The organism is Specibacter sp. RAF43 (genome assembly GCF_052114065.1).
In the GTDB taxonomy this organism is placed as follows: domain Bacteria; phylum Actinomycetota; class Actinomycetes; order Actinomycetales; family Micrococcaceae; genus Specibacter.
Genome location: NZ_JBFREA010000006.1, coordinates 56,685 through 168,772, shown reverse-complemented (window position 1 = coordinate 168,772; position 112,088 = coordinate 56,685). Strand labels below are relative to the sequence as shown.

Sequence of the window (112,088 nt, the reverse complement as noted above, 5' to 3'; positions counted from 1 at the left end):
ACGGGGAAATTGAACACCGTGGTGGCGGCGCTGCGCGAGGCGGTGGCAGCCAATATACCGGCGCGCATGACCTCCTATGTGACCGGGCCGGCCGGCCTGACGGCGGACCTGGTCGGTGCGTTCGCGGGCATCGACGGCGTGTTGCTCCTGGTCGCACTGACTGCCGTGTTCGTGATCCTGCTCGTGGTCTACAGATCCGTGGTGCTGCCCATCATGGTGCTGCTGACGGCCGTCGTGGCCCTGTGCGCCTCCATCCTGGTGATCTACAATATGGCCAGCTGGGGCTGGATCAAGCTCAGCGGCCAGAGCCAGGGCATCCTGTCCATTCTGGTGATTGGCGCGGCCACCGACTACTCCCTGTTGCTGGTGGCCCGCTTCCGGGAGGCCCTGCACCAGGTGGCCTCGAGCTGGGCGGCCATGGCCCTGGCCCTGCGGGGTGCCTGGGAGCCGATCGTGGCCTCGGGCACCACGGTCATCATCGCCTTGTTGTGCCTGCTGTTCTCCGACCTCAACTCAAACCGCAGCCTGGGCCCGATCGCCACGATCGGCATCTTCTTCTCCATCCTGGCCGCGCTGACGGCACTGCCCGCCTTCCTGGTCGCCTTTGGCCGGACGGCGTTTTGGCCCTTCCGCCCCCGGCTCGGGCCGTCCCCGGCGGGCCGGCACGCGGCTTCCGGCGGCGCCGGGATGGAAGGCGGTGCCCGGGTGGAAGCCGGGGTGGAAGCCGGCCCCGAGGCCGGGCTGGCCGGGATCGGCGGCCTCTGGCGACGGGTCGGCCTGGTGATCTCCCGTCGGCCCCGCCTCACCTGGGTCGCCACCCTGGTGCTGCTGCTGGCGGCCAGCGCCGGCGTGCTGCAATTGCAGGCCAACGGCGTCCCGCAGACCGACGTCATCCTGTCCCAAAGCGACGCCGTGGATGGGCAAAGGGCGCTGGGGCGCCACTTTGACGCCGGCAGCGGCAGCCCGGTGGTGATCATCGCCGGGGCGGCCCAACAGGCACAGGTGCTCGCCGCCGTCGAGCACGAAGAGCGGGTGGCCGCGGCGAGCATCTACGCCGGCCCCGGGCGTCCTGTCCCCGGCGCCGCACCGGTGGTGAGGGACGGCCGGGTCATGATCAACGCGACGCTGGCGGACCAGGCCGATTCCGCCGCGGCCGAGGACGTGGTGCTCAACTTGCGGGCATCGCTGCCGGCGGTTGATTCGACCGTCCTGGTGGGCGGGGTGAGCGCGACGGCGCTCGATACCAACGTCACGGCCCAAAGGGACCTGGTAAAGATTGTGCCCCTGGTCCTGGCCGTGATCCTGCTGGTGCTGATGCTGTTGCTTCGCTCCATTGTGGCGCCGCTGGTGCTCATCGGCTCGGTGGTGCTCTCCTATGCCGCGGCCATGGGCGTCTCGGCGCTGGTGTTCAACCACGTCTTTGGCTTCCCGGGCGCCGACGCGTCCGTGCCGCTCTTCGGGTTTGTCTTCCTGGTGGCGCTGGGCGTGGACTACAACATCTTCCTGATGACCCGCGTGCGCGAGGAGGCGCGGGAGATGGGCACGCGAGCCGGGGTGCTGCGCGGGCTGGGCATGACCGGCTCCGTGATCACCTCCGCGGGCATCGTCCTGGCGGCGACGTTTGCGGCACTGGGGGTCATTCCGCTGTTGTTCCTGGCGCAGTTGGCGTTCATCGTCGCGTTTGGCGTGCTGCTGGACACCGTGATTGTCCGGTCCCTGCTGGTGCCGGCGCTGGTGTATGACATCGGCCGGCACGTGTGGTGGCCGTCCGCCCTCGGCCATCGGAAGTAGCCCGCAATAGATGTCGGAAAAGGGCGAAAATTCGCCCTTTTCCGACATCTATTGCGGGTCAGATGCGGGCCGGGGAGGGCGGCGGGCACGTCAGGTATCGGAAGTGTCTCGATTGCGTGCCGGGCCCGGAAAACGGTTGACACACCCCTCGTGTCATGTCATATTTTACTGACATGGCGCCGTGTGACCCACCCGACAATGTGGCGGTCAGGGTTGCCGCGGCGCCTTCGAAACGGCGGTGTCACGTCAAAGGAGATGCAGACAGTGAAACTTCGAATTCCCAAGGTCCTGGCGGTTGGAGCGGTCGCGGCGGCAATGCTGGCCACCACCGGCTGCGGCGGCATTCTCGGCAGTAGCGGTGACAAGACCTCCGACAGCGGCCCCATCAAGATCGCCGCCGTCATCCCCATGTCCGGCTCCAGCGCCCCCACCGGCGTGTACATGAAGAACGGCATGCAAATGGCCGTCGATGAGATCAACGCCAAGGGCGGCGTGCTGGGCCGCCAGCTGTCCCTGGACCTCGAGGACGGTGCCTGTGATCCGACCCAGGCCGCAGCCGCCGCGAACAAGGCAGTCTCCAACGGCGCCGTGATTTCCGTGGGCGGCTACTGCTCCGGGGCCACCTTGCCCACGCTGCCGATCTTCGCCAAGGCCGACATCCCCATGATCATTCCGGCCGCCAACTCGCAGGAACTGGTCAACCAAAAACTGCCCAGCGTGTTCCTGATCAACGGCACCGGCACGCAGCAGGCCGCGGCGGCCGTGAAGTTCATGGTCAAGGACGGCGTGAAGAGCGTCGCCCTGGTGGATGACAACACCAGCTACTCCAAGGACATTGCCACCGAGACCAAGAAGGACCTGGAGGCCGACGGCGGCGTGAAGGTTGCGCTGGCCACCTCCATCACCGCGGGGGAGAGCGACTACTCCTCGGCCGTGCATGACATCATGGGCGCCAACCCGGACATGCTGTACTGGACCGGCTACTACCAGGAGGGCGGGTTGATCATCAACCAGCTCAAGGCGGCCGGCTACAAGGGCAAGATCATGGTGGCCGACGGCAGCGTTGACCCGTCGCTGGTGAAGATCGCCGGCGCGGCCGGCGCCGAGGGCGTCTTTGCCACGATGACCCAGACCCCGGACACCATCAAGGGTGCCGAGTCCTGGATTGCCGACTACACCAAGAAGTTCGGTGCCGCCCCCGGCCCGTACTCCACCCAGTCCTACGACGCGGTCCGTGTGGCCGCCGAGGCCATGACGGCGGCCAAGGGCACCGACGGGGCCGCCGTGATCAAGGCACTGGAGGGCATCAACGGCTTCCAGATCTTCTCCGGCCCGCTGAAGTTCACCGCGGAGCACACGCTAAGCAGCGGCGGGTTCCAGATCCTGGTGGTCAAGGACGGAAAGTTCGCCCTCCACGACGCACTGAGCTAAGTGGCACCAACCGGTGGGTGCCCGCCACGGGCACCCACCGGTTGCACCGTCCTTCAACGGCAACGACTCTTCCGGTCAAGGCAGGAAAAGCATGACACAGCTCATTTGGAACGGCCTGTTTGTCGGGTCCTTTTACGCACTCATCGCCCTGGGCTATTCCATGGTCTACGGCATCATCAAACTCCTGAACTTTGCCCACGGCGACATCTACATGCTCGGCGCCTTCATCGGGTTCGCGACGCTGAGCTCGGTGGGCGTCATCCCGGCATCCATGTCCATCACGGCTCTGCTGATCGTGCTGCTGCTGACCATGATCATCACCGGCGGGATGGGGGTGGGCATTGAACGGCTCGCCTACCGGCCACTGCGGAACTCGCCGCGGCTCGCCGTCCTGATCACCGCCGTCGGCGCCTCCTTCACCCTGGAATACGGGGTCAGCGCCGTCGCCGGCCCCAACCCCAAGGTGTTCCCGGTCCGGCTCCAGGGCGAGACCTTTGACGTCCTCGGCGCCCGCATCTCCGCCCCGCAAATTGTCCTGATGGTCATCGCCGTGCTGCTGATGCTCGGCCTGAACTCCTACATCCAGCGAACCTCGATGGGCCGGGCCATGCGCGCCATCGCCCTGGACCCCAAGGGCTCGCTGCTGATGGGCATCAACGTCAACAAGGTCATCACCTGGACCTTCTTCATCGGCTCCGCGCTCGCCGGCGCCGCCGGCGTCATGGCCGGGGCGTACTACGGCAAGATCGACTTCCTCATGGGCTTCATCATCGGCCTGAAGGCATTCACCGCCGCCGTCATCGGCGGCATCGGCAACATCAAGGGGGCCATGCTCGGGGGCCTCTTGCTGGGCCTGTTGGAGGCCTTCGGCTCGCAATGGCTCGGCGGCCAGTGGCGCGACGTCTTCACCTTCGCCGTCCTCATCGCCTTCCTGACCCTCAAACCCACCGGCCTGCTGGGCGAACGCGTGACGGAGCGTGTCTAGATGAGTGAGAATGTCGACACCACCCGCGCCCCGCGCCTGATCGGCAAGCCCGCCAGCCGCGTTTCCCGGCTCTTTGAAAGCAGGCAGCTGGGCTGGCTGGCATTCGCGGTCGCCGTCCTGTTCCCGTTCCTGCTGGCCACAAACTACGCCATGAGCATCGCCACCACGGCCGTCATCTTCATCCTGCTCGCCTCCGGGCTGAACATCGTGGTGGGCTACTGCGGCCTGCTGGATCTGGGCTACATCGCCTTCATGGCCGTGGGCGCCTATACCTCGGGAATCGTGGCCAGGGCGTGGGATCTGCCCATCCTGTTCACCATCCCGGCCGTGCTCCTGATGTGCATCCTGGCCGGGCTGATCATCGGCGCCCCCACCCTGCGCCTGCGCAGCGACTACCTGGCCATCGTCACGCTCGGCTTTGGCGAAATCATCCGCCTGACGGCCAACAACCTGGCCATCACCGGCGGCCCGTCCGGGATCTACGGCATCCCCGGGATCGAGCTGTTCGGCCTGGATCTCACCGGACCGGTCCCCTTCTACTACTTCTGCGTGCTGGTGGTGGCCCTGCTGGTGCTCGGCTCCGCCCGGCTGGGCAAGTCACGGCTGGGGCGTGCCTGGCGGTTCGTGCGCGAGGACGAGGACGCCGCCGAGGCCATGGGCATCCACACCTACAAGGTCAAGCTCGCCGCGTACATCTTCGGGGCCATGTGGGGCGGGCTCGGCGGCATGCTCTTTGCCGCGCACCTCTCCGCCATCTCCCCGCAAAGCTTCGTGTTCCTGCAGTCCGCGCTGGTCCTGATGGCGGTGGTGCTCGGCGGCATGGGCAATACCCGCGGCGTGGTGGTGGGCGCCGTCATCATTTCCTTGCTGCCGGAATTCCTGCGCGACATGGGCAATCTGCGCTACGTCATCTTCGGCGTCGTGCTGGTGGCCGTCATGGTGCTCCGGCCCCAGGGTTTCTGGCCGACGCGCGCCTACGAACCTGAGCAGCCTGACACCGGCCAGCCCGGCCAGTCCGGGCGGAAACCGGCGGAGCCGGCCATCGGGAAGGGGGACGGCGCATGAGCCCGTTGCTGGAAGTGAATGATCTGCAAATCGCCTTTGGCGGCGTCAAGGCCGTCAACGGGCTCTCCTTTACCGCCGACGCCGGGGAGATCGTCTCGGTGATCGGCCCGAACGGCGCCGGGAAGACCAGCGCGTTCAACTGCATCACCGGATTTTACAAACCGGTGAGCGGATCGGTGGTGGTGGACGGAGTGGACATCACGGGCAAGCGCCCGGCCGTCATTGCCGCGACCGGGGTGACGCGCACCTTCCAAAACCTGCGCCTGTTCCCGGACTTGACCGTACTGGACAACGTCCGCGGCGGCATGCACCTCTACGGCGGCCAGAATTTCGCCGATGCCCTGTTCCACACCCCCCGGTACCGGAAAAGCGAGGCGTACTACACCGCCGAGGCGCACCGCTGGCTGGACTTTGTCGGCTACAAGGGCGGGCGCGGCATCCCCGTGCGCAACCTCGCCTACGGCCAGCAGCGCCAGGTGGAAATGGCCCGGGCCATGGCGCGCAAGGCCAAGCTCGTGCTCCTGGACGAGCCCGGCGCGGGGCTGAACCACTCGGAAAAACGCGAGCTCCTGCAACTGTGCCGCAAGATCCGGGACCTGGGCGCCGCCGTCGTGCTCATTGAACACGACATGAGCGTGGTCATGGAGGTCAGCGAGCGGGTGGTGGTGATGAACTTCGGCAAGGAGATCGCGGACGGAACCCCGGACCAGGTGAAGTCCAACCCCGCCGTCATCGAGGCGTACCTGGGCAAGGCGGACGACGCCCCGCCGCCACGGCGCACCGCCACCTGGGTGCACGACGCCGAAGCCGCGGCCAACGCCGCCGCCGATTCGCCCTCACACGGCCCCGCCCACGAGGAAGGTGACTCCTGATGGCCATGCTCGAATTTGAGAATGTGGAAGTCTTCTACGGCAAGATCCAGGCGTTGCGCGGCATCAACGTCCGGGTCGAGGAGGGTGAGATCGTCTCCCTGCTGGGCAACAACGGCGCCGGCAAGACCACCACGCTGTCCGCAGCGTCGGCCATCGTCAAGTCGCACGCGGGCAGGATCAGCTTTGCCGGGACGGACATCACCCGAGCCAAACCGTGGGAGGTGGTGGGCTCCGGGCTCATTCACGTCCCGGAGGGGCGGCGGATTTTCTCCACCCTGTCCGTGTTGGAAAACCTGCAGCTGGGTGGGTACCTGGTCAAGGACCGGGCCGCCGTGGCGAAGCGGCTCAAGGACGTCTTTGACCTGCTGCCGCTGCTCGCCGAACGGCGCGGCCAGCAGGGCGGCACGCTCTCCGGCGGCGAGCAGCAGATGCTCGCGATCGGCCGGGCGCTCATTGCCGGTCCCCGGATGCTCATGCTCGATGAGCCCTCCATGGGGCTGGCGCCGCTGATCGTCGCCCAGGTCATGGAGGTCATCAGGGAGGTCAACGCCCAAGGCACCACCGTGCTGCTGGTGGAGCAAAACGCCCGCGCGGCCCTGAAGATCACCAGCCGCGGCTACGTCCTGGAAAATGGCGTGACCACTATGACCGGCACGGGCGAGGAACTGATGGCGGATTCGCGCATCGTGGAGGCGTACCTGGGCGCATAGGTGGCGTTTCCCGGGGCCGCGGGTATGGTTTCGACAAGTGGTTCGGCAGGCGGTTCGGCAGGCGGTTCGGCACTCGGAAAGGATGCGGCCATGAAAGCGGCAGCTTGGGAAATTCAAACCACGGACTACCACACGGCGGGGGAGCCCTTCCGGATCGTGCCCTCGCCGCCCTTTACCATCCCGGGCGAGACCGTCTTGGAACGGCGCGAGAACGCGATGCTCGGGGACGCCAACAAACTGCGCCGGCTGCTGGTCAACGAGCCCCGCGGCCACGCGGACATGTACGGCGGATTCATCGTCCCGCCCAACGACTCCGGCGCCCACTTTGGCGTGTTGTTTTGGCACAAGGACGGGTTTTCCACCGCCTGCGGCCACGGCACCATCGCGCTGGGCACGTGGGCCGTGCGCAGCGGCCTGGTCCGGGCCCCGGACGACGGCGACACCGAGGTGGTCATCGACGTCCCGTCCGGGCGCGTCACGGCCCGGGTGTCCATGTCGGCCGGCCACGTGGAAAAGGTCACCTTCCAAAACGTGCCCTCCTACGTGGTGGAACGGGACATCGAAGTGAAAACCGCGGACTTCGGCCGGCTCCGCGTGGACGTGCTGTGGGGCGGGGCCCTGTACGCGTCGCTGCCAGCGCAGGCGGCCGGACTGGACGTCACGCCGTCGAACCTCCACAAGCTCATCACCGCCGGCCGGCAGGTCAAGGCCGCGCTGGCCAACCACCCCGCCGCCCACCACCCCACCGACACCCGCCTGGACGGGATGTACGGCACCATTTTCCATGAGCCCGTGGGGCCGGACAGCGGGCTGGTCCTGACCGGGGCCCTGGCCCAGCGCAACGTCACCATCTTCGCCGACGGCCAGGTGGACCGATCGCCCTGCGGCTCCGGGACGGCGGCGCGCGTGGCGGCGCTGGCCGATTCCGGCGAGCTGGCCGACGGCGACGTGCTGGACCACTTTTCCATCATCGACTCGCACTTCACCGCGCAGGTGGTGGACCATTCCGGGGAGGTCTCCGACGGCGGCGTGACCGGGGGCGTGGTGGTGGAGGTGACCGGGCGGGCGTTTCCGGTCGGGGAGGGAAAGTTCACCCTGGAGGCCGACGACGAACTGGGGCTCGGGTTCGTGCTGCGATAAAAAAACCCTAGTGGAATGTGACATTGTACTGCTATGGTGAGGTCAGTCACGTTATCTATGCATTGGCAAAGGAGCACCTCATGACCACCCGTACCCAGCCCTGGCAGGGCATCCACGTCGCCACCGCGCTGCCATTCAACAACGACGGCAGCGTGGACTACGCCTCCTACGCCGACCACGTGGCCTGGCTGGCGGCCAACGGGTGCGACGGCGTGTGCCCCAACGGCTCCCTCGGCGAATACCAGACCTTGACCCCGGAAGAACGCGCCAGGGTGGTGGAGACCGCCGTGGCGGCCGCGCCCGAGGGCTTCACCGTCATGCCCGGCGTGGCGGCCTATGGCGCGGACGAGTCCCGGCGCTGGGCCGAGCAGGCCCGCGATGCCGGGGCCGCCTCCGTGCTGGCGCTGCCGCCGAACACCTTCAAGGCCGACGACGACACCGTGGTCGCGCACTACAAGGAGGTGGCCAAGGCCGGGCTGCCCGTGGTGGCCTACAACAACCCGTACGACACCAAGGTGGACCTGACGCCGGCGCTGCTGGCCCGCCTCCACGGCGAGGGCCTGATCGCGGCCGTGAAGGAATTCACCGGGGACGTGCGCCGCGCCTATGAGATCGCCGAGCTGGCGCCGGAGCTGGACCTGCTGGTCGGCTCCGACGACGTGCTGCTGGAACTGGGCCTGGCCGGAGCGGTGGGCTGGATTGCCGGCTACCCCAACGCCATCCCGCAAAGCACCGTCGAACTGTACAAGCTGGCCACGAGCGGGGTGGCCGAGGACATCGTGCGGGCCCTGCCGATGTACCGTGACCTGCACTCGCTGCTGCGCTGGGACTCCAAGACCGAGTTTGTGCAGTCCATCAAGCTGTCCATGGACATCGCCGGGCGCAAGGGCGGCGCCTGCCGCCAGCCGCGCGGACCGCTGCCCGCCGGGCTGGTTGCCCGCATCACCGCCGACACCGAGGCCGTGCTGGCCAAGGGCTACAAGTAAAGGACAGCCCATGCGCTCCAAGCGGGTCTTCCACGCCGTGGACTCCCACACCGAGGGGATGCCCACCCGGGTCATCACCGGCGGCGTGGGCGTCATCCCCGGCGCCACGATGGCCGAACGCCGCCAATGGTTCATGGAAAACAGCGACGACGTCCGCACCCTGTTGATGTACGAACCGCGCGGGCACGCGTCCATGAGCGGAGCCATCCTCCAGCCGCCCACCCGGCCCGACGCCGACTACGGGGTGCTGTTCATCGAGGTCTCGGGCCTGTTGCCCATGTGCGGGCACGGCACCATCGGGGTGGCCACCGTGCTGGTGGAAACCGGCATGGTGCCCGTGGTGGAACCGGTCACCACCATCCGGCTGGACACCCCGGCCGGGCTGGTCGTCGCCGAGGTCGCGGTGCACGACGGTGCCGCCAAGTCCGTGACCATCCGCAATGTGCCCTCCTTTGCCCTGGCCCTGGACGCGGCCGTCACGGTCGAGGGCTTTGGCGAGGTCCGCTACGACATGGCGTTTGGCGGCAACTTCTACGCCGTCGTGGACCTCGACTCGCTGGGCCTGCCGTTTGAGCGGGCGGCAAAAAACGAGCTGCTGGACGCCGGGCTGAAAATCATGGATGCCATCAACGCCCACAACCCGCCCGTCCACCCGGAGCGGGCGGACATCACCGGCTGCCACCACGTGTACCTGGCGGCGCCCGGCTCCACCGCGGCGTATTCCCGCCACGCCATGGCCATCTACCCGGGCTGGTTTGACCGGTCCCCGTGCGGCACCGGCACCAGCGCCCGCATGGCGGCGCTGCACGCCCGCGGCGAACTGGCCCTAAACACGGACTTCGTGAACGAATCGTTCATCGGCACCACGTTCACCGGCCGGCTGGTGGCGGAGACCACCGTGGGCGGGCTGCCCGCCGTCGTGCCCACCATCACCGGGCGGGCCTGGATCACCGGCACGGCCCAGTACCACCTGGATCCGGAGGACCCCTTCCCGGCCGGGTTCCTGCTGTGAAAAACCCGGCGCTCGTGCTCACCGGGGAGGAGACCGCCATGCTCGAGGGCGGGCGCGGCGCCGGAACGGCCATGGCCATGCGCATGGTGACCGCTCTGGCGCGCGTGCTGGGCGCCGAGCGGCTCATCCCAATCACCGGCGCCCACATCGACGGGTGCCTCTATCACGGGCAGGCCGGCCTCGACTTCGCCCAAAAGCTGGTCGAGCAGGGCGCCGCCGTGGCCGTGCCCACCACGCTCAACACCAGCTCGCTGGACCTCATGCACCCCGGCCTGGTGCGCCTGCCGCCGGAGGACGCCGGACCGGCCCATGCCCTGATGGACGCCTACCGGGCCCTCGGCGCCCGCCCCACCTGGACGTGCGCGCCGTACCAAACCACCGAACGGCCCGCGCTCGGGGAGGACATCGCCTGGGCGGAGTCCAACGCCATCGTCTTTGCCAACTCGGTGCTGGGCGCGCGCACCGAACGCTACGGCGACTTCATCGACATTTGCGCGGCCATCACCGGCCGCGTCCCGCGCGCCGGCCTGCACGTGCCCGAGCACCGCGTGCCCACGCTCGAGCTCGACTGCTCGTCCCTGTCCGCCGGCATGCTGGCGGCGGAGGCCGTCTGGGCCGCCCTGGGAGACGTGGTCGGGCGGCGCTCCGGCTCCGGCATCCCGCTGCTGACCGGCATCGACCCCCTGCTGGTCGATGAGGACAAGCTCAAGGCGCTCGGGGCCACCGCGGCGTCCTCCGGCGCGGTGGCCCTGTTCCACGTGGCCGGCGTGACCCCCGAGGCGCTCGCCGCCGGTTCCTGGCCGGGACGCCCTTGCCTTGCCGTCACCGCCGAGATGGTGCGCGCAGCCCGTGATGAACTCTCGACGGCGGCTCCCGACGCGCCGCTGGACGCCGTCGCCCTGGGCACCCCGCACTTTTCCGTGCGCGAGTTTGAAAAGCTGGCCCTGGCGTTGGCCTCCCGCCCGGCCTTCCATCCCGGCTGCACGGTGTGGATCAGCACCTCCCGCGAGGTGCTGGCACAGGCCCGCGCGGCCGGGCTGGTGCAGCCGGCCGAGGACCGGGGCGCCAGGATCGTGGTGGACACGTGCACGTACATCACCCCGATCCTGGGGCCCGCCGAGCGGACCGTCATGACGCCGTCGGGCAAGTGGGCCTGGTATGCGCCCATGAACATCGGCGTGGACGTGGTGTTCGGCACGCTGGCCGAATGCCTGGATTCGGCCTGCGCCGGTAGGCTGGTGCGCGATGACAATCAGTGGAGTTGAGTGGACGTGCGCCGGGACCACACTGTGCGCCGGGCAGGGGAGCGGGGACTTGCTGGTCCTGGCGGAACCGCTGTCGTTTTGGGGCGGCACGGACCGCCGCACGGGCGTGATCATTGACGCCCGCCACCCGCAGCACGGCACGTCGCTGGCCGGGCGGGTCCTGATGATGGATGCCTCGCGCGGTTCCAGCTCCTCCTCCTCGGTGCTGGCCGAGCAGCTGCGCGCCGGCGTGGGGCCGGCCGCCATCCTGCTCACCGCCCGCGACGCCATCCTCGCACTGGGCGCGCTGGCCGCCGCCGAGCTTTACGGAATACAGGTGCCGGTCGTGCTGCTCGACGCCGGTGAAGCCGCCGGGCTGGCGGCCGCGGCCCGGGCCTGCGCGGCCGGCGGTGCACGGGTGTCGGTGACCGCCGCCGCGGACGGGCGTGCCGGCGTCGAACTTTTCCCACCCGGAACCCAACAACCCACCAAAGGACCAGCATGACTTTGCCGTACATCGACGCCACTGACCTGGCCGCGCTGATGTCCCCGGCCGCCGCCGTCGCCGCCCTCGAAGACGCCCTGCGCGGCGGGCAGGATCCGGAACTGGACCCGCCCCGGCTGTTCAGCCCGCTGCGCGCCGGGGAGTTCTTGCTCATGGCCGCCGAATCCGCCAGGTATGCCGGGGTCAAGGTGGCCACGGTGGCCCCGGGCAATCCCGCCCAGGGGCATCCGAAGATCCAGGGCACATACCTGCTGCTCGACGGGGAATTCCTCACCCCGCTGGCCGCACTGGACGGCGCCGAGCTGACCTTGATCCGCACCCCCGCCGTCACCACCATGGCCATCAAGCACCTGCTGGCGCTGCGCGGATCGGCCCGGGCCGGGACGGTGGTGGTGTTCGGGACCTCGCTGCAGGYGGACCGGCACATTGAAGCGCTGCACGCGGTCTGCGGGATCGACGGGCTCGTCGTCGTCGGACGGCGAGCGGAGGCCGCCGCGGCGCTGGCCGACAAATGGGCCGCGCGGGGCCTGCCGGCCACGTCCGGTTCCGCCGCGGACGTCTCGGACGCCGACGTCGTGGTGTGCGCAACGTCCTCCGCCGTGCCCGTCTTTGACGGCGGGCTGGTTCGGGACGGCGCCGTGGTGGCCGCGATCGGCTCCCACGGGCTGGATGCGCGCGAGATCGACCAGACCCTGGCGCTGCGGGCCGAGGTGGTGGTCGAGGGGCGCGGCTCGGCGCTGCGCGAGGCCGGCGACCTGATCCCGGCCCGCTCCGCCCAGGACTGGGCCGAACGGGGACTCGCCACGCTGGCGGAGCTGGTTTCCGGCCGCTTCGCCCCGGCGCCCGGCAGGCCGCTGTTGTACACGGGGGTGGGGATGTCGTGGGAGGACATCGTGGTGGCCGGGCGGGCTTTTGAACTTTTCATCGCGGCCCGGGCGTCGGTCGACTAAAATGTCATATTGTAGTGGAACGAGTGTTCCGCTTCCGGGAATGGAGGGGCCATGAGCTCGCTGGGAACATCTCATCTGACCATGGTCAAAAAGAACGTCAGCCTGCGGGAAACGGTGACCCAGGCCCTGCGCGCGGCCGTCATCTCCGGAGAGATGAAGCCCGGCGAGGTGTACTCCGCCCCCACCCTGGGCAAGCGCTTTGGCGTCTCACCCACCCCCGTCCGCGAGGCCATGCTGGATTTGGCCAAGGAAGGCCTGGTGGTTTCGCTGCCCAACAAGGGCTTCCGCGTCACGGAGGTCTCCGACGAGGACCTGGACGAGATCACGGCCCTGCGCCTGCTCATCGAGCCGCCCACGGTGCGGGCCGTGACGCCGCTCATTGACGCTGCCGGCCTGGCGCGGCTGCGCGAGATGGCCGGGGCCATCGTGGACTTTGCCGGCGAGGGGGACCTCATCGCGTACACGGAGGCCGACCGCCAGTTCCACATCGCCGTCCTGGAATACAGCGGCAACAAGCGGCTCGTGGCGCTGATCTCCGAATTGCGGGCCCACACCCGGCTGCTGGGGCTGGCCCCGCTGGCCGCCACGGGCAAGCTCCGGGAGATGTCGCACGAACACGTGGAACTGGTGGACCTGATGGCCGCCGGGAAGGCCGCCGAGGCGCAGGAGCTGATGACCCGGCACATTGGCCACGTCCGCGACGAATGGGCCCGGCACTAGCGCTGCCGGCCCGCATGAGCGCTGCCCGCCCCCGCAAACGCTGTTGCCCAACAGCGGCAGAGCGGGTTGGCGGCGTTCGTGAAAAATGCGGACCGTTTCCCCTATTGCCGCGTAGTAGCATGTGACATACTACTGCCATGAGTCTTCCGCGATCCGTTGACGTTGTGGTCATTGGTGCCGGTGCCGTGGGCGCCGCCTGCGCCTATTTTGCCGCCCGGGCCGGACTCACCGTGGCCGTGGTGGAGCGGGGCGCCATTGCCGGGGGGACATCGAGTGCCTGCGAGGGCAACATCCTGGTCTCCGACAAGGAGGCCGGCCCGGAACTGGCCCTGGCCCAGTACTCCCAGCGGTTGTGGCGCGAGGACCTGGCCGAGTTCGGGCGGCTGTGGGAGTTTGAGTCCAAGGGCGGCCTGGTGGTCTCCGCCACGCCCGGAACGCAGGACAACCTGGCCCTGTTGGCGGGCCGGCAGCGGGACGCGGGGATCGACGTCGAACTCGTGGACGCCCCCGCTCTCTTGGAACGCGAACCTTGGCTGAACCCGGGGATGGTCGGCGGCGCCTACTACCCGCAAGACGCCCAGGTGCAGCCCATGCTGGCCGCCGCGCATCTGCTGCGCCTGGCCAGGGGCCTGGGTGCCGGTGTCCACACCAACACCCAGGTCACCGGGTTCATCCGTCGCGKGGACGCCGTCACGGGCGTGGCCACCAGCCGGGGCACCATCGCCGCCCCCGCCGTGGTCAACGCCGCCGGCACCTGGGGCGGCGCCGTCGCGGACCTGGCCGGAGTCCGGGTCCCGGTCCTGCCGCGCAAGGGCTACGTGATGGTGACCGAACCGCTGCCGGTCCTGGTCCGGCACAAGGTCTACGCCGCCGAATATGTGGATAATGTGGCCAGTTCCGACGCCGGCCTCCAGACCTCGCCCGTGGTTGAGGGAACCGGCGGCGGCACCATCCTGATCGGTTCCAGCCGGGAGCGCGTCGGCTTCGACAAGTCCGTCAACCCGCGCGTCCTGGCCGAGATGGCGGGCAAGGCGATTGCGCTCTTCCCGTTCCTGGCGAACGTGTCGGCGCTGCGCAGCTATTTTGGCTTCCGCCCCTACTGCCCCGACCACCTGCCGGTGATCGGCCCCGACCCCCGCGCGCCCGGGCTCTGGCACGCCTGCGGCCACGAGGGCGCCGGCATCGGGCTGTCGGTGGGCACGGGCGCGTTGGTCGCCGCGACCCTGGCCGGCACGCCGCCCGCCCTGGACCTGGTGCCCTTTGCCCCGCAACGCTTTGACCATCAACCGGAGGCCGCCCATGCCTGAGCTGCACCTGTCCCTGGACGGCAAACCGCTGACGGCCCGCCCCGGCCAGACCCTCGGGGCGGCCCTGACCGGCGCCGGCATCGTTTCCTGGCGCACCACGCGCAGGCAGGGACGCCCGCGCGGCCTGTTTTGCGGCATCGGCGTGTGCTTTGACTGCCTGTTGACGGTCGACGGCGTGCCCAACCAGCGCGCCTGCCTCACCCCCGCGCGGGACGGCATGGTGCTGGAATCCGGCTCCGGGACCGGCTCTGGCACCGACACCGGCGCCGGCGCCGCGGAGGTGGCCCCGTGATCGTTGACGTTGCCGTGGTGGGTGCCGGCCCGGCCGGACTGGCCGCCGCCGTCCACGCCGCGGATGCCGGACTGTCGGTGGCGCTGGTGGACGCCGGCACCCAACCGGGCGGCCAGTTTTGGCGGCACCCGGCGGAACAGCCACCGGCCCGGCCGTTTCCCGGCGGCTCCCCGGCCACCGGCGGCTCTCCGAACTCCACCGGCTCTCCGGCCGCCACCGGCTCGTTGCGGGAGGGCGCCGGACACCATGACTGGAGCCGCTTCGCGAACCTCCGCGCCCGCCTGTACGCCCACGAGGCCGCCGGCACGGTGGCATACTGGCGCAACACGCAGGTGTGGCTGGTCGAACCCGCGGCGGGGACAACGTCGCTGCACGTGGCGCCGGCGCTGGGCCTACCGGGCGCGGGGCCGGCGAACCTGCCCGCGGCGGTCCGGGCCCGCCACGTGATCCTGTGTCCGGGCGGGTACGACCGCCAACTTCCCATCCCGGGCTGGGACCTGCCCGGCGTCATGGCCGCCGGCGGGGTCCAGGCGCTCCTGAAGGGCCACCGGACAGCGGCCGGAACCGTCGCCGTCGTCGGTGGGACCGGGCCGTTCCTGCTCCCGGTGGCCACGGGCCTGGCCGCGGCGGGCGTGAGGGTCGCGGCGATTTGCGAGGCGAACAGCCCCGCCGGCTGGCTGCGCAACGTGCGCGGGGCGGTGCGCGCGCCCGGGAAGGCGGGCGAAGGCGTGGAGTATGCGGCCGCCCTGGCCCGCCATCGCATCCCGTACCGCATGCGCACGGCCGTCACCGGGATTCACGGCACGGGCCGGGTGGAGGCCGTCACCCTCTCGAAGCTGACCGCGGACGGCCGGGTGGTGCCCGGGACCGGCCGGCGGGTGGCGTGCGACGTCGTCGCGCTGGGCTGGGGCTTCACCCCGCAGCTGGAGCTGGTCGTGGCCGCGGGTGCCCAAACGGCCGTGGACGTCGACGGCTCCCTCATCGCCGTGGTGGACGAGCGGCTTCGCAGCACGGTGTCCGGCGTCAGCGTGGCCGGGGAGGCGACCGGGGTTGGCGGCGCGGCCATGGCGGTCACGGAGGGCGAACTGGCTGCGTTGTGCGTGGCGGCGCAGGCCGGCGGGCGGGCGTCTGCCGGTTCCCCGGACCTTGGCATCCGGATTCGCCGGCTGCAGCGCAAACGCGCCCGGCTCCGGGCCTTTGCCGAGGCCATGCACCGCGCCAATCCCGTCCCGGCGCGCTGGCATGATTGGCTGATGCCCTCCACCATCGTGTGCCGCTGCGAGGAAGTGAGCTACGGTTCGCTGTGCAGCGCCCACACGGAGTTGGGGGCCCAGGATGCACGCAGCCTGAAATCGTTTGCCCGGGCCGGGATGGGCTGGTGCCAGGGCCGGGTGTGCGGCTTCGCCACCGCCTCGATAGCGGCGGACTTTGCGGGGCGCCACCTCGCGGGCCCGACGGCGGCCGAGGACTTGGGCGCGCTGGCCAAGCGGACCCTGGCCGCGCCCGTGACGCTGGGCCGCCTCGCCGCCCTTGCCGTTGACCCCCCCGGCACCCGCCCCCTTGCCTTGAGCGCCCCGGCACCCGAGTCCGGGTCCGAGTCCGGGCCCGAGAGCACCGATTTGATCCGTACCGACGAAGGGCACCGACCATGAAAATCCCAGACATTGGCGACACCACGGCCGAGAACCTCGAAGGCCTGCTCGCCGCGGCGGCCGCCGCCGCGACGGTCTGGGCCCAACGCCCGGCGGCGGAGCGCGCATCCGCCCTGATGGCCCTGGCGGACGGGCTCGATGCCGCAGCCGACGAACTCATCCCGGTGGCGCGGGCGGAAACATTCCTGCCGGCCGGCCGGCTGGCCGGGGAGCTGACACGGACCACGTTCCAGCTGCGCCTCTTCGCCGAGCTGCTCACCGACGGCGGCTACCTGGACGCCCGGATTGACCATGCCGACGACGCCTGGCCCATGGGCGCCCGGCCGGACATCCGCCGCGTCCTGGAGCCACTGGGCCCGGTGCTGGTGTTTGCCGCCGGCAACTTCCCGTTCGCGTTCAGCGTGGCCGGCGGGGACACGTGCGCGGCGCTCGCCGCCGGCTGCCCGGTGGTGCTCAAGGTCCATCCGGGGCACCCGCGGCTGTCGGCCGCCGTCGGAGGCGTTGCCGCGGCATCCCTGGGCTCCGCCGGCGCCCCGGAGGGCCTGCTGCAGCTGATCTACGGCACGCAGGCCGGACGCGACGCCCTGGTGGATTCGCGCATCCGGGCCGGCGCGTTCACCGGGTCAATCCCCGGCGGCCGGGCCCTGTTTGACCTGGCCGCTTCCCGCCCCGACCCCATCCCGTTTTACGGTGAGCTGGGCAGCGTGAACCCGGTATTCGTCACCCGGGCCGCCGCGGCCGCCCGGGGCGCGGACATCGCCGCCGGATTTGTGGCCTCCTACACCCTGGGGGCCGGCCAGTTCTGCACCAAGCCGGGCATCCTGCTGGTGCCGGCCGACTCCAAGATGCTCGCGGCCCTGGCAGCTGCGGCCCGCCCCGAGCCGGCCCGGCTGCTCAACGAAAAGATCCAGTCCGGGTACACGGCCGCCCTGGCGCAATTGCTCGGGCACGACGACGTCGATCCGCTCGGTTCCCTCGATGGCGCGTTGGTGGCGCCGCCCGCCCCGGCGCTGGCCGCCACCACGGCCGGCGCGCTGCTGGGCGACCCCGAGGCACTGATCACCGAGTGCTTCGGGCCCGCCGCCCTGGTGGCCACCTACCGGGACGAGACGGAGCTGCTGGCCGTCGCCCGCGTGCTCGAGGGCCAGCTGACCGCCACTGTCCAGGGCGAGGAGTCCGACGCCGTCGCGCCCGAACTCATCCGCCTCCTGGCCAAGAAGGCCGGCCGGGTGCTGTGGAACCAGTGGCCCACCGGCGTGTCCGTCACCTACGCCCAACAGCACGGCGGGCCGTACCCGGCAACCACCGCGCCGACGTCGACGTCCGTGGGCACGGCCGGGATTACCCGGTTCCTGCGCCCGGTGGCCTACCAGGGCCTGCCCGCGCACCTGCTGCCGGCGGCGCTGCGCGACGCCAACCCGCTCGGCATCCCGCAACGGGTCAACGGCAAACTCGCCTGACCCCTCGGGGCTGGGCAGCCGGCACGGCGCCGGAGGGCGGGATCGCCATGGTCTGGATCATGGCCACGATCCACGTGATGTCTGTATGCCGCCGACGGGGGAGGGCCCCAAGTGTTGCCTGTTTCGAGCCGCGGAAGTCTCCAGCCCGCGGCCGGGACCGCACTCTGAGCCGGAACACCTTCCGGCCGCAGCGGGCCCCGGGGCCGGGAGGGGTGCCCAGATCGTGCCGGAGACCGAACTCCGGGTGCCGCCCTCGAGTGTGCCCTGGAGGCGTCGTGAAGGTGCTCGTCGTCGATGACGACCGCGGATCCCTGCTTGTGGCCCAGGCCGCCGTCGAGCAGTCCGGCCACGAGTGCATCGTGGCCGCCGATGCGACGCCGGGTGGCGCCTCTACCCGGACCATCACCCGCACGTGGTGGTCAGTGACCTGAAGATGCCCGGCCTCGATGGGCTGGACCTGTGCCGGGCCATCCGCGCCACCGAATCGGACACTTGTACGGTGGCCGTCGCCGTCAGCCGGCCCTAGCGGGAGAACCCTCCGGCCGCACAAGCTAGAATCCGGCGGCCTTCCGGTAGCGGTGCATCTGCTGGTGCCGGCGCTGGAGGCTGTCGCGGCGCGGGGTCGCCTCCAGCGCGGGGTCCTCGGCGGTCAGGTCGATGTGGGACTGCCCAAACTGCCACAGCAGCAGGTCATCCAGCAGCCGGTCCGGGCCGGGGGAGTACTTGTGGTCCAGCGCCTTGCGGACATTGGAGATGATCTCCGGCTGCAGCAGGGCGGCCAGGTCTATGGTCTTGGTGAGCCCGTGCGCGGCCACCAGCTCGGCGGCCCAGCCCCAGTCGTCGTCGGCCTTGCGGTCAACGTGCGGCAGCAGGGTCTGCCACACCGCCTTGATCCGGTTCGGCGTCAGGGACACCTTCCCCTCGCCGTCGGCGTCCCAAAAGCTGGTGACCGTCTCGTAGCGCTCGTGCAGCTCGGAAAACGCGGACTCCACCGTTTCGAGCATGGCCGCGGTGGCCGTGAACTGGCGGTCAAAGTAGGGGCTCCAGGCGCGCGGGTCCTGGGCCTTGAACCGGATGTCGTGCTCAATTTCGCTCCACGCATGGGCAAAAACGGTGCGGATCTGGCATTCAAAGAAGTAGCTGCCGTTGGCCTTGCCGTCCGGGTCCAGGACCTCCTGATACGCTCGCACCACGCCGTTTTGAATGCTGCGCAGGATCAAGTGCCGGCTGGAGTAGCCGTACGTGCCGGACTCGATCGAGCCGATGTCCTTCTCCCGGTCGCCGCGGCAGTCAAAGATGTTCCGGCGGCGCTTGATCAAGTTGGCCACGTTCGCGTTTTCGCCCGGCAGCGTGGTGATGACGCGCACGCCCACCATGTCCGTCAAGTTCCGCAGCGGCTCCGGGAACTGCAGCGAGGGGGCGCTGCCCAATTCCGGGGCGACCATGCGGGAGGCCTTCTCCCGGAACGAATCCACCGTCTTGGTCCGGCTCGCGACAAACAACGGCTTGTCGTCGGCATCCGCCAGGACGTCCCGGACCAGGCGCTCCATCTCCGCCGTAACCTGGGCCAATTCCGGCAGCGCACGCTCGTAGTCGGCCACGGAGGCCTTGACCGAAGCGCGCAGTGATTCGTCGAGTCTGTCCCAATGGCTGCTCATGTCTTTGAGCTTAGGCTCCACGGCCGCACCGCGTCGAACGGTGCCCCGGATCATCCGGGTCCCTGCGTCACCCGCGCGGGGGCCGTAGGCTGATGCCATGCTGACGGTAATTGGTGAAGCGCTGATCGATGAGGTGGTGCGGCCCGGCCTGGACCCCGCCCCGCATGTCGGCGGCARTCCACTCAATGTCGCGGTCGGCCTGGCCCGGCTGGGCCACGCCGTGCAGTTCCTGGGCCGGTTCGGCGCGGACGCCTACGGCGCCATGGTCGCCGGGCACCTGCAGCGCAACTGCGTCATGGTTCCGATCGCGCCCGACGCGTTGCCGACGTCGATCGCCCGGGCCGTCCTGGGGGCCGACGGTGCCGCCGCGTATGAGTTCGCTCTGGACTGGGAGCTGCCCGCCGCGGCGCACGGGCCCAACGGCGTCCCCGACTTCATGCTGGCCGCCACCACCTTGCTGCACACCGGCTCCATCGCCGCCATGCTGGCCCCCGGCGCCGGCCAGGTGTTCGGCGCCGTCGTGGCCGCCCACACCTCGGCCACGATCTCCTATGACCCGAACTGCCGCCCCACCATCATCACGGACGTGGACTACGCCCGAACCCAGGCCGAGAAATTCGTGCGGCTCGCCGACGTCGTCAAGGCCTCCGATGAGGACCTGGCCTGGCTGTACCCGGGCGTCGAACCGAAGGATTCGGCCCGCCACTGGCTGGGCATCAACGGCGCCGAGAGTCCGGCGCTGGTCGTCGTCACCCGCGGCGGGGACGGTCCGTGGGCCGTGTGCGCCGCCGGCGAGGCCGCCTGCCCCGCCCCGCCGGTGAAGGTGGTGGATACGGTGGGGGCCGGGGACTCGTTCATGGCGGCGCTGCTCGGCGCCGTGGTGGACCGTGAGCTCGACGGCGCCCAGCGTCGCGGCGCCCTCCGCGCCATCACCCCCGAGACCCTTGATGAGCTGATCCGCTACGCCGCCCGCGCGGCGGCCATCACCGTTTCCCGTGCGGGTGCCAACCCGCCGACCAAGACCGAACTTCAGGAAGGCTAGCCCATGTACGATTACGACCCCTATGAATTCCTCACCCAGGTCCCCGAATTCACGCTGAGCAGTGAATCATTCACCGCCGGGCAAACCCTGCCGACGGCCCAGGTCAACGCCGGCGGCCACCCCGACGGCCGCGACCTCTCCCCGCAGCTGTCGTGGTCCGGGTTTCCGGCCGGCACGCGCAGCTTTGCGGTCACCCTGTTCGACCCCGACGCGCCCACGGCCAGCGGCTTCTGGCACTGGGCGGTGGCGAACATCCCGGCCTCGGTGACGTCCCTGGCCGAGGGCGCCGGGGACGCGCACGGTTCCCCCGGCCTGCCGGCCTCGGCGTTGACCTTCCGAAACGACGCCGGGTACCCCGGCTACATGGGCTCGGCGCCCCCCGCCGGCCACGGCGCCCACCGGTACATGTTCGTGGTGCACGCAGTGGGCGTCGAATCGCTCGACCTGGCGCCCGACGCCACCCCGGCCGTCCTGGGCTTCAACCTGCACTTTCACACGCTCGCCCGCGCCCGGTTGACGGGCGTCTTCGAGGTCTAGGCGCTCCCGGTCTCCCGGTCGGGCGCCGTGCGCGGTTCCGCCGGTGACTGCTCCGCCGGTGGCCGGCCCTCATCCCGGCCGGCAGGGGCGGTCCCCGCGGCCGTGTCCAGGCTTTCCGCACCGGAGAGGTCCGCGGATTCCCGCGGGCCCGGATCCACGGCCTCGGCCTGCCGCAGCCGGTCCGCGGCCTCCGCCGCCCGGTCGGCCGCGGCCGCACGCTCGCGTTCGGACTCAATCTTCAGGCGCTCGGCGTCAACGGCGGCCTGTTCGGCGGCCGCTCGCTTCCGATCGGCCGCCGCCTGGTTCTCGCGGGCGTCCAGCCCCGCATCCCGGGCTTCATCACGCAGCCGGGCGGCGTGCTCACGATCCTCCTGGTTGCGCTGTTCCATCCGGGCCCGGCTTTGCCGTCTCCCCAGGGTCACCAGGAAGCCGACGACAATCAGCAGCACGACGATTCCGATGATGATCCAGATCCATTGCATGGTAGTCATGGTGGTTCATTTCCCTTCCTCTGCACCGTCGGCTGATCGGCCGGCGCGGCAAACGGGCCCCACATTCCGGGGTGCCCTCGCCACAACCCATCATGCACCCTCGGGCATGCCACGGCCAGAGGCCCGGGGAGGAACCTCATTCCCGCCGTTCACGGGGACGACCCGGGCCCGCGAGAGAGGTGCCGGGCTGCAGCGTTGTGGCGGGCGAGGGTCTGTGTCGCGGGGCGGACGCGACGCCCACCACCTTATCGGCCGAACTTGGATAGCCTGTGGGTATGCGTTTAATTGCCAGCGACATCGACGGGACCATCCTCGGCCACGACGGGAAGATCAGCGACCGCACCGTGGCCGCCTTCCAGGATGCCGCCGACGCCGGGGTGGACATCGTCTTCGTCACCGGCCGGCCGCCGCGCTGGCTGGACCCCATCCGGGAGAGGATCGGCCACCTGGGCACCGTGATCTGCTCCAACGGCGCCGTCACCTACGACCTCGCCACCGAATCCGTCACGGCCTCCCACCTCGTGCCGTGGGAGGTGGTGGCCGACGTCCGCGCCATCGTCCGTGGGCTCGTGCCCGAACCCTACTTCGCGTTGGAGAGCCTGACTGGCCTCCACGTGGAGCCCGGATTCCTCAAGCCCGACGCGCCCCTGGCCGCCGCGGTGGTCCCGACCCAGCTGCTGCCGCAGATGGCGGACGGCGGGATCATCAAATTGCTGGCGGTGGTCCACCACGGCTCCCCCGACGACTTCCTGGAACTGGTCCGCCCGCGGATCGGCGGCCTGCTGGCGGTCACGCACTCGGCGCCCCGGTCCGCGATGCTGGAAATGGGCCCGCCGGGCATCAACAAGGCCGTCACGCTGGCCGAATACGCCGCCGCCCGGGGCATTGCACCCGCGGACGTCGTCGCGTTCGGGGACATGCCCAACGACATCGAGATGCTCGGCTGGGCCGGCGCCGGCTACGCCATGGGCGGCGGCCACCCGGAGGCCCTGGCCGCGGCCCGGTTGACCGCCCCGCTCTTTGAGGATGACGGCGTGGCCCAGGTCATCGAGGCCCGCCTGGCGGCGCTGCGGTAACGCCGCCATGAGGCCGCCGCCCGCCAGGGCGTACCTGGACTCGCCGGTGCCGCTGGCCATCGCCCACCGCGGCTTCTCCCTGGACGGGCTGGAAAACTCGCTGACGGCGTTCCGCGCGGCCGTCGGCCTCGGCTACTCATACCTGGAAACCGACATCAACACCACCGCCGACGGGGTGACCGTCGTTTTCCACGACCCGTCCCTCGACCGGATCACCGACCGGGGCGGGCTGATCGCCGAACTGCCGTACGCCGTCGTGCGCCGGGCCTTGATCGGCGGCCGGGAGCCCATTGCGACGCTGCCGGAATTGCTGCGGGCGCTGCCCGAGGCGCATTTCAACATCGATGTGAAGGACGCCGCCTCGGTGGCGCCGCTGGCCGCCGCCATCGAGGAGTTCGGGCTGCATGAGCGGGTCTGCGTGGCCTCCTTTTCGGACCGGCGCCGGCTGCGGGTGCTGGCGCTCCTGTCCCGGCCCGTGGCCAGCGCCGCGGGGAAGCCGGGACTGGCGGCGTTTGCGCTGCTGGGCCCCTGGCTGCCGCGGCCGCTGGTGCGCCTGTTCCTGCCGCGCGTGGACGTGCTGGCGGTGCCCCCGACGTACAGGGGCCGCACGCTGGTCACGCGCCGTTTCGTGGCCCGCGCGCATCGGATGGGGCTGCGGGTGCAGGTCTGGACCGTTGACGATCCGGCGCACATGCACCGCCTCCTTGACCTCGGCGTGGACGGGATCATGACGGACCGGGCCGACCTCCTGGCCGCAGTCATGCGCGAGCGCGGCTACTGGCCCTGACCGGCCTGCGGTCCCGGCGGCGGTTCTGGAGGTGGCGGGCGCGCCTGCTGGCAGGATGGGAGCATGCGAATTTTGATTGCACCGGACAAATTCAAGGGCACGCTGACCGGCGTCGAGGCGGCCGCGGCCATGAGCGAGGGTGCGCTGCGCGTCTACCCGGACGCCGTGGTGACGGCGCTTCCGGTGGCCGACGGCGGCGAGGGGACCTTGGCGGCCGCCGTCGCCGCGGGTTTCCAGGAACGCATCAACGCCGTGGTGGGGCCCATCATCAAGCCGGTCGGTGCGGCCTGGGCGCTGGACCCCGACGCGCACGTGGCCGTCATCGAGACGGCCCAGGCCAGCGGGTACCTGCTGGCCGAACCCACCGTGGACAATGCGCTGCGCGCGCATTCGTACGGCTCGGGACAACTCATTGCCGCGGCGCTGGACGCCGGCGCCACCGAGATCGTCATCGGCCTGGGCGGCTCGGCCATGACCGACGCCGGCACGGGGGCCCTGCGCGCGCTGGGCCTGAAGCTGGTGGATGCCCACGGGAACCTGGTGCCCCTTGGCGGCGGGTCCTTGCTGGAGGTGGCCGCCGTCGACGCCTCCGGGCTGGACCCGCGGCTGGCGGCGGCCAGGATCCGCCTGGCCGTCGACGTGGACAACCCCTTGTTTGGCTTCACCGGCGCCGCGCATGTTTTTGCCCCACAAAAGGGTGCCGACGCCGACGCCGTGGAGCGGCTCGACGCCGGCCTGAGGCATCTGGCGTCGCTGGTGCGGGCCGGCACCGGCGTCGACATCGATGGTCCGGGGGCGGGCGCGGCCGGCGGGTTCCCGTCCATGTTCACGGCCTACGCCAACGCGAGCATCGAACGCGGCTTTGACCTCGTGGCCGAGCTGATCGGCCTGGACGCCGCCCTGGCCGACGCGGACCTGGTCATCACCGGGGAAGGGTTCCTCGATGCCCAGTCACTGGCCGGGAAGGCGCCCATCGGCGTGGCCGACGCCGCGCATGCCCGGGGGGTGCCCGTCGTCGTGGTGGCCGGGCAAATCAGCGTGACGGCCGCGCAACTGGCCGCCCACGGCGTGGTGTCCGCCGTCAGCGCCGCCGACGTGGCCCGCTCCGCCGAGGCCGCGCTGGCCAACGCCGCCCGCTACACCGCCCTGGCGACGGCGGAGGCGCTCAACGGCATTTAGCGGGCGGCGGGTTCGCTTTCCGGTGTCAGCGGATCGGCCACCGTGCTGCGCCACTTCGCCAGGGCGCTCATGCCGTGGTAGACCACCAGCGCCGCGGCCGTGCCCAGCGCGATCCCGGCGAACTGCAGGCTGCCCGCCACCCACGTGTAGTCGGCCACGCCCACGATCAACGCGACGGCGGCCGTGGTCAGGTTGATCGTGTTGGAGAAGTCCACCTTGTTCTGCACCCAGATGCGCACCCCCAAGACGCCGATCATCCCGTACAGCAGCGTGGCCGCGCCGCCCAGCACGCCGACCGGGACCGTGGCGATCATCTCGCCGAACTTGGGGGAGAAGCTCAGCAGCAGGGCGGCACAGGCGGCCACATAGTAGGCGGCGGTGGAGTACACCCTGGTGGCGGCCATGACGCCAATGTTTTCCGCGTAGGTGGTGGTGCCGGAGCCGCCGCCGAAGCCGGCCAGCGTGGTGGCGACGCCGTCGGCGAAGATGGCCCGGCCGGCGTACGGGTCCAGGTCATCGCCGGTCATCAGGGCCACCGACTTCACGTGGCCGATGTTTTCCGCCACCAGCACAAGGACCACGGGCACGAACAGGCCGATGATGGCCACATGGAAGGTGGGCGTCTGGAAGTGCGGCAGCCCGATCCAGCCGGCGTCGTGGATCTTGGAGAAGTCCACCTCGCTGCGCATGACGGCGACCAGGTAGCCCACCACCACGCCGACCAGGATGGACAGCCGGCCCAGGATGCCGCGGAAGATGACACTGACCAGGATGATCACGGCCAGGGTGACCAGCGCCGTGACGGGGGCCTTGAGGAAGTTGTCCTTCGCCGACGGCGCCAGGTTCAGGCCGATCAACGCCACGATGGCGCCGGTGACGGGGGCGGGCATGAGCCGGTTGATCCATGCGGCGCCGAACTTTTGCACCAGCAGCCCGATCAGGGCCAGCACGACGCCGGCCATCACCACCCCGCCCAGCGCACCTCCCACGCCAAACTCCTGTTGCGAAGCCATGATGGGGGCGATGAACGCGAAGCTGGACCCCAGGTAGCTGGGCACCTTCCCGCGCGTGAGGACCAGGAAGAAGACGGTGCCGATGCCGGAGAAGAACAAGGTGGTGGCCGGCGGCATGCCCGTGAGGATGGGGACCAGGAACGTGGCACCGAACATGGCCACCACGTGCTGGAGGCCGATGCCGATGGTCCGCGGCCAGCTCAACCGCTCCTGCGGCGAGACCACCTGCCCCGGCCTGATCGCCTTACCATCCCCGTGGACGGTCCATTTTGTGCCCAGCAAGCTCATTGTGTGCCTTTCCGCCGCGTTTTCTGCGCGAGTGATGTGTATGACCCGCGAATAAGAATATCGGCATCCCGCCGGGGCGCCGTGCAGTGTTAGTCGGGTTAGCCGGGGTTAGCCGGGCTCGTGCTCGGGGTCGACCAGCAGGGCCACGCCGAGCAGGTCGTTCAGGGCGTGGGCCAGCGCGGGGTGGGTGAGTTCATAGCGCGACCGCCGCCCCTCGGGCACGGCCGTCACGAGCCCACAATCGCGCAGGCAGGACAAATGGTTGGACATGCTCTGGCGCGAAACCTCCAGTTTCGCCGCCAGCGCGGCCGGGTAGTTGGGCCCGGAAGCGAGGTCCATGAGGATTTGGGCCCGGGTGGGATCGGAGATGGCGTAACCGAATCGTGCCAGCACCGCCGCATTGCTAATGGGCTTCATTCTCAACATGGTACACGCAGTGATGGATTCACCAATGGCTGTACCATTGAGCCATGACCGGTCACGATCACTCCCACAGCCATTCCCCTGCGGGTGCGCCGGGCGCCACCCATCAGGGCCGGATCGCCGTGGCCCTGGGCGTGACGCTGGTCGTCTTCGCCCTGCAGGTCATCGGTTCGCTGATCACCGGCTCGCTGGCGCTGCTCTTTGATTCCGCGCACGTGCTCACCGACGCCGGGGGACTGGCCATGGCGCTCGTCGCGGCCCGGCTCATGGCGCGTCCGTCGACCGACCGCCGGACCTGGGGATTTGCCCGGGCCGAGGTCCTGGCAGCCACGGCACAGGCGGCGGTGCTGCTGGCCGTGGGGCTGATCGTGCTTGTCGAGGGCGTGCAGCGGCTGTTCCGGCCGACCGAGATCGCCTCCGGCGAGATGATCCTGTTCGGCGTGATCGGGCTGGTCGGCAACGTCGTCTCGCTGTTTGTCCTGATGGGCGGGCGCGGGCGGAACTTCAACATGCGTGCCGCGTTCCTGGAGGTCCTCAACGACGCCCTGGGATCCGTGGCCGTCATCATTGCCGCCGTCGTCATCGCCACCACCGGCTGGCTGCAGGCGGACGCCGTCGTGGCGATGCTCATTGGCGCGCTCATCCTGCCGCGCACCGTGAAATTGCTGTGGGAGACTGTCAACGTGCTGCTGGAATCCACGCCGGCCGGGCTGGATCTGGCCAAGGTGCGCGAGCACATCCTGGCCCAGGAGCACGTCCGGGAGGTCCACGACCTGCACGCCAGCCAAATCGCCACCGGGCTGCCGGTCCTCTCCGCGCACGTGGTGGTGGATGAGGAATGCTTCCACGACGGCCACGCCGCCCAGATGCTCGCCGTGCTCCAGCAGTGCGTGGCCGGGCACTTCCAGGTCAGCGTGGAGCACTCCACGTTCCAGCTTGAACCCGTGGGCCACTCACGCCACGAATCCGGCGTCCACGACTAGCCCCCGCACAAGTGACCCCCCGCCGCAACTGACCCGCAATAGATGTCGAAAAATGGCGAAATCGCGCCATTTTTCGACATCTTTTGCGGGTCACTTGGCATGAGGGGTCAGGAGATGATGCCGTCCACCAGGGCCTTCGCCTCGGCCTGGACCTGGGCCAGGTGGGCGTCGCCCTTGAAGGATTCCGCGTAGATCTTGTACACGTCCTCGGTGCCGGAGGGGCGGGCGGCGAACCAGGCGTTCTCGGTGGTCACCTTCAACCCGCCAATGGGCGCGCCGTTGCCGGGGGCCTCGGTCAACCTGGCCGTGATGGGCTCCCCGGCCAGGGTCGTGGCGGTGACGTCGGCGGCGGACAACCTGGCCAGCGCGGCCTTTTGCTCCCGGGTGGCCGCCGCGTCAATGCGCGCGTACGACGGCGCCCCAAAGCGGGCGGTCAGCTCGCCATAGTGCCGCGAGGGTGACTTGCCGGTGACCGCCGTGATCTCGGACGCCAGCAGGGCCAGCAGGATCCCGTCCTTGTCCGTGGTCCACACGGAGCCGTCCATCTTTACAAACGACGCCCCGGCGGACTCCTCCCCGCCAAACACGCCCTCCCCGGACAGCAGCCCGGGCACGAACCACTTGAAGCCCACCGGGACCTCCACCAGCCGCCGGCCCAGGTCGGCGGCCACCCGGTCGATGATCGAGGACGAGACCAGGGTCTTGCCGACGCCGGCGGTCGCCGGCCAGAGCGGGCGGTGCGTGTAGAGGTAGGAGATGGCGACGGCCAGGTAATGATTGGGGTTCATCAGCCCCGCATCGGGGGTGACGATCCCGTGCCGGTCGGCGTCGGCGTCGTTCCCGGTGGCAATGTCATAGGGGGCCGGGCCGCCGGCTGAAGCGGTCACCTTGTTGATCAGCGATGCCATCGCCGAAGGAGAGGAGCAGTCCATGCGGATCTTCTCATCCCAGTCGAGCGTCATGAACGCCCACTGCGGATCGACCGTGGGGTTGACCACGGTCAAATCCAGGTGGTGGCGTTCGCCGATCTCACCCCAGTAATCCACCGACGCCCCGCCCATCGGGTCGGCGCCGATGCGCACGCCGGCGTCGCGGATGGCGTCCAGGTCCAGCACGGAGGGCAGGTCATCGACATAGCCGGAGAGGAAGTCAAAGCTGCCGGTGGACTCCGCCGCCATGGCCGCGGCCAGCGGCACGCGCCGCACGCCGCGCAGGCCGGCCTCGAGCAGTTCGTTGGCCCGGTTGGCGATCCAGCCGGTCGCATCGGAGTCCGCCGGACCGCCGTGGGGCGGGTTGTACTTGAATCCGCCGTCGCCGGGAGGGTTGTGCGACGGCGTGATAACAATGCCGTCGGCCAGGTCACCGGTGCGCCCCCGGTTGTGGCTGAGGATGGCGTGCGAGACGGCCGGGGTGGGCGTGTAGGCGTGGCGGGCGTCGATGAGCACCCGCACCCCGTGGGCGGCCAGCACCTCCAGCGCCGAGTTTTGCGCCGGCCCGCTCAGGGCATGCGTGTCCATGCCCATGAACAGCGGGCCGGTGGTGCCCTGGCCCGCACGGTATTCCACAATCGCCTGGGTGATGGCCACGATGTGGTCCTCATTGAAGGAGGACTTCAGGGAACTGCCGCGGTGCCCGGAGGTGCCGAAGACGACCCGCTGCGCCGGGTTGCCCAGATCCGGTTTTAGATCGTAGTACGCATCCAACAATGCGGTGAGATCTACAAGGTCCTGGGGTAGGGCAAGAGTGCCCGCGCGGCTAGCCATGTCCCCAGCATGCCAGAATCCGCGTCAATTTCGCACCCGTTTGCCATGGGGTTGCCGCGATTGGGTACCCGCCCCGGCGATCGCCCCGCAGGCTGGACTACGATGGGAGGCAAGTTTCCTTTCCCGCCCTCGCCTCGGACCGAGGGCACCATCTCAGCAGGAGCCAGCCGTGTCGGATCAGCCTGACCAGCCGCAACCGTATTCAGGAACCCGCCCGGGGTACACGCCCCCCGGAGGGCCGCCCCAGCAGCCGGTCCCGCCGGCCGGGTACCCCGCCCCGCCGTCCGGCTACCCGGTCCCGTCGGCGCACGGTGGATATGGCTCCTACGGCCAGCCCGGGCAGCCGCACTACGGCCAACCGGCCTACCTGGCGCCCACGAGCCATCAGGGCGGCCCCGGCTACCTCGACACCACCGGACCACGCGGGCTGAGCCTGGCCAGCATGATCATCGGCCTGGGCTCGCTCTTCCTGGCCGGCTGGTTGATCGTCCCGCAGATTGTGGGGATCGTACTGGGACACATCGGCCTGCGCAGGGAAAGCCCCCAGGGCAAGCCCTTCTCCATCACGGGGCTGATCACCAGCTACCTTGCCCTGGTGCTTTACCTCGCCATCTATGCCCTCGGCATCTACCTGTACGCGGCCCTGACCGATGGCGCTGCCACCACCGGCTACTCGTCCGCCGTGACAGCCCTCTAAACGGGCCGGCAGCCGGACCCCGGCGGGCGGATGCCGGGAAGCGCGGCAATGATGGGTCCGGGGCCCGGCGGCGCTAGGCTTAAGCGGCAGGCACTTTTCGATTGCGTAGGAGAACCCGATGTCAGAGATCATGAACGTCACCGTTGGCGACTTGGGCCAGGACGCGGTGATCCTGGACGTGCGCGACGACTACGAATGGGAGGCCGGGCACATCGAGGGCGCCCTGCACATCCCGCTGGAGCAGCTGCCCGAACGGCTGGATGACCTCGACCCGGATACGGACGTGAACGTCATTTGCCGCACCGGCGGGCGCTCCTTCCGCGCCACCACCTGGCTGACCGAAAACGGCTACACCGCCTTTAACGTGGCGGGCGGCATGGGCGCGTGGTTTGAGGCGGACAAGCCGATGATCGCCGAAAACGGCCAAACCCCGCGCGTCCTGTAATCCCGCACGCTTTTGCACCTTCTTCCGACAGGACATCCATGACCACCGCGCCCTCCTCCTTGCCGTTCACCTTCCTCGGGCCCGAAGGCACCTTCACCGAGTCGGCGCTGCTCCAGGTTCCGGAGGCCGCCGCCGGGAACCGGGTGCCGGCCGGCACCGCCGCCGAGGCGTTGGCCATGGTGCGGGCGGGCACGGCCTGCGCGGCGATGCTGCCGATCGAGAATTCCATCGAGGGCGGCGTCCCGGCCACCCTCGATGCGATCTCCACCGGCATGGAGCTGCGAATCCTCAACGAGGTGGTGGTACCCGTCAGCTTTGTCCTGGTGGCCCCGGCCGGCGTGGCGCTGGCCGACATCACCCGGGTGGGCACGCACCCGCACGCGTGGGCGCAGACCCGCGACTGGTTCCGGGACCACCTGCCCAACGCCGTGCACGTCTCGGTGAACTCCACGGCCGCGGCGGCCTACGAGCTCCTCGGGGAGCGCCCGGGCTTTCAGGCGGCAGTGTGCGCGTCGCTGGTGGCCGAGCGCACGGGCCTGAACGTGCTGGCCACGGGCATCGAGGACAACATCGGGGCGGTCACCCGCTTTATCCTGGTCGGGCCACCCGGGGTGCTGCCCGCGCCCACCGGGGCGGACAAGACCACGGTGGCCATTCCGCTGCCGGAGGACCACCCGGGTGCCTTGATGGCCATCCTGGAGCAGTTCGCCAGCCGCGGGGTCAACCTCAGCCGCATCGAGTCCCGGCCCACCGGGCAGTTCCTGGGCCACTATATTTTCAGCGTGGACGTGGACGGCCATGTCCGTGACGCCCGGGTCGCCGACGCCCTGCGCGGACTGCACCGGGTCAGCCCGGAAATGCGCTTCCTGGGGTCCTACCCGCGGGCGGACAAGCAGCCGCCGCTGATTCGCCCCTACAACTCCGATGCGTCATTCCGGGACGCCACCCTGTGGGTTGAATCACTGCTGGGCTGAGTCGCTGCCGGATTGGGCCGGCTCGCAAATCATCCCGAGGTTTTCCTTTCCGCCGGCCCGGAGCGCGCCTATGCTTTCCATATCTACGCGAGAGCATCGTGGGCAAAGTGCGCACGACGCGTGCGAGCAAGGCAGGGAAGAGGCGACTGAAGGATGGAACCGCAGGAAGCCGCAAAGAGCAATCCCGACGGCATCATCGTCAACCCCACCAGGGACGAGGGCCGTGACACGTCCGTGGGGGACGAAGGTGACGAGGCCAACGACCTGCGCTTTGACGAAGAGGAGCGCCTGATCAAGGAGCAGTCGCTGCGCCCCGAAACCGACTAAACCGGCCGTGATTTTCGACGGCGGGGCTCAGGCCGGGTGGTTGGGGGCGGCCACCCGCACCAGCACGGCCTTGTGTTCCACGCTGACCTTGACCACGGTGGCGGTGCCGCAGGGGTCCCCGTCGGCCTGTGTTTGCACCGGCAACACGGTGCGGATGACCAGTTTTTGCGAGCGGTAGAAGTCGATCACCGGCAGCCGGCTCTTGTGCTGGAACACCACCTTGCCCGCCATCGCCACCCAGCCGATGGCGCTGCGCGGGCTGACCACCACCACGTCCAGGACGCCGTCGTCGATGAGCGCATCCGGCACAAAGTCGATGCCGCCGGGCAGCAGCCCGCAGTTGGCGAACAGGACCGAGCGGACCTTGCGCTGCTGGGCGGGCTGGTCGTCCAGGGCGATGCTGACCTTCTTGCGGCGCCCGGCCATGTGGCGCAGCCCGGCCTCGCTGTAGGCCAGCCAGCCCACGGATTCCTTGAGCCTGCTGTTGGTGTCGTTCATGACCTCGGCGTCCATGCCCAGCCCGGCGATGACCATGAACGACTGCCGCGATGCGGCGCCCGTGACCTCGTCCTCGAGCTCCATCAGGCCCGCGTCGATGTGCCGCTGGTGGCCAAAGAGCGCGATTTCCACGTTGCCGGCAACATCGGTGACATCCAGGTCCAGGTTCCGGGCCAGCAGGTTGCCGGTGCCCAGCGGGATGATCGCCAGCGGCACCTCGGTGTGCCGCAGGGTCTGGGCCACGGCGCGGACGGTGCCGTCGCCGCCGCCGGCAATAACGACGTCGGCCCCGTGGTCCAGCGCCCGGCGGGCCATGGCAAATCCGGGGTCGGCCGCCGTCGTTTCCAAAAACTCCGGCTCCGGCCAGCCGGCCAGGGTGGTGGAGCGCAGGAGCAGGGTCTTGGCGGCCGCGGCGCCGGTCTTGGTCGGGTTGTAGATGAAGGCGACCTTTTGCTGCGCGGCATGGATCTTGTGGGGGGAATCCGCCGCGGCGCTGCGGGTATGTTTTTGCGCGAGCTTGCGCACGCCCCACCAGCTGAACCCGGCAGCAAGAAGGACGGCGGCCGCAATGATGATAACGAGTGCTTCAGTCGGCATGATTCTCTAACAATAGCGGGTCGACTTGCTTTGATTGGTTACGCTTAGACGGTGATCGATGTAAGAGACCTCTGCGAAAATCCCGATAAATACCGTGCCAGCCAAAAGGCTCGCGGGGCCGAACCGTCCATGGTGGATGACATCATCACCGCCGACGCCGCCCGGAAGTCCGCGATCAGCAGCTACGAGGCCTTGCGCGCCGAGCAAAACCTGTACGGCAAGAAGGTCGCCGCCGCCAAGGGCGAGGCGAAGCAGGCCCTGCTGGCCGAGGTCAAGGACCTGGCCGCGCGCGTCAAGGCCGCCTCCGCCGCGGCCGACGCCGCCGCGGCGCGGGCGGACGAACTGGTCCGGGCCCTGCCGAACCTGATTTCCGACGGCGTGCCCGAAGGCGGCGAGGACGACTTCATCGTGGTCAAGACGGTTGGCACACCGCGCGAATTCCCTGACTTTGCCCCGCGCGACCACCTGGAGATCGGCGAGCTGATCGGCGCCATCGACATGGAACGCGGCGCGAAGGTTTCCGGTTCGCGCTTCTACTTCCTGCGCGGTGTGGGCGCCCGGCTCGAGCTGGCGCTGCTGCAGATGGCCATGGACCAGGCCATCGCGGCCGGGTTTGTGCCCATGATCACCCCCACCCTCGTGCTGCCCGAGACCATGGCCGGCACCGGTTTTGACGTCAAGCACGACGCCGAGATCTACCGTCTCGCCGACGACGACCTGTACCTGGTGGGCACCTCCGAGGTGGCCCTGGCCGGGTACCACGGCAATGAGATCATCGGCGTGGACGAGCCCCTCCGCTACGCCGGCTGGTCCTCCTGCTACCGCCGCGAGGCCGGCTCCCACGGCAAGGACACGCGCGGCATCATCCGCGTCCACCAGTTCAACAAGGTGGAGATGTTCGTCTACACCACGGTCGAAAAGGCCGCCGAGGAACACCAGCGCCTGCTGGCCTGGGAAGAGGAGATGCTGGCCAAGGTGGAGTTGCCGTACCGGGTCATCGACACGGCCGCCGGCGACCTCGGCACCTCCGCCGCCCGCAAGTTTGACTGCGAGGCCTGGGTGCCGACGCAGGACGCCTACCGCGAGCTGACGTCGACGTCGAACTGCACCACCTACCAGGCGCGCCGGCTGAACGTGCGCGAACGGGTTCTCGCCGAGGACGGCGGCAAGGCCGGCACCCGGGCGGTGGCAACACTGAACGGGACCCTTGCCACCACGCGCTGGATCGTGGCCATCCTGGAGCACCACCAAAACGCGGACGGTTCGGTCAACGTCCCGGCCGCGCTGCGCCCGTACCTGGGCGGGATGGACGTTTTCCCCGTCCTGTAGCCGCCCGCGTGAACGCCGGGTGAATACTCACACTGTGGAAGAGGCTGTGAGTATTCACCCGGAGTTCACTTCTTTAAGGGGTGGCGGCTTCGTGCCGGATGCGCCCAACTGGTTCACTGGGTATATGACTATGACCGCAAATACGGCCGTCCCTGGCATCGATGACCAGGCAATCGCAGCCCCGGCAGCTGCACAATTCATGGTGGCACTGGACGTGGACGGCACGCTGGTGGATCACGATGGCCACATGAGCGACTCCGTCCGGGCGGCCGCCATGGCCGTGGTGGACGCCGAGCACGAGGTCATCATTGCCACCGGCCGCTCCGTGGGCGCACTGCTTCCGGTGGTGGCGCAGATCGGCGTGGTCCGCGGTTACGGCGTGTGTTCCAACGGCGGCGTGACACTGCGCCTGGACCCCGATCTGGAGCGCGGCTACGAGGTCCTGGACAAGGTCACCTTCAGCCCCAGGGCGGCCCTGACCACCCTGCGCGACAAAATCCCCGGCGCCAGGTTCGCCCTGGAGGACGCGCACGGGAATTTCCTCTCCACCTCCCGATTCCAGGATGCGAGCTTCGGCATCGAGGCCCGCGGTGTGGACTTCGGCCACCTCCTGGACACGGAGGCCGTCCGGGTGGTGGTGAACAGCGCGGAGGCCAGCACTGACGAGTTCGCCGCCGCCATTTCCGCCGCCGGGCTGCACGGGGTTACCTACGCCGTCGGCTGGAGCGCCTGGCTGGACATTGCCGCGGCCGGCGTCACCAAGGCCTCGGCCCTGGAGAAGCTGCGCGCCCGGCTGGGCATCCACCGCTCCCGGACCGTGGCCGTGGGCGACGGCAGCAACGACATCGAAATGCTGCGGTGGGCCGGCCGGGGTGTGGCGATGGGCCAGGCGCAGGCGGCCGTGCGGGCCGCCGCCAACGAGGTCACCGCCTCCGTGTCCGACGACGGCGCCGCCGCGGTCCTGCGCAGCCTCCTCTAGCGCGTCCCCGGCTCCCCGTCCCCAGCCCCGCGCAATAGAAAAACTGACCCGCAAAACATGTCGAGAAACGGGCGATTTTCGCGATTTTTCGACATCTTTTGCGGGCCAGTTCACGAAGGGGGTTAGTGCCCGGTGGCCTCGAAGCGCTTGATGGAGGCCGCCAGCTCGGCCTCGGCGGCGGCGCGGTCGGCCCAGCCCTCGGCCTTGACCCATTTGCCGGGCTCCAGGTCCTTGTAGCGGGTGAAGAAGTGCTCGATCTCCTTGATCAGGAACTCGTCCACGTCGGAGATTTCCTGGATGTGGTCAAAGCGCTTGTCATCCACGACGCACAGGACCTTGGCGTCGCCGCCGGACTCGTCCGTCATGTTGAACACGGCGATGGGGCGGGCATCGACGACGACGCCGGGGTGCAGATCGTAGTCCTGGAGCAGGACCAGCGCGTCCAGGGGATCGCCGTCCTCGCCCAGCGTGTTGTCGAAGAAGCCGTAGTGCGTGGGGTACTGCATTGAGGTGAACAACACACGGTCCAGGCGGACGCGGCCACTCTCGTGGTCGACCTCATATTTGACGCGGGATCCGCGCGGGATTTCAATGGTGACGTCATGCTTCATCTGGTGCTCCTTACATGGGTGCTGGGCGCCCTGAGGCGGCCGTTGCGCTGAAATTACGTCTAGTATGAGGATATAGGCGCTTTTTGCTGCGCCGAAACTCACCCGTGTATTCCCGTACGGGATGTCCCGTGCCCGATCACGCGCCCCGCGCCGGGCCCCGCACCAGCCGTGAAGGAATGACCAGAACGATGGGCCGTACGTCAACAGCGGTGACGACCGGGCTGCTCCTCGTGGCGCTGGCCGCCGTGACCGTGCCGACCGGGATGAACCTGGTCCCGGCCCTGCTCCCCGCGAATCCCGCCACCGCGCCGGTGCTCCCGGCAGCCCAGCTGGCACCCACGTCCCTGGGTGCCGTGTCCGGGATCGGCCCGTTGGCCACCTCCGCCGGGCTGCCGGATGCCGCCGCGCTGTCCGCCAAGCTGGGGGCGGCGTTGGCGTTCGACGGCGCAGGAGACTTCAGCGCCTATGTTGCCGATGCGTCCACCGGCAAGACCCTGTACTCACGCAACGGCGAGACGGCCCGGACCCCCGCGTCCAACCTGAAGCTGCTCACCGCCATCGCCGCGTTGAAGACGCTTGGCGCCCAAACCCGGTTCAGCACGAGGGTGGTTGCCGGCAATGCGCCCGCCACCATCGTCCTGAAGGCCGGCGGCGACGCCATGCTGGCCGCGGGGGAGAGCGACCCCGCCGCCGTCATGGGCCACGCCGGGCTGGCCTCCCTGGCCAAGGACACGGCCGCCGCGCTGGCCGCCGCCGGCATCAAGGGCCCCGTCACGGTGGGCTTCGACGACTCCCTGTTCACCGGACCCACCCTGAACCCGAAGTGGCTCTCCGGCGACGTGGACGCGGGGGAAATCGCGCCCATCTACCCCATGGCCCTGTATGCCGGCCGGCAGGCGCCGGGAACCACGGGCGGCCCCCGCCCGCAGGATGCCGCCGACGCCGTGGCCACCGCCTTCGCCGCGGCCCTGGAGGACACCGGCGTGGTGGTCGCCCCGACCGTTTCCCGGGCCGGCGCGGCGCCGGCCGCGACCGTGCTGGCCACGGCCCAGTCCGCCACGGTGGCCGAACAGGTGGATTATCTGCTGCTGGAATCGGACAACTACCTGGCCGAGGTCCTGGGCCGGATGGTGGCCGTGAAACAGGGTGCCGAGCCGTCCTACTCCGGTGCTGCCGCCGGCATCCGGTCCGTCCTTGCCGGCCTTGGCCTGGACCTGAACGGCGTGGTCATCGCGGATAGCTGCGGGCTGGCCCCCGGCAACCTTGTCAGCGCCAAGCAGCTCGCGGCGGCCGTCGCCCTGATGCTGGCGCACCCCGAATCGGACCCGGCCCGGGCGTTGGACGGGCTGCCCATCGCCGCGTTGTCCGGGACGCTCGAGCGGCGCTTCACCGGCCCGGAGACGGTCGACGGCGCCGGCGTCGTCCGGGCCAAGACCGGCACGCTCAACCAGGCGGCCACCCTGACCGGTTACGTGGTGAACACCAAGGGCCGGCTGCTGGTCTTTTCCATCATGGGCAACAAGCTCCGGGGCGGCCCGGCCACGGCCCTGCCCGCCATCGACGCCGCCGCCGCCGTCCTCGCCAGGAGCTGACCGCACGGGACCGGGCGGGCCGCGGCCCGGGGCGGTGGGGGACTTGTCAGGCAACTATGATCTGATGGTGAGCATGAGCCAGCAGAGCAGCACATACGCCACACCATCGAGCCCGGAGACCCCCGGCGGCAGCCTCGTCAACTGGGAGCTGGCGGCAAGAACGGCGGCCGGCCTGGCCGCCGCCGGTCCCATGCTCAGCGGCCCGGAGATCGGTTCGGCGGTGGAGAATCTGCGCACGATGGCGGAGAAATCCGTGCCGTACGTGCACGACATCAGCAAATTGGAGGCGGCGCGGGACCTGCGCGACTCCGAGGTGCTGGTGGTGGACCGGGCATCCTGGGCCAAGGCCAACACCCAAAGCTTCGCCGTCATGATGGACCCCATCATGTCCGCCCTGGCCGCAAAACAGGCCGCCGCCGGCAAGTCCGTGGCCGCCGTGAGCGGGACCGTGACGGGGGCCCAGCTCGGCGCCGCGCTCGCGTTCCTCTCCAGCAAGGTCCTGGGCCAGTACGACCCCTTTTCCGCCCTGGCCCCCGCCGGCCCGGCGGCTCCGGCAGCCTCCGGCGGCCGGCTGCTGCTGGTGGCGCCGAACATCATCACGGTCGAACGCGAACTCAAAGTGGACCCGGCCGACTTCCGGCTCTGGGTGTGCCTGCACGAACAAACGCACCGGGTGCAATTCGCCGCCGCACCCTGGTTGCGCCACCACATGCTGGCCGAGATTGAAAAACTCGGCGAGCTGCTGGTCGGCGACTCCGACAAGCTGGGCGAACGCCTCGCGCAGACCGTCAAGCAGCTGGCCGGCAAGCGCAGTGCCGGGGATCGGGACGCGTCCGTCCCCAGCCGCGGCGGGGTGCTGGACCTGCTGGCGGACCCGGCCCAAAAGGCCGCCCTGTCCCACGTCACGGCCGTCATGAGCCTGCTGGAGGGACACGCCAACGTCGTCATGGACGGCGTGGACACGCGCATCGTGCCCACGGTGCGCACCATCCGCCAGCGCTTCAACAACCGCGGCAAGGACCGCGGCCTCCTGGAGAAGTTCATTCGCAACCTCCTGGGGCTGGATGCAAAAATGCGGCAATACAGCGACGGCGCCAAATTTGTGCGCGACGTGGTCGAAATTGCCGGCCTGGACGGCTTCAACACCGTCTGGACCCGGGCGGAAAACCTGCCCACCGAACCCGAAATCCACAACGCCCGCCTCTGGGTCGACCGGATGGGCCTGTAGGTGGCCGAACAGGCCGCCCCCGCCACCCGGCCCCGCCGGCGCCTGGACCCGACCGTGGGCAAGGCCCGGGCCATGGTGGCGGCCCTGCTGGACGTGAGCACCACCGGCAAATACCACCCGGCCGCGAACCCGCCGCTGATCCTGGTCGGCTGCAGCGGGGGCCCCGACTCCCTCGCCCTGGCCGCCGTCGCCGGGTTCCTTGCCACCCGCGGGGAGGTTCGCGTCGGCGCCGTCGTGGTCGACCACCGGATGCAGCCGGGCAGCGCCGAGGTTGCCGCGACGACGGCGCAAACGCTGCGCGCCCTAGGCCTTGACCCGGTGGAGGTCCGTGCGGTTGACGTCCGACACGACGGCGCCGGTCCGGAGGCGGCGGCCCGCGCCGCCCGCTTTGACGCCCTTGACGCGGCGGCCCGCGACCTCGGGGCCGAGGCCGTCCTGCTCGGACACACCATGGACGACCAGGCCGAGTCCGTGCTGCTGGGCCTGGCCCGCGGCTCCGGCACCCGGTCCCTGGCCGGCATGCGCGAACGCCGCGGCATCTACCTGCGCCCGTTCCTGGGCCTTCGCCGGGCGGAGACGCTGGCGATTTGCGACGCGCTGGGCCTTGAACCCTGGCACGATCCCGCCAACGCTGACCCCGCCTATCTGCGCGTGCGGGTCAGGGGCGACGTGCTCCCGTTCCTGGCCCGGGAACTGGGCCCCGGCGTGGCCGAGTCGTTGGCCCGCTCGGCCACCATCTTGGGTTACGACGCCGACCTGCTCGATGAGCTGGCCGAGCGGGAATTCACCCGGATCGCCGAACCGTCGAGGGGGCCGGCCACCACGGCAGCGGGGGCGCCCCTGGCGGAGGTGCGCCTCGCCGAAGACGCGCTGCGCCAGTTGGCCCCGGCCCTGCGGATGCGCGTGTTGGCGCGGGCCGTCGTCGCACTGGGCGGGGCGGCCCCCAGCTTCGAAAGGCTGCAGGCGGCGGAGGCGCTGCTGGACCGGAAGGGCTCGGCCGGGCCCGTGCAAATGGCCGGAAAAGTTGGCGCCTACCGAATTTCACGCAGCCAGGGCGTTCCGCAAGAGGGTGCGGGCTATGGGAAGCTTGTCCTGAGGCGCAACGACTAGCACTGCTTGCCGCCGTGCTCCTCAAGTACATCAGTCACATCGTCCAAAACAATCAGGAGCCATTGGTGGATTCACAAGACGTCCAAGCCGATCTGAAGCACGTTCTCTACACCAAAGAACAAATCCAGGAGCGTGTTGCCGAATTGGCCGCACAGATCGATGCGGACTACGCCGGCCGCGACGTCTTGCTCGTTGGCGTGCTCAAGGGTGCCGTCATGATCATGGCTGATTTGTCCCGGGCCCTGCACAGCCACGTGACCATGGATTGGATGGCGGTCTCCTCGTACGGTTCCGGCACCCAGTCCTCCGGGGTGGTGCGCATCCTGAAGGACCTTGAGACCGACCTCATGGGCAAGCACGTGCTCATCGTCGAGGACATCATTGACTCCGGCCTGACCCTGTCCTGGCTCAAGGCCAACCTGATTTCCCGCGGCCCGGCCTCGGTGGAAATCTGTACGCTGCTGCGCAAGCCGGCCGCCGCGAAGGTGGAAATCGACGTCAAGTACGTCGGCTACGAGATCCCCAGCGAATTTGTGGTGGGGTATGGCCTGGACTTCGCCGAAAAGTACCGCAACCTGGACTTTATCGGCACGCTGGCGCCGCACATTTACGAATAATCGCCGCCCACGGGGAACTATTGCCCTTTCCCATACGTGAGTGATGTGAAACGGTGTACGGCCGGTACCACGGGCGCGCAAGCGTGCCGAAGTTGCAAACAAGTTGGTTGAGCGGGAGGGACGGGGCCTGGCCTCGAACACATGAAAGTCAAGAAACTCTTCAAGGGTCCCTTTATTTGGATCATTGTGGTCGTTTTGCTCGTGGGGGCGGCCCTGGCCACCTTCACCGGGACCAGCCAGACCAGCATCAAGACCTCCGAGGCCCTGACCCTGCTGAACACCGACAAGGTGGCCAGCGCCAAGATCTTCGGCTCCGAAGGCCGCGTGGACATGGTCCTCAAGAGCGACTACACCACCGCCGACGGCACGAAGGCCGGCAAGGACGTCCAGTTCTTCTACGGCGGCTACCGCGCCCCCAGCATGGTGGACGCCATCGACAAGGCCAACCTGGCCAGCTTTGACGACCAGCCCGCCAGCAACAACTTCTGGACGAGCATGCTCTCGCTGCTGATCCCGTTCGTGCTCATCGGGCTGATCTTCTGGTTCCTGTTCTCCCGCATGCAAGGCGGCGGCAGCAAGGTCATGCAATTTGGCAAGTCCAAGGCCAAGCTGATCACCAAGGACCACCCGCAGGTGACGTTCACGGACGTTGCCGGCGCGGACGAGGCCGTCGAGGAACTCCATGAAATCAAGGAGTTCCTGCAGGATCCGGGCAAGTTTGCCGCCGTCGGGGCCAAGATCCCCAAGGGCGTGCTGCTGTACGGCCCGCCCGGGACCGGCAAGACGCTGCTCGCCCGTGCCGTGGCCGGCGAGGCCGGGGTGCCGTTCTACTCCATCTCCGGTTCCGACTTTGTCGAGATGTTCGTCGGCGTGGGCGCCTCCCGTGTCCGCGACCTGTTTGAGCAGGCCAAGACCAACGCCCCCGCCATCATCTTCGTTGACGAGATCGACGCCGTCGGCCGGCACCGCGGCGCCGGCATCGGCGGCGGCAACGACGAGCGCGAGCAGACACTGAACCAGTTGCTGGTGGAGATGGACGGCTTTGACGTGAAGACCAACGTCATCCTGATCGCCGCCACCAACCGCCCCGACGTGCTGGACCCGGCCCTGCTGCGCCCGGGCCGCTTTGACCGCCAGATCCCCGTGGAGGCCCCGGACCGGCTGGGCCGCGAACAAATCCTCAAGGTCCACGCGAAGGGCAAGCCCATGGCCCCCGGCGTTGACCTGAACGCCGTGGCGAAAAAGACGCCCGGCTACACGGGTGCGGACCTGGCCAATGTGCTCAACGAGGCCGCGCTGCTGACGGCCCGCTCCAACGCCCAGCTGATCGACGACCGCGCCCTGGACGAGTCCATCGACCGCGTCATGGCCGGGCCGCAAAAGCGCACCCGCGTCATGAAGGAACTTGAGCGCAAGATCACCGCCTACCATGAGGGTGGCCACGCCCTGGTCGCCGCGGCCATGCACAATACCGCCCCCGTCACCAAGATCACCATCCTGCCCCGCGGCCGCGCCCTGGGCTACACCATGGTGGTCCCGGAGGACGACAAGTACTCGGTGACCCGCAACGAGCTGCTGGACCAGATGGCCTACGCCATGGGCGGGCGCGTGGCGGAGGAAATCGTCTTCCACGACCCCTCCACCGGCGCCTCCAACGACATTGAAAAGGCCAGYGGCATCGCCCGCAAGATGGTCACCCAGTACGGGATGAGCGAACGCATCGGCGCGGTGAAACTGGGTTCCGGCGGCGGCGAGCCGTTCCTGGGCCGCGACGCCGGCCACGACCGCGACTACTCCGAATCGGTGGCCACGATCATCGACGAGGAAGTGCGCCGCCTCATTGACCAGGCCCATGACGAGGCCTACGCGGCGCTCATCGACAACCGGGACGTGCTGGACCGGCTGGCCCTGGAACTGCTGGATCGCGAGACGCTCAACCAGGCCGAAATTGCCCAGATCTTCGTGGACCTGCGCCGCCCGGAGCAGCGCGAGGTGTGGCTGTCCAAGGAGTCCCGCCCGGTCTCCAACCTCCCGCCCGTTGTTACGGCGAAGGAGCGCCGGGACGCCCTGGCCGCCGGCGATCCCGCCCCGGAAACGGTGGCCCCGCAGGACCAGCTGGCCAAGGCACACCTGCAGGGCGAGGTGGACGCGCCGCGGCGTGCCCCGGGCATGGATTTGGGCCCGGGCAACGGGGAGCAACCTCCGGGCCAGCCCCGATAACGTATAGGATCACATCCGTGACTGATTACGACGACGACCCCGGCTTCACCGAGCAGGGCACCCTGGGCGCGGGCGCGCCCGGCGGGCATATGGACCTGCCGCGCATTGAGGCGGCCGTGCGGGAAATCCTGCTCGCCGTCGGTGAGGACCCGGACCGCAGCGGGCTGGCCGAAACACCCAAGCGCGTGGCCAAGGCATACGCCGAGGTGTTCTCCGGCCTGCACCAAAACCCGGGCGACGTGCTGGGGATCACCTTCGACATCGCCCACGAGGAAATGGTGCTGGTGAAGGACATCCCCTTCTACTCCACCTGCGAACACCACCTGGTGCCCTTCCACGGCAGCGCCCACGTCGGCTACATCCCGTCCGCGGACGGCCGGGTGACCGGGCTGAGCAAGCTGGCCCGGCTGGTGGACATCTACGCCAAGCGGCCCCAGGTCCAGGAACGGCTGACCAGCCAGATCGCCGATTCGCTGGTGAAGCACCTCAAGCCCCGCGGCGCGATTGTCGTCATCGAATGTGAACACATGTGCATGTCCATGCGGGGCGTGCGCAAACCCGGGGCCAAGACCGTCACCAGCGCGGTCCGCGGCCTCCTACATGAGCCCGCAACCCGGGCCGAGGCCATGAGCCTGATTCTTGGAAGGTAAGAACACATAATGGATTCCCTCGCAGCCGCCCCGGGTACCGGTCCGGCCACCTCACCGCTGCCCGTGCTCCGGTCCCGGAAGTCGGTGGCCACGTTTGCCGCCCTGCCAACCGAGCGGACGGTGGTGATGGGCATCCTGAACTGCACGCCCGACTCCTTCAGCGACGGCGGCGAGTACAACTCGCTGGACACGGCGATCGCCCATGGCCTGCGCCTGTTCTACGGCGGCGCGGACATCATCGACGTCGGCGGCGAGTCCACCCGCCCCGGTGCCGAGGACGTGGACGAGGCCGAGGAGCAGCGCCGCATCATGCCCGTCATCGAGGCCCTGGCGAAGGCGGGGGCGCTGGTGAGCGTGGACACCCGCCACGCCTCCACGGCCGCCCTGGCCCTGGACGCCGGCGCCGGACTCATCAACGACGTCTCGGGCACCAACGTCCACCCGGAGATGATCGCCCTGATCGCCGAGCGCCAGGCGCCGTACGTGCTCATGCACAGCCGCGGCAATTCCCGCTCCATGGATGCGCTGACCCAGTACACGGACGTGGTCGAGGACGTCGTGCGGGAACTGGCCGAGGTCCGCGAACGGTTCTACGCCGCCGGCGTCAAGCCGGAAATGCTGATCGTGGACCCGGGCATCGGCTTCTCCAAGAACGCGGACCAGAACTGGGAGCTGCTGGCCAACCTGGCCCGCGTTGCCGAACTGGGCAACCGGGTCCTGGTGGGCACCTCCCGCAAGCGGTTCCTGGGCTCGCTGCTCACGACCGCCGGCAAGGCCGCCGCTCCCAAAGAGCGCGACGACGCCACCTCCGCCACCTCCGCGCTGGCCGCGGCCCAGGGCGTGTGGGGGGTGCGCGTGCACGACGTCGGCGCCAGCCTTGACGCCGTGAAGGTCGCCGCCCGGCAAAACCAGGCCCGCCAGGCACGGCTGGCCGCCCTCAACGCGGCCGCGGCCCTGTGAGCGCCGTTGCGGGCCGGTCCGCCGCCGGCGATCCCCTGGCGGACACCACCGGGACGGTCTTTGGCTCCGGCGGAGTCGCGGACGTCATCACCCTGACCGGCATCACCGCCATCGGGTACCACGGCGTCTTTGACCACGAGAAGCGTGACGGCCAGCCGTTCATTGTCGACGCCGCCCTGCACACCGACATTTCGGCGGCCGCCGCAAGCGATGACCTCACGCGGACCGCCAACTACGGCGAAGTCGCCGAAACCATTGCCGGCCTGATTCGCGGCGAGTCACTGGACTTGATTGAGACGTTGACCGTCCGCATCGCCGAACGCATCCTGACCGACTTTCCCGGCGTCGTTGCCGTGGACGTGACGGTGCACAAGCCCAAGGCGCCCATCCAGGTGCCGTTTGCCGATGTCAGCATCACCGTGCACCGGAGCAGGGCGTGAGCGCACCTCGCCCCCTGACCCGCGTGATTTTGGCCCTGGGCAGCAACCTCGGCGAGCGGCACGGCACGCTCAATGCCGCCGTCGCCGACCTGGTAGACCGCCCGGAGGTGCGCCTGCGCGACGTCTCCCCGGTGGTGGTGACCAAGCCCGTGGGCGGCCCCGCCGGGCAGCCGGACTTCCTGAACATGGTCATCGCCGTGGACACCACCTTGGACCCGTACGAGCTGCTGGCCCACTGCCATGCGGTGGAGGCGGCCCACCATCGGGTGCGCGAGGTCCGCTGGGGCGCACGCACCCTGGACGTTGACATCATCAGCTACGGGGATCTCCACAGTGCGGACCCGTTCCTGACGCTGCCGCACCCGCGCGCGGCGCAGCGAGCGTTTGTGCTGTATCCGTGGTCGCTGATGGACCCCAACGCCCTGCTGGACGGGCGCCCCGTCGCCGAACTGGCCGCCGCGGCCGCGGACATGCCCGGGATCGCGCACGCGGAGCTCGACGCCGCCGGCGAGGGGCGGGAACGGTCCACGTAAAGCAGGCAGGCGGAACGCCGCAACGGGTGAAAAAACTATATCGTTGATATAGAAGTCGCAATGCGAACCGGTGAGGCAACAATGAGGAGCACAATGCGGACCATCCGGCCTGCATGGTTGGTGACCGTGACCATCGTCCTGGCGGTTGCCGGCTGGGTGGCAACCGAGCTGACCGGCCGCGCCAGCCTGGCGCTGCCGGTGCTGCCGCTGAGCTCGCTCTCCACCATGGGCCTGATCGTGGTGGTGGCCTGGATTCTGGGCCTGAAGGTTCGCCGGTGGCGCAACGGAAACCGGGACAAGCACCTGGACCCGCTGCTGGCCGCCCGAACCCTGGTCCTGGCCCAGGCCTGCGCCTATGCCGGGGCCGTCCTGCTGGGCTGGCACGCGGGCATCCTGTTGAACCAGCTGCCCACCCTGTCCCTGCGCACCGACCTGGGCATCGTCGGCCAGATCGCGGCCGTGATGGGCGGCGGCGTCGCCATGATCGTCACCGGCCTGATCGTGGAGCGCTTCTGCAAGCTCCCGCCGGAGGATACGGACGCAACTCCCCCAAACCGGGCGCGGCGCGAAGGCCACGGGAAGGAAGAATTTGCCTAGCTCACCCCCCACCACCTCGCACCGCAGCGCCATCGACCCCTCCGGCGTCGTGTTCCTGCGCGTCTCAAGCAAGCTCGTCACCGCCCGCCTGATTGAACGCGGCGGCTCCGGGCTGGTGTTCCTGGCCCTCGCATCCGTCCCCCTGGTCCTGGCCCAAACCGGCGTGTGGTCCCGGTTCCCGGGCTGGCTGGCCTGGGCCCTCCCCGCGGCCGTCCTGGCCGTTGTGCTGTGGGCCCTGGCCCTGGTGCCGCGCCAGGTGCGGGCCATCGGGTACGCCGAACGCAACGAGGACCTGTTGATCCGCCAGGGCATCATGTTTCACCGGGTCATGGTGGTCCCCTACGGGCGGATGCAGTACGTGGACGTCACCATGGGCCCGCTGGAGCGGATGCTGGGGCTGAGCAGCATCCACCTGCACACCGCATCACCTGGCACCAACGCGGTGCTTTCCGGGCTGCCCGCCGCCGAGGCCGCCCGGCTGCGCGAGCAGCTCTCCGCCCGCGGTGAGGCGAAACTGGCCGGGCTGTGACGGAGCTGCCGGCCGCCTCGTTTCGCACCGACGGCCCCGAAGACTGGCACCGTGTCCACCCCATTTCACCGCTGGTGCGCGGCTGGGTGGCCGTTGCCGCCGTGTTGGTGCTCTTTGGCCGGAACTCCCTGGATTCAGTGTTTTACTCCAACTCCAACTCCTCCGGCGCACCGGCCGGCGTCATCTTGGCGGTGGTGGGGGTCGCCGTCGTCGTCTTTTCCCTGGCCTTCTACCTGTCCTGGCGCTTCACCCGCTACCAGGTCACGGACTCCCAGGTGCACATCAACTCCGGCATCGTCTTCCGCCAGCAACGCCGGGCCCGCATTGACAGGGTGCAGGCCATCGACGTCGTGCAGCCGCTGCTCGCCCGCTTTTTCGGGCTGGCCGAGCTGAAGTTTGAGGTCGCCGACGGCGGGAAATCGGCCATCAAGCTGTCCTTCCTTAAGCTGGAGGAGGCCAAGCGGCTGCGCGCCGCCATCCTGGCCCGCGCGGCCGGGGTGCACGTCGACCCGGCGGCGCCCCAGGACGTGACGGAGGCGCCCGAACGGCACGTGCTGGCCCTGGCCCCCGGCCGGATCATCGGATCCGTGTTGTTGAGCGGACTGTCGGCGGTGTCCGTCGCCGTGGTGGCCGTCGCCGTCGCCCTCGGCGTCTGGAGCGGGGAATTCGCCGTCTTCCTGGGGTTCGTCCCGATCCTGATCGGCCTGGCGGCATCCTATTGGAAGGGCGTCACCCGGGACTTCAACTTTCGCGTGGCCGTCTCACCCGACGGGGTCCGGCTGCACTACGGCATGCTCGAGACCCGCTCCCAGACCATCCCGCCCGGCCGGGTGCAGGCCGTCGGGATCAGCCAGGGCCCCTTCTGGCGGCCGTTTGGCTGGTACCGGGTGCACGTCAACGTCGCCGGCTACGGCGCCGACCGCGCCGATAACGGCAACCGGACCGTCCTGCTGCCCGCCGGAACGCTCCAGGAGGTCATGGCCGTGCTGGCGCTGGTCTTTCCGGAGCCCGGCGTCCCGAACCCGGTGGACGTCTTCACCGCAGGGCTCCGCGGCCCCGGCAACACCGAGGGCTTTGTTCATTCACCGCGCTCGGCCCGGTGGATCGACCCGCTCGCCTGGCGGTACAACGCGTTCCGCGCCACGGACACGGCCCTGCTGTGCCGGCACGGGATCCTCTTTCGCCGCCTCCAGGTGGTCCCGCACGAGCGCACCCAATCCCTGAGCCTGCGCCAGGGTCCCCTCATGGCCGCACTTGGCCTGGTCGACTTTGAGCTGCACTCCACCGCCGGCCCCATCCAGCCGCTGGTCCACCACATGGCGCTCGACGCCGGCCGCCGCCTCTTCGACGAACAAGCCGTCCGCGCCGCCACCGCCCGCCGCATCCACGCCGTCGAGCACTGGCTGGCCCAACCCCAAGCCCAACCCCAGGAGGGGCCGCATGCCCGCTAAGCCAGGACGCCTCGGCGTTGGAGTCATCGGAGCCGGCAAGGTGGGGGCCGTGCTGGGGGCGGCCCTGCGCGCGGCCGGGCACGCCGTCGTCGGGGTCTCCGCGGTGTCGGAGGCCTCGCGGGACCGGGCCGAGCTGCTGCTGCCCGGGGTTCCGGTCCAACAGATCCCGGACATTGTCGAACGCGCCGAGCTGGTGTTGCTGGCCGTCCCGGACGACGCCCTCCCGGCGCTGGTGACCGGGCTGGCTGCGACCGGCGCCTGGCAGGCGGGCCAGCTGGTGGCCCACACCTCCGGGCGGTACGGCATCGGGGTGCTGGCCCCGGCGAAGGCGGCCGGCGCCATCACCCTGGCCCTGCACCCGGCCATGACGTTCACCGGGATGAGCCTTGACCTGGCCCGGCTGACGGACTGCTCGTTCGGGATCACGGCCGAACCGGCCATGCTGCCCATCGCCCAGGCGCTCGTGGTGGAGATGGGGGCCGAACCGGTCGTCATCGCCGAGGCGGACCGCGTCCTCTACCACGCGGCCCTGGCCCATTCGGCCAACCACCTGGTCACCCTGGTCGCGCAGGCGGCGCAGATCCTCGGCGACATCGGCGTCGAGGCGCCCAACCAGGTGCTCGGACCGCTGCTGCGCGCCGCGCTGGAGAATGCGCTGGCATCCGGGGAGTCGGCGCTCACCGGGCCGGTGGCGCGCGGGGACACCGGAACCGTCGCCGCCCACACCGAAGCCCTGCGCGAGCACGCCCTGGACACCGGATCTGCGGATATCATTGACGCCTATCTGGCCCTATCGGCGGCCACCGCCACCCGGGCCGCCCGGCGCCGGCTGCTGTCCGCCGACGCCTACCTGGGTGTGCAGGCGGCGCTGACCGCGGACGACGCCGGCCCGGCCACGGGCGCACCCGAGCAAACCCCTCCCCTTGACGAAAGCGACTGATATGACCACTGTCCTGGTTTCCACCATTGCCGAGCTCCGGGCGGCCACCGGGGCCCTGCTGGCCGAGAAGTTGCCCGGGAGCGGCCACCCGGGCACGCTGGGACTCGTACCGACCATGGGCGGACTCCACGCCGGCCACGCGGAACTGGCCCGGGCGGCGGTGGCCGAGAACGCCGTCGTCGTCGCCAGCGTCTTTGTCAATCCGCTCCAGTTCGGCGACCCCGAGGATCTGGCCCGGTACCCGCGCACCATGGAGGCGGATCTGGCCCTGCTCTCGGCCGCCGGGGTGGACCTGCTGTTTGCCCCGTCGGCGGCGGAGATGTACCCGGATGGCGAACCGGCGGTGTGGATCCGGGCCGGCGTCCTGGGCGGGCTGTATGAGGGCGCCTCCCGGCCGGGGCATTTTGACGGTGTCCTGACCGTGGTCGCCAAGCTGCTGCACGCGGCCCTGCCCGGCAGCGGCCTGGTGGCGGACGGCACCGGCAGGGCGCCGTACCGGGCATATTTTGGCCAAAAGGACGCCCAGCAGCTGGCGCTGGTGCGGCGCATGGTGGCCGATCTGAACTTTCCGGTGGACATTGTGGAGGTCCCCACCGTCCGCGATCCCGACGGTCTGGCGCTCTCGAGCCGCAACCGCTTCCTGTCGGCGCCGGAACGGGATGCGGCGCTGGTGCTCTGGCGTGCGTTGCGGCTGCTGGGCCGGCGCGCGGACGCCCACGAACCGCTTGACATCCCGTCGGCCGAGGCGCTGGTGCGCAGCGCCCCCGGGGTGGAGCTGGACTACCTGGAGGTGGTGGACCCGGAAACCCTGCAGATACGGGCGGAAAACTGCCAGGACACCCCGTTCACCGGGGCGGCCGTCGCGTTGATCGCCGCGAAGGTGGGACCGGTCCGGCTCATCGACAACGTCAACCTGGGGTAGCTGAACCGTCGCCCCGCGGTGGAAACGGACATTCGCGCCCTGTCGTATTAGGGGCGGATGTCCGTTTCCACCGCCCTGAGTTTCGCGGCGACCTGCCCGGCGGAGGGGTACGCGGCCTGGGTGCCCTTTTTCGTGGCCGCCAGGGCGGCCGCCACGGACGCGTAGCGGGCCGCCGCCGCGAGGGAATCACCGGCGGCCAGGCGTGCGGCCACCGCGCCGGTGAAGGCGTCGCCGGCCCCGGTGGTGTCCACCGCATCCACCCGGGTCGGTGCGATCCGCACCACGGGCTCGGCCGCATTCGCCGCGTCCAGGACCACGGAGCCGGACGACCCGAGCGTCACCAGGACCTTGTGCAGCCCGCGGCGGGCAAATTCCTCCCCGGCCCCGCGCCAGGCGTCCGCCGCGGCGGCCGGGGCGGGCAGGGAAAAACCGCCCAAGAACGCGGAGGCCTCGTGCGCGTTGACCAGCAGCACGTCGGTCAGGCGGGCCAGCCCGTCGGGCACCGGCGCGTACGGCGAGAGGTTCAGCAGCACCGTTGCCCCGGCGTCGTGCCCGGCCGCGGCGGCGGCGTGCACCGTGGCCAGCGGGACCTCCAGGCACAGGCACACCACGCCGGCCCCGGCGAAGAGGGCCGGGTCCATGGCGGCGGGGGACAGGGTTCCGTTGGCGCCGGCGGAGATGATGATGCTGTTTTCGCCGCTGTCCTCCACGGAAATGACGGCCACGCCCGTGGGTTCGGCAATCCTGTGCACGTGGCTGACGTCCACGCCCGCGCCGGCGGTGGAGGCCACCAGCAGATCGCCGTTGGCGTCCTCGCCCACGGCGCCGATCAACGTGACGAGTGCGCCGAGCCGGGCGGCGGCGACCGCCTGGTTGGCGCTCTTGCCGCCCGGGTTCACGGCAAAGCCGCGCCCGTGCAGGGTTTCCCCCGGCGCGGGCAGCCGTTCGCAGTAGATGGTGAGGTCCGCGTTGAGGGATCCGGCCACCACAATTCGTTTCGACACGGCCGCCCTTTCAGTTGGGGCGGCCGTCGTGCCGCCCGCAGATGATTCTGCCATGCCGGGGTTTTCCGGGGTGGCCACGTCAGGCACCGACCTCGGCGTCAACGGGCTTGGGCACCAGCAGCGAGGCCGCAAACGCGCCCGCCGTGATGACCAGGGACACCACCACCACGGTCAGGTAGGAACCCTGCCCGCCCAACGGGGCCGTGGCCACCAGGATGGCCGGGAGCACCAGGAAGCTCAGCCCGGCGCCCAGGTTGAACGCGCCGGCATTCATGCCGGGCAGGAACCCCGGGTTGCCCGCGGGGGAGAGCACCACGCCCAGGCCGTTGAGCATGATGTTCACCGTGCCGGCGTACATGATGCCCAGCAGCACGGTCCCGGTGATCATCAGCGGCAGGCTGTGCAGGCCCAGGAAGCCAATGATCGCCAGGGCGGCGACGCTGCCCAGCAGGCCGATCCGCAGCACCCTGGTGTAGCCCAGCACGGGTGCCAGGCGCCCGGTGATGGGACCAAAGACCCAGCCCAGCAGCGCGTAGGGGGTCAGGATGAGCAGGCTCATCTCGGTCGGGCCGATCCCGAATCCCGGGTCGGCGGCCTGCACGTAGGCGGGCACAATGCCGTTGATGACGGCGAAGATGCCGGTCATGGTCAGGGTGGTGGTCAGCAGCGGGGCCCAGGTGGCGCGCTGGCGCAGGTGCGCGGTCTCGACCATGGGGTGCCTGGAACGTTTTTCCACGGCCCAAAAAGCCATGAAGGCCGCGGCGGCGACGACGGCCAGCGCCGCGGTGGCCAGCAGCGGGCCGGTGGAGAATCCGCCCACCAGCTTGGTGGCCTCGTTGAGCGCCGTGAGCAGGGCTCCGACGGCGACCACGATGCAGAACACGCCCAGCCAGTCCATGGTGGTGCCGGCGCCGGGCCTGCTTTCACCGGCCAGCACCACCAGCAGCACGGCGGCGACGATCGCCATGGCCACCATCAGCCAAAAGATGCTGCGGAAGCCGAAATGCTCGGCAAAGTAGCCGCCCACAAACGAGTCAATCCCGGCGATGCCGCCGTTGACGGCCGTGATCAGGCCCATCAGCGCCCCGTACCGCTTGGGGTCCCGCACGGCGGAGCGGAGCATGATCAGGCACAGGGGAACGGTGGGGCCGCTGACACCTTGAATGATGCGGCCCACGAACAGCCAGGTGACATCCGGGGCCAGGGCGGAGACCACGGAGCCCACGCCCATCATGACCATCATGGCCACGAGCACCTTCTTGCGGCCAATGATGTCGCTAAGGCGCGGCAGAAACAGCGAGAAGACGGCCGCGGCGGTAAAGAACCAGGTCTGCGAGAGCCCAATCGCCGCCTGGTCGGTGTGTAGTTCCTCGCCCATGGTGACCAGGGCCGGGCTGAGCATGGAGGCGTTGAGCTGGAAGGCCACGCAGGCCGTCAGCAGGGCCACCATCAGGACGGTCACGTTGCCGGGCTTGCTGAGCAACCCGGCCTCCGTGCCGGCCGCGGCCGGGCTCATGCATCCACCTCGCCGATGCGCACCAGGGCGTCGGTGACCAGGTGCCAGAACTTCTCGTGGTCCAGGTCGACCGCCACGGAGGTGTTGCAGTCGGCGGGGGCGGGGGCGCGGAAATCGGCCACGGTCATGCCAAGGGTCAGCGTGCCGGTGAGCTCAATGTCGACCGGGACCCTTTGCGTGGTCATGACGGTGGGGTCGATCACGTACGCGACGGCGCACGGGTCGTGGACGGGCGGGTAGTCAAAGCCCTGGGCGTCCTTGTACGTCTTGGTGAAGAATTCCATCAGTTCCAACACGAACCGGGCCGGCTTGGTGCCCACGGCCCCGATGGCCGCGACCACCTCCGGGGTGGCCAGTGCCTGATGGGTGAGGTCCAGGCCCACCATGACCACCGGCCACTTCTCGTTAAAGACGATGTGTGCGGCCTCGGGATCGATCTTGATGTTGAACTCGGCCACCGGGCTCCAGTTGCCCACGTGGTAGCCGCCGCCCATGAGCACAACCTCCTGCACCCGTTCCACGATGCGCGGCTCCTTGCGCGCGGCCAGGGCGATGTTGGTCAGCCCGCCGGTGGGCACCAGCGTCACCGTGCCGGGCTCGTGCGCCATGACGGTTTCAATAATGAGGTCGACGGCGTGGCGGGGGTCCAGCGCGATGCTTGAGTCGGGCAGGGCGGGCCCGTCCATGCCGCTGTCGCCGTGGATGTCGGGGGCGTTTTCGATGGTGCGCACCAGCGGGCGCGGGCAGCCGGCCGCGAAGGGGACGCCGGTGATGCCGGCGATCGTGCCCACGGCCAGGGCGTTCCGGGTGACCTTCTCCAAGGTCTGGTTGCCCACCACGGTGGTCACGGCGAGCAGCTCAATGGCCGGGTTGCCGTGGGCCAGCAGGATCGCCACCGCGTCGTCGTGGCCGGGATCGCAGTCCAGGATGATCTTGCGGGGCCCGGCTGCCTGCCCGGCTGCCCCGGCGGGGGATTGCTGCTGTTGGGGGTTCACGTTTTCTCCACGTCATCGGGGACCAGTCCAGCAAAGGTCCGGGGTTCTCACCCGTCAAGTGTGGCACCGCAAAACGCCGAACGTCAAGCGCTTAACGTCCCTCACGTCAAGCGCTTGATCCGTTGCGGTCGGGGAAATGGCCCCCGGCCACGTACCATCGAGGCATGCACAGAACCGCGTCGTCCCATCCGGCCGGCCCGGCGCGCGCCACCGCGGCGGCCGTCGCGGCCCGGGCCGGGGTCTCCACCGCCACGGTCTCGCTCGTGACGAACGGCAAGACCGCCGGACGGGTGTCCGCGGCAAACATCGCCAAGGTGGAGCGGGCCATCGCCGAGCTCGGCTACGTGGTGGACGGGCTGGGCAGCTCCCTGGCCCGGGGCCGGAGCAACATTGTGCTCCTGGTGGCCCCCGATGTCTCCAACCCGTTTTTTGCCAAGGTCATCGCCGGCGTCCGCGAGGCGATCGGCCGTGACTACCAGCTGCTCCTCTCGGTGACCGACCCCGGGCAGAGTCCCGCCGCCCAGGACGTGCGCAACCTGCTGTCCCTGCGCCCGGCCGGTTTGCTCGTGGACGCCCCGAGCGCCCTCTTCCTGGCTGAGCTGCCGGCCGCCGGACCCATGGTGCTCCTGGATGCCGCCGGGATTGAAAGTGCAGCCCCGGCGGTCAACTTCGACGTCGCGCACGGTGCCCGGCTGCTCGCGGACCACCTCGCCGAGCTGGGCCACCGCACCGTTGCCTACCTGGACAGCGTGACCGGCACGCAGACGTTCCATGAGCGCCGGGAGGCCTTTTGCCGCCGGGCCGCCGCCCGCGGCATCCACGTGCCGGCACCGGTGCGCACCACCATCGACGTCGGGGCCGCCGCGCTCGCCTTCGCCCGCGCCTGGCCGGGGTGGGAGCAAGAGCGGGTGACCGCCGTCGTCTGCTGCACCGACACGCACGCCTACGGGGTCCTGCAGGAGGCCCGGGTGGCGGGCGTGGACGTGCCCGGCCGGCTGGCCGTGGCCGGCTTTGACGATCTCCCGTACTCGGAAACCTCCAACCCGGGGCTGACCACCGTCCACCTGCCCGCCACCGAGCTGGGCCGGGCCGCCGGTGGCCAATTGCGCCGGCTCATGGCCGGGGAGGACGTGGCCCGGTCCCCGCTGGTGCTGGACAGCACGCTCGTGGTCCGCGGCTCGACCAAGAGCGGTGCCGCGGGCCCGGCGTAGGCGCCGCATCAATGGCGCGGAGGGTTCATTCAGATTCACCAACTAAACTGGTCTGGTGAGCGCAGAAAATACCGTGACCTTGGAAGCCAGCGACGTTTCAGAGCAAATGCACGTTCGTATGGAAAAGCGTGCCAAATTGCTGGAACGGGGTGGCCAGGCCTATCCGGTAGGCGTTGCGCGGACCCATACCCTGGAGGAAATCCGGGAGAAATACCCCACCCTGGAAGCCGACGCGGCCACCGGCGAGATGGCCGGGGTCACGGGGCGGGTCGTGTTCGTCCGCAATACCGGCAAGCTGTGCTTTGCCACGCTGCAGTCGGGGGCCGGCGCGCGTTTGCAAATCATGCTGTCGCTGGCCAACATCGGCGCCGACCTGCTGGCGGACTGGAAGGCCCTGGTGGACCTCGGCGACCACGTGTTTGTCCATGGCGAGATCATCAGCTCCAAGCGCGGGGAGCTTTCCATCATGGCCGACACCTGGGCCATGGCCTCCAAGGCGCTGCGCCCCCTGCCGGTCCTGCACGCCGAACTTTCCGAGGAAATGCGTGTTCGCCGCCGCTACGTCGACTTGATCGTCCGGGACACCGCGCGCGAGCAGGTCAAAGCCCGTTCCGCCATTGTCAAGGCAATTCGGGATACCCTGCACGCCGACGATTACATTGAGCTCGAAACTCCCATTTTGCAGCTTATTCACGGCGGCGCCGCGGCCCGGCCATTCCGGACGCACTTGAATGCCTTTGACCAGCCCATGACGCTGCGGATTGCGATTGAGCTTTATTTGAAGCGGGCCGTTGTGGGCGGCATGGACAAGGTCTTTGAAGTGGGGCGCATCTTCCGCAATGAAGGCGTCGATTCCACGCACAGCCCGGAATTCACCATGCTGGAGGCCTACGAGGCTTATGGCGACCAATTCACCATGGCCAAGACCATGCAGCAAATTATTCTCGCCGCCGCGGATGCGGTGGGGTCCCGGACCATAGAGACCGACCGCGGCCAGATAAACCTCGACGGCGAATGGCCCTGGCTGCCCGTATATCAGGGATTGTCCGACGCCGTTGGCCGGGAAATCACGCCCGCCACCTCCGCCGATGAATTGCGGGAGCTGGCGGTGCGCCATGAGGTAAAGATTGACGCCACCTGGGACGCCGAAAAACTGGTGGTGGAATTGTTTGGCGAGATTGTCGAGCCGACGCTCATCCAGCCGACCTTTGTCTGTGACTATCCGCCGTCCGCGCAGCCCCTGGCCCGCCCGCACCGCGAGAAGCCGGACCTCATCGAGGCGTGGGATTTGGTCATTGACGGCAAGGAGACCGGCACGGCATTCTCCGAGCTGGTGGACCCCGTCATCCAGCGAGAACGCCTGACCCAGCAGTCCCTGGCGGCTGCTGCGGGCGACCCCGAGGCCATGCAACTGGACGAGGACTTCCTGCGCGCCCTGGAATACGGCGCCCCGCCAATGGGGGGCCTCGGACTGGGCGTGGACCGCCTGGTGATGCTCTTTACCGGCGTCGGAATCCGCGAGGCCATCCTCTTTCCCTTGATGAAACCTGAGTAGAAGCTGAAGGTTATGGAATATGTTGCAGTAATCGTCCCGTCTTTAGGGGTGGGAGTTCTTTTTTACTTCGCCATGAAGGCCATTTTCAATGCGGACCGCTCCGAACGCGACGCATTGGCGCAGGCCGAACACGACTCCGCGAACAACGGCGACACACCCGCACAATAGCCTTAAGAATGATCCTTTGACTCGAGCACAAACACCAGTCATAATTTGTGGTGCAGCATATGTAGCTCAATTCAAACGTAAGGCGACAAATACCATGGCACAGAAGATTCATGTCACCCTGGTGGACGATATCGACCAGAGTCCGGCCGATGAGAACGTGATTTTTGGCCTGGACGGGATCAACTATGAAATTGACCTGTCCGCTGGCAATGCCCAGGCCTTGCGCGACGCATTGGCGAAATACATTTCCGCGGGCCGCCGCGCCGGCGGCCGGGCCGTGCGCGGCCGCGGAACACCAGCGCCGAAAGCCAAGAGTGATGTTGGCGACATTCGCGCCTGGGCACGTGCCAATGGATATGACGTCCACGAGCGCGGCCGCATCCAGGCCGATGTCCGCAACGCGTATTACGCCGCCCAGGGCTGACCGGCCCCGCACGGGCACGAACGACGGCGAGATCACCACACGTGGTGATCTCGCCGTCGCGCGTTAATCCCTGGGCGGGTGCCCGACGGGGCGGAGCCGGTTATTTCCCCTGTGGCGAACACGCCCCCACGGTGGCCGGGTACTGCGTAGCATCAAAGTACGCAGTAAGAGGAGTGTGGCGAAAATGTTTGAGCGATTTACCGATCGAGCCCGACGCGTTGTCGTGCTGGCCCAAGAAGAGGCCCGCATGCTCAACCACAACTACATCGGCACGGAGCACATACTGCTCGGCCTCATCCACGAGGGTGAGGGTGTTGCCGCCAAGGCCCTGGAGTCCTTGAACATTTCCCTTGACGGTGTCCGGGAACAGGTCCAGGAGATCATTGGGCAGGGGCAGCAGGCCCCCAGCGGGCACATCCCGTTCACCCCGCGCGCCAAGAAGGTCCTGGAACTTTCCCTCCGCGAAGCGCTGCAGCTGGGCCACAACTACATTGGCACCGAGCACATCCTGCTCGGGCTGATCCGTGAGGGTGAGGGCGTTGCCGCCCAGGTCCTGGTGAAGCTCGGCGCCGACCTGGGCCGGGTCCGCCAGCAGGTCATCCAGCTGCTCTCCGGCTACCAGGGCAAGGAACCGGTCGCCAGCGGCGGCCAGCAGCAAGAGGGCACCCCCGCCGGCTCCGTGGTGCTCGACCAATTTGGCCGGAACCTGACCCAGGCCGCGCGCGAAAACAAGCTTGACCCCGTCATTGGGCGCGAACATGAGATGGAACGCGTCATGCAGGTCCTCTCCCGCCGCACCAAGAACAACCCTGTCCTGATCGGTGAGCCCGGCGTCGGCAAGACGGCCGTCGTCGAGGGCCTGGCGCAGGCCATCGTCCGCGGCGACGTGCCCGAAACCATCAAGGACAAGCAGCTGTACACGCTTGACCTGGGGTCTCTGGTGGCCGGTTCCCGGTACCGCGGCGACTTTGAGGAACGCCTGAAGAAGGTCCTGAAGGAAATCCGCACCCGCGGCGACATCATCTTGTTCATCGATGAGATCCACACCCTCGTCGGGGCCGGTGCGGCCGAGGGCGCCATCGACGCGGCCTCCATCCTCAAGCCCATGCTGGCCCGCGGCGAGCTGCAGACCATCGGTGCCACCACGCTGGATGAATACCGCAAGCACATTGAGAAGGACGCGGCGCTGGAGCGCCGCTTCCAGCCCATCCAGGTGCAGGAACCGTCCGTGCCGCTGGCCATCGAGATCCTCAAGGGCCTGCGCGACCGCTACGAGGCGCACCACCGGGTTTCCATCACGGACGGCGCCCTGACGGCCGCCGCCACCCTGGCGGACCGCTACATCAGCGACCGCTTCCTGCCGGACAAGGCGATCGACTTGATCGACGAGGCCGGTGCGCGGCTGCGCATCCGCCGCATGACGGCCCCGCCGGAGCTCAAGGCCATGGACGGGGAGATCGCCGCGGTCAAGAAGCGCAAGGAAGACTCCATTGACGCCCAGGACTTCGAGCGCGCCGCGGCCCTCCGCGACGACGAGCAAAAGCTCATCACCGCCCGCGCCGAGAAGGAGCGCCTGTGGAAGTCCGGGGGCCTGGATGATATCTCCGAGGTGGATGAGGAACTCATCGCCGAGGTGTTGGCCAACTCCACCGGCATCCCCGTGTTCAAGCTGACCGAGGCGGAGTCCTCGCGCCTGCTGAAGATGGAAGACGAGATCCACAAGCGCGTGGTGGGCCAGGATGAGGCCATCAAGTCGATCTCCCAGGCCATCCGCCGGACCCGGTCCGGGCTGAAGGACCCCAAGCGTCCCGGCGGCTCGTTCATCTTTGCCGGGCCCACCGGGGTCGGCAAGACTGAACTGGCCAAGGCCCTCGCGGAGTTCCTCTTCGGTGACGAAGACGCCCTGATCACCTTGGACATGTCCGAATATTCGGAGAAGCACACGGTCTCGCGCCTCTTTGGTGCCCCTCCGGGCTATGTTGGCTACGAAGAGGGCGGCCAGCTGACCGAGAAGGTGCGCCGGCGCCCGTTCTCCGTGGTTCTCTTCGACGAGGTGGAGAAGGCGCACGCCGACCTCTTCAACTCGCTCCTGCAGATCCTGGAGGACGGCCGCCTGACGGACAGCCAGGGCCGGGTGGTGGACTTCAAGAACACCATCATCATCATGACCACCAACCTGGGCACCCGGGACATCTCCAAGGCCGTCACGACGGGTTTCCAGTCCGGCACGGACATCCAAACCGGCTACAACCGGATGCGCGCCCGGGTCACGGAGGAGCTCAAGCAGCACTTCCGCCCCGAGTTCCTCAACCGTGTTGACGACGTGGTGGTGTTCCCGCAGCTTACCCAGGATGAGATCATCGAGATCGTGGACCTCATGGTGGGCCGGCTGGAAGGCCGCCTGGCGGACAAGGGCATGGGCATCGAGCTGACGACCGCCGCGAAGGTGCTCCTGGCCACGCGCGGCTACGATCCCGCCATGGGTGCCCGGCCGCTGCGCCGGACCATCCAGCGCGAGATCGAGGACCACCTCTCCGAGAAGATCCTCTTCGGTGAGCTGAAGGCTGGGGACATCATCGCCGTGGACGTCGAAGGCGAGGGTGACGAGGCCAAGTTCACGTTCGTCGGCACCGCCAAGCCGAACATCCCGGACGCCATCACGGCCTCCGCCTCCTAGACCGGAGTCGTTCGACGCCGGTGACCCGCCTTCCCCAGGCGGGCCACCGGCGTCGAGGCGTTTAACGCCGGTACACTGAATCCGTGACAGTTGACTCCATGACCACCGCCATCACGCTCCGCCCGGCCCGCACCTCCGACGTCCAGGCGATCAAGGAACTGGTGGCGCCGCTGGCGGAGCGGCGAATCCTGATCGCCAAGGAATCCGTCACCTATTTCGAATCCATCCAGGAGTTTTTGGTGGCCGAGGTGGACGGCGACATAGTCGGCTGCGGCGCCCTGCACGTCATGTGGGAGGACCTGGCCGAGATCCGCACCCTCGCCAGCGCCGACCCGTGGCGGGGCAAGGGCGTGGGGCATGCGCTCGTGGAGCGGCTGCTGGCCAAGGCCCGGGACGTGGGGGTCGGCCGCGTCTTCTGCCTGACGTTCGAGGTGGATTTCTTTGTGCGCCACGGCTTCACGGTCATGGCCGACCAAAGCGCCGTCGACCCGGCCGTGTACTCGGAACTGCTGCGATCCGCCGACGAGGGCATCGCCGAATTCCTGGACCTGGCACGCGTGAAGCCCAACACCCTCGGCAACACCCGCATGATCCGCACGCTCTAGGGAGCAGACACCCCTACCACCGCAGAACACCGGCGGGTAGTGTGCAAGAAGGGGGCGATTCCGGCGCGGCCGCCATCACCCGCTTCGCTTGGCTCACTGTTCAACTTGGAGGGTTCCGTCGTGAAAAAACTCATTAATGATCCCAGGACTGTGGTTGACGAATCGATGGAGGGGTTCGGGCTGGCCCATGCGGACCTTGTCACCGTCCACCCCGATCCGCTCTTTGTCACCCGCAAGGACGCACCCAAGACGGGCAAGGTGGGCCTGGTCTCCGGCGGCGGCAGCGGGCACGAGCCCCTGCACGCCGGCTACGTCGGGCTGGGCATGCTGGACGCGGCCGTCCCCGGCGCCATGTTCACCTCACCCACCCCCGACGCGATCATTCCGGCGACGGCGGCCGCGGACTCGGGCGCCGGCGTCGTGCACATTGTGAAGAACTACACCGGCGACGTGCTCAACTTCGAGACGGCCGCCGAGATGGCCCAGGCCGACGGCATCGAGGTGCGCACCGTGCTGGTGAACGACGACGTCGCCGTCGAGGACTCGCTGTACACGGCCGGGCGGCGCGGGGTTGGCGGCACCGTGCTGGTGGAGAAGATCGCGGGCGCCGCCGCCGAGCGCGGTGACGACGTCGACGCCGTTGCCGCCATCGGCCGGCGCGTGAACGAGAACGTGCGCACCATGGGCGTGGCGCTGTCCGCCTGCACGGTGCCCCACGCCGGGGTGCCCAGCTTTGAATTGGGCGACGACGAGATCGAGATCGGCATCGGCATCCACGGCGAACCCGGCCGGCACCGCATCCCCATGGAGAACGCCGACGGCATCACGGACCGCTTGCTCGAGCCCATCCTCACCGACCTCTCCCCGGCCCCCGGGGACAAGGTGCTCCTGTTCGTCAACGGCATGGGCGGCACCCCGGCCAGCGAGCTGTACGTGGTCTACCGGCACGCCGCGAAGGTGCTGGCCGACGCCGGCCTGACCGTGGAGCGCTCGCTCGTGGGCAACTACATCACCTCGCTGGAAATGCAGGGCTGCTCCATCTCGGTGCTGCGCCTGGATGAGGAAATGACGCAGCTGTGGGACGCCCCCGTGAACACTCCGGCCCTGCGCTGGGGAGTGTGAGCATGGCGGGAACCCTGGACGGCGCCTGGGCGGTCGACTGGCTGCGCCGCAGCGCCGCCGTCGTGGCCCTGAACCGGGTGGCGTTGAGCGAGCTGGACCGGGCCATCGGCGACGGCGACCACGGCGAGAACCTGGACCGCGGCTTTCAGGCGATCCTGGTGAAGCTGGACGAGGACACCCCGGCCAGCCCGGGGGCCGCGTTCAAGCTGGCCGCCATGACGCTCATGTCCAAGGTGGGCGGCGCCGCCGGGCCGCTGTACGGCACCGCCTTCCTGCGCGCGGCCACGGCCGTGGGCGAGGCGGGCGTGCTGGACACCGCCCTGCTCGTCGCCGCCCTGACCGYCGCCCGGGACGGGGTGGTGGCGCGCGGCAAGGCCGAGGTGGGCGAGAAGACCATGATCGACGCCTGGACGCCCGCCGTTGACGCGGCCGCGGCCGCGGGGACGGAGCCGGCCGACGTGCTGGCCGCCGCCGCGCTGGCCGCCGAGGCGGGGGCGGTCGCCACGGATCCGCTCATCGCGCGCAAGGGCCGGGCCAGCTACCTGGGCGAGCGCGCCATCGGGCACCGCGATCCGGGGGCGGTGTCCTCCGCGATGATCCTGCGCGCCGCCGCCGATGCCGCGCAAGCGTCCGGGAGGCCGTGAATGAGCGTCGGGCTGGTGATTGTCTCGCACAGCGCCCAACTGGCGGCCGGGGTGGTGGAGCTGGCCGCCCAGATGGCGCGCGACGTCACCCTGGTTGCCGCCGGCGGCACCGACGACGCCGGCCTCGGGACATCGCTGGAGAAGGTCATGGACGCGCTGGGCTCCGCCGATACGGGCGACGGCGTGCTGGTGCTCACCGATCTCGGCTCCGCCGTCATGACGGCCGAATCGGCGCTCGAGTTCCTGGGCAACCCGGCGAACGTGCTGCTCGCCGATGCCCCGCTGGTCGAGGGGGCCGTGGCGGCCGCCGTCGCGGCGCAGTCCGGGGCCTCGCTGGCGGTGGTGCAAAAGGCGGCCGAAACCGCGCTCGATCCGGGCGGGGCCCGGCCCGCGACCCCAGCGCAAGCCGCCGGCATGGCGGAAACCGGGGCGTCCGGCGTCGTGCCTGGGACGGTGGGCGGTGCCGTGACGGCGGTGCTCACGCTGGTCAACCCGCTGGGCCTGCACGCCCGTCCGGCGGCCGTCCTCGCCGGCGCACTGGGCGCCATGGATGTGGACATCGAGATCAACGGGGTGGACGGGCAGTCGGTCATGCTGCTCATGACGCTCGCCGCGGGGCAGGGCAGCGAGCTGCGCGTGCGCGCCACCGGCCCCGACGCCCAGCGTGCCGTCGACTTCGTGCGCGCGGCGGTCCAGGACGGATTCGGCGAGCCCCCGTTGAACTGACAGCACCCGTGGGTGGCCGGGGCGGCCGGACCCGCGGGTGCTGTCAGTTCAACGGGGGGCGGGTCAGTGCGGCAGGTGATAGCCGGCGGGGGAGAGCTGGGCCAGGCCGTCGGCCAGCAGCCCGGCCAGGGCACGCTCCAGCTGCGGCGCGTGCGTGTTGAGGTCGTGCAGCCGGCGCAGGGAGGACGCCACGGCGCCGGGGTGGGGGATGGGCGTTGACTCCAGCACGGCGGCCGGGGCCCACAACAACTCCGCCTGCACGGGGGAATCCGCCGCCCGCAGGACGGCCATGACGGCGCCGCGGACCTGGCGGTCCGTCCCGGCCCACGGCTGGCCCTTGGGAATGTACGTGGGTTCGGGCTGCCCGGCGGCGATCCAGGCACACTCGTCGCGGACAGGGCAGAGATCGCATTTGGGGCTGCGGGCCGTACAGATCAAGGCGCCAAGCTCCATGACGGCGGCATTCCACTGCACGGAGCGGCCCGGATCCTCGGGAAGCAGCGACGCCGCCAGCCGCGCTTCCGCCGCGGTCAGCGACTGCGCCGGCAGCGCCAGCCCCGACACCAGCCGGGCCTGGACACGCCGGATGTTGGTATCAACCACCGTCTCCCGCCGCCCAAAGGCGAAGGCGGCCACGGCCGCCGCCGTGTACGTGCCGATCCCCGGCAGCGCGAGCAGCTGCGCGTACGTGGACGGCACCTTGCCCCCATGCGCGGAAACCAACTCTTTGGCCGCTTCATGCAGCCGCAGCGCCCGGCGCGGATAACCCAGGCGGCCCCACGCCCGGAGGACCTCTCCGGCCGGCTCGGCGGCCAGATCGGCCGGGGCCGGCCAGCGGGCCATCCATTCCGCCCAGACGGGCCGCACCCGCACCACGGGCGTTTGCTGGAGCATGATCTCGCTGACCAGCACGCCCCAGGCCGAACAGTCGCCGCGCCAGGGCAGGTCCCGGGCATTGGCCGCAAACCACTCCACAACAGCCCGGTGCAAAGCATCTCCCTTACGGTCAGGCCCCGCCGCGGATGGCGTGTGAGCAGTTCCACTGTAGTTCACCGGCGCCGCCCGGCGGCGTGGTGGGCCCGGCAGCGGCGCGGGCTTGGCTACGCTGGATGCGTGGGCACAAACGGAACCGGCGGCAAGCGCGCGCCCCAGCCTGCCCGCACGCCGACAGTCTCCGCCAGGGTGTACCGGCGACGCCGCCTGGTGGCCGGCCTCCTGGCCCTGATGCTGGTGGCCGGCCTGATCGGCGGCGGATTCGCGCTGGCCGGTTTTCTCGGCAGTGTCTTTGGCCCGTCCGACGCCGGTCCCGGCAATCCGGGAGCGGGAACCGGGGCGGGGGCCGGCCGCACGACGCCGACGGCAGGGGCGCCGGAGGCGAAAGCCGCCTCGCCGGCGTCGTCCGTGTGCGATGAAAAGGGGATCAGGGTCACCGGTGTGGCGGACAGGGCCTCATACGCGCCCGCCGAGGAGCCCAAGCTCACCCTTCGCGTGACCAACACCGGCAAGTCCCCGTGCGACATCAACGTGGGCACCAGCCAGATGCAATACAAGATCACCAGCGGCACCGACCTCATCTTCAACTCCCGGGACTGCCAGGTGGGCGCCACCGACCTGGTCAAGACCCTGCAGCCGGGGGCGTCGGAGTCGGCGAACTTCACGTGGCGGCGCAACCGCAGCGCGCCCGGCTGCGCCGCCGAAGCCGCCCGGCCCGGCGGCGGCGGGGCAACCTACGTGTTTGTGGCGACGCTGGGCAAGTGGTCCAGCGCGAAGGTTGTCTTCCAGCTCCAATAAGCCGGGGGCGGAACGGCTTACAGGAACCGGTCCAGCAGGCTGGCCTCGGCGATGCGGGAGAGGCCTTCACGGACGGTGCGGGCCCGCAGCTCGCCGATGCCGTCCACCACCATGAGCTCATCGATCGTGGCGGCCATCAGGTCCTGCAGGCCGCCAAAGTGATCCACGAGGCGGCCGGCCACGGCGCGGGGGACGGCCTTGAGGCCCGAGACCAGGCGGTAGCCGCGGGGCTGGATGATCGTGTCCAGGGATTCGTTGCCGGAGGAGAGCCCCACAATACCGGCAATCAGGTTCAGGTCGATGAGATTGGCCTGGTCGATGCCCTGCAGGGCGGCCACGGCGGTGTCGACGTCGGTGGTGTCGGGATCGGTGTAGTCCCGGATCACCATGTCCGCCCCGGCGCCGCGGGTGGCGGAGAGCTCGTCCAGCTGCAGCGACAGCAGGCGCCCGTCAACGCCCAGTTCCAGCACGTAGTGGGCGATTTCCTCGGAGATGCGGCGCACCATTTCATGGCGCTGCAACGTCACGGCGACGTCGCGCACGGTGACCATGGCCTCGATCTCCAGGGCGGAGAGGGAGCTGGTCACCTGGTCCAGGCGGGCCCGGTAGCGTTCCAGGGTGGCCAGGGCCTGATTGGCGCGGGCCAGCACCTTCTCCGAACCCTCCAGCACGTACCGCAGCCCGTCGATGTACAGGGCGATGATCTGCATGGACTGGCTGACGGAAATCACCGGCACGCCGGTCTGGATGGCCACCCGCTCGGCCGTGCGGTGCCGGGTGCCCGACTCCTGGGTCTCAATGCTCGGATCCGGCACCAGCTGCACGGCCGCCCGCAAGATCTTGGTCGCATCCTTGTCGCAGACGATTGCGCCATCCATCTTGGCCAGTTCGCGCAGCCGCGTGGGGGCAAAGTCGATGCCGATCTCAAAGCCGCCGGAGCACAGGCTGTCGATGGTCCGGTCGGAACCGAGCACAATCAGGGCCCCGGTGCGCCCGCGCAGGATTCTTTCAAGCCCGTCCCGCAGCGGCGTGCCCGGGGCAACACGGGCAAGAGTGGCCCTGAGGGCCTCTTCGGGGCTGCGAAGCATTGACTAATCCTTCTTTTCGAGCGCGGGAATCCACACAAGTCACATTGCCATGATAGTGGGCAAAGCGCCCATCCTACGTTTGTGCGGGTCCGTGCAGGAGAAGTTCGGTGGCCTCGGCAATATGCTCGATCTCCTTGACGGTGAAGTTTGGCGGAATGGTGCCCGGCCCGTTGGGGCTGGAGGGCACCAGCGCGTGCGTGAAACCAAGCCGGTAGGCCTCATGGATGCGCTGGTTGATACCCGGCACGGGGCGCACCTCCCCGGCCAGGCCCACCTCGCCGAAGGCGACCATTTTGGGATGCACCGGCCGGTTGGTCTTGGCGGAGGCGATGGCCAGCGCCACGGCCAGGTCCATGGCCGGCTCGCTCAGCCGGGCCCCRCCCACCGTGGCCACGTAGCTGTCGTCGGCATCGAGCCGCACGCCGGCACGCTGTTGCAACACGGCCAGCAGCATGCCCACCCTGGAGGAGTCCAGTCCGCTGACGGTCCGGCGGGGCTGCGAGCCCATGGCCGGGGCCAACAGCGACTGCACCTCCGCCAGCAACGGCCGGCGGCCCTCCATCGTGACGGAGATGCACGTGCCGGAGACCGGGTGGCTGGTGCGGGAGGTGAACAGGCCGCTGGGATCGGCCAGCCCCTCAATGCCGTCATCGGTCAGGTCAAAGCAGCCCACCTCATCCGTTTGCCCGTACCGGTTCTTCACGGCCCGCAGCAGGCGCAGGCGGGAGTGGCGTTCGCCGTCGAACTGGCACACCACATCCACCAGGTGCTCCAGCAGCCGCGGGCCGGCGATGGAGCCGTCCTTGGTCACATGCCCCACCAGCAGCGTGGTCATGTCCAGCCGCTTGGCCGCGGAAATGAGCGACGCCGCCACCTCGCGAACCTGCGACACGCCGCCGGCGCTGCCGTCCACCTCGGCGCTGCTGAACGTCTGGACGGAGTCCACAATCAACAGCACCGGCTGCACCGCCTCAACCTGGCCCAGCGCCGTGCCGAGGTCCGTCTCCGCGGACAAGTACAGGGTGTCGGCGACGGCGCCAATCCGGTCCGCGCGCAGCTTCACCTGGGCGGCGGATTCCTCGGCGGTCAGGTACAGGACCTTTTGGGGTGCCCGGCCGTGGTCGTTGCGGGCAAACTTTGCGGCCACATCCAGCAGCAGCGTGGATTTCCCCACCCCGGGCTCGCCGGCCAGGAGGATCACGGCGCCGGGAACCATGCCGCCGCCCAGCACGCGGTCCAGCTCCGGGACCCCGGTCAGGGCATGGGCGGCCTTCGAGGCGTCGACCTCGGAGATCAATTGGGCCGGGCGAACCACCGAGGTGGCCGCGGTGGTGCGGATCACCACGGCGCCGACCTCCTCCAGCGTGCCCCACTCCTGGCATTCCCCGCAGCGGCCCACCCACTTCACGGCGGTCCAGCCGCATTCGGTGCAGCGAAAATTTTGCCCCGTATTTGCACGGGCGGCACGAGTTGTAGTGGTGCGCGCGGTCTTTGTTGCCATGCACCAACCCTAGCGCCGGGCACCGACACAACCACGGGCCGCCGCACGGCGCTGTGGAGAACCCTACAGCTTGGGCAGCAGCGCCCGGGCCTCGGCGGGATCCATCTTGGCCGCCTCCAGCAGGTCCACCATGAGCGTGCGGAACAGCAGCACCACCGTTTCGCCCTCCATCTTCGAAATCTCCAGCCGGTCCGGGTGCAGCCGGGTCGCGATGTCCGCCAGGGCGTCCCGGGCCCGGCTGAGCGGGACCTCCGTGGACCCGGACCGGGCTCCGGCCAGCGCCGCGCCAAGCTCATCAACGGAGGCCGCGCATTCGCTAAGGACCTCCGCCAGGTGCATCGTGCCGGCGTCGGACAGGGCGGCGTTGTTGATGGCGCTGGTGAGCCGGCGGGCCAACACCCGGCTCGAGCGCATGGCGTAGTCCACCCGCTCCATGAGTCGCTCCAGTCCCTCCACCTCCTCCAAATGGCGCCGGTACAGGGGGGAGAGCCGGGCAACCTCGACGGCGCCGCGCAGTCCCGCGCGCATCGCGTCAATGCGCGGCTGCTGGCTGCGGGCGCGCACCAGCGCGTGCCAGGCGGTCGTGGAGTCGTTGTAGGACAGGGCCGCGGCGCACTCGCGCAACACGATGGACAGTTCGCCCAGGGTGACCTTCAGGTCGTCCTTGGGCGCCCGGCGGGGGTCGCGGGGCAGCAGCAGCGTTGCGGCCAGGGCGAAGCAGCCGCCGACGACGGCGTCCAGGCTGCGCGTGAAGGGGCCGCCGGCCGGAATGGGCAGCAACACCACCAGCAGGGACTGCAGGGCCAGCTGGGTGGTGAAGATGGCCCCGCTGTCCAGGAATCGCGCCAACAGCACGGACAGGAACAGCACCAGGGCGGCCTGCCAGATCCCGGTGCCAAGCCACTTGAGCAGCAGGTCCCCGACGGCGATCCCCAGCGTGCAGCCGACGCCGACCTCCAATACCCGGCGCAGCCGCGGGTCCCGGCTGAAGCCCAGGGCGATGATGGAGCTGGTCGCGGCAAACAACGGCCCCTGGTGGTCCAGGACGAGCTCGGAAAAGTAGTAGGCGCCCACGGCGCACGCGGAAATCAGCAATGCCGGCACGATCGAGAAATAGCTGCGGCGCAACCCCAGCCGGGCGCGGCGCTTCAGGAATGCCAGCGCGGTGGCCGGCCGTGCGAGCTCTGGCATGGGCACCAGTCTATGCGCCGCGCAACTGTGAGCCGCGCCACGCTCCCATGGGCGTTCCGGCGCGCGCCGGCACCAAGTATCCCCGCAGCGTTAACCTTCCGTTCACCTGGGTTGGGCCGCCGCTTCACTTGGCCCTCGTAGCGTCAAGGCGTAAGGCATTGAGACATCCATCGAAGAGGTAAATCACGTGAAGGCACTTCACATTGCTCGCGCAGCTGCAGTACTCACCGTCGGCGCCCTCGCCCTGACAGCGTGCGGCACGGACAACGTCGTCACCCCCGGCAACGGCGCAACGTCGGCCGGCACGGCCGCCTCCTCCGTCACCGGCACGCTCACCGGTACGGGCGCCACGTCCATCTCCGCCGCCATGGATGCCTGGAAGGCCGGCTTTGAGTCCGCCAACTCCGGCGCCAAGATCCAGTACTCCCCCGAGGGGTCCGGTGCGGGCCGCAAGGCGCTGATCGCCGGAGCCGTGCAGTTCGCCGGCTCGGACGCCTACATGAAGGATGCGGAGCTCGCCTCCGCGAAGGCCAAGTGCGGCCCCGACGGCGCCATCAGCGTGCCCTGGTACATCTCCCCGATCGCGGTGGCCTTCAATGTCCCCGGCGTCAAGGACCTCAAGCTCGACGCCGACACCATCGCCAAGATCTTCCGCGGCGACATCAAGAACTGGAACGACGCCGCCATCAAGGCCGCGAACCCGGACGCAAAGCTGCCGGATTTGGCCATCACCCCCGTGCACCGCTCGGACAACTCCGGCACCACGGACAACTTCACCGACTACCTCTCCAAGGCCGCCAAGACGGTCTGGACCGACGCGAAGTCCGGCGACTGGCCCGCCGCCCTGCCGGGTGAAAACGCCAAGGGCACCTCCGGCGTCGTCAAGACCGTCACGGAGACGGCCGGCGCCATCACGTACGCGGACGACTCCGCCATCACCGACGTCCTGGGCAAGGTTGCGCTGAAGGTCGGCGACTCGTACGTGCCCGTCACCGCCGAAGCCGCGGCCAAGGCCGTGGACGCCGCCACGGTGGTGGCGGGCCGGTCCGCGAACGACCTTTCGCTCAAGCTTGACCGCACCACCACCGTGGCCGGCGCCTACCCGGCCGTCCTGGTCTCCTACGGCGTGTTCTGCGCCCACTACCCGGATGCCAAGACGGTTGACCTGGTGAAGGCGTTCGGCGCGTTCGTCCTCAGCGACGACGGCCAGAAGCAGGCCGCCGCGGCTGCCAAGAGCGCGCCCTTGTCCGCCGAGTTGGCTGCCAAGGCCCGGGCGTCCATCGCCGCCATCAGCGTTGCCAAGTAAGAACGCGACACCAGCCGAACAATAAGGAAACCAAGTTTGTCCACCACCAAGCTCGCACGCCGGGCCGGAACAGGCCGCACCGGAGACAAAGTGTTCTCCGGTGCGGCCCTGGGCGCCGGCGTGCTCATAGTTGCCGTATTGTTCGCGGTGGCGTTGTTCCTGGTCATCCAGGCGCTGCCGACATTTGGTGCGCCCGCGGCGGAGGTGACGGGAGGCAAGGGATTCGCCTCCTACATCATCCCGATCGTTGTGGGCACGTTGATCGCGGCCGTCATCGCCCTGATCATCGCGACGCCCATTGGCGTGGCCGTGGCCCTGTACATCTCCCACTACGCCCCGCGACAGCTGGCCCGCGGGCTTGGCTACGTGGTGGACTTGCTGGCCGCCATCCCGTCGGTCGTCTACGGCGCCTGGGGGGCGAGTTTTTTGGCCAGCGAGCTTAAGGTCCCGTACCAGTGGCTCGCGGACAACCTTGGTTGGATCCCGATCTTTGCCGGACCCGCCTCCGGCACCGGCAAGACCATCCTGACCGCCGGGATCGTGCTGGCCGTCATGGTCCTGCCCATCATCGCCTCCCTGACCCGGGAGATTTTCCTCCAGGCCCCCGCGCTGCACCAGGAAGCGGCGCTGGCGCTGGGTGCCACCCGGTGGGAAATGATCCGCATGGCCGTGCTGCCCTTCGCCCGCGGCGGCATCATCAGCGCGGTCATGCTCGGACTGGGCCGCGCCCTGGGTGAAACCATGGCCGTGGCCCTGGTGCTCTCCTCCGGGCCGATGATCGCCTCGCTGATCCGTTCCGGCAACCAGACCATCGCCGCCGAGATCGCCCTGGACTTTCCCGAGGCATTCGGCCTGCGCATGCATGAGCTCATCGCCGCCGGCCTGGTCCTGTTCCTCATCACACTGGTTGTGAACGTGGTGGCCCGCTGGATCATCAGCCGGCACAAAGAATTCTCAGGAGCCAACTGATGGCCACTCTCATGACCGAGCGCAAGCGCTCCGCGCTCACCCGCGGCCGCCTGCCCAAGTACACCCCGTACGTGATTGCCGGGGCCGCCATCATCACGGCCGCCGCGCTCATGTCCCTGGCCGGCTTTAACGTCTTTGGCTGGGCCGTGCTTTCGGCCGTCTTGTTTGCCGCGGGCAATGTGGGCAGCTCCGCCGTCGTCGAAGGCCGGCGCAAGGCCACGGACAAGCTGGCCACCTCGCTGGTGGCGGGGGCGTTCCTGGTGGCGCTGCTGCCCCTGGTCTCCGTCATCTGGACGGTGCTGGTCAACGGCATTCCCGGCCTGCTCACGCCCGGCTTCCTGGGCACGTCCATGAACGGCGTGACGGGGCTCCAGGACAACGCCTCCGTCAAGGACGGCACGCCCGTGATCGGCGGCGTGTACCACGCGCTCATGGGCTCGATCGTGATCACGCTGTGGGCCACCCTGATCTCCGTGCCCGTGGGCCTGCTGACCGCCATCTACCTGGTGGAATACAGTGCGGAGAACAAGTTCTCCAAGGTCATCACCTTCCTGGTGGACGTCATGACCGGCATCCCCTCCATCGTGGCCGGCCTGTTCGCCGCCGCCTTCTTCGCCATGATCATGGGCCCCGGGACCAAGACCGGGTTCGTGGCCGCCGTCGCGCTGTCGGTCCTGATGATCCCGGTGGTCGTGCGCTCCAGCGAGGAGATGCTCAAGATTGTCCCCAACGAACTCCGCGAGGCCGCCTACGCGCTGGGCGTGCGGAAATGGCGGACCATCATGAAGGTGGTCATTCCGACGGCGATCTCCGGCATCGCCTCCGGCGTCACCCTGGCCATCGCCCGGGTCATCGGGGAGACCGCGCCGCTGCTCGTCACGGCCGGATTTGCCACCACCATCAACACGAACGTGTTCGCCGGCTGGATGGCGTCCCTGCCGACCTTCATCTACACGCAGATCATGACGCCCACCTCGCCGTCCAACCCGGACCCGTCCACCCAACGGGCCTGGGCAGCCGCACTCCTGCTGATCCTGCTCGTGATGCTGCTGAACCTCGGGGCCCGCCTGGTGGCCCGCCTGTTTGCGCCGAAAACCGGCCGCTAGATCCAAGAAACGGAACTTATCACTATGTCCAAACGCATCGACGTCAGCGACTTGTTCGTCTATTACAGCGACTTCCTGGCCGTGGAAGACGTCAACATCACCATCGAGGCCAAGTCGGTCACCGCATTCATCGGCCCATCCGGTTGCGGCAAGTCCACGTTCCTGCGCACCCTGAACCGCATGCACGAGGTCATCCCCGGCGCCCGGGTTGAGGGCAAGGTGCTCCTGGATGGGGACAACCTGTACGGGGACGGCGTGGACCCGGTGACGGTGCGCAGCCAGATCGGCATGGTGTTCCAGCGCCCCAACCCGTTCCCCACCATGAGCATCCGGGACAACGTGCTGGCCGGGGTGAAGCTGAACAACCGCCGCATCTCCAAGGCCGACGCCGACGACCTCGTGGAAAAGTCCCTGCAGGGCGCCAACCTGTGGAACGAGGTCAAGGACCGACTGGGCAAGCCCGGTTCGGGCCTGTCCGGTGGCCAGCAGCAGCGCCTGTGCATCGCCCGGGCCATCGCCGTCTCACCCGACGTGATCCTCATGGACGAGCCCTGTTCCGCCCTTGACCCGATCTCCACGCTCGCCATTGAGGACCTCATCAACGAGCTCAAGGACGAGTACACCGTGGTGATTGTCACGCACAATATGCAGCAGGCCGCCCGGGTCTCGGACAAGACCGCGTTCTTCAACATCGCCGGCACCGGAAAGCCCGGCAAGCTGATCGAGTTCGCGGACACCGCCACCATCTTCAACAACCCGAGCCAAAAATCCACCGAGGACTACGTCTCCGGCCGTTTCGGCTAGGCCGTCCTTCGTCGAGTGCGTAGATAATGACCTTAAACGCCCCGTTTGAGGTCATTATCTAAGCACTCGACAAAGTTACGGGTCAGGCCAGGGGGGACAGGGCGAGGAAGAATACGGCACCGAGCAGCGCGCAGGCGATGGGCGTGGCCACCCACATGCCCACGATGCGCAGCATGAGCCGGCCGTTCATGACCGAGAACCGCTGGTTTTGCCCGGCCCCGGCAATCGCGGATGTCACCGTGTGCGTGGTCGACAGCGGCAGCGCCAGGCCGATTGCGCCGACGAACAGCAGCCCGGCGCTCACCATTTGCGCCACGAAGCCGCGCAGCGGATCCACCCGCACCAGCCGCTGCCCCAGCGTGTAGGAAATCCGCCACCCGCCGCACAGGGTCCCGGCCGTCAGCAGAACGGCCGTGAACACGGGCACCCAGCCCGGCACCGCCCCGTCCCCGGCGGCACCGGCCGCCACGAGCGCGAACAGGACCACCGCCGTCGTGCGCTGGCCGTCCTGCAAACCATGCCCAAACGCGACGGCGGCCCCGGCCACCGACTGCAGCTGCCGGGTCCGCCGGTTCACCAGGCTCGGCTGCGTGTTCCGCGACGCCCAGGCCGTGGGGTAGACCGCGGCAAAGCCGAGCACGAACGCGATGGCGGGGGAGAGCAGCAGCGGCAGCACCACCAGGGTCAGCAGCGTGGAATTGATGCCCTGCAGCGGCGGGTTCCCGATGAGCGCGGATCCCACCGAGGCCCCCACCAGCCCGCCGATGAGCGCGTGCGTGGAGGAGGAAGGGTAGCCGCGCCACCATTGGTAGACGCCCCACAGGCACGCCCCGGCCAGCGCCGCCAGCAGCAGGATCAGGCCGTTGGCGCCGGCCGGCATGGTGAAGAGCCGGTGCGTGAGGGCCTCCGCCAGGGCGACGCCGAGCAGCGCGCCGATGAAGTTGAACAGCCCGGCCAGCAGCACCGCGATGGTGGGGGTCAGCGCCCGCGTCCTGACGGACAGTGCGACGGCGGAGGAGGCGTCGCGGAAACCGTTCAGGAAGGCGAATATCGCCGCCGCGACGATCACGGTGGCGAGCAGGATCGGCACCAAGTCAGGATTCCTTGACGATGATGCTGCCCACCTGGGTCGCGATCGAGCGCATGCGCCGGCTTGCGGCCGCGAATTGGTCGGCCAGGGTGCGGTACTTGGCAAAGCCGGAAGAATTATTGGCCGCCAGCAGCTCGGCCACGAACACCCGGTGGGTGTGGTCGGCGCGCTTGGCCAGCCGCAGGACCTCCAGCCAGTAATCCTCCAGGGAGTCCAGGTCGTTGAGCGCCTTCATGGCGGACGCCGTCAGTTCCGCCTGCCGGGAGAGGATCTCCAGCTGGTCGCTGGCCCGCGGCGGGATGCGCTCCAACCCGTAGAGCTCGATGAGTTCGGCCGCGCCGGTCAGCGTCTCGCTGGCCTCGTTGAGCCGCCGACCCAGCGCGAAGAGGTCCTCGCGGGGCAGCGGGTTGATAAAGCTGGTGCGCATGACGGTCAGCAGCGTGGCAAACTCGGCGGTGGAGGCGGCCTCGTACCGGCGCATGGCCTCGGCCAGGGGCGGGAAGTCGGCGCGGCCGGCGCCCAGGAGCTGGGCCAGCGTTTGCGTTCCGGCCGTGATTTGCTCCGCCATCCGGGCCAGCGCGTCCAGCCCGGCAGCCTCTTGGGGGAAGAACCGCAACTTCACGTCGAGACCTTTGTTTAGGAAGAATTTTCGGGCATAAAAGTGGTGTCGAACCGGGAGCGCCTCTCGGCGTTAGGCCGCTCGAAGCGGCTAAAAGATGGAGCCCGGGGGTTCCGCGGTTCGACACCACTTTTAGTGTTCTACGTTGCGCGTCTGCTGTCAACCGAGGCCCGTGAATGGTGTTTTGCACAGGTGGCGAGCGGCCCAAGATCGGGTGGGATTTTTAGTCCAAGTCCCCATTGCGCCACGCGGCGGCCGCGCCTTCGAGGTCCTCGGCGGTGCGCACCAGCTGGTGCGCCTTCTTTGTCAGCATGGAGGCGTGCTCCGGGTGGGCGGCCCCGCGCTCGGTGGCGATGGTGGCCTGCCCCAGCGCCACCACCCGGCAAAACGCGGCCGACCGTTCCAGCGCAACGTCGAAGTCGCCGTCGAACGCACCGGAGAGGATGGCGTTGGCCATGGTGGTGATTTCCTCGGCCCCGGGGGGTTCGGCCACGCCGGCGACGGCGTTGGCGACCTGCGCCTTATGCTGGCCGGCCCGGAAGAACACGCTGATGCCCTCGGGGTCCTGCAGGGTTGCCGCCCGCAGCGCGTACAGCCGCCACAAGGCCCCGGGCAGCGAGCGGGCGGGGCTGGCCGCCCACATCTCGGCGATCGCCTCCAGGCCCTGCCGGTCGGCGAGTTTCACCAGCCGCTTGGTGATGGCGGGGTCATTGCTTTCCCGGCCGCCGCGGACCAGGGCCCGGGCAGCAAGGTGCGCGGCCTCGGAGACGCGGGCCGGATCGGTCCCGCCCGTGAACGGCTCAAAGTCGGCCGGTGCAAATGGCAGCGGCTTGTGCGGTCGGGGAGCGCGGTTGCCTGGTCCTTGATTCATGACACGACACTACCGCTACCTGTGGGCGGGGTCGAGGGATCCGGGGGACTGCCGGCGGCCACGGAAATTTGCGGACATGCCCGTGCCGTACGGTAGTCTAATGTGCGACAACTTTTCCGCGGGCCCCAACGCCCGCGGGCGGCTGTCGCTGAGGTTGGGCCTTTAGCTCAGTTGGTAGAGCATCGGACTTTTAATCCGTGGGTCGCGGGTTCGAGCCCCGCAGGGCCCACCATTGTCGCCGCAGGTCAGAACCCTTTTCAGGGTTGTGGCCTGCGGCGTTTTTTTAGCCGCGTGGTGCGGCTTCCAATATTTCAGTCCTGGCAGTATGGGCGGATCGCCGGGCCCTTCCGCGTGGCGGGAACGCGGCGGCGCCAATTCTGCGCAATGACCGGTCCACCCCCGGCGTCGCGGCAAGGGTCACGGTCCCGGCCGCCAGGACGGCAAGGATCAACAGCGCCGTGGAGGGGCTGCCTGAGAGCATGGGTTTCAGGTAGGGGGTCACGGCCAGGACCAGGAACCCGTGCAGCAGGTACACGGACAAGCTCCGCCGACCGACCGTCGCCCACGCATTCCTTCGGTTTGGCACAAGCACCAGCAGTGTGAGCGTGAGGACGGCCGCACCCACCATCAGTCCGCCACGGACAAGGACGGCCTCCACGAGGTCCGCCTTGAGTCGATCGGCGCTCATGCTTCCGTAGAACCAGCTGGGCGAGAGCTGGGCCCCCAGCAGTGTCACGGCGACGAGAACCGAGCYGGCAACGAGAACCCCCTTCAGGGGCAGTGTTGCCGCGGCCGCCCAGGCCAGGATCCGTTTCCCGTAGGCAAACCCGAGGGTGAAGAACGGCAGGAAGGCCAGGGCCCGGGCCGCCGAATACGGGTATCCCACCCACGGAAGCGTGACCGCGATCAACGCCGCCGCGATTGCAATGGCGATGGCGGACTTGGGGTAGCGGGCCATGAGCGGGGTCAGCAGCGTCCAGCAGGCCAATGCGAAAAGGAACCACAGGATCCAAAACGGCGTGTCCAGGGCAAACGCTTTCTTGAGGCCAAACAGGAGTACAAAACCGTAGTAGGCGGCCTGAAACAGCACCATCAAAACCAGCAACGGCCCAATGCGGCGCAGCAGGTTCGTCGGCTTCGCCGTGATGCCGGCCAGGAACGCGAAGGCCGGCATGTGGAATGCGTAAATGATCGTCAGCGGGATTCGGGTCTCGCTCACGCGCCAGTAGTTCATCCCTTCAAGCAAGTGGCCGAGGACGACCAAACAGATCAGAACGCCCTTGGCGATGTCGAGGCGATGGTCGCGAACGGTGTGAATAGGCACCCACGAATCCTAGCCGTTGCCCCCTCACGTTGTGCCCTTGGCCGCGGGCCCGTGCAAGGACAACTGGAACCACCGCTTTGTGCCGGTGGACGAGCAGGTGATTGCCGATCAGCTGGAGGCGACGACGGCCGCCTATGGTGCCGCGTCCGGCGCGCCATCGGTACTGGAGACGGTGAAGATCGGCATGCTGGGCAGCCCGGCAACCATCGGTACGGTGGAAACGGCACTCATCGCGGCAAAGTTCAAGCATGTTGTGCTGGATCCGGTGTTGATTTGCAAGGGCCAGGAGCCCGGCCACGCCCTGGACACGGACCAGGCGCTCAAGGCCCGGATCCTGCCCCTGGCAACCTTTGTCACCCCCAATCACTTTGAGGCCGAATCGCTCTCCGGCCTGCGCATCACCAGCGTCGAGGACCTCAAGGCGGCGGAGCTGGCCAAGGGTGCCACGCCACTGGAGGCCGCCCGCACGGCCAAGGCGTTTGTGACGGCCGGGATCAAGAATCGGGTGGTTTCCGGGGCCCCGTTTACGGCCCTGTGGCAGGGCGGGGCCGCGAACTAGCGTTCTGTTGCCAGCATCGCGGCATTGTGCCAAGCTCGCATTATGAGTGACGAACCAGCTCCGCTGACCGATGCCTTCGATGCCGACGTGACCATGACCCGCAACGATTCCCGGCATCGGTACGAGCTCCGGGAGGAGGAGCAGCTGGCCGTCGTCATCAACTTCCAGGACCTGCCCGGCCACGTCGACTTCATCCACACCGAGGCGGTGGAGGGCTTCGCGGGCCGCGGGCTGTCGAAGGTGTTGATCCGGTATGCGCTGGACGACGTCGTGGCCTCGGGCAAGCGCATCATCCCGCATTGCAGCCACGTTGCCCGGTTCGTGGCCAAGCATCCGGAGCTTTACGCCCAGTACACGGACCTGCCGGGCGAGCCGTAGTGGAGCGCCCCGTAGCCCTCGTCACCGGCGCCACGTCCGGCCTGGGCGCGGAATTTGCCCAGCAACTGGCCGCCTCGGGGCACGACCTGGTGCTGGTGGCCCGCAACGTTGCCCGGCTGCAGGCCAAGGCCATGCGGTTGCGCCAGGACCTCGGCGTCACGGTGGAGGTCCTGCCGGCGGACCTGCTGACGGACGACGGCGTCACGGCCGTGGGTGCCCGGCTGGCAGACCGCGAGCGGCCGGTCGCCCTGCTGGTCAACAATGCCGGATTTGGCCTGGTGAAGGCGTTTGACGCCAACACTGCCGAGCAGGAGACGGACCATCTGCGGATCCTGGTGCGCACGCCCATGCAGCTCATGCACGCGGCCCTGCCGCCCATGCTCGAGCGCGGGCACGGGCGCATCATCAACGTTGCCAGCGTTGCCGGCTTCATCCCCCGCGGATCCTACGGCGCGGCCAAGGCCTGGGGGATCAGCTTCAGCCGGTCCGCGAACCTGCGCTACAGGCCCCGCGGGGTCACCGTCACCGCCGTGTGCCCCGGGTTTGTGCGCACGGAATTCCACCAGCGCATGGGCGCCAACATCAATCGCATTCCCCGGTGGATGTGGCTGAACCCGGATCGGGTGGTGCGCGAGGGGCTGGCCGCCAATGCCGCCGGCAAGAGCGTGTCCATTCCGTCGCGGCGGTATGCGGTCCTGGTGGCCCTGGGCCGGCTGGTGCCCGACGCGCTCGCCGCCGCCGCGGGGAACCGCGGACGGTAGCGGGGGAGAGCGGGCCCGTACCCCCGTGCCCGGAGTCAACGCGGCGTCAGGATTTCCGGCCGGACCGTATGGATCGCGTTAAATTCCGTGCCGCGGCGGCCCAACGATGTTCCCATGGACGTGAGGGGGAAACGGCCCCCGCATCGGGGGCCGTCCGGGCCCCCAGGGAGGTGGTGACCCATGGCGCGCAGACGCCGCGAATCCGTTCGCCGTGCAGACCCTGCGTCGCCGGAGGAGGCTTTCCAGACCGGATTTGTTTCGGTTGACGACGGCGGGGACTTCACCTTCCACGCCTCGGCCGCCGCGCTGCTCGGGGACTTTGAGTACCCGGACGAGGCGGCCTGCATCGTGGATCGTCGCGGGGCGGGATTCCGGCTGACCCTGGACGCGGAGCGCCGGATCGGGCTCGCCGCCTCCCCCGGCGAGGTGGACCTTGCGTGGCTGGGCCGGGCCTGGGCGGCGGCGCAGCGCCGGAACCCGCTCCGATATCCGGTGCGGCGGTTTTATCCGGCCGGCCCGGACGCCCTGCTTTCAACACTCTTTGAGTGCTTATATATGGACCGTGGGCCACAGCCGCACCTGCTGCCTGCCCCGGAGGGAGGTGAGGTGGTGGTGGATCCGTTTGGTCACCTCTACCGGCCGGCGAGGATGCCGGGGCACCGGGCCGGTCGGCCTTCGCGAGCGATGATCTTCATAGAGATCGCCGCCGGGAAGCCGCCCGCCGGAGCCCGTCAGGCGTCCGACGCCGGGCGGCCGACCGTGATCGGGATGCCGGTGCCGGGCGTGGCCGGCTCGTAGGATCCATCGAACGGCAGGTAGTCCATGTCCAGCAACGGGTTGTCGTCCTGGGTCGCCACCAGCGCGTGCGCCTCCTCCATTGTCGCGACGCTCGGCATGGAGCCGGGCAGCGGCTTTTGCGCGGATTCGCGCAGGAAGTAGATGGCCACCGCACCCACCGCCGACGTCGCCATCAGGTAGTAGGCGGGCATCATGTCGTCGCCGGTCAGCGTGATCAGGCCCTGCACGATGAACGGGGTGGTGCCCCCAAAGATGGCGACGGCAAAATTGTACGCAATGCCCATGCCGCCGTATCGGCTGGAGGTGGGAAACAGGGCCGGCAGCGAGGACGCCAGGTTGGCCACGTAAAACGTCACCGGGAACGCGATCAAGGCCAGGCCCAGGAGCGTGGCGCCGATGCTGCCGGCGCCGATGAGCATGAAGGCCGGGATGGCCAGCACCACGGTGCTGAGCGCCCCCATCCACAGCACGGGCCGGCGGCCTATCCTGTCCGAGAGCCGCCCGGTCAACGGAATGCAGACCGCCATCAGGACAAGTACCGGAATGGTCAGGAGCGTGCCGTGGACGGGGTCGTACCCCATGGAATCGGTCAGGTAGGTGGGCATGTAGGACGTCAACGCATACCCTACGGTGTTCGCGGCGGCCACCAGGATGACGGCCAGCAGGATCTGGCGCCAAAATACCCGAACCAGCCGGACCGGCCCCTGGGAGGTGTCCGTGTCGTCGGCGGCGGCCGACTTGGCCGCCTCCTCCTGGGCGTCAAGGGTGGCCTGGAATTGCGGGGATTCCTCGATCTTCAAGCGGAAATAGACGGCAATGACGCCGAGCGGGCCGGCGGCCAGGAACGGCAGGCGCCAACCCCATTGCTCCATCGCGTCCTGGCCGAGCGTCAGCTGCAGCACCGAGACCAGGGCGGCTCCAATCGCGAAGCCCATGTAGCTGCCCAGGTCCAGGAAGCTGGCAAAGTAGCCGCGGCGTTTGTCGGGGGCGTACTCGCTGACAAAGGTGGTGGCGCCGGCGTACTCGCCGCCGGTGGAGAACCCCTGGACGAGCTTGAGCGTCACCAACAGCACGGCGGCCCAGATCCCGATCTGGGAGTACCCGGGCAGCAGGCCGACGGCGAACGTGGACGCGGCCATGATCAGCAGCGTCGCGGCCAGCACTTTTTGCCGGCCGACCCTGTCGCCGAGCCAGCCAAACACGACGCCGCCGAGGGGGCGGGCCAAGAAGGTGGCGGCGAAAGTGCCGAGCAGGAACAGGGTCTGCACGGCGGGGTCGGCCTCGGGCAGGAACACCGGTCCCATGGTGGCGATCAGGTAGCCGAACACCCCCACGTCGTACCATTCCATGGTGTTGCCCACGATGGTGCCGCTGAGGGCCTTCTTCAGCATGGGCTGGTCGACGACGTTGACGTGGCCGACGTTGAGCCGACGGCGTTTAAGTTTGGGCAAACGGGGCATTCTTGGCCTGGCTTGCAATCGATCTGCGGTGTCCTCAACACCTGGTTCCGGTTGAATCGTGCTTTGGTCTATGGGCATTTGTCATCCCCTTACGGAGGTCATTTGCTTGTGACTTTCTGCTGCATCGCTTCGGGCAGACCATAAATGGCGCGGGCCGGGCGGGCCCGGGCGACCCCGGCGTGTCGGGGGGCAGTGTGGCTAGCGGTCCTGGCCGACGAGCACTGCAGGTGCCGCGGCGTCAACGGGCGTGCGGACGGCCCAGCGCTTCAACGCCACCACGGTGAACGCCGCAATGGCCGCACCCACCAGGATGGACACCACGAACATGACCACGTTGCCGATGGCGAAGAAGACGAAGATTCCGCCGTGGGGGGCCTGCGAGGTGACATGGAAGGCCATGGTCATCGCGCCCGTCACGGCACCGCCGAGCATGGCGGCCGGGATGACCCGCAGGGGGTCGGCGGCGGCGAACGGGATGGCGCCCTCGGAGATGAACGACGCCCCGAGCAGCCAGGCGGCCTTGCCGTTTTCCCGCTCGGCCAGGGAGAAGCGCTTCTTGTCGATCACGGTGGCCATGGCCATGGCGAGCGGCGGGACCATGCCGGCGGCCATGACGGTCGCCATGATCTCCCACGGCGCGTGGTTCAGGGCGGAGCCCGTGCCCAGGCCCGCGACGGCGAACGCGTACGCCACCTTGTTGACCGGGCCGCCCAAATCGAAGCACATCATCAGCCCCAGGACAATGCCCAGCACGACCGCGGAGGCCCCGGACATTCCCGTCAGCCAATGGTTGAGGCCGTTGGACAGCGCCGCGATGGGCCCGCCGAGGACCAGCAGCATGGCGCCGGAGGCGATGATCGAGCCCAGCAGGGGGATGATGACCACCGGCATGAGCCCGCGCAGCCAGCGCGGGACCTTCCAGCTGCCGATCCAGTAGGCGGCCAGGCCGGCCAGCAGGCCGCCAACGAGCCCGCCCAGGAAGCCGGAACCCATGAACACGGCCACGGCGCCGGCGGTGAAGCCGGGGGCGATCCCGGGGCGGTCGGCGATGCCGAAGGCAATGTAGCCGGCCAGCGCGGGGACCAGGAAGCCCATGGACAGCGCGCCGATCTTGAACGCCACGGCGCCCAGATACAGAAACAGGTTCCCATCGGGCAGGTTCAGGAGGGTGTTGTGCGTGAGGATGTTATCGGCGGTGCCGCCCAGGGCGATGCCGTAGCCGCCCAGCAGGAAGCCGAGGGCAATCAGCAGCCCGCCGCCGGCCACGAACGGGATCATGTAGCTGACACCGGTGAGCAGGACCTTCTTGACCTTTGTGCCCAGGTGCTCGCTGGACGCCTCGGCCCGCTGGTCCGCCGCCTCCTCGGCGCCAAAGTGCGGCACCCGGTGCGCGTGCGGGTCATCGGCGGCCGCCAGGGCCTCCTGGACCATCTTGGCCGGTTCGTCGATGCCGCGCTTGACCGGGGCGCTGACCAGCGGCTTGCCGGCAAAGCGCTCCTTGCCGCGCACGTCGACGTCGACGGCGAAGATCACGGCGTCGGCCGCGGCGATCACCGCCGGATCCAGCGGCGTCACGGCCCCGGAACCCTGCGTCTCGACCTGCAGTTCGACGCCGGCCACCCGGGCCGCCTCGACCAGGGAATCCGCGGCCATGTACGTGTGGGCGATGCCCGTCGGGCACGCCGTCACGGCCACCAGCCGTTTCGCGCGGGCGGTTTCGGGTGCCTGCACCGACGCTTCCCCGACCGGGGCGGGCGCGGCGGGGGCGGCCGCCGGCTTGTCCGCGAGGGCGCCGTCCACCAGGGCGACGATTTCGGCCGGGGTCGAGGCGCTGCGCAGCGCCGCCGTGAAGTCCTTCTTGATAAGGGAGCGGGCCAGCCGGGAGAGGAGCTTGAGGTGTTCGTTGTCGGCCCCGGCAGGGGCGGCGATGAAGAAGATGATGTCCGCGGGACCGTCCAGGGCGCCGAAGTCGACTGCGGGGTCCAGGCGGGCCATGGCGAGGGTGGCCTCCAGCACGGCCTCGGAGCGGCAGTGCGGGATGGCGATGCCGCCGGGGACCCCGGTGGCCGTCTTTTGCTCCCGCGCCAGGGCGTCCGCGTAGAGGGCGTCGACGCCGGTGGCCCGGCCCGCGCCGGCAATGGCGCCGGCCAGGTGGCGGATGACGGATGCCGCGTCGGCGCCGAGGTCGGCGTCCAGGACAACCAGGTCGGTGGTGATGAGTGTGCTCATGTCAGTTCTCCTCAAGGGAGGCCAGGGCCGTAACAGTGACGGCCAGGGGGTGGGTTTGGTGCAGGGAGGGAACCAGGGTTCCGGGGAGGGAAGCGGCGGCCGCGCCGTGGGCCACTGCTTGCTGTAGGCATGCGGCGGGCGAGTCCCCGCGCAACGTGCTCAACAGATATCCGGCCAGGGCGCAGTCGCCCGCGCCGACGGTGCTTTTCGCCTCGATGGCGGGCCCGTTGGCCAGCCAGCTGCCGGCGGCCGTGACCAGCACGGCCCCTTTGGCCCCAAGCGTGGCCAGGACCGTGCCGACGCCTTGGTCCACCAGCGTCTGGGCCGCGCGTGCGGCCAGGGCGGGGTCCGCTTCCAGCGACGGCCCGTCGCCAATCCCCGTCAGCTCCGCCAGCTCCTCGCCGTTGGGCTTGAACAGGTCCGGGCCGGCCGCCACGCTCGCGGCCAGCGGGACGCCGGAGGAATCCACGGCCACCCGGGGCGCCGCGTCGCCGTATCTGGCGCGCACCGCTTCGATGACCCGGGCGTAAAAATCACCCGGCGCCCCCGGCGGCAGTGAGCCGGCGAGCACCAGCCAGGCGGCGCCGTCGGACTTCTCCACGGCCAGCTCCAGCAGGGCCGCCACCTGCCCGTCGCTGAGCAGGGGGCCGGGCTCGTTGACCTTGGTGGTGGTGCCGTCCGGCTCCGTGACGGCGACATTGCTGCGCAGGGCCGCGCCGATGGGCAGGCAGTGGTGCGGGATGTTTTCGCTCGCCAGGGCCCGGACGACGGCGTCGCCCGCGTCCCCGGGCAGCAGCGCCAGGGCGTCGATGCCGGAGGCGGCCAGCGCCCGGACGATGTTCACGCCCTTGCCGCCAGGGTGCGAGCTGGCGGAGACGGCACGCTGGACCTGGCCACGCGCCAGCGGCGCCGCCAGCTCGATGGTGCGGTCCAGGCTGGGGTTGGGGGTCAGGGTGAGAATCATGCGAGCACCACCTCGACGCCGGCCCCGGCCAGTGCGGCGGCGAGGTCGGGGGCGGGAGCGGCCGTGGTGATCAAGGTGTCGATCTCCTCGAGGGTGGCGAAGCGGACCAGGGTTTCGGCCCCGAGCTTGGAGGCGTCGGCCAGGATCACGGTTTGGCGTGCGGCGCGGACCATCGCCGCCTTGGTGGCGGCCTCGACCGGATCCGGGGTGCTCAGGCCGAAGTCCGCGTGGATGCCGTTGGCGCCGATGAAGGCGATGTCCGGGCGCAGTGCGCCGAGCTGTTCGGTGGCGCGGGCCCCGACGACGGCGCTGGTCAGCGCGCGGACCCGCCCGCCCACGATGTCCAGCAGCAGGTGGGCGTTGGTGCTCAGTGCGGAGGCGATGGGCAGCGAGTTGGTGATGGCCAGGAGTTCATCGCCGGGATTGGCGGGGGTCCACGCGGCCAGCCGGTCCGCCAGCGCGGCCGTGGTGCTGCCGGAATCGAGCAGCACGGACACGGTCGGCGTGTGGGGAATCAGGCTCATGGCGGCCGCGGCGATGCGCCTTTTGTCCTCCAGCCGCCGGCCCTGGCGTTCGCTGAGGCTGGGCTCGGAGCGGCTGAGCCGGTCCAGCGCCACCGCCCCGCCGTGGACGCGCCGCAGGATGCGCCCGGTCTCCAGCGACGCCAGGTCCCGGCGGACCGTTTCTTGGGTGATGGAAAAAAGTTCCGCGAGTTCGTTCACGCCCACCCGGCCCTGGGCGCCGACGAGCTCGGCAATGCGATCGTGGCGTTCCTGGGCAAACATGACGCTCCCTTCATCCGCGTGACAGGCGTCACAGGCCGGTTTCACCCGACTCTATCTGTGGCTTTCTTTGTTTGTCAACAGATAACCACATAAACAAAGAAATGCGGAACGCGGCTAGTCTTGGCCCATGGAAACCGTTGCCTGGTCCCGGCCCGAACAGGAACGCCCCGGAACACCGCTGCTGCTGATGCTGCACGGGTACGGCTCGGATGAAGCCCGGATGGGCGCCCTCTTCGGGGACATGCCCAACGGATTCACGTGTGCCGCGCCCCGGGGCCCGTTGGAAATTTCCGGGGAGTACGGCTGGTTCCTGCTGGACTACTTCCTGGCGAACGACTTCGCCGAGGTGGTCGGGGTGGCGGCCAAACTGCTGGCCTGGCTGGACGCCGAAACCGCCCGCTACAACTTCAGCAGCGTCTCCCTGCTTGGCTTCTCCCAAGGCATGGCGATGGCCACCACGCTGCTGCGCCTGCGCCCGGACGCCTTTGCGGCGGGGACCGGGCTGTCCGGCTTTGTGCTCCACAATGAGCTGCTGGAGGCGATGGAGCCGTTGGCTACGCGCATCCCGTTCTACTGGGCGCGCGACACCGCCGACCTGGTGATCAACCGGGAGGCCACGGCGTTTACGGCCGGCTGGCTGGCCGCCAACACGGAGCTGACCGAGGCCAGGTACGACGGGCTCGGGCACAACATCCGCGCCGATGAACTCGGCGACGTGGCGTCGTTCCTCACCGGCCACGTGCCGGGCTCGTTCGCGCCCCGCCCCTGATCCGGACTCCCGTGGCCCGGCGCGCCGGCGGGTACCCTAGTACTCAATCAAACGTCAGGGGAATGCATGGCACGCAGGAAAGTGGAACGTTCGGGGGATGCCGGGGGACGGGGCGGATTCGCCCGGTCCCGGAAGCCGAATCCCGCCGTCGAACTGGCCGCCGCGGCCGCCTTTGACGAACGGGGCAGGCCCAAGCCGGCCGTGCACAACATGCTGCTCAAGGCCGTTGAGGTGCAGCGCCCGCTGGTGTTGGCGAATCTGCGCCGGCTGCGAAAAAGGCACCCCGGCGCCACGGCCGGTGAGCTGAGCCGGCGCCTGGAACGGGACTTCCTCAACGGCGTGGGCGGCGGCGGTGCGGCCATCGGCGCAACCGCCATCATCCCCGGCATCGGCACGCTGGCGGCCCTGTCGATCTCGGCCGTGGCCACGGTTGTCTTCCTCGAGGCGACGGCCCTGTATGCGCAGTCCGTGGCCGAACTCCACGGCGTCCGGCTGGCCGACCCCGAGCGGGCCCGCCTGACCGTCATGGCCATCATGCTCGGGGACGAAGGCACCGCCATGCTGGCCGGGCTGACCGGCCACGCCCTCGGGAAGGGCAAGACGCCCATGCAGGCGTGGGGCAAGACGGCCGGCAAGAGCATGCCCATCACCGCCGTCAAAAGCATCGGTGCGTCCCTGCAAAAGCGTTTTCTCAAGAAGCTGGCCATCACGGGCAGCGCCTCCGCGGTGGGCCGGGCACTGCCGTTCGGAGTGGGCGCGGCCGTGGGCGGGGTGGGCAACGTCCTAATGGGCCGCGCCGTGATCGCCTCAACCCACCGCGCCTTCGGCCCGGCCCCCCTGGTGATTCCCCCCGAGCTGCTGGCCGAGCTCGACGCGGGACGCCGGCCCCCGCCCCGCCCGGGCCCCTGACCCGCCCCGCCCCGGGCAACTGACCCGCCCCGCCCCGGGCAACTGACCCGCAATAGATGTCGAAAAATGGCGAAATTTCGCCATTTTTCGACATCTATTGCGGGTCAGATTGTGTGTGTGGCTAGTGGAAGACGAACGTGGCGACGGCAAAGATGGCCAGGCCGGCGAGGGCGCCCACCACGGTGCCGTTGATGCGGATGAACTGCAGGTCCTTGCCCACCTGGAGCTCGATCTTCTGGCTGGTTTCCACGGCGTCCCAGCGTTCCACGGTCTCCGTGATGATGGAGGCGATCTCGTGCCGGTACGTGCGCACCAGGTAGGCGGCGGCGTCGCCGATCCACGCATTGGCCTTGCCGGCCAGTTCGTCGTCGGTGGCCAGGCGGGTGCCAAATTCCTGCACCGCGGCGGTGAACTTGCGCCGAAGTTCGCTGTCCGGATCGTCGACGGCGGTGAACAGGGCCCTCTTGGCGGTCTCCCAGGTGCGGGCGGCCAGGTCGCGGACCTGCGGGTCGTCGAGCACCTGCGCCTTGATGGCCTCGGCGCGGGCGATCATGGCGGGGTCGTGCTGGAGCTCCTGGGCCAGATCCAGCAGGTAGTAGTCCAGCTGCCGGCGCACCTGGTGGTGGGGATCGTCCTGGACGGCCCGGGCAAACTTGTAAAACTCCGTGTAGATCTTCTCGCCCACCAGCCCGTCCACGAACTGGGGCACCCAGCTGGGCGAGCGGTCGGAGACCAGCCCGGTGATGGTGTCGCGGTTGGCCGCAATCCAGGCGGTGGAACGGTCCACCAGCAGGTCCACCAAGGCGTGGTGGTGGCCGTCGGCCAGGATGCGCCCAACCATCCTGCCGATCGGCGGACCCCAGGGCGGCTCCAGCACATGCTTGCGCACCATGGACTCGATCACGTCCCGGACGTCGTCGTCCTTCAACACCGTCATGGCCCCGCGCATGACGGCGGCCCCCTCCGTGGCCACGCGCCGGGCGCTGGCGGGCTTGGCCAGCCAGGCCCCCGCCTTTTGCGCGATCTGCGTACTGGCCAATTTGTCGCGCACCACGGTCTCGGAGAGGAAGTTGGTCTCCACGAACTCACCCAGGCTGGCCCCGATGGCGTCCTTGCGGTTCGGGATGATGGCCGTGTGCGGGATCTTGATGCCCATCGGGTACTTGAACAGGGCGGTCACGGCAAACCAGTCGGCCAGTGCGCCCACCATGCCGCCCTCGGCCGCGGCCCGGACATAGTCCAGCCACGGGTACCGCCCGGCGAAGGCAAACGCAAAGGCGAAAATGACGGCCATGGCCACCAGCAAACCGAGTGCGATGTTCTTCATCCGGCGCAGCGCCGCGGCTTTTTCGCGGTCCGCCGCGGACACGCCGCTTCCGCCCGCGGCGGCTTGCGGGGTGCGGGTGGAACCGGCCGGGCCGGACTGTTGCGGGTAAGCCATGAAGCAAGCGTAGCGTGGTGCCATGACAGTGCAGATCTACGCCCACCGGGGTTCCAGCGAGCGGTTTGCCGAGCACACCCGGGCCGCCTATCGCCAGGCACTGGCCGACGGCGCCGACGGGCTGGAGTGCGACCTCCACCTCACCGCCGACGGGGCCCTGGTGCTGATCCACGACGACGACGTCGACCGTACCTCGGACGGCTCCGGCCCGGTGGCGGAGCACACCCTGGACCAGCTGCGGGAGCTGGATTTTTGTTCCTGGAAGGGCGTGGGGATCCCGCCGGAATTCGGCGGCGTGCCGGAGCAGCTGCTCACCCTGGATGAGCTGCTGGACATCGGCTTTGACGCCGGCCGGCCGCTCGGGCTGGCCGTCGAGTTCAAGTTTGGCGCCGCGTTCAACCCCAGCCCGGTGGATGCCGCGCTGGACCGGCTGCGGGCGCGGGGGTGGTCGCCGGCGTCCTCCACGGCCGGGAACCTCACCGTTTCCTTCATGAGCTTTCATCCCGAGGCCATCGGGTACCTGGCCGGGCAGCTGGCACCGGAGCACCTGTGCCAGTTGCTGGAGGACGTGGAGGTGCAGGAGGTGCGCGAGGAACTGGACCTTGGCACCGTCGCCGGGCACACCGTCGCGTTTCTGCTGCGCCGGGCCATGGCCGACGGCGAGGCAATGCTGGACGACGGCGTCGCGAACCTTGCGGGGCTCGGCGTCGACTACCTGCGCGCGAACCCGGAAAACGCGGCCCGGTGGCTGGCCGCCGGGCGGAAGATGCGGGTCTGGACGGTGGACACGGACGCGGACCTGGCGCTGTGCCGTGCGGCCGGCGTCGCCGAGGTGACCACCAACCGGCCGGCGGAAATTCGCCGCATCCTCTCCCTGCGGTGACGGCATGTGATTGCATGGAGGCATGGCATCACGCATCGAAGACTATGCTTTGCTGTCCGATCTCCACACCGGGGCGCTGATTGCCCGGGACGGCAGCATCGACTGGCTGTGCTTCCCGCGCTTTGACTCCGCGTCGATGTTCGCCGCGCTGCTGGGCACGGCGGCCCACGGCCGCTGGCTCATGGCCCCGGCCGGTCCCGGCGCCGCAGTCACCCGGCGCGCCTACGTGGAGCGGAGCTTTGTGCTCGAAACCATGTGGGAAAGCGCCACGGGATCGGCGCGCGTCACCGAATTCATGCCCATCGGGGATCGGCGGGCCTCCGTTGTCCGTCGCATCGAGGGCGTCTCCGGGAGCGTCGAATTCAAGCAGGAGATCACCATGCGCCCCGGATACGGCAAGGTGCTGCCCTGGGTGCGTCGGGTGCGACAGGTCTCCGGCCGTATGGCCATCCTGGCCGTGGCCGGGCCCGACGCCCTGCTGCTGCGCGGCGATGAGCTGCCCCGCGCCGTCGACCATAAACACGGCGGCAGCTTCACCGTCCGGGCCGGGGAACGGGTGGACCAGGAACTCATCTGGTACCCGGCGCACCGGCCCCTGCCGGCGGACATCGACCTCGACGCCGCACAGGCCGACACGCTCACGTACTGGAACCACTGGGCGGCAAACTGCAGCCCGGACGGAAAGTACACGCCCATGGTGGAGCGCTCGCTGCTGGTGCTGCGCGCCCTGACGAATGAGGACACCGGGGGGATCGTGGCGGCGCCCACCACGTCCCTGCCGGAGGATTTTGGCGGACCCCGCAACTGGGACTACCGGTATTGCTGGCTGCGGGACGCCGCGCTGACCCTGGAGTCCATGCTGACCCACGGCTACGAAGACGAGGCCCTGCAATGGCGCAACTGGCTGCTGCGGGCCGTGGCGGGGGACCCGGAAGACCTGCAGATCATGTACGGGGTGGGCGGCGAGCGCGAACTGCCCGAATTCGAACTGGACCACCTGCCCGGCTACGGCGGTGCGTCGCCGGTGCGGGTCGGCAACGGGGCGGTGGGCCAGTACCAGGCCGACGTCGTGGGCGAGGTGCTGGTGGCCCTGGAAAAGCTGCGCCTCGCCGGCGGAACCGAAGACCACTTCTCCTGGCCGCTGCAAAAGGCCATGCTGGAGTTTGTCGAACGCCACGTGGCGGACAAGGACCACGGCATTTGGGAGATGCGCGGGGAGCTGAAATACTTCACGCACTCCCGGGTGTTGATGTGGGCGGCATTCGATTGCGGCGTCCGGGCCGTCCGGGACCACGGCCTGAAGGGACCGGTGGAACGCTGGGAAAAGCTGCGCGGGCAGATGCGCGCGGAGATCTTCGAGCACGGGTTCAACCGGGAGCTCAACACCTTTACGCAGACCTATGGCGGCACGGCCACGGATGCGTCCCTGCTCGTGATCCCGCAGGTGGGTTTTGTCGGCTACAACGATCCGTGCATGCTCGGCACCGTCGCCGCCCTGGAGCAGGAGCTTGTGGATGAGCGGGGCCTGCTCCTGCGCTACCAGACATCGTCCGGGCTGGACGGGCTGGCACCGGGCGAGCACCCCTTCCTGGCCTGCTCCTTCTGGCTTGTGGAGCAGTACGCCCACACCGGGCGGCGACCGGAGGCGGTGGCCCTGATGGACACCCTGGTGGGATTCGCCAACGAGGTGGGGCTGCTCAGCGAGGAATACGACACCGGCCTGGGCCGGATGGCCGGGAACTTCCCGCAGGCCTTCTCGCACCTGGCCCTGGTGCGGGCCGCGGATGCCCTGCATGGCACGGAAGCCTTGAGCCTGGCCGCCAACGGTGCCGCCAACGGTGCCGCCAACGGTGCCGCCAACGGCGCCGCCGACGGTACAGCCGACGGCGTGGGCGTTGCCGGCGTCCGGCCGGGGGGCGGGTGACCGCGGCCGGACGCGGAACGTGAAAACATGGGGACATGAGGCTGAACACCGTCCCCGCCCGGAGCACCCGCCGGGCATGAAACTTACCCAGTCCCCCGCGGCCAGGATCGGCGCGTCGATCGCCATCGCCACCGGGCTGTACGGCGTGTCCTTCGGGGCGCTGTCGGTGGCCTCCGGGCTGTCGTTCTGGCAGACCATGGCGCTGAGCCTGCTGCTGTTTAGCGGCGGTTCCCAATTCGCCTTCATCGGCGTGGTGGCCGGCGGCGGCACGGGCGTGGCCGCCATGAGCGCCTCGGCCCTGCTGGGCATCCGCAACGGCGTGTACGGCATGCAGCTGAACGCCTTGCTGCGGCCCACCGGCTGGCGCCGGTTCGCGGCCGCCCAGCTCACCATCGACGAATCCACCGCCACCGCCACGGGCCAGAAGGATCCGGACGAGCAAAAGCGCGGTTTTTGGGTGGCCGGCGCGGGCATCTACCTGCTCTGGAACCTCTTTACGGCGGCCGGCGCGTTCCTTGGCGACGCCCTGGGCGACCCCCGGCAGTGGGGCCTGGACGGGGCCGCCGTCGCCGCCTTCCTGGGCCTGTTGTGGCCGCGGATCAAGGCGTTCCAGCCCGCCGCGATCGCCGCGGTCTGCGCGGTGGTGACCCTGCTCGCCGTCCCCTTTGTGCCCCCGGGCGTGCCCATCCTGGTCGCCGCGGTGGCGGCCGGGCTGATCGGCTGGTTCCGGCGCGGCACCCCTCCCGGCCATGCCCGCGGCCATGCTTCCGACCATGACAGGGATGGCCTGGAGCCGGACGTCGAGCCGTACCCGCACGACGCCGGCACGCACCATCTGCACGCCGCCCACCAGGGGGAGCGGGCATGAGCCTGTGGTTTTGGCTGATCGTGGCCGTGATACTGGCCTACGCCACGAAGCTGCTCGGCTACCTGGTTCCGGCCAAGGTGCTGGCGAACCCGCGGATGTCACGCGTCGCCGGGACGCTGACCATTGGATTGCTGGCGTCGCTGACGGTGGTCAACGCGGCGGCCAGCGGGAACGCCGTCGTGCTCGACGCGCGGATCGGCGCGCTGGCGGCGGCGGGGATCGCGCTGTGGCTGAAGGCGCCGTTCCTGGTGGTGGTCATTGTGGGCGCGGCCGCCGCGGCCGGACTGCGGCTGCTGGGCTGGCCCTGAGCCCGGCGGCCGGGCCGGGGGCAATAATGGAGGCTGGACCAACTTTGAGGAGCATTCCATGATTGTGGCTTTTTCAGTGGCGCCCAGCGGCACCCCGACGGGCGAGCCTGCCGGAACGGGCGACGATGCCTCCGTGCACACCGCCGTGGCCGCGGCCGTGCGCGTGGTCCGCGAGTCGGGATTGCCCAACCGGACAAGCTCGATGTTTACGGAGCTCGAGGGCGACTGGGATGAGGTCATGGACGTGGTCAAGCGCGCCACGGAGGCCGCCGGGCGGTACGGCTCGCGCGTGTCCCTGGTGCTGAAGGCGGACATCCGCCCCGGCCACACGGGCGAACTCAGCGGCAAGACCGACCGGCTCGAAGCCGCACTGGGGTCCCTGCCGGACTAACCGACGTTGAACCGGGGCTGGTCCGACATGCGCGGGCGGGCCTACGCTGGGACCATGGTCGAACACGTGAACCAGCCCGGCTGGGCGGACGTTGAAGAGTACCTCTCCACCACCTTGGTGCGCGGCGGCGCAGGCATGGATGCGGTGATTTCCAGCACCGACGCCGCCGGCATGCCCCGCATCGAGGTGGCGCCCACCGCCGGGAAGCTGCTAATGCTGCTGGCCCGCATCCAGGGCGCCCGGCGCGTGCTGGAAATCGGCACCCTGGCCGGGTTCAGCACCATCTGGCTGGCCCGCGGCATTCCCGAGGACGGACACGTCACCACCTGCGAATTCCTTCCCGAACACGCCGCCGTCGCCCGGAAAAACATCGACGCCGCCGGCTTCGGGGCCAAGGTTGAAATCCGCGTCGGCCCGGCACTTCAAACCCTGCCCACGCTGGCGGGCGGGGACCCGTATGACTTCGTGTTCATCGACGCGGACAAGGGCAACGACGTCAACTATGTGCAGTGGGCGTTGAAATTGACCCGCCCGGGCAGCGTGATCGTCATGGACAACGTCGTCTGGGAGGGCGCCATCCTGGACCCGGGCGAGGACCCCGATGCGGCCGGCATCCGGGCCGCCCTTGACTTCATCGGGAGCAGCCCGCGCCTGGACGCCACCGCCATCCAGACGGCCGGCACCAAGGGCTGGGACGGATTCGCGATCGCGATCGTCACCTAGGCGAAGTCTCCGCCGCCGGCGCTGGGATACGCTGATTGGGTGACTATTTCACTGCGACCGGCGACCCTGGACGACGCCGAGGCTGTGACCCGGTTGCACCTGCGCTGCCACGAGGAGGCCTACGGGCGGCACCTGCCGCCGGAGTTCTTCGCCCGGCGCCGCGAAACCCTCCCGGAACGGGTTGAAGGCTTCCGCCGGGCCGTGTCCGCCGGCCATGTTCCCACCGTGACGTACGACGCCTCCGGGCTGATAGGACTGGCCGCCGCGGGCCCCGCCCAGGACGCGGATGCGCCCGCCGAGCTGGAACTAAACATGATCTACACCATCGAACGCGTGCACGGCAGCGGGGTGGGGCAACTCCTACTCGATGCGGTCATCGGCCGGCGGGCCGCGTACCTGTGGGTGCTCGAAGACAACCCGCGCGCCCATGCCTTCTACGCCAGGAACGGCTTTGTGCCGGACGGGACGCGGAAATTAATGGACGAGGACTGGTACCGGCTGCCGATCGTCCGCATGGTCCGCCCGGGCGAGGTTTCCTGATGGGCCGCCGGCGCACCCCCAAAAACGCGGAGCCGGCCGTCGCCGGCGTCGGACCGGCCGCCGGCACCTACCGGACCGACACCGGCACGGCCGAACTCATCCCCGACGGCGAGAATCCCAACGGCTGGCTGCTCATGCTCAACGGCGTGCAGAGCTCACATGTGGACCTGGCCGATCCGCTGCGGCTGGACTTTGAGTACATGCGCTGGATCATGGCGCTGGTCCAGGACCGCTGGCCCGCCGCCGAGAAGCTGCGCACGCTCAGCCTCGGCGGCGCCGCCTGCGCCATGCCCCGCTACCTCGTGGCCGCTTTCCCCCATTCACGCAATGTGGTGGTGGAGATCGACGGCAAGCTGGCCGCCTACGTGCGCGACTGGTTTGACCTGCCGCGGGCCCCGTTGCTGAAGATCCGGGTCGGGGAGGCCCGCCAGGTCACGGAAACCCTGAGCGAGTCCAGCCGGGACCTGATCATCCGGGACGTCTTTGCCGGCGCCGTCACCCCCCACGCGCTGACCACCGCCGAGTTCACCGCGGCCGCCCGCAAGGTCCTTGTCCCCGACGGCGTCTACGTGGTGAACTGCGGCGACTCCCCGGCGCTGGCCACGGCCCGGCGCGAGGCCGCCACGATCGCCGCGGCCTTCACCCACACGGCCATCATCGCCGACCCGCCCATGCTCAAGGGCCGCAGGTCCGGCAACATCATCATCGCCGGCAGCGACGCACCCCTGGGCACCGGCGCCGGCCTGCCTCGGGCGCTGCTGGGCGGGGCCATGCCGGCACAGTTGTGGAACGACGCCAGGGTCCGCCAATTCGGCCAGAGCGCCCTGCCGCTCACCGACACCGTTCCGCACTCTGACGCCGCGCCGCACCCCTGAACTGACCCGCAAAAGATGTCGAAAATCCCCGCGAATTCACGGATTTTCGACATCTATTGCGGGGCAGTTGGCAAGGCGGTGTCCGGGGTTTCAGACCCCGGTATATTGGAACCATGGCGAGCACAGCAAGGACGCAGTCAAAGGTTCCCGCGGCGGACAATACCCTGCGCATCTTGAAGCTCCTCTCCGCCAAGCGCGGACCGCTGGCCGCCTCCACGATCGCCACCACCCTGGGGCTGCCCCGCTCCAGCGTCTACCACCTGCTGGGCGTCATGGAGCAGAGCGGTTTTGTCATGCACCTGCAGGAGGAACAGCGGTACGGGCTGGGCATTGCCGCCTTTGAACTCAGTAGCGCCTACTCGCGGCAGGAGCCGCTGTCGCGCCTGGGCCGGCCGCTGCTCGCGGCGCTGGTTGACCGGATCGGTGAGAGCGCCCACCTGGCCGTGCTCCACGGGCGGGACGTCCTGTATATCGTGGAGGAGCGGGCCAAGCATCGGCCGTCGCTGGTGACCGACGTCGGCGTCCGGCTGCCCAGCCACCTCACCGCCAGTGGGCGGGCCATCCTGGCCGCCCTGCCCAAGTCCCAGGTCCGGGCCCTGTACCCCAACGCGGCGGCGTTCAGCTCGCGCACCGAGGTGCCGGACCCGATCGGCAAGTACTCCGCCCTGTCGGCGCACCTGGATCAGGTGCGCCAGCGCGGCTACTCCACCGAGCACGGCGAAATCACGGACGGCTTCGGCTCCGTGGCGGCCGCCGTGACCGACCACCTGGGCTGGCCCGTGGCCGCCGTGGCCGTGACCTTTCTGGAGGACAAGGTGCCCGTCGCACAGTGGCCCGAACTGGCCGAACGCGTCACCAAGGTGGCCGCCGAGCTGTCCACGCGCATTTACGGGCGCCGGAGCGCATAAGCGCACCGGGAACAGACCGGTCTGGAATGCCGGACAGCACCCGGGCCGCAGGGGCAGACAGCGGCGCCGCAAAAGGGTTTAGTTGGAACTATGCCTTCCACCTCGCTTGAAACCACCCTGACCACCGTCGTTCTCTCCTCCTCCGGCGTCACCCCCGAGGACGTCATCGCCGTCGCCCGCCACAACGCCAAGGTGAGCATCAGCGCCCAGGCGCTGGCCGACGTCGCCCGCGTCCGTGCGCACATCGACGAGCTGGCGCATTCCCAGACGCCCGCGTACGGCATCTCCACTGGCTTCGGCGCCCTCGCCAACCGCCATATCCCCGAGGAAATGCGCACCCAGCTGCAAAAGTCGCTCATCCGTTCGCATTCCGCCGGCATGGGCCCGGCCGTGGAGCGCGAGGTGGTGCGGGCGCTGATGTTCCTGCGCGCCAAGACGCTGGCCTCCGGGCGCACCGGCGTCCGCCCCGTCGTCGTCCAAACCATGGTGGACGTGCTCAACGCCGGCATCACGCCCGTCGTTCGCGAGTTCGGCTCGCTGGGCTGTTCCGGGGACCTCGCCCCGCTGTCCCACTGCGCCCTGGTGCTCATGGGCGAGGGCGAGGCGACCGGGCCCGACGGCACCCTCTTCGGTGGCACGGGCCGCCCCGTCGCCGAACTTCTCGCCGAGGCCGGCATCGCCCCCGTTGAGCTCGCCGAAAAGGAAGGCCTGGCGCTCGTCAACGGCACCGACGGCATGCTTGGCATGCTGCTCATGGCCATCGCGGACCTGCGCCTGCTGCTGACGACGGCGGACATCACCGCCGCGCTCAGCGTCGAGGCGCTGCTGGGCACCGACCAAGTGTTCGTGCCCGAGCTGCACATGGCGCTTCGCCCGCACCCCGGCCAGGCGCTCAGCGCGGAGAACATGCTGCGCGTGCTCGCCCATTCCCCCATCGTGGCCTCGCACCGCGTGGGGGACAACCGTGTCCAGGACGCGTACTCGCTGCGCTGCGCCCCGCAGGTGGCCGGTGCCGCCCGCGACACCGTGGACCACGCCCTCATGGTGGCCACGCGCGAGCTCGCCGCCACCATCGACAACCCGGTGGTGCTCCCCGACGGCCGGGTCAGCTCCAACGGCAACTTCCACGGCGCCCCGGTGGCCTACGTGCTGGACTTCCTGGCCATCGTGGCCGCGGACGTGGCCTCCATCGCCGAACGCCGCACGGACCGCATGCTGGACCCCGCCCGCTCGCACGGCCTGCCCGCCTTCCTGGCCGGCGATCCCGGCGTCGACTCCGGACTCATGATCGCCCAGTACACGCAGGCCGGGCTGGTCTCCGACTCCAAGCGCCTGGCCGTCCCCGCCTCCGTGGATTCCATCCCCAGCTCCGCCATGCAGGAGGACCACGTGTCCATGGGCTGGCACGCCGCCCGCAAGCTGCGCCGTTCCGTGGAGAACCTGCGCCGCGTGCTGGCCATCGAGCTGGTCACCGCCACCCGCGCCATCGACATGCGGTCGTCCATGTCCGACGGCGCACTGGTCCCCGGCCCGGCCGGCGCGGCCGTGCTGGGGGTGCTGCGGGCCACGGTCCAGGGCCCGGGCAGCGACCGCTTCCTCTCGCCCGAGCTCGAGGAGGCCGACCGGCTGGTGGGTTCCGGGGCCATCCGCGCCGCCGCCGAGTCGGCCACGGGCCCGTTGCACTGACGCCCCCGCGGGCGCGCCGGACCGCTGTGACATTTGCCACTTCGGTGCCGGGAGTGTTTAATGTTCGAGTCCCCCCATTACCAAACATGTATTCGAATTGGACAGCTCTGTGAAACTCGTTCGACTGGCATTCCACCATGCACGGCCCTACTGGGCCTGGATTGCCGCAGTGCTGGTGTTGCAGCTGATCTCCACCATCGCCGCCCTGTACCTGCCCAGCCTCAACGCACAGATCATCGACCTGGGCATTGCGAAGGGGGACACCGACTTCATCTGGTCCACCGGGGTGACCATGGTGGTGGTCTGCCTCGTCCAGGTGGCCACGGCGATTGGCGGCATTTATTTCGGCGCCCGCACGGCCATGGCGATCGGGCGCGACCTGCGGCGCGAGGTGTACTACCGGGTCAACGCCCTGGGCGCCCTGGACCTGAGCCGCTTCGGCACGGCCACGCTGATCACCCGCAACACCAATGACGTCCAGCAGGTGCAGATGCTGGTGCTGATGGCCCTGAACTTCATGGTCTCCACACCCATCATGTGCATTGGCGGGATCATCATGGCACTGCGCGAGGACATTGGGCTGTCCTGGCTGCTGTGGGTGTCCGTGCCGCTGCTGTTCGCGGTGGTCGGATTCCTGGTGGTCAAGCTGTTGCCGCTGTTCCGCCAGATGCAGGACCGCATCGACGACGTCAACGGCGTGCTGCGCGAACAAATCACCGGCATCCGGGTGATTCGGGCCTTCGTGCGGGAAACGTTTGAAGCGGAGCGCTACCGGGAGGCGAACCTGTCCCTGACGCGCGTTTCCGTCAAGGTGGGCAACCTGTTTGTGCTCATGTTCCCGGTCATCATGATGATCCTGCACCTGGCCACCGCGGCGGTGCTGTGGTTTGGCGGCCAGCGCGTGGATGCCGGCCAGATGCAGGTGGGCTCGCTGACGGCCTTCCTGCAGTACCTGCTGCAGATCCTGGTGGCCGTCATGATGGGTGTCTTCATGGTGATGATGATCCCCCGGGCGGCCATCTCGGCCGAACGCCTCGACGACGTCCTGGCGGCCGAACCCAGCATGGCCGTGCCCGGGGACAGGGAGCTGCCGGCCGGCCACGCCGTCGAATTTTCCGGCGTCACCTTCGGCTACCCGGGTGCCGAGCGCCCCGTGCTGAACAACGTCAGCTTCACCGCCCTGGCGGGCAAGACCACGGCCATCGTCGGGTCCACGGGGGCGGGCAAGTCCACGCTGCTGAACCTCATCCCCCGCCTCTTCGACCCGCAGGCCGGCACGGTGCGCATCGGTGACGTCGACGTCAGCGAGCTCAGCCGACGGCAAATGGCCGAGCTGGTCGGACTCGTGCCGCAAAAACCGTACCTGTTCTCCGGAACCATCGCCTCCAACCTGAAGTTTGGCCGTCCCGGAGCCGATGACGACGAGCTGTGGGAGGCCCTGCGCGTGGCCCAGGCCAGGGACTTTGTCGCCGACAAGCCCAAGCAGCTCGATGCCCCCATCGCCCAGGGCGGCACCAATGTCTCCGGCGGCCAGCGCCAACGGCTCTGCATTGCCCGCGCCCTGGCGGCCCGGCCCCGGATCTTCCTCTTCGACGACTCCTTTTCCGCCCTGGACGTCACCACTGACCAGAACCTGCGCGAATCCCTGCACGCCGCCACCGGCGGCGCCACGGTCATCATCGTCGCCCAGCGCGTCTCCACGATCCGGGAGGCCGACCACATCATCGTGCTGGACAACGGGGAAGTGGTTGGTTCCGGCACCCACGACGAGCTGCTCCGGCACAATGGGACCTACCGGGAAATCGTCGAGTCACAGCTAAGCATTGAAGGGGTTGCCTGATGGCCCAGCGCGAGAAGGACCACGCCGCGGCCGCGGACCCGGACGGCCTCGAGGAGACGGAGGCCGAGTACCGGCCCACGGAGGCCGACGGCGACATGTTCGGGGGCACCCCGGCGAAGAAGGCCGAGCACTTTTGGCCCTCGGTCAAGCGGCTCGTCGGCCTGCTGCGCCCCGAGCGCGTCACGTTCTCCCTGGTGGTGGCCCTGGTGGCGGCCTCGGTGGTGCTCACGGTCATCGCCCCGAAGATCCTCGGTGCCGCGATGGACGTCATCTTCAACGGCGTGATCGGCGCGCAAATGCCGGCCGGTGTTCCCCGGGAGGCAGTCATTGCGCAGGCGCGGGCCGCCGGCAACGGGCAGTTCGCGGACATGCTGGCCAAGGCCGGCGTCATCCCCGGGCAGGGCATCGACTTCATCGAGCTCAGCCGGCTGATCGTCATTGTGCTCTCCTTGTACATGGTGGCGTCCGTGCTCATGTGGCTGCAGGGCTACCTGCTCAACGCCCTCGTCATGCGGGTCGTGTTCCGCCTGCGCGAGGACATCGAGCGCAAGCTCAACCGCCTGCCCCTGGGCTATTTCGACACCCGCCAGCGCGGGGACCTCATGTCCCGGGTCACCAATGACGTCGACAACATCCAGGCGGCGCTGCAGCAGGCCTTTTCCCAGCTCGTCCAGTCCGCCCTGACGGTCATCGGCATCGGCATCATGATGTTCATCGTCTCCTGGCAGCTGGCCCTGATCGCCTTGATCGCCCTGCCCCTCTCCGCCGTCATTGCCGGTGTGATCGGCGCCCGCTCGCAAAAACTGTTCGCCGCCCAGTGGAAACACACGGGCTCCCTGAACGGGCACGTGGAGGAGACGTTCTCGGGGCTGGAACTGGTCCGCGCCTACGGGCGGGACACGGAGATGCTGGCCGAGTTTGACGAACGCAACGAGCGTCTGTTCAAGGCCTCCTTCGGCGCCCAATTCGTCTCCGGCATGATCATGCCGGCCATGCAGTTCGTCTCCTACCTCTCCTACGCGCTGGTGGCCGTCGTGGGCGGCCTGCGGGTGGCCACGGGCGGCATGACCCTGGGGGATGCGACGGCGTTCATCCAGTACTCGCGCGAGTTCTCCCAGCCAATCGGGCAGATGGCCGGCATCGCCAACATGATTCAGTCCGGCGTGGCCTCGGCCGAGCGGACCTTTGAGATCCTCGACGCGCCGGAGCAGGAAGCCGAGGAGGAGTCGGTGGAACTGCCCGGGCAGGCCGACGGCCAGGTCCGTTTTGACCACGTCGCCTTCCGCTACTCGGACGACGCCCCGCTGATCCGGGACGTGTCCTTCACCGTGGAGCCGGGGCAGACGGTGGCGATCGTGGGACCCACCGGCGCCGGCAAGACCACCCTGGTTAACCTGGTCATGCGGTTTTACGAGCTCACCGGGGGGCGGATCCTGCTCGACGGGGTGGATACCCGCACGCTCTCGCGCGAACAGGTACGCTCCCAGGTGGGCATGGTGCTCCAGGATGCGTGGCTGTTTGAGGGCACCATCCGCGAGAACATCCGCTACGGCCGCCTCGATGCCACCGACCAGGAGATCATCGCCGCCGCGGAGGCCACCATGGTGGACCGGTTCGTCCGCCAGCTCCCCGACGGCTATGACACGGTCATTGATGCCGACGGCGGCACGGTCTCCACCGGTGAACGGCAGCTGATCACCATCGCCCGCGCGTTCATCGCGAACCCGTCGCTGCTGATCCTGGACGAGGCAACGTCGTCCGTGGACACGCGCACGGAGCTGCTGGTCCAGCACGCGATGGCCGCGCTGCGCACCGACCGGACCTCCTTTGTCATCGCGCACCGGCTCTCCACCATCCGCGACGCCCACACCATCTTGGTCATGGAGGACGGGGACATCGTCGAGCACGGCACGCACGATGAGCTGTTGGCCCGCAGGGGCGCCTATTTCACGCTGTACAGCACGCAGTTCCGCGGCGGGGAGGAGATTGACGACGCCGCCCTGGCGGCGGCGCCGGGAGCGCCCTAGCTGTACTCGGCCATTAGGTTGGTGACACCCGGTTGATGGGAGTTGTTCCGATGCCGGTGTGGATGCGTTCATTGTTGTAGTAGTGGAGCCAGGGTGCAAGGGCTGCGGCTCTTTCGGTGTTGCTGGTGAATATTTGGCGGTAGGCCCATTCTGTTTGGAGGGTCCGGTTGAGGCGTTCGACTTTGCCGTTGGTCCAGGGGCAGTGGGGTTTGATGAAGCGTTGTTCGGCCCCGATGTCGGCAACAGCCTGTTTGAAGACCGCTGAGTTCCGGTAGGCGAAGGCGTTGTCGGAAAGGACGCGTTCGATGCGGGCAATTCCCTGGGTCGCGAAGAAAGCCGCGGCCCGTCGCAGGACGCCGGCGGCGGTGGTGCCTTTCTCGTCGGCGTGGATCTCGGCGTAGGCCAGGCGGCTGTGGTCATCAATGACGGCATGGACGTAGTCGTAGCCGATGCCGCGGCCCCGGACTGCCTCGCGGCGTCCGTGAGCCCGCCAGCCACCGCCGTCGGGAATGCGACCGAGTTTCTTCACGTCGATGTGGACGAGGTCGCCCGGGTGTGCGCGTTCGTAGCGGCGCACGGTTGCGCGGGAGGCTCGGATCAGGTTCCCGGTGAGCGGATCACACCAGGGCCGGGGTGGCACTCCATGGCGTCGCAGGATCCGGGAGACGGTCCGTGCCGACACCCCGGTCGCGGCGGCGATCCGTGCCGGTCCGGCCCGGAGCGCCCGCCGGCTCCGCAGCACTTTTTCTTCGAGCTGCGCCGAGGTTTTGGACGGGGTGTGAAACGGTCGACTGGAGCGGTCTTGCAGCCCGGCGCTGCCTTCGCTGCGGTAGCGGCGGAGCCACCGGTAGGCGCATTGGCGTGAGACCCCGAGTTCCTTGGCCACGTGGGCGGCAGGCCGGCCGGCGAGTATCCGCTCGACGAGTAATTCACGGCCATGAACAGTCAATCGTGCATTAGCGTAGGACATGAGAACCTCCGGGAAGTGCGGGAATTAGACAACTCCACTAAGCCCGGAGGTTCTCCTATTTTGCAAGCCCCAAAGTGTCACCAACCTCGTGGCCCAGTACACCTAGCGCAGCAGGGTGTCGATCAGGCGGGCGGCGACCTTGGCCGTGCGGTTGTCCACGTCAAACTCCGGGTTCAGCTCCGCAACGTCCGCGTGGAACAACTTTCCGCTGAGGGCCACCTGCCGGCACACGGCCGCTATGGTTGCCAGCGGCACCCCGTACGCCGCCGGTGCGCTGACCCCGGGCGCCACTGACGCCGGCAGCACGTCCAGGTCAATCGTCAGGTACACCGCGTCCACGGTTTCCAGGAACGCGGCCACAAATCCGGCCGTCCGCTCCGCCGTGCAGTCCTCGTCCAGCAGGTATTTCACGTCGAGTTCGTGCGCGGTCTCGAACAGGGTTCGCGTGTTGTTGGGTTCGCTGATGCCCACGACGGCGTAATTCAGTGCCCGCCCCGCGGCGGCTTCCGCGCGGGCCATCTGCAGGAACGGCGTGCCGGAGCTGGGCGTCGGGGCGTCGCGCAGGTCAAAGTGGGCGTCCAGGTTCAGCACCCCCAGCCGGGCGCCGTTGGCGACGGCGGCGGTCCCGGCCACGCCAAGATAGCTGGCAAATGCGGTTTCGTGGCCGCCGCCGACCATCAGGGTGAGGTGGCCGGCGTCGAGCAGCCGGGTCAGTGCGCGGCCGGCACGTTCCTGGCCGTCCTCCAGCGCCTCCCCGGCCACCACGACGTCGCCCACGTCCAGCACGGGGCGTTCGCCGTGGAAGGCCAGCGACGCCAGCGCGGCCCGGATGGCCGCCGGGGCGGCGACGGCGCCCACCCGGCCCTTGTTGCGGCGCACGCCCTCATCGGAGCAAAAACCCAGCAGCGCGGCCGGCCCGGCCGAGGCCGCATTTTCGCGGGCCGCCACGGCGGCGGCGTCGAGCGCCCCGCCCGGGGTGGAGACGGCCTGCCACCAGCGGCGGTGCCCGGGGCCCTCGCCGTCGTTCCTCCCGGTCCAGGCGGCAGGGGCGGTGTCCACGGCAAGCAATGAGAAGTCCATGATTCCAGAGAACCCCAGACCGGGCAGGAATGCCAGCCGGCCCGGGCCCCTGCCGTCTGGCATCGCAGACTCCGCCGGCCACAAAACAAGACTGACCCGCAATACATGTCGAAAAAATCACGATTTTCGCGTTTTTTCAACATCTATTGCGGGTCACTTCATGCAGGGGCTACTTGATCCCGAACCACTCCTCGACGGTGCCGATGCCGAAGAACAGCAGGAAGGCGGCGGCCACAGCCCACATGAGCGGGTGGATTTCCTTGGCCCGGCCCTGGAACAGGCGGATGAACACATAGGCGACGAACCCGGCACCCAGGCCGTTGGCGATCGAGTACGTGAACGGCATAAGCGTGAACGTCAGGAACGCCGGGATGGCGATGCCCCAGTCGGACCAGTCGATCTTGCCCACCTGGGCGACCATCATGAAACCAACCACCACCAGCGCGGGGGCCACGGCCTCGAACGGGACCAGCTTGATCAGCGGGGTGACGAACATCGCCACCAGCAGCAGCAACCCGGTCACAATGGAGGCCAGGCCGGTGCGGGCACCCTCGCCGATGCCGGCGCCGGATTCGACGTAGATCTGGTTCGACGACGTGGACGCGCCACCGCCGGCGATCGCACCAAACGCGTCCACCAGCAGTACGCGGTCCACGTTGGGGATGGTGCCGTCCGCCCGCAGCGAGCCGGCCTCGCCGGCCAGGCCCACCATGGTGCCCATGGCGTCAAAGAAGATGCTCAGCAAGATCACAAACGCCAGCAGCGCCGCCGCCAGCCCGCCCAGGTGGACGAACGCTCCGAACAGGTTGAACTGGCCGATCAGGCTCAGGTCCGGCAGCGACCACTGGGAAAGCTCCGGGGACACCAGCGACCAGCCGGCCGGGTTGAACGTCTTGCCGTCAAAGGAGGGACCGATGTGGAAGATCATTTCCAGGGCATTGGCCAAGATGGTCGAGCCGATGATGCCGATCAGGATGGCGCCGCGGATCTTGCGCACCACCAGCACGATCGTGAGCACCAGGCCCAGCACGAACACCAGCGTGGGCCAGCCGGTGAGCTTGCCGTCAAAACCCAGCCCCACCGGAACCGTGGTGCCGGCCACGTCCGGGATGCGGCGCACAAAGCCGGCGTTGACCAACCCGATCAACGCAATGAAAAGGCCAATGCCCACCACAATGGCGGTCTTCAACCCTTCCGGCACGGCCCGGAACACGGCGGTGCGGAAGCCGGTGAGCACCAGGATGAACATGGTGATGCCGGAAATCATGACCAGGCCCATCATGTCCGGCCAGGTCAGCCCCGGGTTCGCCACCACGGTGACGGCCACAAACGCGTTCACGCCCAGCCCGGTCGCCAGCGCAAACGGGTGCTTGGCCCAGGCGCCCATCAGGATGGTCAGGATGCCGGCCACAAACGCGGTCGCCGCGGCGACCCGTTCCAGGCCCAGGTGATTGCCGGCGGAGTCGGCCACGTTGAGGATGAGCGGGTTGAGCACCACGATGTAGCTCATGGCGAAGAAGGTGGCGAAGCCGCCGCGGATCTCGCGCGAATAGTTCGATCCGCGCTCGGTAATCATGAAATATTTATCGACCGCAGACATGCGAACAGCCGTCTTGGTTGCCATAGGGTGACCCTCCGGGGCAGATGGGAAAGTGATGGGAAAAGAAAGGGGTTCGAGCAAATGATAGCGTGTCCGCGGCCGGGGCATGATAACGGTCACGTTCGTTACTTTGTGCCAGCCCGGCGCCAGACGCCGGCGCGCCGTGGTTCCCCCGCCGCCAGGGGTGCCGGGTTTATTGGGGAACTTCCCATTTTTGCGCGTTATGGTGAGGGTGCCGCTTTCTCCGACGTTAGGATCAACCGCCGTGACCAGCCCCTCCCGCCCGCGCGTTAATGAGACGAACATGACACCGCCGGGAGCTGCCGCCGGCACCAGGGCCGCGGCGGCGCGGGCGACCGGCGCCCGGGTCTTGTGGCGCGCCCTGGCGAGCGCCGCCGTCGTGCTGGTGGCCCTGACGGGCGGATCCTCCGTAGCCCTGGCCCACGACAGCGAGGTCTCCACGAGCCCCGCGAACGGCGCCACGGTGGCGACCATGCCGGAGCACGTCACGGTCACCATGAGCGACACTCCGGCCGCCATCGGCGCGGAGATCAAGGTGCTGGACGCGGCGGGCACCAACTGGTCCGAGGGCAGGGTCGGCGTGCTGGACGCCGTGGCCACGCAGCAGGTCAAGCCCGGGGCGCCGGCCGGCACGTATACGGTGCAGTGGCGGCTGGTGTCCTCCGACACCCACCCGGTGGAGGGCGAGTTTGCGTTCACGACCACCGCGTCGGGATCGGGCGCGGCGGCCGGGCCGGTGCAATCCCTGCAGCAGACCCAAATCCCGGTGGCCGAGCAGGCACCGGTGACCGGCGGCGTGCCGTGGAGCATCTTCGCGCTGATCGGTGTGCTCGTGGTGGTGGTCGCGGCCCTGCTGGTGGTGGCCCGGCGCCGGCTGAAACTCGACGACTAGGCCGCAGGCTAGACCGGGAGGGCCGCGCCTTCGCGCAGGGYCACCCGGGCCGAGATCGACTGGCCGGCCCGCTTGGCCTGGTGCAGGATTTCCTGCGTGCTCGGCGTCACCAGCTCGCCCACGCCCACCAGGTACAGGCCCAGGGCGTGCATGGCCGCGGCGAGGTCGTGGCCGCTGCCGATGCCCAGGCTGCGCAGGAGGCGGCGCAGCTGGTTCAAGGCCCCGCGGGTGAAGACAATGCTGTGCGCGGTCAGGGTGCCGGTGGCCGTGCGCACCGTCCATTGACGCTCCGTGGGGGGCCGGTGGCTGTGCAGGCGCAGTTCCAGGGCGCACGTGGCCGGGCGGATGTCCAGCGCGTGGCGGCGGGCGTAGTGCTCGAGCAAGCGCAGGATGTCGGAGCGCTCGCTGAGGGCGTCAAGGCTGATGCCGCCGGTGGCCGGCGCGGGCGCACCGTGGCCCGGTGCGTTGGTGCCGAGGGGCCGGAAGCTGTCCACCACGATCGCCGGAATGCCTTGCCGATTCAGCTCCGCCGCCATCGCCAGGCCGGAGAACCCGGAGCCGATCACGATGGTGGTCGTGGATTCCGTGCCCGCGGCCGTGGGGTGCGGACCCGCAACCAGGGCAGGGGTCGACGTGGGGGTCATGGCAAAAAGCCTCCTCGAACGGTAGGAGAACTACGGGCGGTGCCGCCGGGAGCTGGCTGCACCATATTGACAAAAATCCGTGTTGCCTCAAGCGTGTGATGATCAAATTCAGCGTTTGTAAAATCCGTGCTGCCTAAAATCCGGCCGTTTCCAATTTATAACCGTTAGCCCAAATATGTGGCGTGGAACACGCTTTTAAGATCGGCATCATTTTGAACCATACAGAGGTTTTCCGGTACTTGGTAGGGGCGCGCCAAGTCCTTCGATTGGAGATAACGCCAACGCCCCAAAAGCGGCCCGCCGCGCCCCGGTTGCGGCGGCCAAAAACACGGCGGGGAAGTTCGTGCGCGTGCAACTTGACGCACAATCGGGAACAGACAATAGTCACAGGTACAGGTCGCAATGGGCGGGAGGGCTGACGTCTTCGCTCCATGCGGCAAACGAATATCAGGAGGTGCAGCATGAGCAATCCGACGGAGAATTCCCCGGTTGCCCAGCCCGACCCCATCCCCGCGCCCACCGGCATCGTGGTGGGCATTGACGGCTCGGATCAAAGCAACTGCGCCTTGGTGTGGGCCGCCCGCGAAGCAAAGCTGAGGAAGTTGCCCCTGCACCTGGTGACGGCCTACACGGTCCCCATTTTCGCCGCCTCCGGACTGGACGGCGGTTACGCCACCGTGGACGACGACGTCATCCGGCAGGGCGCGGAGGCCGTCCTGCGCGAGGCGGCCGCGAAGGTGGCCCACCTCGAGGTGGAGGTCGACGCCCGGGTGGAAAACGGCGATGCCGCCGGTGTACTCCTTGAAATGAGTGAGACCGCCGAGCTGTTGGTGTTTGGTTCCCGGGGCCGCGGCGGCTTCATCGGCCGGTTGCTGGGCAGTGTCAGCTCGGCGTTGCCGGCACACTCCAAGTGCCCCACCGTCACGGTTCCGCTGAGTTGCGCGGCGCGGCTGGGCGAGGCCGGACCGGACACGGCACCGCCGCGCGAGATCGAAGCGGTGATCACGGTCGGCGTTGACGGCTCGGATCAGGCCCGCTACGCGGTCTTGGTGGCGGCCGAGGAGGCCGAGCGGGCCGGAGTGCGGTTGCGGATCATCTGTGCCGTCCAGCCCTACACCGGATCGCTGGCGTGGATGCCGGCGCCCGTGGACCGGGAGGCCTTGTTTGCGGAGATCCAGACCCAGCTGGACGCGGGGGAGGCCTGGCTGCGCAACCATTTCCCCAAGTTGCCCATTGAGGTGCGTCTCGTCGAGGGCTCGGCCGTGGAAGTTCTGGTGAAAGCCTCGGAGACCTCGCAGCTGCTGGTCATGGGCACCCGCGGCCGCGGCGGCTTTGCCGGGATGTTGCTCGGCTCGACCACCGACGGCGTGCGCCACCATGCCAAGGGCCCCGTTATGGTGGTCCGGGACCGTGAGGATCCCCGCCAGGACGACCGTTCCGCGTTTGGGCCGCTGCTGCAGGCCTAACTCCGCCGGGCTCGAGCCTGCCGCCCGGCCGGCTTTCAGTACCGGGCGGCGTACGGGTACAGGTTCATGCCGGACATGTTGGCCAGCGGGGTGACGCCCAGCGGCGTCCCGTAATACAGCGCCTGGACCACCTGGCCGTTGCCGATGTAGATGGCGATATGGCCAAAGTTGCCGTGGCCGTCACTATCAAAGACCAGCAGGTCGCCGTAGCGCATCTGGGACAGCGGCACGCGCTGCGGGGCGGCCCAGAACTGTGCGGTGCCCGTGCGCGGGACCGAGACGCCGGCCGCGGCAAACGCCTGCTGGACCAGTCCGGAGCAGTCATAGGAGTTGGGTCCGTTGCCGCCCCATGCGTAGGGCTTGCCCCGCTGCGCCATGGCGAAATTGACCATGACCTGTATGTGCGAGCCGGCCGGCTGCACCGGCGCGGGCGGCGCGGGCGGCGCGACGGGCGGCTGGGGCTTGGGTGCGGGGGGCTGTGGCRCCTGCGCCGGCGGGGGTGTGGGCCGTACGACGGGCGGGGCCGGCGGAGTCGCTGCCGGCGGCTGCTGTGCAGTCGTGGTGGGCGCCGGACGCGGCGGCACGGGCGCCGGGGCGCGGTTCGACGCGGCGATCTGGGCCCGCAGGGACTCCTGGCGGGCCTTTTCCGCCAGCGCGTCCACCCGGGCGCCTTCCAGAGCCACGGTGGTGTTGTGCAGGGTGGCCAGTTGCTGCACCAGGACGCCGCGCTGGGCCGCGTTGTCCTTCACGACCGCCGCCTGGGTGGCGGCGGCGTCCTGGGCCTCTGTCTTGGAGTCGGTTGCGGCCGCGGCGGCTTGGTCCGCGGCCTTTTGGGCCGCCGCCGCCTGCTGCTGCAGGGCGGCGGAGGTCGCCGCCGCGGCCGCGGCCGAGTCCAGCGTGCGGCTTCGGCTGGCCGTGAGCGCCATCAAGGCTGAGGCCTGGTACAGCGTGTCATCCGTGGTGGAGCTGCCCAACAGGGATTGGAGGCTTGGATTCAGTCCGCCGGACTTGTACAGGCTCCCGGCCAACCGGCCCAGCTCGGACTTGGCCGATTTGTAGTCCCTGGCGGCCGCCGCGGCCTTGGCCCGGGCCACCTCCGCCGCGGTCTTGCGCTGGTCCAGCATCATGAGCGCATCCGTGTACCGGGTGTTGGCGCCCATGGACAGCACGGCGGTCCGCTGCAGCCGGTCCAGGGATGCGTTGAGGATCGCCTCAATCTCGGCGGCCTGGGCCGCGGTTGCGGACTCCGAGGACTTGGCCCGGGCGATGTCCTCGGCGCTGGGCATGTCCGGGCTCGACGGCATCACGCGGGCAAAGGCGGAGCCCGCCGGTGCCAGTCCCTGGAGGGAGGCATGGACGGAGGTTGGGAAGGAAGTCTGGACGGCGGCTTGCGCGGAAGGCACGACGGCGGTGGCGGCCAGGGCGGCGCAGGCCAGCGCGGTCGTTCCACGAACCAAAAAGCGCATACTCATCTCGGAGACCTCACTGCAGATCGTTGGGTAAATGCGCGCCGTCCCAACGGCGGATTTCCGCCCGCGGGCGGCTGCATTTACACGGCAATCACGACACTACGGCCCGTAAGACAACTTTGGCAACAATAGTCACATCAGCAACTTAAACAACATCCTTGTAACCACACCGGTGTCATTTACGCCCATGGGGCCGAGGAACGGGCCCGGCGGCTACCCCCAGCCGAGCTCGTGGAGGCGGTCGTCGCCAATGCCGAAGTGGTGGGCGATCTCATGAACCACCGTCACGGCCACCTCATGAATGACTTGTTCGCGCGATGAGCACATCCCCAGGATTGGATTGCGGAAGATGATGATGCGGTCCGGCAGGGACCCGGACCCCCACCAGGAATCCCGTTCCGTCAGCGGCGTTCCTTCATACAGCCCCAGCAGTACGGTGTCCGGTTCCTCGTGGGGGCCGGGGACGTAGTCGTCCTCGACGAAGATCGCCACATTGTCCATCTCCGCAAGGATGTCCGCGGGGATCTGGGCCAGGGCCTGCTGCACGGCGGCGTCGAATTCGGCCTCGCCCATGGCGAAGGGGCCAAAGGACGGTATTGAGGCCAAAGGGTTGAAGCTCATGTCATCAGCCTAGTGTTCGGCTCGAATCCGCCGTACAGAGCGCCCGGCGGAGCCGCCCGTGTGGCCGCCGGCACAGCGGGCGCCCTCGTTTTGTGTTCTGGCCGAATAGGCCATATAGTTTTTCAAGTCCACTTCGGACGGGACGCGGACAGCCGCGGACCGGTTCGGATGTGACGATGCCCCCATCGTCTAGCGGCCTAGGACACCGCCCTTTCACGGCGGCGGCACGGGTTCGAATCCCGTTGGGGGTACGTGGCGAGAGGATATCGGCGGTTCAGCCGGCCCGAAAAGGCTGGTACGATATAATCTCGTGAATTTCGCACGACAGTGTGAAAAGTATGAAAAATGCAACAGCATGAAAATGAAATAGCATGGCCCTGTAGCGCAGTTGGTTAGCGCGCCGCCCTGTCACGGCGGAGGTCGCGGGTTCGAGTCCCGTCAGGGTCGCTCTGGTTTTCCGGTTCATTCCGGAGAATCTGGTGACTAATGCTTTATCAGTTCACCAAGGCTCTGTAGCTCAGTTGGTAGAGCGTTCGACTGAAAATCGAAAGGTCACCGGATCGACGCCGGTCGGAGCCACCAGCCAAAACCCCCGAGTATTCGGGGGTTTTTTGCTTTAACCACCCAGGAATCACGCAAGAATCTCCCAAAACGGCACCGGCGTTGCCCCCCACCTTTGGGATGCATAGGCTTACCGTAAAGGAAACAGGAGCTAAGGAGCTTTTATGGACGGGCACAGCCAGGAGCCGGAATTCCCGCTCGCCACCCCGGACATCGTGCAAGGACGCACGGTCATCGCCGATACCGCGGTGGCGAAGGTGGTCGGCGTTGCCGCCCGTTCGGTGGCCGGGGTGTTCGCCCTGGGCTCCGGGGCCTCACGCTCCCTGGGCGCGATCCGCGACGCCGTCGGGGTCACGGACCTGACCCAGGGGGTCCGGGTGGAGGTCGGTGAGTCCCAGGTGGCCGTGGATATCGTGTTCATGGCCGAATACGGGTACCCGCTCCAGGACCTGGCGGACTCCGTGCGGGCGGCCGTCTACGCGGCGGTCGAGGGACTGGTGGGCCGCAGCGTGATCGAGGTCAACATCGAGATCACCGATGTCCACATTCCCGACGCCGAGAAATTGCCCGCCCGGCCGCGCCTGGCGGAGCGGTTCGGCAGTACCCCGAAGGCGCCCGCGGGGACCGTCGCCGTGACCCCCGCCCAACGTCAGGAGCAGCCGTGAACCCGACCGTGGTGTGTGCAGCCTTTGGCGCCTTTCTGGCCTTCATGGCCCTTGAATTCGGCTTTTGGGGCTTCCTGCTGGCCGCCGTCTTCGTGGCCGTGGGTGCGCTCGTTGGCCGGGCCGTCGGCGGCAAGCTCGACTGGCGCGGCGCCCTGGACGCCCTGAGCGGCCGGCGTTCGTCGTCGTGACGGGACCGGCCCCGATTTCCGGACGAAAATTGGCGGGGCACAACCGCATCAGCACCCAGGCGTTGACGTCCGTGGCCCGGGCGGCCGCCGCGGATGTCCTGGGCGTGCTGCCCGCCCAGGTGCGCGTGTCGTGGGCGGACGACGCCGGCGCCCTGGGTTTGTCCGTGTCGGCCCCCATCAGCGCGCCCCCGCTGGTTGAGGTGCTGCACAGTCCCGCCCGGGTGGCGGCCACCGGCGGCAGCATCCTGGCGCGGGCCACGGCGGCCAAGGCAGTGATCCTGGCGCAGGTGGAACGCCTCACGGGATCGCACGTCAGCCAGGTGAACATGCGCGTCACCGGCATCCAGGCCAGTGACGGGGGGCGCGTCCAATGAGCAGCCCCGCCGGAATGCAGGCCATCAGCGCGCACATCCTCCGGCGCGAAACGCATTCCTCCCGGGCCCCGCTTTCCGTCACGGCCGCCGTCATCGTGACCCTGCTGGCCATTTACGGGCTGCTGGAGGCGTTGTTGCGCGCGCTGGGCCAGCCGCCGTGGCTCCTGGACCCGCCGATCGCCGCGCAACAGCTCACGGAACTGCCGCACGGGCCTTCCGGCGTGCTGCTCACCGTGCTCGGCCTGCTGGTCTTCTTGCTCGGACTGATCTTGTTCGCCCAGGCGGTGCTGCCGGGCCGGCGCGCCCGCCACGTCATCGCGGACCCGCGCGTGGCGGTGGTGGTTGATGATGAGGTCATCGCCTCCGCGCTGGCCCGCCGCGCCCGCGTTGCCGCCGGCGTGAGCCGGGAACAGGTCATGGTGGTCGTAACGGCCCGCACCGTGCACGTAAATGTGCGGCCCACCTCCGGGATTCGGCTGGATGAAGACCAGATCCAGGCGGCCGTGGAGGCCGAGCTGGACGTCATGGGCCTGGAGCCGGCACCCGCGGTGACCGTCAGCCTGGCCGCGACGGGGGTGATCGGCGTATGAACGGCACGCCGCGGGGCCTGAACAGGGTTCTTCTGGGCTTGATCGGGCTGGTATTCATGGCGCTGGGGGCGGCCCTGGCCACACTGGCCACGGTCCCTGCCGCGGGGCGCTGGTGGCAGGGCTGGTCCGCACGGGCGGTGTCCGGACTTGGCGAGCTGGCCCGGGGGACGCACTTCTTCCCCGGTGGCGGCAGCTGGATCTGGCTGGTGGTGGCGGCCGCCCTGCTGCTGATCGCCGTCTGCATGCTGTCGTGGATCGCCAACCAGGGCAAGGGCCGGGCGGGGATCCTGCATTACTATGCCGGTTCCGCGGACGACGACGGCGCCGCCGGCAAGGTCCTGCTCAGTTGCGCCGTGGCCGAGCAGGCGCTCAAGAGTGCCCTGCTCGAGCGCACCGACCTCCTGGGCGTGTCCGTGACGAGCTACGACTTCCGCGGCCGGACGTCGCTGCGGGTCCGGGTCCTGCCGCGGCAGGGCGTGGCCCCGCATGTTGTCGCCGCGGACATTGGCGCCCTGGTGGAGGCCATGGACACGTTGGTCGGTGTTGCGGTGCCGGTGCTGGTCAGTATTGGATCCGGAGCAAGGTCACGGTTCACGAAAGCGGAACGGGTCCGCTAGTCTGTCACCATCCACCCTCGGGTGTACCACCTGCCGGGGGCACGCAGTTCCACGAGAGGGAGTCTGAGATGAGCGAGGATAACGCGCAGAACCCGCAGGGGCAGGCCAAGGACCCGGCCGCCGAAGCCGCCGCCAGGATCAAGGACCTCGCCGGCGATACCGGTGAAAAAGTCAAGGCGTTTGCGCAGGACGCCACAGAAAACTTGCAGGAGTTCGCGCAGGACGCGACCGAAAACGTGAAGGAGTTCGCGCAGGACGCGACCGAAAACGTCAAGGGCTTCGGCGCCAAGCTGGCGGGCCTGTTCAAGCGAGAGAAGTAACCCACCGCGGCGTGAGCCGGTTTTAGGCCGCGGCCGGGCCACTGCGGGTGCGGCCGTGGGTTCGCCCTG

At 69.0% G+C, this 112,088-nt stretch carries 114 protein-coding genes and 4 tRNA genes (1 of these 118 only partly in view); 89 read left to right on the top strand and 29 right to left on the bottom strand.

The annotated features are described in order from the left end of the window. From AB4Y80_RS05700 to AB4Y80_RS05610, 19 genes are all read left to right on the top strand, one after another. Positions 1-1,791: the 3' portion of an MMPL family transporter gene (locus AB4Y80_RS05700; RefSeq protein WP_442212542.1), read on the top strand. 408 nt of this gene lie to the left of the window's left edge; only the last 1,791 of its 2,199 coding nucleotides appear in the window; its start codon lies off the left edge, out of view; its stop codon occupies positions 1,789-1,791. Between the two features lie 264 nt (positions 1,792-2,055). Continuing rightward, the gene (locus tag AB4Y80_RS05695) at positions 2,056-3,222 is read left to right on the top strand and encodes a branched-chain amino acid ABC transporter substrate-binding protein (RefSeq protein WP_442212539.1); all 1,167 of its coding nucleotides are present in this window, start codon (positions 2,056-2,058) and stop codon (positions 3,220-3,222) included. A gap of 91 nt (positions 3,223-3,313) precedes the next feature. Next, positions 3,314-4,207: a branched-chain amino acid ABC transporter permease gene (locus tag AB4Y80_RS05690; RefSeq protein WP_442212536.1), complete on the top strand. Its 894-nt coding sequence runs from the start codon at positions 3,314-3,316 to the stop codon at positions 4,205-4,207. After that, positions 4,208-5,272: a branched-chain amino acid ABC transporter permease gene (locus AB4Y80_RS05685; protein WP_442212534.1), complete on the top strand. Its 1,065-nt coding sequence runs from the start codon at positions 4,208-4,210 to the stop codon at positions 5,270-5,272. Beyond that, a complete protein-coding gene (locus AB4Y80_RS05680; RefSeq protein ID WP_442212532.1) occupies positions 5,269-6,144 on the top strand; it encodes an ABC transporter ATP-binding protein in 876 nt (291 codons plus the stop codon). The genes AB4Y80_RS05685 and AB4Y80_RS05680 overlap by 4 nt, the downstream gene beginning before the upstream one ends. After that, positions 6,144-6,854: an ABC transporter ATP-binding protein gene (locus AB4Y80_RS05675; protein ID WP_442212530.1), complete on the top strand. Its 711-nt coding sequence runs from the start codon at positions 6,144-6,146 to the stop codon at positions 6,852-6,854. The genes AB4Y80_RS05680 and AB4Y80_RS05675 overlap by 1 nt, the downstream gene beginning before the upstream one ends. A 90-nt stretch (positions 6,855-6,944) precedes the next feature. Continuing rightward, on the top strand, positions 6,945-7,994 hold the full coding sequence (locus tag AB4Y80_RS05670; RefSeq protein WP_442212528.1) for a proline racemase family protein: 1,050 nt from the start codon (positions 6,945-6,947) through the stop codon (positions 7,992-7,994). A gap of 80 nt (positions 7,995-8,074) precedes the next feature. Then, complete coding sequence (locus AB4Y80_RS05665; protein ID WP_442212525.1) at positions 8,075-8,980, top strand: dihydrodipicolinate synthase family protein; 906 nt, start codon at positions 8,075-8,077, stop codon at positions 8,978-8,980. 10 nt (positions 8,981-8,990) lie between these two features. Further along, a complete protein-coding gene (locus AB4Y80_RS05660) occupies positions 8,991-9,992 on the top strand; it encodes a proline racemase family protein (protein ID WP_442212523.1) in 1,002 nt (333 codons plus the stop codon). Continuing rightward, entirely contained in the window at positions 9,989-11,257 is a 1,269-nt protein-coding gene (locus AB4Y80_RS05655; RefSeq protein ID WP_442212521.1) for an aconitase X, read from the top strand. Before AB4Y80_RS05660 ends, AB4Y80_RS05655 begins: the two co-directional genes overlap by 4 nt. Beyond that, positions 11,238-11,741 carry an aconitase X swivel domain-containing protein gene (locus AB4Y80_RS05650; protein WP_442212519.1) on the top strand — a complete coding sequence of 168 codons (504 nt, stop codon included), beginning with the start codon at positions 11,238-11,240 and terminating at the stop codon, positions 11,739-11,741. Before AB4Y80_RS05655 ends, AB4Y80_RS05650 begins: the two co-directional genes overlap by 20 nt. Beyond that, positions 11,738-12,691 (top strand): ornithine cyclodeaminase family protein, encoded by a 954-nt coding sequence (locus tag AB4Y80_RS05645; protein ID WP_442212516.1) that lies wholly within the window; start codon positions 11,738-11,740, stop codon positions 12,689-12,691. Before AB4Y80_RS05650 ends, AB4Y80_RS05645 begins: the two co-directional genes overlap by 4 nt. A gap of 51 nt (positions 12,692-12,742) precedes the next feature. Further along, a complete protein-coding gene (locus AB4Y80_RS05640; RefSeq protein ID WP_442212514.1) occupies positions 12,743-13,411 on the top strand; it encodes a GntR family transcriptional regulator in 669 nt (222 codons plus the stop codon). Positions 13,412-13,548: 137 nt separating this feature from the next. Then, positions 13,549-14,718, top strand: coding sequence for an NAD(P)/FAD-dependent oxidoreductase (locus tag AB4Y80_RS05635; RefSeq protein ID WP_442212512.1), 1,170 nt, complete (start codon positions 13,549-13,551; stop codon positions 14,716-14,718). Then, positions 14,711-15,010, top strand: a complete 300-nt coding sequence (locus AB4Y80_RS05630; protein ID WP_442212510.1) for a (2Fe-2S)-binding protein — start codon at positions 14,711-14,713, stop codon at positions 15,008-15,010. Before AB4Y80_RS05635 ends, AB4Y80_RS05630 begins: the two co-directional genes overlap by 8 nt. Continuing rightward, positions 15,007-16,662, top strand: coding sequence for an NAD(P)/FAD-dependent oxidoreductase (locus AB4Y80_RS05625; protein ID WP_442212508.1), 1,656 nt, complete (start codon positions 15,007-15,009; stop codon positions 16,660-16,662). Before AB4Y80_RS05630 ends, AB4Y80_RS05625 begins: the two co-directional genes overlap by 4 nt. Further along, entirely contained in the window at positions 16,659-18,122 is a 1,464-nt protein-coding gene (locus AB4Y80_RS05620) for an aldehyde dehydrogenase family protein (RefSeq protein WP_442212505.1), read from the top strand. The genes AB4Y80_RS05625 and AB4Y80_RS05620 overlap by 4 nt, the downstream gene beginning before the upstream one ends. A gap of 275 nt (positions 18,123-18,397) precedes the next feature. Continuing rightward, positions 18,398-18,553, top strand: coding sequence for a hypothetical protein (locus tag AB4Y80_RS05615; protein WP_442212503.1), 156 nt, complete (start codon positions 18,398-18,400; stop codon positions 18,551-18,553). Next, positions 18,535-18,648, top strand: coding sequence for a hypothetical protein (locus AB4Y80_RS05610; RefSeq protein WP_442212501.1), 114 nt, complete (start codon positions 18,535-18,537; stop codon positions 18,646-18,648). The genes AB4Y80_RS05615 and AB4Y80_RS05610 overlap by 19 nt, the downstream gene beginning before the upstream one ends. A gap of 25 nt (positions 18,649-18,673) precedes the next feature. On the opposite strand, the gene AB4Y80_RS05605 is transcribed toward AB4Y80_RS05610, so the two are convergent. Next, entirely contained in the window at positions 18,674-19,780 is a 1,107-nt protein-coding gene (locus AB4Y80_RS05605; RefSeq protein WP_442212499.1) for a GTP pyrophosphokinase, read from the bottom strand. Positions 19,781-19,877: 97 nt separating this feature from the next. On the opposite strand from AB4Y80_RS05605, the gene AB4Y80_RS05600 reads away from it, so the two are divergent. Further along, positions 19,878-20,822, top strand: coding sequence for a carbohydrate kinase family protein (locus tag AB4Y80_RS05600; RefSeq protein ID WP_442212497.1), 945 nt, complete (start codon positions 19,878-19,880; stop codon positions 20,820-20,822). A 3-nt stretch (positions 20,823-20,825) separates the two neighbouring features. Next, positions 20,826-21,359: a YbhB/YbcL family Raf kinase inhibitor-like protein gene (locus AB4Y80_RS05595; RefSeq protein WP_442212495.1), complete on the top strand. Its 534-nt coding sequence runs from the start codon at positions 20,826-20,828 to the stop codon at positions 21,357-21,359. On the opposite strand, the gene AB4Y80_RS05590 is transcribed toward AB4Y80_RS05595, so the two are convergent. Further along, positions 21,356-21,850, bottom strand: a complete 495-nt coding sequence (locus AB4Y80_RS05590; protein WP_442212493.1) for a hypothetical protein — start codon at positions 21,848-21,850, stop codon at positions 21,356-21,358. The genes AB4Y80_RS05595 and AB4Y80_RS05590 overlap by 4 nt on opposite strands. A gap of 275 nt (positions 21,851-22,125) precedes the next feature. Here AB4Y80_RS05590 and AB4Y80_RS05585 point away from each other — a divergent pair, with 275 nt between their 5' ends. The 3 genes from AB4Y80_RS05585 to AB4Y80_RS05575 all read left to right on the top strand — a co-directional run bounded on the left by AB4Y80_RS05585 (position 22,126) and on the right by AB4Y80_RS05575 (position 24,892). After that, positions 22,126-22,926, top strand: a complete 801-nt coding sequence (locus tag AB4Y80_RS05585) for an HAD-IIB family hydrolase (RefSeq protein ID WP_442212491.1) — start codon at positions 22,126-22,128, stop codon at positions 22,924-22,926. 7 nt (positions 22,927-22,933) lie between these two features. Then, positions 22,934-23,713, top strand: coding sequence for a glycerophosphodiester phosphodiesterase family protein (locus AB4Y80_RS05580; protein ID WP_442212489.1), 780 nt, complete (start codon positions 22,934-22,936; stop codon positions 23,711-23,713). 63 nt (positions 23,714-23,776) lie between these two features. After that, entirely contained in the window at positions 23,777-24,892 is a 1,116-nt protein-coding gene (locus AB4Y80_RS05575; RefSeq protein WP_442212487.1) for a glycerate kinase, read from the top strand. On the opposite strand, the gene AB4Y80_RS05570 is transcribed toward AB4Y80_RS05575, so the two are convergent. Then, a complete protein-coding gene (locus AB4Y80_RS05570; protein WP_442212485.1) occupies positions 24,889-26,193 on the bottom strand; it encodes a uracil-xanthine permease family protein in 1,305 nt (434 codons plus the stop codon). The two genes, AB4Y80_RS05575 and AB4Y80_RS05570, sit on opposite strands and share 4 nt — an antisense overlap. A gap of 108 nt (positions 26,194-26,301) precedes the next feature. Continuing rightward, complete coding sequence (locus tag AB4Y80_RS05565; protein ID WP_442212484.1) at positions 26,302-26,610, bottom strand: ArsR/SmtB family transcription factor; 309 nt, start codon at positions 26,608-26,610, stop codon at positions 26,302-26,304. A gap of 53 nt (positions 26,611-26,663) precedes the next feature. Between AB4Y80_RS05565 and AB4Y80_RS05560 the strand changes: the two genes are divergently transcribed. Beyond that, on the top strand, positions 26,664-27,599 hold the full coding sequence (locus tag AB4Y80_RS05560; RefSeq protein WP_442212482.1) for a cation diffusion facilitator family transporter: 936 nt from the start codon (positions 26,664-26,666) through the stop codon (positions 27,597-27,599). Positions 27,600-27,706: 107 nt separating this feature from the next. On the opposite strand, the gene pgm is transcribed toward AB4Y80_RS05560, so the two are convergent. Then, positions 27,707-29,362: a phosphoglucomutase (alpha-D-glucose-1,6-bisphosphate-dependent) gene (gene pgm, locus AB4Y80_RS05555; protein WP_442212481.1), complete on the bottom strand. Its 1,656-nt coding sequence runs from the start codon at positions 29,360-29,362 to the stop codon at positions 27,707-27,709. A 169-nt stretch (positions 29,363-29,531) separates the two neighbouring features. Here pgm and AB4Y80_RS05550 point away from each other — a divergent pair, with 169 nt between their 5' ends. The 4 genes from AB4Y80_RS05550 (at position 29,532) to AB4Y80_RS05535 (ending at position 31,805) form a co-directional block, all read left to right on the top strand. Then, the gene (locus tag AB4Y80_RS05550) at positions 29,532-30,059 is read left to right on the top strand and encodes a DUF4190 domain-containing protein (protein ID WP_442212479.1); all 528 of its coding nucleotides are present in this window, start codon (positions 29,532-29,534) and stop codon (positions 30,057-30,059) included. A gap of 118 nt (positions 30,060-30,177) precedes the next feature. Continuing rightward, positions 30,178-30,504 carry a rhodanese-like domain-containing protein gene (locus tag AB4Y80_RS05545; RefSeq protein ID WP_442212477.1) on the top strand — a complete coding sequence of 109 codons (327 nt, stop codon included), beginning with the start codon at positions 30,178-30,180 and terminating at the stop codon, positions 30,502-30,504. 38 nt (positions 30,505-30,542) lie between these two features. Then, the gene (gene pheA / locus AB4Y80_RS05540; protein WP_442212475.1) at positions 30,543-31,478 is read left to right on the top strand and encodes a prephenate dehydratase; all 936 of its coding nucleotides are present in this window, start codon (positions 30,543-30,545) and stop codon (positions 31,476-31,478) included. A gap of 153 nt (positions 31,479-31,631) precedes the next feature. Beyond that, entirely contained in the window at positions 31,632-31,805 is a 174-nt protein-coding gene (locus AB4Y80_RS05535) for a hypothetical protein (protein ID WP_442212473.1), read from the top strand. Positions 31,806-31,832: 27 nt separating this feature from the next. Here AB4Y80_RS05535 and AB4Y80_RS05530 read toward each other — a convergent pair whose 3' ends face one another. Continuing rightward, positions 31,833-32,900 (bottom strand): diacylglycerol/lipid kinase family protein, encoded by a 1,068-nt coding sequence (locus AB4Y80_RS05530; protein WP_442212471.1) that lies wholly within the window; start codon positions 32,898-32,900, stop codon positions 31,833-31,835. 51 nt (positions 32,901-32,951) lie between these two features. On the opposite strand from AB4Y80_RS05530, the gene serS reads away from it, so the two are divergent. Next, complete coding sequence (serS, locus tag AB4Y80_RS05525) at positions 32,952-34,229, top strand: serine--tRNA ligase (protein WP_442212469.1); 1,278 nt, start codon at positions 32,952-32,954, stop codon at positions 34,227-34,229. Between the two features lie 124 nt (positions 34,230-34,353). Next, on the top strand, positions 34,354-35,208 hold the full coding sequence (locus AB4Y80_RS05520; protein WP_442212467.1) for an HAD family hydrolase: 855 nt from the start codon (positions 34,354-34,356) through the stop codon (positions 35,206-35,208). Positions 35,209-35,330: 122 nt separating this feature from the next. Here AB4Y80_RS05520 and AB4Y80_RS05515 read toward each other — a convergent pair whose 3' ends face one another. Further along, positions 35,331-35,819 carry an inorganic diphosphatase gene (locus AB4Y80_RS05515; protein WP_442212465.1) on the bottom strand — a complete coding sequence of 163 codons (489 nt, stop codon included), beginning with the start codon at positions 35,817-35,819 and terminating at the stop codon, positions 35,331-35,333. Positions 35,820-35,995: 176 nt separating this feature from the next. Here AB4Y80_RS05515 and dacB point away from each other — a divergent pair, with 176 nt between their 5' ends. From dacB to panC, 14 genes are all read left to right on the top strand, one after another. After that, positions 35,996-37,411 carry a D-alanyl-D-alanine carboxypeptidase/D-alanyl-D-alanine endopeptidase gene (gene dacB / locus AB4Y80_RS05510; protein ID WP_442212462.1) on the top strand — a complete coding sequence of 472 codons (1,416 nt, stop codon included), beginning with the start codon at positions 35,996-35,998 and terminating at the stop codon, positions 37,409-37,411. Between the two features lie 64 nt (positions 37,412-37,475). Next, positions 37,476-38,639, top strand: coding sequence for a zinc-dependent metalloprotease (locus tag AB4Y80_RS05505; RefSeq protein ID WP_442212587.1), 1,164 nt, complete (start codon positions 37,476-37,478; stop codon positions 38,637-38,639). A gap of 72 nt (positions 38,640-38,711) precedes the next feature. Continuing rightward, positions 38,712-39,749 (top strand): tRNA lysidine(34) synthetase TilS, encoded by a 1,038-nt coding sequence (gene tilS, locus AB4Y80_RS05500; protein ID WP_442212585.1) that lies wholly within the window; start codon positions 38,712-38,714, stop codon positions 39,747-39,749. Positions 39,750-39,814: 65 nt separating this feature from the next. Then, entirely contained in the window at positions 39,815-40,366 is a 552-nt protein-coding gene (gene hpt / locus AB4Y80_RS05495; protein ID WP_442212461.1) for a hypoxanthine phosphoribosyltransferase, read from the top strand. A 141-nt stretch (positions 40,367-40,507) separates the two neighbouring features. Next, positions 40,508-42,586 (top strand): ATP-dependent zinc metalloprotease FtsH, encoded by a 2,079-nt coding sequence (gene ftsH, locus AB4Y80_RS05490; protein ID WP_442212459.1) that lies wholly within the window; start codon positions 40,508-40,510, stop codon positions 42,584-42,586. A gap of 17 nt (positions 42,587-42,603) precedes the next feature. After that, positions 42,604-43,236: a GTP cyclohydrolase I FolE gene (folE, locus tag AB4Y80_RS05485; protein WP_442212457.1), complete on the top strand. Its 633-nt coding sequence runs from the start codon at positions 42,604-42,606 to the stop codon at positions 43,234-43,236. A 9-nt stretch (positions 43,237-43,245) separates the two neighbouring features. After that, complete coding sequence (gene folP, locus AB4Y80_RS05480; RefSeq protein WP_442212455.1) at positions 43,246-44,196, top strand: dihydropteroate synthase; 951 nt, start codon at positions 43,246-43,248, stop codon at positions 44,194-44,196. A gap of 35 nt (positions 44,197-44,231) precedes the next feature. Further along, positions 44,232-44,636, top strand: coding sequence for a dihydroneopterin aldolase (gene folB / locus AB4Y80_RS05475; RefSeq protein WP_442212583.1), 405 nt, complete (start codon positions 44,232-44,234; stop codon positions 44,634-44,636). Next, the gene (folK, locus tag AB4Y80_RS05470; RefSeq protein ID WP_442212453.1) at positions 44,633-45,169 is read left to right on the top strand and encodes a 2-amino-4-hydroxy-6-hydroxymethyldihydropteridine diphosphokinase; all 537 of its coding nucleotides are present in this window, start codon (positions 44,633-44,635) and stop codon (positions 45,167-45,169) included. The genes folB and folK overlap by 4 nt, the downstream gene beginning before the upstream one ends. A gap of 126 nt (positions 45,170-45,295) precedes the next feature. Then, on the top strand, positions 45,296-45,766 hold the full coding sequence (locus tag AB4Y80_RS05465; RefSeq protein WP_442212450.1) for a DUF3180 domain-containing protein: 471 nt from the start codon (positions 45,296-45,298) through the stop codon (positions 45,764-45,766). Then, on the top strand, positions 45,759-46,295 hold the full coding sequence (locus tag AB4Y80_RS05460; RefSeq protein ID WP_442212448.1) for a PH domain-containing protein: 537 nt from the start codon (positions 45,759-45,761) through the stop codon (positions 46,293-46,295). Before AB4Y80_RS05465 ends, AB4Y80_RS05460 begins: the two co-directional genes overlap by 8 nt. Then, on the top strand, positions 46,292-47,746 hold the full coding sequence (locus AB4Y80_RS05455) for a PH domain-containing protein (protein WP_442212446.1): 1,455 nt from the start codon (positions 46,292-46,294) through the stop codon (positions 47,744-47,746). The genes AB4Y80_RS05460 and AB4Y80_RS05455 overlap by 4 nt, the downstream gene beginning before the upstream one ends. After that, positions 47,736-48,686: a Rossmann-like and DUF2520 domain-containing protein gene (locus tag AB4Y80_RS05450; RefSeq protein WP_442212444.1), complete on the top strand. Its 951-nt coding sequence runs from the start codon at positions 47,736-47,738 to the stop codon at positions 48,684-48,686. The genes AB4Y80_RS05455 and AB4Y80_RS05450 overlap by 11 nt, the downstream gene beginning before the upstream one ends. Before the next feature lies 1 nt (position 48,687). After that, positions 48,688-49,608, top strand: a complete 921-nt coding sequence (panC, locus tag AB4Y80_RS05445; RefSeq protein ID WP_442212442.1) for a pantoate--beta-alanine ligase — start codon at positions 48,688-48,690, stop codon at positions 49,606-49,608. 47 nt (positions 49,609-49,655) lie between these two features. Here panC and AB4Y80_RS05440 read toward each other — a convergent pair whose 3' ends face one another. The 3 genes from AB4Y80_RS05440 to uriH form a co-directional block, all read right to left on the bottom strand. Beyond that, positions 49,656-50,612 carry a ribokinase gene (locus AB4Y80_RS05440; RefSeq protein WP_442212440.1) on the bottom strand — a complete coding sequence of 319 codons (957 nt, stop codon included), beginning with the start codon at positions 50,610-50,612 and terminating at the stop codon, positions 49,656-49,658. A gap of 79 nt (positions 50,613-50,691) precedes the next feature. After that, the gene (gene uriT, locus AB4Y80_RS05435; RefSeq protein WP_442212437.1) at positions 50,692-52,128 is read right to left on the bottom strand and encodes a uridine transporter UriT; all 1,437 of its coding nucleotides are present in this window, start codon (positions 52,126-52,128) and stop codon (positions 50,692-50,694) included. Continuing rightward, positions 52,125-53,123 carry a uridine-preferring nucleoside hydrolase UriH gene (gene uriH, locus AB4Y80_RS05430; RefSeq protein WP_442212434.1) on the bottom strand — a complete coding sequence of 333 codons (999 nt, stop codon included), beginning with the start codon at positions 53,121-53,123 and terminating at the stop codon, positions 52,125-52,127. The genes uriT and uriH overlap by 4 nt, the downstream gene beginning before the upstream one ends. A 164-nt stretch (positions 53,124-53,287) precedes the next feature. Between uriH and AB4Y80_RS05425 the strand changes: the two genes are divergently transcribed. From AB4Y80_RS05425 to dhaM, 9 genes are all read left to right on the top strand, one after another. Next, entirely contained in the window at positions 53,288-54,334 is a 1,047-nt protein-coding gene (locus AB4Y80_RS05425; protein ID WP_442212432.1) for a LacI family DNA-binding transcriptional regulator, read from the top strand. 106 nt (positions 54,335-54,440) lie between these two features. Continuing rightward, positions 54,441-55,889, top strand: coding sequence for a lysine--tRNA ligase (gene lysS, locus AB4Y80_RS05420; protein WP_442212581.1), 1,449 nt, complete (start codon positions 54,441-54,443; stop codon positions 55,887-55,889). 12 nt (positions 55,890-55,901) lie between these two features. After that, positions 55,902-56,057, top strand: a complete 156-nt coding sequence (locus AB4Y80_RS05415; protein WP_442212431.1) for a hypothetical protein — start codon at positions 55,902-55,904, stop codon at positions 56,055-56,057. A 94-nt stretch (positions 56,058-56,151) separates the two neighbouring features. Further along, positions 56,152-56,481 (top strand): histone-like nucleoid-structuring protein Lsr2, encoded by a 330-nt coding sequence (locus AB4Y80_RS05410; protein ID WP_442212429.1) that lies wholly within the window; start codon positions 56,152-56,154, stop codon positions 56,479-56,481. Between the two features lie 184 nt (positions 56,482-56,665). Further along, positions 56,666-59,158, top strand: a complete 2,493-nt coding sequence (locus tag AB4Y80_RS05405; RefSeq protein ID WP_442212427.1) for an ATP-dependent Clp protease ATP-binding subunit — start codon at positions 56,666-56,668, stop codon at positions 59,156-59,158. A gap of 98 nt (positions 59,159-59,256) precedes the next feature. Then, on the top strand, positions 59,257-59,763 hold the full coding sequence (locus AB4Y80_RS05400) for an amino-acid N-acetyltransferase (RefSeq protein WP_442212579.1): 507 nt from the start codon (positions 59,257-59,259) through the stop codon (positions 59,761-59,763). A 120-nt stretch (positions 59,764-59,883) separates the two neighbouring features. Next, on the top strand, positions 59,884-60,885 hold the full coding sequence (gene dhaK, locus AB4Y80_RS05395) for a dihydroxyacetone kinase subunit DhaK (RefSeq protein ID WP_442212425.1): 1,002 nt from the start codon (positions 59,884-59,886) through the stop codon (positions 60,883-60,885). A gap of 2 nt (positions 60,886-60,887) precedes the next feature. Continuing rightward, the gene (dhaL, locus tag AB4Y80_RS05390; RefSeq protein ID WP_442212577.1) at positions 60,888-61,529 is read left to right on the top strand and encodes a dihydroxyacetone kinase subunit DhaL; all 642 of its coding nucleotides are present in this window, start codon (positions 60,888-60,890) and stop codon (positions 61,527-61,529) included. Next, complete coding sequence (gene dhaM, locus AB4Y80_RS05385) at positions 61,530-62,255, top strand: dihydroxyacetone kinase phosphoryl donor subunit DhaM (RefSeq protein ID WP_442212423.1); 726 nt, start codon at positions 61,530-61,532, stop codon at positions 62,253-62,255. Between the two features lie 63 nt (positions 62,256-62,318). On the opposite strand, the gene AB4Y80_RS05380 is transcribed toward dhaM, so the two are convergent. Continuing rightward, positions 62,319-63,245: an A/G-specific adenine glycosylase gene (locus tag AB4Y80_RS05380; RefSeq protein ID WP_442212422.1), complete on the bottom strand. Its 927-nt coding sequence runs from the start codon at positions 63,243-63,245 to the stop codon at positions 62,319-62,321. Between the two features lie 123 nt (positions 63,246-63,368). On the opposite strand from AB4Y80_RS05380, the gene AB4Y80_RS05375 reads away from it, so the two are divergent. Further along, positions 63,369-64,046: a hypothetical protein gene (locus tag AB4Y80_RS05375; protein ID WP_442212420.1), complete on the top strand. Its 678-nt coding sequence runs from the start codon at positions 63,369-63,371 to the stop codon at positions 64,044-64,046. Between the two features lie 17 nt (positions 64,047-64,063). Here AB4Y80_RS05375 and disA read toward each other — a convergent pair whose 3' ends face one another. The 3 genes from disA to AB4Y80_RS05360 form a co-directional block, all read right to left on the bottom strand. Then, complete coding sequence (gene disA / locus AB4Y80_RS05370; protein ID WP_442212417.1) at positions 64,064-65,134, bottom strand: DNA integrity scanning diadenylate cyclase DisA; 1,071 nt, start codon at positions 65,132-65,134, stop codon at positions 64,064-64,066. A 73-nt stretch (positions 65,135-65,207) separates the two neighbouring features. Then, positions 65,208-66,635 (bottom strand): DNA repair protein RadA, encoded by a 1,428-nt coding sequence (gene radA, locus AB4Y80_RS05365; RefSeq protein ID WP_442212415.1) that lies wholly within the window; start codon positions 66,633-66,635, stop codon positions 65,208-65,210. Positions 66,636-66,698: 63 nt separating this feature from the next. Then, positions 66,699-67,826 (bottom strand): FUSC family protein, encoded by a 1,128-nt coding sequence (locus AB4Y80_RS05360; RefSeq protein WP_442212413.1) that lies wholly within the window; start codon positions 67,824-67,826, stop codon positions 66,699-66,701. Positions 67,827-68,013: 187 nt separating this feature from the next. Between AB4Y80_RS05360 and pstS the strand changes: the two genes are divergently transcribed. The 4 genes from pstS to pstB are packed head-to-tail and all read left to right on the top strand — an operon-like array spanning position 68,014 to position 72,011. Then, complete coding sequence (gene pstS / locus AB4Y80_RS05355) at positions 68,014-69,132, top strand: phosphate ABC transporter substrate-binding protein PstS (protein WP_442212410.1); 1,119 nt, start codon at positions 68,014-68,016, stop codon at positions 69,130-69,132. 36 nt (positions 69,133-69,168) lie between these two features. Further along, positions 69,169-70,101, top strand: coding sequence for a phosphate ABC transporter permease subunit PstC (gene pstC / locus AB4Y80_RS05350; protein WP_442212408.1), 933 nt, complete (start codon positions 69,169-69,171; stop codon positions 70,099-70,101). Continuing rightward, on the top strand, positions 70,101-71,207 hold the full coding sequence (gene pstA, locus AB4Y80_RS05345) for a phosphate ABC transporter permease PstA (protein ID WP_442212406.1): 1,107 nt from the start codon (positions 70,101-70,103) through the stop codon (positions 71,205-71,207). Before pstC ends, pstA begins: the two co-directional genes overlap by 1 nt. A 24-nt stretch (positions 71,208-71,231) precedes the next feature. Further along, on the top strand, positions 71,232-72,011 hold the full coding sequence (gene pstB, locus AB4Y80_RS05340) for a phosphate ABC transporter ATP-binding protein PstB (RefSeq protein WP_442212404.1): 780 nt from the start codon (positions 71,232-71,234) through the stop codon (positions 72,009-72,011). 82 nt (positions 72,012-72,093) lie between these two features. Here the strand turns inward: pstB and AB4Y80_RS05335 are convergent, their stop codons facing one another. The 3 genes from AB4Y80_RS05335 to AB4Y80_RS05325 all read right to left on the bottom strand — a co-directional run bounded on the left by AB4Y80_RS05335 (position 72,094) and on the right by AB4Y80_RS05325 (position 74,591). Further along, on the bottom strand, positions 72,094-73,104 hold the full coding sequence (locus tag AB4Y80_RS05335; RefSeq protein WP_442212402.1) for an anion permease: 1,011 nt from the start codon (positions 73,102-73,104) through the stop codon (positions 72,094-72,096). A gap of 1 nt (position 73,105) precedes the next feature. Beyond that, complete coding sequence (locus AB4Y80_RS05330) at positions 73,106-73,723, bottom strand: DUF47 domain-containing protein (protein ID WP_442212400.1); 618 nt, start codon at positions 73,721-73,723, stop codon at positions 73,106-73,108. Between the two features lie 220 nt (positions 73,724-73,943). Beyond that, positions 73,944-74,591 (bottom strand): hypothetical protein, encoded by a 648-nt coding sequence (locus tag AB4Y80_RS05325; protein WP_442212398.1) that lies wholly within the window; start codon positions 74,589-74,591, stop codon positions 73,944-73,946. Between the two features lie 156 nt (positions 74,592-74,747). Between AB4Y80_RS05325 and AB4Y80_RS05320 the strand changes: the two genes are divergently transcribed. Further along, positions 74,748-74,823: transfer RNA gene (locus AB4Y80_RS05320), tRNA-Lys, on the top strand. Between the two features lie 51 nt (positions 74,824-74,874). Here the strand turns inward: AB4Y80_RS05320 and AB4Y80_RS05315 are convergent. Continuing rightward, positions 74,875-75,915, bottom strand: a complete 1,041-nt coding sequence (locus AB4Y80_RS05315; protein WP_442212396.1) for an acyltransferase family protein — start codon at positions 75,913-75,915, stop codon at positions 74,875-74,877. Between the two features lie 16 nt (positions 75,916-75,931). Here AB4Y80_RS05315 and AB4Y80_RS05310 point away from each other — a divergent pair, with 16 nt between their 5' ends. The 4 genes from AB4Y80_RS05310 (at position 75,932) to AB4Y80_RS05295 (ending at position 78,411) form a co-directional block, all read left to right on the top strand. After that, positions 75,932-76,474 carry a bifunctional hydroxymethylpyrimidine kinase/phosphomethylpyrimidine kinase gene (locus tag AB4Y80_RS05310; RefSeq protein ID WP_442212394.1) on the top strand — a complete coding sequence of 181 codons (543 nt, stop codon included), beginning with the start codon at positions 75,932-75,934 and terminating at the stop codon, positions 76,472-76,474. Between the two features lie 42 nt (positions 76,475-76,516). Beyond that, positions 76,517-76,852, top strand: a complete 336-nt coding sequence (locus AB4Y80_RS05305) for a GNAT family N-acetyltransferase (RefSeq protein ID WP_442212392.1) — start codon at positions 76,517-76,519, stop codon at positions 76,850-76,852. Then, positions 76,852-77,613, top strand: coding sequence for an SDR family NAD(P)-dependent oxidoreductase (locus tag AB4Y80_RS05300; RefSeq protein ID WP_442212390.1), 762 nt, complete (start codon positions 76,852-76,854; stop codon positions 77,611-77,613). The genes AB4Y80_RS05305 and AB4Y80_RS05300 overlap by 1 nt, the downstream gene beginning before the upstream one ends. Before the next feature lie 180 nt (positions 77,614-77,793). Then, positions 77,794-78,411 carry a hypothetical protein gene (locus tag AB4Y80_RS05295; protein WP_442212388.1) on the top strand — a complete coding sequence of 206 codons (618 nt, stop codon included), beginning with the start codon at positions 77,794-77,796 and terminating at the stop codon, positions 78,409-78,411. Here AB4Y80_RS05295 and AB4Y80_RS05290 read toward each other — a convergent pair. The 4 genes from AB4Y80_RS05290 to AB4Y80_RS05275 all read right to left on the bottom strand — a co-directional run bounded on the left by AB4Y80_RS05290 (position 78,345) and on the right by AB4Y80_RS05275 (position 83,849). After that, on the bottom strand, positions 78,345-79,949 hold the full coding sequence (locus AB4Y80_RS05290) for an MFS transporter (RefSeq protein WP_442212386.1): 1,605 nt from the start codon (positions 79,947-79,949) through the stop codon (positions 78,345-78,347). The genes AB4Y80_RS05295 and AB4Y80_RS05290 overlap by 67 nt on opposite strands. 120 nt (positions 79,950-80,069) lie before the next feature. Further along, positions 80,070-82,100 carry a PTS fructose transporter subunit IIABC gene (locus AB4Y80_RS05285; protein WP_442212384.1) on the bottom strand — a complete coding sequence of 677 codons (2,031 nt, stop codon included), beginning with the start codon at positions 82,098-82,100 and terminating at the stop codon, positions 80,070-80,072. A gap of 1 nt (position 82,101) precedes the next feature. Further along, positions 82,102-83,064, bottom strand: coding sequence for a 1-phosphofructokinase family hexose kinase (locus AB4Y80_RS05280; RefSeq protein WP_442212382.1), 963 nt, complete (start codon positions 83,062-83,064; stop codon positions 82,102-82,104). Further along, positions 83,061-83,849, bottom strand: coding sequence for a DeoR/GlpR family DNA-binding transcription regulator (locus AB4Y80_RS05275; protein ID WP_442212380.1), 789 nt, complete (start codon positions 83,847-83,849; stop codon positions 83,061-83,063). Before AB4Y80_RS05275 ends, AB4Y80_RS05280 begins: the two co-directional genes overlap by 4 nt. Positions 83,850-83,976: 127 nt before the next feature. Here AB4Y80_RS05275 and AB4Y80_RS05270 point away from each other — a divergent pair, with 127 nt between their 5' ends. Next, complete coding sequence (locus AB4Y80_RS05270) at positions 83,977-84,618, top strand: alpha/beta hydrolase (RefSeq protein ID WP_442212378.1); 642 nt, start codon at positions 83,977-83,979, stop codon at positions 84,616-84,618. A gap of 66 nt (positions 84,619-84,684) precedes the next feature. Continuing rightward, positions 84,685-85,527, top strand: a complete 843-nt coding sequence (locus tag AB4Y80_RS05265; RefSeq protein WP_442212376.1) for a hypothetical protein — start codon at positions 84,685-84,687, stop codon at positions 85,525-85,527. Positions 85,528-85,648: 121 nt separating this feature from the next. On the opposite strand, the gene AB4Y80_RS05260 is transcribed toward AB4Y80_RS05265, so the two are convergent. Beyond that, positions 85,649-86,968, bottom strand: a complete 1,320-nt coding sequence (locus AB4Y80_RS05260; RefSeq protein ID WP_442212374.1) for a DUF445 domain-containing protein — start codon at positions 86,966-86,968, stop codon at positions 85,649-85,651. A 22-nt stretch (positions 86,969-86,990) separates the two neighbouring features. Between AB4Y80_RS05260 and AB4Y80_RS05255 the strand changes: the two genes are divergently transcribed. The 12 genes from AB4Y80_RS05255 to AB4Y80_RS05200 all read left to right on the top strand — a co-directional run bounded on the left by AB4Y80_RS05255 (position 86,991) and on the right by AB4Y80_RS05200 (position 99,941). Continuing rightward, complete coding sequence (locus AB4Y80_RS05255) at positions 86,991-87,851, top strand: glycerophosphodiester phosphodiesterase (RefSeq protein WP_442212371.1); 861 nt, start codon at positions 86,991-86,993, stop codon at positions 87,849-87,851. A gap of 22 nt (positions 87,852-87,873) precedes the next feature. Next, complete coding sequence (locus AB4Y80_RS05250) at positions 87,874-89,775, top strand: glycoside hydrolase family 15 protein (RefSeq protein ID WP_442212369.1); 1,902 nt, start codon at positions 87,874-87,876, stop codon at positions 89,773-89,775. A gap of 76 nt (positions 89,776-89,851) precedes the next feature. After that, on the top strand, positions 89,852-90,643 hold the full coding sequence (locus AB4Y80_RS05245; protein WP_442212367.1) for an AzlC family ABC transporter permease: 792 nt from the start codon (positions 89,852-89,854) through the stop codon (positions 90,641-90,643). Further along, entirely contained in the window at positions 90,640-90,951 is a 312-nt protein-coding gene (locus AB4Y80_RS05240; RefSeq protein WP_442212365.1) for an AzlD domain-containing protein, read from the top strand. The genes AB4Y80_RS05245 and AB4Y80_RS05240 overlap by 4 nt, the downstream gene beginning before the upstream one ends. 58 nt (positions 90,952-91,009) lie before the next feature. After that, positions 91,010-91,342 carry a thiamine-binding protein gene (locus AB4Y80_RS05235; RefSeq protein WP_442212363.1) on the top strand — a complete coding sequence of 111 codons (333 nt, stop codon included), beginning with the start codon at positions 91,010-91,012 and terminating at the stop codon, positions 91,340-91,342. A gap of 54 nt (positions 91,343-91,396) precedes the next feature. Next, positions 91,397-92,065: an O-methyltransferase gene (locus tag AB4Y80_RS05230; protein ID WP_442212361.1), complete on the top strand. Its 669-nt coding sequence runs from the start codon at positions 91,397-91,399 to the stop codon at positions 92,063-92,065. Between the two features lie 39 nt (positions 92,066-92,104). Continuing rightward, the gene (locus AB4Y80_RS05225) at positions 92,105-92,605 is read left to right on the top strand and encodes a GNAT family N-acetyltransferase (protein WP_442212358.1); all 501 of its coding nucleotides are present in this window, start codon (positions 92,105-92,107) and stop codon (positions 92,603-92,605) included. Further along, positions 92,605-93,480, top strand: a complete 876-nt coding sequence (locus AB4Y80_RS05220) for a spermidine synthase (RefSeq protein ID WP_442212356.1) — start codon at positions 92,605-92,607, stop codon at positions 93,478-93,480. Before AB4Y80_RS05225 ends, AB4Y80_RS05220 begins: the two co-directional genes overlap by 1 nt. 113 nt (positions 93,481-93,593) lie before the next feature. Further along, positions 93,594-94,388, top strand: a complete 795-nt coding sequence (locus AB4Y80_RS05215) for an IclR family transcriptional regulator (protein ID WP_442212353.1) — start codon at positions 93,594-93,596, stop codon at positions 94,386-94,388. Positions 94,389-94,478: 90 nt separating this feature from the next. Then, positions 94,479-96,074: a histidine ammonia-lyase gene (gene hutH / locus AB4Y80_RS05210; RefSeq protein WP_442212352.1), complete on the top strand. Its 1,596-nt coding sequence runs from the start codon at positions 94,479-94,481 to the stop codon at positions 96,072-96,074. Positions 96,075-96,183: 109 nt separating this feature from the next. Beyond that, positions 96,184-97,914 (top strand): ABC transporter ATP-binding protein, encoded by a 1,731-nt coding sequence (locus tag AB4Y80_RS05205; RefSeq protein WP_442212349.1) that lies wholly within the window; start codon positions 96,184-96,186, stop codon positions 97,912-97,914. Next, the gene (locus AB4Y80_RS05200) at positions 97,914-99,941 is read left to right on the top strand and encodes an ABC transporter ATP-binding protein (protein WP_442212347.1); all 2,028 of its coding nucleotides are present in this window, start codon (positions 97,914-97,916) and stop codon (positions 99,939-99,941) included. The genes AB4Y80_RS05205 and AB4Y80_RS05200 overlap by 1 nt, the downstream gene beginning before the upstream one ends. 13 nt (positions 99,942-99,954) lie before the next feature. On the opposite strand, the gene AB4Y80_RS05195 is transcribed toward AB4Y80_RS05200, so the two are convergent. The 3 genes from AB4Y80_RS05195 to AB4Y80_RS05185 form a co-directional block, all read right to left on the bottom strand. After that, a complete protein-coding gene (locus tag AB4Y80_RS05195) occupies positions 99,955-100,911 on the bottom strand; it encodes an IS481 family transposase (protein WP_442212345.1) in 957 nt (318 codons plus the stop codon). Positions 100,912-101,013: 102 nt separating this feature from the next. Beyond that, entirely contained in the window at positions 101,014-101,991 is a 978-nt protein-coding gene (gene hutG, locus AB4Y80_RS05190) for a formimidoylglutamase (RefSeq protein WP_442212343.1), read from the bottom strand. A 169-nt stretch (positions 101,992-102,160) separates the two neighbouring features. After that, complete coding sequence (locus AB4Y80_RS05185; protein ID WP_442212341.1) at positions 102,161-103,615, bottom strand: NCS2 family permease; 1,455 nt, start codon at positions 103,613-103,615, stop codon at positions 102,161-102,163. A gap of 280 nt (positions 103,616-103,895) precedes the next feature. Here AB4Y80_RS05185 and AB4Y80_RS05180 point away from each other — a divergent pair, with 280 nt between their 5' ends. Then, complete coding sequence (locus AB4Y80_RS05180) at positions 103,896-104,504, top strand: copper resistance CopC family protein (protein WP_442212339.1); 609 nt, start codon at positions 103,896-103,898, stop codon at positions 104,502-104,504. Positions 104,505-104,512: 8 nt separating this feature from the next. Here the strand turns inward: AB4Y80_RS05180 and AB4Y80_RS05175 are convergent, their stop codons facing one another. Then, on the bottom strand, positions 104,513-105,148 hold the full coding sequence (locus AB4Y80_RS05175; protein WP_442212338.1) for an FAD-binding protein: 636 nt from the start codon (positions 105,146-105,148) through the stop codon (positions 104,513-104,515). Between the two features lie 461 nt (positions 105,149-105,609). On the opposite strand from AB4Y80_RS05175, the gene AB4Y80_RS05170 reads away from it, so the two are divergent. Further along, complete coding sequence (locus AB4Y80_RS05170) at positions 105,610-106,614, top strand: universal stress protein (RefSeq protein ID WP_442212336.1); 1,005 nt, start codon at positions 105,610-105,612, stop codon at positions 106,612-106,614. Between the two features lie 35 nt (positions 106,615-106,649). On the opposite strand, the gene AB4Y80_RS05165 is transcribed toward AB4Y80_RS05170, so the two are convergent. Beyond that, positions 106,650-108,086 (bottom strand): C40 family peptidase, encoded by a 1,437-nt coding sequence (locus AB4Y80_RS05165; protein ID WP_442212334.1) that lies wholly within the window; start codon positions 108,084-108,086, stop codon positions 106,650-106,652. Between the two features lie 210 nt (positions 108,087-108,296). Further along, the gene (locus tag AB4Y80_RS05160; protein WP_442212332.1) at positions 108,297-108,704 is read right to left on the bottom strand and encodes a metallopeptidase family protein; all 408 of its coding nucleotides are present in this window, start codon (positions 108,702-108,704) and stop codon (positions 108,297-108,299) included. A 178-nt stretch (positions 108,705-108,882) separates the two neighbouring features. Between AB4Y80_RS05160 and AB4Y80_RS05155 the strand changes: the two genes are divergently transcribed. From AB4Y80_RS05155 to AB4Y80_RS05115, 9 genes are all read left to right on the top strand, one after another. Beyond that, positions 108,883-108,955, top strand: a tRNA-Glu gene (locus tag AB4Y80_RS05155). 122 nt (positions 108,956-109,077) lie between these two features. Next, positions 109,078-109,151: transfer RNA gene (locus tag AB4Y80_RS05150), tRNA-Asp, on the top strand. 59 nt (positions 109,152-109,210) lie between these two features. Continuing rightward, positions 109,211-109,286 (top strand) — tRNA-Phe (locus AB4Y80_RS05145). 143 nt (positions 109,287-109,429) lie between these two features. Beyond that, positions 109,430-109,930, top strand: coding sequence for an Asp23/Gls24 family envelope stress response protein (locus tag AB4Y80_RS05140; protein ID WP_442212330.1), 501 nt, complete (start codon positions 109,430-109,432; stop codon positions 109,928-109,930). After that, positions 109,927-110,118 carry a DUF2273 domain-containing protein gene (locus AB4Y80_RS05135; protein ID WP_442212328.1) on the top strand — a complete coding sequence of 64 codons (192 nt, stop codon included), beginning with the start codon at positions 109,927-109,929 and terminating at the stop codon, positions 110,116-110,118. The genes AB4Y80_RS05140 and AB4Y80_RS05135 overlap by 4 nt, the downstream gene beginning before the upstream one ends. Positions 110,119-110,147: 29 nt before the next feature. After that, entirely contained in the window at positions 110,148-110,492 is a 345-nt protein-coding gene (locus tag AB4Y80_RS05130; protein ID WP_442212326.1) for a hypothetical protein, read from the top strand. Continuing rightward, positions 110,489-111,082, top strand: a complete 594-nt coding sequence (locus tag AB4Y80_RS05125; protein WP_442212325.1) for a DUF6286 domain-containing protein — start codon at positions 110,489-110,491, stop codon at positions 111,080-111,082. The genes AB4Y80_RS05130 and AB4Y80_RS05125 overlap by 4 nt, the downstream gene beginning before the upstream one ends. Beyond that, a complete protein-coding gene (locus tag AB4Y80_RS05120) occupies positions 111,079-111,699 on the top strand; it encodes a hypothetical protein (protein ID WP_442212324.1) in 621 nt (206 codons plus the stop codon). Before AB4Y80_RS05125 ends, AB4Y80_RS05120 begins: the two co-directional genes overlap by 4 nt. A gap of 68 nt (positions 111,700-111,767) precedes the next feature. Beyond that, positions 111,768-112,019: a CsbD family protein gene (locus tag AB4Y80_RS05115; RefSeq protein ID WP_442212322.1), complete on the top strand. Its 252-nt coding sequence runs from the start codon at positions 111,768-111,770 to the stop codon at positions 112,017-112,019. The last annotated feature ends 69 nt before the right edge of the window (positions 112,020-112,088 follow it).

Coding starts and splice junctions, on each gene's coding strand:
- AB4Y80_RS05690 (WP_442212536.1), top strand. CDS start 3,314: ATGACACAGCTCATTTGGAACGGCCTGTTTGTCGGGTCCTTTTACGCA.
- AB4Y80_RS05685 (WP_442212534.1), top strand. CDS start 4,208: ATGAGTGAGAATGTCGACACCACCCGCGCCCCGCGCCTGATCGGCAAG.
- AB4Y80_RS05680 (WP_442212532.1), top strand. CDS start 5,269: ATGAGCCCGTTGCTGGAAGTGAATGATCTGCAAATCGCCTTTGGCGGC.
- AB4Y80_RS05675 (WP_442212530.1), top strand. CDS start 6,144: ATGGCCATGCTCGAATTTGAGAATGTGGAAGTCTTCTACGGCAAGATC.
- AB4Y80_RS05670 (WP_442212528.1), top strand. CDS start 6,945: ATGAAAGCGGCAGCTTGGGAAATTCAAACCACGGACTACCACACGGCG.
- AB4Y80_RS05665 (WP_442212525.1), top strand. CDS start 8,075: ATGACCACCCGTACCCAGCCCTGGCAGGGCATCCACGTCGCCACCGCG.
- AB4Y80_RS05660 (WP_442212523.1), top strand. CDS start 8,991: ATGCGCTCCAAGCGGGTCTTCCACGCCGTGGACTCCCACACCGAGGGG.
- AB4Y80_RS05650 (WP_442212519.1), top strand. CDS start 11,238: ATGACAATCAGTGGAGTTGAGTGGACGTGCGCCGGGACCACACTGTGC.
- AB4Y80_RS05640 (WP_442212514.1), top strand. CDS start 12,743: ATGAGCTCGCTGGGAACATCTCATCTGACCATGGTCAAAAAGAACGTC.
- AB4Y80_RS05630 (WP_442212510.1), top strand. CDS start 14,711: ATGCCTGAGCTGCACCTGTCCCTGGACGGCAAACCGCTGACGGCCCGC.
- AB4Y80_RS05620 (WP_442212505.1), top strand. CDS start 16,659: ATGAAAATCCCAGACATTGGCGACACCACGGCCGAGAACCTCGAAGGC.
- AB4Y80_RS05605 (WP_442212499.1), bottom strand. CDS start 19,780: ATGAGCAGCCATTGGGACAGACTCGACGAATCACTGCGCGCTTCGGTC.
- AB4Y80_RS05595 (WP_442212495.1), top strand. CDS start 20,826: ATGTACGATTACGACCCCTATGAATTCCTCACCCAGGTCCCCGAATTC.
- AB4Y80_RS05590 (WP_442212493.1), bottom strand. CDS start 21,850: ATGACTACCATGCAATGGATCTGGATCATCATCGGAATCGTCGTGCTG.
- AB4Y80_RS05585 (WP_442212491.1), top strand. CDS start 22,126: ATGCGTTTAATTGCCAGCGACATCGACGGGACCATCCTCGGCCACGAC.
- AB4Y80_RS05580 (WP_442212489.1), top strand. CDS start 22,934: ATGAGGCCGCCGCCCGCCAGGGCGTACCTGGACTCGCCGGTGCCGCTG.
- AB4Y80_RS05575 (WP_442212487.1), top strand. CDS start 23,777: ATGCGAATTTTGATTGCACCGGACAAATTCAAGGGCACGCTGACCGGC.
- AB4Y80_RS05570 (WP_442212485.1), bottom strand. CDS start 26,193: ATGAGCTTGCTGGGCACAAAATGGACCGTCCACGGGGATGGTAAGGCG.
- AB4Y80_RS05565 (WP_442212484.1), bottom strand. CDS start 26,610: ATGAAGCCCATTAGCAATGCGGCGGTGCTGGCACGATTCGGTTACGCC.
- AB4Y80_RS05560 (WP_442212482.1), top strand. CDS start 26,664: ATGACCGGTCACGATCACTCCCACAGCCATTCCCCTGCGGGTGCGCCG.
- pgm (WP_442212481.1), bottom strand. CDS start 29,362: ATGGCTAGCCGCGCGGGCACTCTTGCCCTACCCCAGGACCTTGTAGAT.
- AB4Y80_RS05545 (WP_442212477.1), top strand. CDS start 30,178: ATGTCAGAGATCATGAACGTCACCGTTGGCGACTTGGGCCAGGACGCG.
- pheA (WP_442212475.1), top strand. CDS start 30,543: ATGACCACCGCGCCCTCCTCCTTGCCGTTCACCTTCCTCGGGCCCGAA.
- AB4Y80_RS05535 (WP_442212473.1), top strand. CDS start 31,632: ATGGAACCGCAGGAAGCCGCAAAGAGCAATCCCGACGGCATCATCGTC.
- AB4Y80_RS05530 (WP_442212471.1), bottom strand. CDS start 32,900: ATGCCGACTGAAGCACTCGTTATCATCATTGCGGCCGCCGTCCTTCTT.
- AB4Y80_RS05520 (WP_442212467.1), top strand. CDS start 34,354: ATGACTATGACCGCAAATACGGCCGTCCCTGGCATCGATGACCAGGCA.
- AB4Y80_RS05515 (WP_442212465.1), bottom strand. CDS start 35,819: ATGAAGCATGACGTCACCATTGAAATCCCGCGCGGATCCCGCGTCAAA.
- dacB (WP_442212462.1), top strand. CDS start 35,996: ATGACCAGAACGATGGGCCGTACGTCAACAGCGGTGACGACCGGGCTG.
- AB4Y80_RS05505 (WP_442212587.1), top strand. CDS start 37,476: ATGGTGAGCATGAGCCAGCAGAGCAGCACATACGCCACACCATCGAGC.
- tilS (WP_442212585.1), top strand. CDS start 38,712: ATGGTGGCGGCCCTGCTGGACGTGAGCACCACCGGCAAATACCACCCG.
- folP (WP_442212455.1), top strand. CDS start 43,246: ATGGATTCCCTCGCAGCCGCCCCGGGTACCGGTCCGGCCACCTCACCG.
- AB4Y80_RS05450 (WP_442212444.1), top strand. CDS start 47,736: ATGCCCGCTAAGCCAGGACGCCTCGGCGTTGGAGTCATCGGAGCCGGC.
- panC (WP_442212442.1), top strand. CDS start 48,688: ATGACCACTGTCCTGGTTTCCACCATTGCCGAGCTCCGGGCGGCCACC.
- uriT (WP_442212437.1), bottom strand. CDS start 52,128: ATGAGCCCGGCCGCGGCCGGCACGGAGGCCGGGTTGCTCAGCAAGCCC.
- AB4Y80_RS05425 (WP_442212432.1), top strand. CDS start 53,288: ATGCACAGAACCGCGTCGTCCCATCCGGCCGGCCCGGCGCGCGCCACC.
- lysS (WP_442212581.1), top strand. CDS start 54,441: ATGCACGTTCGTATGGAAAAGCGTGCCAAATTGCTGGAACGGGGTGGC.
- AB4Y80_RS05415 (WP_442212431.1), top strand. CDS start 55,902: ATGGAATATGTTGCAGTAATCGTCCCGTCTTTAGGGGTGGGAGTTCTT.
- AB4Y80_RS05410 (WP_442212429.1), top strand. CDS start 56,152: ATGGCACAGAAGATTCATGTCACCCTGGTGGACGATATCGACCAGAGT.
- AB4Y80_RS05405 (WP_442212427.1), top strand. CDS start 56,666: ATGTTTGAGCGATTTACCGATCGAGCCCGACGCGTTGTCGTGCTGGCC.
- AB4Y80_RS05400 (WP_442212579.1), top strand. CDS start 59,257: ATGACCACCGCCATCACGCTCCGCCCGGCCCGCACCTCCGACGTCCAG.
- dhaM (WP_442212423.1), top strand. CDS start 61,530: ATGAGCGTCGGGCTGGTGATTGTCTCGCACAGCGCCCAACTGGCGGCC.
- disA (WP_442212417.1), bottom strand. CDS start 65,134: ATGCTTCGCAGCCCCGAAGAGGCCCTCAGGGCCACTCTTGCCCGTGTT.
- AB4Y80_RS05360 (WP_442212413.1), bottom strand. CDS start 67,826: ATGCCAGAGCTCGCACGGCCGGCCACCGCGCTGGCATTCCTGAAGCGC.
- pstA (WP_442212406.1), top strand. CDS start 70,101: ATGGCCACTCTCATGACCGAGCGCAAGCGCTCCGCGCTCACCCGCGGC.
- pstB (WP_442212404.1), top strand. CDS start 71,232: ATGTCCAAACGCATCGACGTCAGCGACTTGTTCGTCTATTACAGCGAC.
- AB4Y80_RS05325 (WP_442212398.1), bottom strand. CDS start 74,591: ATGAATCAAGGACCAGGCAACCGCGCTCCCCGACCGCACAAGCCGCTG.
- AB4Y80_RS05305 (WP_442212392.1), top strand. CDS start 76,517: ATGAGTGACGAACCAGCTCCGCTGACCGATGCCTTCGATGCCGACGTG.
- AB4Y80_RS05295 (WP_442212388.1), top strand. CDS start 77,794: ATGGCGCGCAGACGCCGCGAATCCGTTCGCCGTGCAGACCCTGCGTCG.
- AB4Y80_RS05290 (WP_442212386.1), bottom strand. CDS start 79,949: ATGCCCATAGACCAAAGCACGATTCAACCGGAACCAGGTGTTGAGGAC.
- AB4Y80_RS05285 (WP_442212384.1), bottom strand. CDS start 82,100: ATGAGCACACTCATCACCACCGACCTGGTTGTCCTGGACGCCGACCTC.
- AB4Y80_RS05280 (WP_442212382.1), bottom strand. CDS start 83,064: ATGATTCTCACCCTGACCCCCAACCCCAGCCTGGACCGCACCATCGAG.
- AB4Y80_RS05275 (WP_442212380.1), bottom strand. CDS start 83,849: ATGTTTGCCCAGGAACGCCACGATCGCATTGCCGAGCTCGTCGGCGCC.
- AB4Y80_RS05270 (WP_442212378.1), top strand. CDS start 83,977: ATGGAAACCGTTGCCTGGTCCCGGCCCGAACAGGAACGCCCCGGAACA.
- AB4Y80_RS05265 (WP_442212376.1), top strand. CDS start 84,685: ATGGCACGCAGGAAAGTGGAACGTTCGGGGGATGCCGGGGGACGGGGC.
- AB4Y80_RS05260 (WP_442212374.1), bottom strand. CDS start 86,968: ATGGCTTACCCGCAACAGTCCGGCCCGGCCGGTTCCACCCGCACCCCG.
- AB4Y80_RS05255 (WP_442212371.1), top strand. CDS start 86,991: ATGACAGTGCAGATCTACGCCCACCGGGGTTCCAGCGAGCGGTTTGCC.
- AB4Y80_RS05250 (WP_442212369.1), top strand. CDS start 87,874: ATGGCATCACGCATCGAAGACTATGCTTTGCTGTCCGATCTCCACACC.
- AB4Y80_RS05245 (WP_442212367.1), top strand. CDS start 89,852: ATGAAACTTACCCAGTCCCCCGCGGCCAGGATCGGCGCGTCGATCGCC.
- AB4Y80_RS05240 (WP_442212365.1), top strand. CDS start 90,640: ATGAGCCTGTGGTTTTGGCTGATCGTGGCCGTGATACTGGCCTACGCC.
- AB4Y80_RS05235 (WP_442212363.1), top strand. CDS start 91,010: ATGATTGTGGCTTTTTCAGTGGCGCCCAGCGGCACCCCGACGGGCGAG.
- AB4Y80_RS05230 (WP_442212361.1), top strand. CDS start 91,397: ATGGTCGAACACGTGAACCAGCCCGGCTGGGCGGACGTTGAAGAGTAC.
- AB4Y80_RS05220 (WP_442212356.1), top strand. CDS start 92,605: ATGGGCCGCCGGCGCACCCCCAAAAACGCGGAGCCGGCCGTCGCCGGC.
- AB4Y80_RS05215 (WP_442212353.1), top strand. CDS start 93,594: ATGGCGAGCACAGCAAGGACGCAGTCAAAGGTTCCCGCGGCGGACAAT.
- hutH (WP_442212352.1), top strand. CDS start 94,479: ATGCCTTCCACCTCGCTTGAAACCACCCTGACCACCGTCGTTCTCTCC.
- AB4Y80_RS05200 (WP_442212347.1), top strand. CDS start 97,914: ATGGCCCAGCGCGAGAAGGACCACGCCGCGGCCGCGGACCCGGACGGC.
- AB4Y80_RS05195 (WP_442212345.1), bottom strand. CDS start 100,911: ATGTCCTACGCTAATGCACGATTGACTGTTCATGGCCGTGAATTACTC.
- hutG (WP_442212343.1), bottom strand. CDS start 101,991: ATGGACTTCTCATTGCTTGCCGTGGACACCGCCCCTGCCGCCTGGACC.
- AB4Y80_RS05185 (WP_442212341.1), bottom strand. CDS start 103,615: ATGGCAACCAAGACGGCTGTTCGCATGTCTGCGGTCGATAAATATTTC.
- AB4Y80_RS05180 (WP_442212339.1), top strand. CDS start 103,896: ATGACACCGCCGGGAGCTGCCGCCGGCACCAGGGCCGCGGCGGCGCGG.
- AB4Y80_RS05170 (WP_442212336.1), top strand. CDS start 105,610: ATGAGCAATCCGACGGAGAATTCCCCGGTTGCCCAGCCCGACCCCATC.
- AB4Y80_RS05160 (WP_442212332.1), bottom strand. CDS start 108,704: ATGAGCTTCAACCCTTTGGCCTCAATACCGTCCTTTGGCCCCTTCGCC.
- AB4Y80_RS05140 (WP_442212330.1), top strand. CDS start 109,430: ATGGACGGGCACAGCCAGGAGCCGGAATTCCCGCTCGCCACCCCGGAC.
- AB4Y80_RS05125 (WP_442212325.1), top strand. CDS start 110,489: ATGAGCAGCCCCGCCGGAATGCAGGCCATCAGCGCGCACATCCTCCGG.
- AB4Y80_RS05120 (WP_442212324.1), top strand. CDS start 111,079: ATGAACGGCACGCCGCGGGGCCTGAACAGGGTTCTTCTGGGCTTGATC.
- AB4Y80_RS05115 (WP_442212322.1), top strand. CDS start 111,768: ATGAGCGAGGATAACGCGCAGAACCCGCAGGGGCAGGCCAAGGACCCG.